100 protein-coding genes (2 of these 100 only partly in view) are annotated in these 113,830 nt (G+C 68.3%); 42 read left to right on the top strand and 58 right to left on the bottom strand.

Annotated features, from left to right (window positions below):
• Positions 1 to 1,843 carry the 5' portion of a ligase-associated DNA damage response DEXH box helicase gene (locus tag BM009_RS10475; RefSeq protein WP_093295998.1) on the bottom strand. 569 nt of this gene lie to the left of the window's left edge, so 1,843 of the gene's 2,412 nt are visible here — the first part of the coding sequence; the start codon lies at positions 1,841 to 1,843; its stop codon lies off the left edge, out of view.
• A 96-nt stretch (positions 1,844 to 1,939) separates the two neighbouring features.
• Between BM009_RS10475 and BM009_RS10480 the strand changes: the two genes are divergently transcribed.
• Complete coding sequence (locus tag BM009_RS10480) at positions 1,940 to 3,343, top strand: M20/M25/M40 family metallo-hydrolase (RefSeq protein ID WP_093295999.1); 1,404 nt, start codon at positions 1,940 to 1,942, stop codon at positions 3,341 to 3,343.
• A gap of 6 nt (positions 3,344 to 3,349) precedes the next feature.
• Here the strand turns inward: BM009_RS10480 and recF are convergent, their stop codons facing one another.
• Positions 3,350 to 4,417 (bottom strand): DNA replication/repair protein RecF, encoded by a 1,068-nt coding sequence (gene recF / locus BM009_RS10485; protein ID WP_093296001.1) that lies wholly within the window; start codon positions 4,415 to 4,417, stop codon positions 3,350 to 3,352.
• A gap of 75 nt (positions 4,418 to 4,492) precedes the next feature.
• On the opposite strand from recF, the gene BM009_RS10490 reads away from it, so the two are divergent.
• Positions 4,493 to 5,293: a hypothetical protein gene (locus BM009_RS10490; RefSeq protein ID WP_093296002.1), complete on the top strand. Its 801-nt coding sequence runs from the start codon at positions 4,493 to 4,495 to the stop codon at positions 5,291 to 5,293.
• Positions 5,294 to 5,350: 57 nt separating this feature from the next.
• On the opposite strand, the gene BM009_RS10495 is transcribed toward BM009_RS10490, so the two are convergent.
• The 3 genes from BM009_RS10495 to BM009_RS10505 form a co-directional block, all read right to left on the bottom strand.
• Complete coding sequence (locus BM009_RS10495; RefSeq protein WP_093296004.1) at positions 5,351 to 6,115, bottom strand: Coq4 family protein; 765 nt, start codon at positions 6,113 to 6,115, stop codon at positions 5,351 to 5,353.
• A 262-nt stretch (positions 6,116 to 6,377) separates the two neighbouring features.
• Positions 6,378 to 7,490 (bottom strand): DNA polymerase III subunit beta, encoded by a 1,113-nt coding sequence (gene dnaN, locus BM009_RS10500; RefSeq protein WP_093296005.1) that lies wholly within the window; start codon positions 7,488 to 7,490, stop codon positions 6,378 to 6,380.
• 147 nt (positions 7,491 to 7,637) lie between these two features.
• A complete protein-coding gene (locus BM009_RS10505) occupies positions 7,638 to 8,252 on the bottom strand; it encodes an outer membrane protein (RefSeq protein WP_093296006.1) in 615 nt (204 codons plus the stop codon).
• Positions 8,253 to 8,512: 260 nt separating this feature from the next.
• Between BM009_RS10505 and BM009_RS10510 the strand changes: the two genes are divergently transcribed.
• The 3 genes from BM009_RS10510 (at position 8,513) to BM009_RS10520 (ending at position 11,050) form a co-directional block, all read left to right on the top strand.
• Positions 8,513 to 9,160 (top strand): histidine phosphatase family protein, encoded by a 648-nt coding sequence (locus BM009_RS10510; RefSeq protein WP_093296008.1) that lies wholly within the window; start codon positions 8,513 to 8,515, stop codon positions 9,158 to 9,160.
• A complete protein-coding gene (locus BM009_RS10515; protein WP_093296009.1) occupies positions 9,157 to 9,612 on the top strand; it encodes a hypothetical protein in 456 nt (151 codons plus the stop codon). The genes BM009_RS10510 and BM009_RS10515 overlap by 4 nt, the downstream gene beginning before the upstream one ends.
• 298 nt (positions 9,613 to 9,910) lie before the next feature.
• Positions 9,911 to 11,050: a GNAT family N-acetyltransferase gene (locus tag BM009_RS10520; protein WP_093296011.1), complete on the top strand. Its 1,140-nt coding sequence runs from the start codon at positions 9,911 to 9,913 to the stop codon at positions 11,048 to 11,050.
• A 148-nt stretch (positions 11,051 to 11,198) separates the two neighbouring features.
• Here the strand turns inward: BM009_RS10520 and BM009_RS10525 are convergent, their stop codons facing one another.
• From BM009_RS10525 to ppc, 4 genes are all read right to left on the bottom strand, one after another.
• Complete coding sequence (locus BM009_RS10525; protein WP_093296012.1) at positions 11,199 to 12,884, bottom strand: hypothetical protein; 1,686 nt, start codon at positions 12,882 to 12,884, stop codon at positions 11,199 to 11,201.
• 63 nt (positions 12,885 to 12,947) lie between these two features.
• Positions 12,948 to 14,459 carry a hypothetical protein gene (locus BM009_RS10530; RefSeq protein WP_093296014.1) on the bottom strand — a complete coding sequence of 504 codons (1,512 nt, stop codon included), beginning with the start codon at positions 14,457 to 14,459 and terminating at the stop codon, positions 12,948 to 12,950.
• Positions 14,456 to 16,192 carry a hypothetical protein gene (locus tag BM009_RS10535; protein WP_254772247.1) on the bottom strand — a complete coding sequence of 579 codons (1,737 nt, stop codon included), beginning with the start codon at positions 16,190 to 16,192 and terminating at the stop codon, positions 14,456 to 14,458. The genes BM009_RS10530 and BM009_RS10535 overlap by 4 nt, the downstream gene beginning before the upstream one ends.
• A gap of 51 nt (positions 16,193 to 16,243) precedes the next feature.
• The gene (gene ppc, locus BM009_RS10540) at positions 16,244 to 18,910 is read right to left on the bottom strand and encodes a phosphoenolpyruvate carboxylase (RefSeq protein WP_093296015.1); all 2,667 of its coding nucleotides are present in this window, start codon (positions 18,908 to 18,910) and stop codon (positions 16,244 to 16,246) included.
• Positions 18,911 to 18,982: 72 nt separating this feature from the next.
• Between ppc and BM009_RS10545 the strand changes: the two genes are divergently transcribed.
• The gene (locus tag BM009_RS10545; RefSeq protein ID WP_093296017.1) at positions 18,983 to 19,828 is read left to right on the top strand and encodes an oxygenase MpaB family protein; all 846 of its coding nucleotides are present in this window, start codon (positions 18,983 to 18,985) and stop codon (positions 19,826 to 19,828) included.
• 4 nt (positions 19,829 to 19,832) lie between these two features.
• Here BM009_RS10545 and BM009_RS10550 read toward each other — a convergent pair whose 3' ends face one another.
• Positions 19,833 to 20,504, bottom strand: coding sequence for a YoaK family protein (locus tag BM009_RS10550; protein ID WP_093296018.1), 672 nt, complete (start codon positions 20,502 to 20,504; stop codon positions 19,833 to 19,835).
• An 81-nt stretch (positions 20,505 to 20,585) separates the two neighbouring features.
• Between BM009_RS10550 and BM009_RS10555 the strand changes: the two genes are divergently transcribed.
• A complete protein-coding gene (locus BM009_RS10555) occupies positions 20,586 to 21,221 on the top strand; it encodes a trimeric intracellular cation channel family protein (protein WP_093296020.1) in 636 nt (211 codons plus the stop codon).
• Between the two features lie 154 nt (positions 21,222 to 21,375).
• Positions 21,376 to 21,888: a PEPxxWA-CTERM sorting domain-containing protein gene (locus tag BM009_RS10560; RefSeq protein WP_093296021.1), complete on the top strand. Its 513-nt coding sequence runs from the start codon at positions 21,376 to 21,378 to the stop codon at positions 21,886 to 21,888.
• 89 nt (positions 21,889 to 21,977) lie between these two features.
• On the opposite strand, the gene BM009_RS10565 is transcribed toward BM009_RS10560, so the two are convergent.
• A complete protein-coding gene (locus BM009_RS10565) occupies positions 21,978 to 23,036 on the bottom strand; it encodes a mannose-1-phosphate guanylyltransferase/mannose-6-phosphate isomerase (protein WP_175487983.1) in 1,059 nt (352 codons plus the stop codon).
• 156 nt (positions 23,037 to 23,192) lie between these two features.
• Here BM009_RS10565 and BM009_RS10570 point away from each other — a divergent pair, with 156 nt between their 5' ends.
• From BM009_RS10570 to prsR, 3 genes are read left to right on the top strand one after another with little or no spacing between them, the layout of a single operon-like run.
• Positions 23,193 to 24,581, top strand: a complete 1,389-nt coding sequence (locus tag BM009_RS10570; RefSeq protein ID WP_093296023.1) for a TIGR03013 family XrtA/PEP-CTERM system glycosyltransferase — start codon at positions 23,193 to 23,195, stop codon at positions 24,579 to 24,581.
• On the top strand, positions 24,581 to 26,623 hold the full coding sequence (gene prsK / locus BM009_RS10575; protein ID WP_093296024.1) for an XrtA/PEP-CTERM system histidine kinase PrsK: 2,043 nt from the start codon (positions 24,581 to 24,583) through the stop codon (positions 26,621 to 26,623). The genes BM009_RS10570 and prsK overlap by 1 nt, the downstream gene beginning before the upstream one ends.
• Positions 26,620 to 27,972, top strand: a complete 1,353-nt coding sequence (prsR, locus tag BM009_RS10580) for a PEP-CTERM-box response regulator transcription factor (protein ID WP_093296025.1) — start codon at positions 26,620 to 26,622, stop codon at positions 27,970 to 27,972. Before prsK ends, prsR begins: the two co-directional genes overlap by 4 nt.
• A 58-nt stretch (positions 27,973 to 28,030) precedes the next feature.
• On the opposite strand, the gene BM009_RS10585 is transcribed toward prsR, so the two are convergent.
• Positions 28,031 to 28,708, bottom strand: coding sequence for a c-type cytochrome (locus BM009_RS10585; RefSeq protein WP_093296027.1), 678 nt, complete (start codon positions 28,706 to 28,708; stop codon positions 28,031 to 28,033).
• A gap of 102 nt (positions 28,709 to 28,810) precedes the next feature.
• Here BM009_RS10585 and BM009_RS10590 point away from each other — a divergent pair, with 102 nt between their 5' ends.
• Positions 28,811 to 29,701: a prephenate dehydratase gene (locus BM009_RS10590; protein ID WP_093296028.1), complete on the top strand. Its 891-nt coding sequence runs from the start codon at positions 28,811 to 28,813 to the stop codon at positions 29,699 to 29,701.
• A 152-nt stretch (positions 29,702 to 29,853) separates the two neighbouring features.
• Here the strand turns inward: BM009_RS10590 and nudC are convergent, their stop codons facing one another.
• Genes nudC through BM009_RS10605 form a run of 3 tightly spaced genes read right to left on the bottom strand, consistent with a single transcriptional unit; the run spans position 29,854 to position 33,031 of the window.
• Complete coding sequence (nudC, locus tag BM009_RS10595) at positions 29,854 to 30,723, bottom strand: NAD(+) diphosphatase (RefSeq protein ID WP_093296030.1); 870 nt, start codon at positions 30,721 to 30,723, stop codon at positions 29,854 to 29,856.
• Positions 30,720 to 31,991, bottom strand: a complete 1,272-nt coding sequence (locus BM009_RS10600) for a serine hydrolase domain-containing protein (RefSeq protein ID WP_093296031.1) — start codon at positions 31,989 to 31,991, stop codon at positions 30,720 to 30,722. The genes nudC and BM009_RS10600 overlap by 4 nt, the downstream gene beginning before the upstream one ends.
• Positions 31,988 to 33,031, bottom strand: a complete 1,044-nt coding sequence (locus BM009_RS10605) for an A/G-specific adenine glycosylase (protein ID WP_093296033.1) — start codon at positions 33,029 to 33,031, stop codon at positions 31,988 to 31,990. The genes BM009_RS10600 and BM009_RS10605 overlap by 4 nt, the downstream gene beginning before the upstream one ends.
• Positions 33,032 to 33,059: 28 nt before the next feature.
• Here BM009_RS10605 and BM009_RS10610 point away from each other — a divergent pair, with 28 nt between their 5' ends.
• Genes BM009_RS10610 through smc form a run of 4 tightly spaced genes read left to right on the top strand, consistent with a single transcriptional unit; the run spans position 33,060 to position 38,503 of the window.
• On the top strand, positions 33,060 to 33,596 hold the full coding sequence (locus tag BM009_RS10610) for a DUF721 domain-containing protein (RefSeq protein ID WP_093296034.1): 537 nt from the start codon (positions 33,060 to 33,062) through the stop codon (positions 33,594 to 33,596).
• Position 33,597: 1 nt separating this feature from the next.
• On the top strand, positions 33,598 to 34,293 hold the full coding sequence (locus BM009_RS10615) for a DsbA family protein (RefSeq protein WP_093296036.1): 696 nt from the start codon (positions 33,598 to 33,600) through the stop codon (positions 34,291 to 34,293).
• A gap of 24 nt (positions 34,294 to 34,317) precedes the next feature.
• The gene (locus tag BM009_RS10620; RefSeq protein WP_093296037.1) at positions 34,318 to 35,085 is read left to right on the top strand and encodes a thioredoxin domain-containing protein; all 768 of its coding nucleotides are present in this window, start codon (positions 34,318 to 34,320) and stop codon (positions 35,083 to 35,085) included.
• Positions 35,086 to 35,095: 10 nt separating this feature from the next.
• Positions 35,096 to 38,503 carry a chromosome segregation protein SMC gene (gene smc, locus BM009_RS10625; RefSeq protein ID WP_093296039.1) on the top strand — a complete coding sequence of 1,136 codons (3,408 nt, stop codon included), beginning with the start codon at positions 35,096 to 35,098 and terminating at the stop codon, positions 38,501 to 38,503.
• A gap of 76 nt (positions 38,504 to 38,579) precedes the next feature.
• Here smc and BM009_RS10630 read toward each other — a convergent pair whose 3' ends face one another.
• A complete protein-coding gene (locus BM009_RS10630) occupies positions 38,580 to 39,278 on the bottom strand; it encodes a helix-turn-helix transcriptional regulator (RefSeq protein ID WP_093296040.1) in 699 nt (232 codons plus the stop codon).
• An 88-nt stretch (positions 39,279 to 39,366) separates the two neighbouring features.
• On the opposite strand from BM009_RS10630, the gene BM009_RS10635 reads away from it, so the two are divergent.
• Positions 39,367 to 39,765 (top strand): VOC family protein, encoded by a 399-nt coding sequence (locus tag BM009_RS10635; RefSeq protein WP_093296042.1) that lies wholly within the window; start codon positions 39,367 to 39,369, stop codon positions 39,763 to 39,765.
• Between the two features lie 135 nt (positions 39,766 to 39,900).
• Here the strand turns inward: BM009_RS10635 and BM009_RS10640 are convergent, their stop codons facing one another.
• The 4 genes from BM009_RS10640 to truB form a co-directional block, all read right to left on the bottom strand.
• Entirely contained in the window at positions 39,901 to 40,338 is a 438-nt protein-coding gene (locus BM009_RS10640; protein WP_093296043.1) for a hemerythrin domain-containing protein, read from the bottom strand.
• Between the two features lie 154 nt (positions 40,339 to 40,492).
• Positions 40,493 to 42,841, bottom strand: a complete 2,349-nt coding sequence (gene pnp / locus BM009_RS10645) for a polyribonucleotide nucleotidyltransferase (protein ID WP_093296045.1) — start codon at positions 42,839 to 42,841, stop codon at positions 40,493 to 40,495.
• Between the two features lie 183 nt (positions 42,842 to 43,024).
• Positions 43,025 to 43,294, bottom strand: a complete 270-nt coding sequence (rpsO, locus tag BM009_RS10650) for a 30S ribosomal protein S15 (protein ID WP_010544825.1) — start codon at positions 43,292 to 43,294, stop codon at positions 43,025 to 43,027.
• A gap of 23 nt (positions 43,295 to 43,317) precedes the next feature.
• Positions 43,318 to 44,328, bottom strand: coding sequence for a tRNA pseudouridine(55) synthase TruB (gene truB / locus BM009_RS10655; RefSeq protein WP_175487998.1), 1,011 nt, complete (start codon positions 44,326 to 44,328; stop codon positions 43,318 to 43,320).
• Positions 44,329 to 44,537: 209 nt separating this feature from the next.
• Here truB and BM009_RS10660 point away from each other — a divergent pair, with 209 nt between their 5' ends.
• Complete coding sequence (locus BM009_RS10660; RefSeq protein ID WP_093296048.1) at positions 44,538 to 46,805, top strand: TonB-dependent receptor; 2,268 nt, start codon at positions 44,538 to 44,540, stop codon at positions 46,803 to 46,805.
• A gap of 79 nt (positions 46,806 to 46,884) precedes the next feature.
• Here the strand turns inward: BM009_RS10660 and BM009_RS10665 are convergent, their stop codons facing one another.
• Positions 46,885 to 47,469 (bottom strand): thymidine kinase, encoded by a 585-nt coding sequence (locus BM009_RS10665; protein WP_093296049.1) that lies wholly within the window; start codon positions 47,467 to 47,469, stop codon positions 46,885 to 46,887.
• A gap of 104 nt (positions 47,470 to 47,573) precedes the next feature.
• On the opposite strand from BM009_RS10665, the gene BM009_RS10670 reads away from it, so the two are divergent.
• Complete coding sequence (locus tag BM009_RS10670) at positions 47,574 to 48,029, top strand: DUF7010 family protein (protein ID WP_093296051.1); 456 nt, start codon at positions 47,574 to 47,576, stop codon at positions 48,027 to 48,029.
• Here BM009_RS10670 and rbfA read toward each other — a convergent pair.
• The 5 genes from rbfA to rimP all read right to left on the bottom strand — a co-directional run bounded on the left by rbfA (position 48,026) and on the right by rimP (position 54,611).
• Complete coding sequence (gene rbfA, locus BM009_RS10675) at positions 48,026 to 48,421, bottom strand: 30S ribosome-binding factor RbfA (protein WP_093296052.1); 396 nt, start codon at positions 48,419 to 48,421, stop codon at positions 48,026 to 48,028. The genes BM009_RS10670 and rbfA overlap by 4 nt on opposite strands.
• A 348-nt stretch (positions 48,422 to 48,769) precedes the next feature.
• Complete coding sequence (gene infB / locus BM009_RS10680; RefSeq protein ID WP_093296054.1) at positions 48,770 to 51,670, bottom strand: translation initiation factor IF-2; 2,901 nt, start codon at positions 51,668 to 51,670, stop codon at positions 48,770 to 48,772.
• Positions 51,671 to 51,674: 4 nt separating this feature from the next.
• Positions 51,675 to 52,379, bottom strand: coding sequence for a DUF448 domain-containing protein (locus tag BM009_RS10685; protein ID WP_093296055.1), 705 nt, complete (start codon positions 52,377 to 52,379; stop codon positions 51,675 to 51,677).
• Positions 52,380 to 52,436: 57 nt separating this feature from the next.
• Positions 52,437 to 54,056, bottom strand: a complete 1,620-nt coding sequence (gene nusA / locus BM009_RS10690; RefSeq protein WP_093296057.1) for a transcription termination factor NusA — start codon at positions 54,054 to 54,056, stop codon at positions 52,437 to 52,439.
• A gap of 6 nt (positions 54,057 to 54,062) precedes the next feature.
• Positions 54,063 to 54,611, bottom strand: coding sequence for a ribosome maturation protein RimP (gene rimP / locus BM009_RS10695; RefSeq protein WP_093296058.1), 549 nt, complete (start codon positions 54,609 to 54,611; stop codon positions 54,063 to 54,065).
• Between the two features lie 224 nt (positions 54,612 to 54,835).
• Here rimP and BM009_RS10700 point away from each other — a divergent pair, with 224 nt between their 5' ends.
• Positions 54,836 to 56,116 carry a PQQ-dependent sugar dehydrogenase gene (locus tag BM009_RS10700; RefSeq protein ID WP_093296060.1) on the top strand — a complete coding sequence of 427 codons (1,281 nt, stop codon included), beginning with the start codon at positions 54,836 to 54,838 and terminating at the stop codon, positions 56,114 to 56,116.
• A gap of 183 nt (positions 56,117 to 56,299) precedes the next feature.
• Here BM009_RS10700 and BM009_RS10705 read toward each other — a convergent pair whose 3' ends face one another.
• Entirely contained in the window at positions 56,300 to 56,677 is a 378-nt protein-coding gene (locus BM009_RS10705) for a PaaI family thioesterase (RefSeq protein ID WP_093296061.1), read from the bottom strand.
• On the bottom strand, positions 56,674 to 57,126 hold the full coding sequence (locus BM009_RS10710) for a PaaI family thioesterase (RefSeq protein ID WP_093296063.1): 453 nt from the start codon (positions 57,124 to 57,126) through the stop codon (positions 56,674 to 56,676). The genes BM009_RS10705 and BM009_RS10710 overlap by 4 nt, the downstream gene beginning before the upstream one ends.
• 78 nt (positions 57,127 to 57,204) lie before the next feature.
• Here BM009_RS10710 and BM009_RS10715 point away from each other — a divergent pair, with 78 nt between their 5' ends.
• From BM009_RS10715 to BM009_RS10725, 3 genes are all read left to right on the top strand, one after another.
• Positions 57,205 to 57,981 (top strand): crotonase/enoyl-CoA hydratase family protein, encoded by a 777-nt coding sequence (locus BM009_RS10715; protein WP_093296064.1) that lies wholly within the window; start codon positions 57,205 to 57,207, stop codon positions 57,979 to 57,981.
• A 123-nt stretch (positions 57,982 to 58,104) separates the two neighbouring features.
• A complete protein-coding gene (aroC, locus tag BM009_RS10720) occupies positions 58,105 to 59,175 on the top strand; it encodes a chorismate synthase (protein ID WP_093296066.1) in 1,071 nt (356 codons plus the stop codon).
• 124 nt (positions 59,176 to 59,299) lie between these two features.
• Positions 59,300 to 59,629, top strand: coding sequence for a hypothetical protein (locus BM009_RS10725; protein ID WP_093296067.1), 330 nt, complete (start codon positions 59,300 to 59,302; stop codon positions 59,627 to 59,629).
• Between the two features lie 96 nt (positions 59,630 to 59,725).
• Here the strand turns inward: BM009_RS10725 and BM009_RS10730 are convergent, their stop codons facing one another.
• Positions 59,726 to 61,015 carry an adenylosuccinate synthase gene (locus BM009_RS10730; RefSeq protein ID WP_093296069.1) on the bottom strand — a complete coding sequence of 430 codons (1,290 nt, stop codon included), beginning with the start codon at positions 61,013 to 61,015 and terminating at the stop codon, positions 59,726 to 59,728.
• 142 nt (positions 61,016 to 61,157) lie between these two features.
• Entirely contained in the window at positions 61,158 to 64,520 is a 3,363-nt protein-coding gene (locus BM009_RS10735) for a PAS domain-containing protein (RefSeq protein WP_254772248.1), read from the bottom strand.
• 124 nt (positions 64,521 to 64,644) lie between these two features.
• Between BM009_RS10735 and BM009_RS10740 the strand changes: the two genes are divergently transcribed.
• Positions 64,645 to 65,652, top strand: coding sequence for a fumarylacetoacetate hydrolase family protein (locus BM009_RS10740; RefSeq protein WP_093296070.1), 1,008 nt, complete (start codon positions 64,645 to 64,647; stop codon positions 65,650 to 65,652).
• A gap of 19 nt (positions 65,653 to 65,671) precedes the next feature.
• On the opposite strand, the gene BM009_RS10745 is transcribed toward BM009_RS10740, so the two are convergent.
• From BM009_RS10745 to BM009_RS10755, 3 genes are read right to left on the bottom strand one after another with little or no spacing between them, the layout of a single operon-like run.
• The gene (locus BM009_RS10745) at positions 65,672 to 66,208 is read right to left on the bottom strand and encodes a hypothetical protein (protein WP_093296072.1); all 537 of its coding nucleotides are present in this window, start codon (positions 66,206 to 66,208) and stop codon (positions 65,672 to 65,674) included.
• 44 nt (positions 66,209 to 66,252) lie between these two features.
• Positions 66,253 to 69,711, bottom strand: a complete 3,459-nt coding sequence (locus tag BM009_RS10750) for an error-prone DNA polymerase (RefSeq protein WP_254772249.1) — start codon at positions 69,709 to 69,711, stop codon at positions 66,253 to 66,255.
• A gap of 5 nt (positions 69,712 to 69,716) precedes the next feature.
• A complete protein-coding gene (locus BM009_RS10755; protein ID WP_254772250.1) occupies positions 69,717 to 71,228 on the bottom strand; it encodes a Y-family DNA polymerase in 1,512 nt (503 codons plus the stop codon).
• A 157-nt stretch (positions 71,229 to 71,385) separates the two neighbouring features.
• Between BM009_RS10755 and BM009_RS22595 the strand changes: the two genes are divergently transcribed.
• On the top strand, positions 71,386 to 71,664 hold the full coding sequence (locus BM009_RS22595; protein ID WP_093296075.1) for a hypothetical protein: 279 nt from the start codon (positions 71,386 to 71,388) through the stop codon (positions 71,662 to 71,664).
• A 228-nt stretch (positions 71,665 to 71,892) separates the two neighbouring features.
• Here the strand turns inward: BM009_RS22595 and BM009_RS10765 are convergent, their stop codons facing one another.
• Positions 71,893 to 72,606 (bottom strand): ImuA family protein, encoded by a 714-nt coding sequence (locus BM009_RS10765; protein WP_093296076.1) that lies wholly within the window; start codon positions 72,604 to 72,606, stop codon positions 71,893 to 71,895.
• 245 nt (positions 72,607 to 72,851) lie between these two features.
• Between BM009_RS10765 and BM009_RS10770 the strand changes: the two genes are divergently transcribed.
• The 5 genes from BM009_RS10770 (at position 72,852) to rarD (ending at position 77,862) form a co-directional block, all read left to right on the top strand.
• Positions 72,852 to 74,123, top strand: a complete 1,272-nt coding sequence (locus BM009_RS10770; RefSeq protein ID WP_093296078.1) for a 3-methyl-2-oxobutanoate dehydrogenase (2-methylpropanoyl-transferring) subunit alpha — start codon at positions 72,852 to 72,854, stop codon at positions 74,121 to 74,123.
• 160 nt (positions 74,124 to 74,283) lie between these two features.
• Positions 74,284 to 75,288, top strand: a complete 1,005-nt coding sequence (locus BM009_RS10775; protein ID WP_093296080.1) for an alpha-ketoacid dehydrogenase subunit beta — start codon at positions 74,284 to 74,286, stop codon at positions 75,286 to 75,288.
• A gap of 5 nt (positions 75,289 to 75,293) precedes the next feature.
• Positions 75,294 to 76,619, top strand: a complete 1,326-nt coding sequence (locus BM009_RS10780) for a dihydrolipoamide acetyltransferase family protein (protein WP_093296081.1) — start codon at positions 75,294 to 75,296, stop codon at positions 76,617 to 76,619.
• A 2-nt stretch (positions 76,620 to 76,621) separates the two neighbouring features.
• Positions 76,622 to 76,921 (top strand): YciI-like protein, encoded by a 300-nt coding sequence (locus tag BM009_RS10785; RefSeq protein WP_093296083.1) that lies wholly within the window; start codon positions 76,622 to 76,624, stop codon positions 76,919 to 76,921.
• 47 nt (positions 76,922 to 76,968) lie between these two features.
• The gene (rarD, locus tag BM009_RS10790; protein ID WP_093296084.1) at positions 76,969 to 77,862 is read left to right on the top strand and encodes an EamA family transporter RarD; all 894 of its coding nucleotides are present in this window, start codon (positions 76,969 to 76,971) and stop codon (positions 77,860 to 77,862) included.
• Positions 77,863 to 78,041: 179 nt separating this feature from the next.
• Here rarD and BM009_RS10795 read toward each other — a convergent pair whose 3' ends face one another.
• From BM009_RS10795 to BM009_RS10810, 4 genes are all read right to left on the bottom strand, one after another.
• Positions 78,042 to 79,259: an argininosuccinate synthase gene (locus BM009_RS10795; protein WP_093296086.1), complete on the bottom strand. Its 1,218-nt coding sequence runs from the start codon at positions 79,257 to 79,259 to the stop codon at positions 78,042 to 78,044.
• 101 nt (positions 79,260 to 79,360) lie between these two features.
• Entirely contained in the window at positions 79,361 to 80,587 is a 1,227-nt protein-coding gene (locus BM009_RS10800) for an SAM-dependent methyltransferase (protein WP_093296087.1), read from the bottom strand.
• 95 nt (positions 80,588 to 80,682) lie between these two features.
• Positions 80,683 to 81,414, bottom strand: a complete 732-nt coding sequence (locus BM009_RS10805; protein ID WP_093296089.1) for a molybdopterin-dependent oxidoreductase — start codon at positions 81,412 to 81,414, stop codon at positions 80,683 to 80,685.
• Positions 81,411 to 82,121, bottom strand: a complete 711-nt coding sequence (locus BM009_RS10810) for a cytochrome b/b6 domain-containing protein (RefSeq protein ID WP_093296090.1) — start codon at positions 82,119 to 82,121, stop codon at positions 81,411 to 81,413. The genes BM009_RS10805 and BM009_RS10810 overlap by 4 nt, the downstream gene beginning before the upstream one ends.
• A 266-nt stretch (positions 82,122 to 82,387) precedes the next feature.
• Here BM009_RS10810 and BM009_RS10815 point away from each other — a divergent pair, with 266 nt between their 5' ends.
• Positions 82,388 to 83,008: a flavin reductase family protein gene (locus BM009_RS10815; RefSeq protein WP_093296092.1), complete on the top strand. Its 621-nt coding sequence runs from the start codon at positions 82,388 to 82,390 to the stop codon at positions 83,006 to 83,008.
• Here BM009_RS10815 and BM009_RS10820 read toward each other — a convergent pair.
• Positions 82,986 to 83,396 (bottom strand): lysozyme inhibitor LprI family protein, encoded by a 411-nt coding sequence (locus BM009_RS10820; RefSeq protein WP_093296094.1) that lies wholly within the window; start codon positions 83,394 to 83,396, stop codon positions 82,986 to 82,988. The genes BM009_RS10815 and BM009_RS10820 overlap by 23 nt on opposite strands.
• A gap of 32 nt (positions 83,397 to 83,428) precedes the next feature.
• The gene (gene rlmN, locus BM009_RS10825; RefSeq protein ID WP_093296095.1) at positions 83,429 to 84,637 is read right to left on the bottom strand and encodes a dual-specificity RNA methyltransferase RlmN; all 1,209 of its coding nucleotides are present in this window, start codon (positions 84,635 to 84,637) and stop codon (positions 83,429 to 83,431) included.
• A 187-nt stretch (positions 84,638 to 84,824) separates the two neighbouring features.
• On the opposite strand from rlmN, the gene BM009_RS10830 reads away from it, so the two are divergent.
• Together BM009_RS10830 and BM009_RS10835 are read left to right on the top strand one after the other, a co-directional pair.
• Positions 84,825 to 85,286 carry a DUF4168 domain-containing protein gene (locus BM009_RS10830; RefSeq protein WP_093296097.1) on the top strand — a complete coding sequence of 154 codons (462 nt, stop codon included), beginning with the start codon at positions 84,825 to 84,827 and terminating at the stop codon, positions 85,284 to 85,286.
• 132 nt (positions 85,287 to 85,418) lie between these two features.
• Positions 85,419 to 86,504 (top strand): Ca2+-dependent phosphoinositide-specific phospholipase C, encoded by a 1,086-nt coding sequence (locus tag BM009_RS10835; RefSeq protein ID WP_093296098.1) that lies wholly within the window; start codon positions 85,419 to 85,421, stop codon positions 86,502 to 86,504.
• A gap of 143 nt (positions 86,505 to 86,647) precedes the next feature.
• On the opposite strand, the gene BM009_RS10840 is transcribed toward BM009_RS10835, so the two are convergent.
• From BM009_RS10840 to BM009_RS10850, 3 genes are read right to left on the bottom strand one after another with little or no spacing between them, the layout of a single operon-like run.
• A complete protein-coding gene (locus tag BM009_RS10840) occupies positions 86,648 to 87,919 on the bottom strand; it encodes a mechanosensitive ion channel family protein (protein WP_254772251.1) in 1,272 nt (423 codons plus the stop codon).
• Positions 87,916 to 89,103: a cystathionine beta-lyase gene (metC, locus tag BM009_RS10845; RefSeq protein ID WP_093296100.1), complete on the bottom strand. Its 1,188-nt coding sequence runs from the start codon at positions 89,101 to 89,103 to the stop codon at positions 87,916 to 87,918. Before metC ends, BM009_RS10840 begins: the two co-directional genes overlap by 4 nt.
• Entirely contained in the window at positions 89,100 to 89,930 is an 831-nt protein-coding gene (locus tag BM009_RS10850; RefSeq protein ID WP_093296101.1) for a sulfurtransferase, read from the bottom strand. The genes metC and BM009_RS10850 overlap by 4 nt, the downstream gene beginning before the upstream one ends.
• 282 nt (positions 89,931 to 90,212) lie before the next feature.
• Between BM009_RS10850 and queF the strand changes: the two genes are divergently transcribed.
• From queF to BM009_RS10865, 3 genes are all read left to right on the top strand, one after another.
• Positions 90,213 to 90,659 carry a preQ(1) synthase gene (gene queF / locus BM009_RS10855; RefSeq protein WP_093296103.1) on the top strand — a complete coding sequence of 149 codons (447 nt, stop codon included), beginning with the start codon at positions 90,213 to 90,215 and terminating at the stop codon, positions 90,657 to 90,659.
• Between the two features lie 141 nt (positions 90,660 to 90,800).
• On the top strand, positions 90,801 to 93,071 hold the full coding sequence (locus BM009_RS10860; protein WP_093296104.1) for a glycosyltransferase family 4 protein: 2,271 nt from the start codon (positions 90,801 to 90,803) through the stop codon (positions 93,069 to 93,071).
• A gap of 52 nt (positions 93,072 to 93,123) precedes the next feature.
• The gene (locus BM009_RS10865; RefSeq protein ID WP_093296106.1) at positions 93,124 to 94,410 is read left to right on the top strand and encodes a glycoside hydrolase family 130 protein; all 1,287 of its coding nucleotides are present in this window, start codon (positions 93,124 to 93,126) and stop codon (positions 94,408 to 94,410) included.
• 19 nt (positions 94,411 to 94,429) lie between these two features.
• Here the strand turns inward: BM009_RS10865 and BM009_RS10870 are convergent, their stop codons facing one another.
• The 3 genes from BM009_RS10870 to BM009_RS10880 form a co-directional block, all read right to left on the bottom strand.
• Positions 94,430 to 95,527, bottom strand: coding sequence for an ATP phosphoribosyltransferase regulatory subunit (locus tag BM009_RS10870; protein ID WP_093296107.1), 1,098 nt, complete (start codon positions 95,525 to 95,527; stop codon positions 94,430 to 94,432).
• A gap of 20 nt (positions 95,528 to 95,547) precedes the next feature.
• A complete protein-coding gene (gene serA, locus BM009_RS10875; RefSeq protein ID WP_093296109.1) occupies positions 95,548 to 97,125 on the bottom strand; it encodes a phosphoglycerate dehydrogenase in 1,578 nt (525 codons plus the stop codon).
• Positions 97,126 to 97,272: 147 nt separating this feature from the next.
• Positions 97,273 to 98,430 (bottom strand): phosphoserine transaminase, encoded by a 1,158-nt coding sequence (locus BM009_RS10880; protein WP_093296110.1) that lies wholly within the window; start codon positions 98,428 to 98,430, stop codon positions 97,273 to 97,275.
• 166 nt (positions 98,431 to 98,596) lie between these two features.
• On the opposite strand from BM009_RS10880, the gene BM009_RS10885 reads away from it, so the two are divergent.
• Complete coding sequence (locus BM009_RS10885) at positions 98,597 to 99,130, top strand: hypothetical protein (RefSeq protein WP_093296112.1); 534 nt, start codon at positions 98,597 to 98,599, stop codon at positions 99,128 to 99,130.
• Positions 99,131 to 99,268: 138 nt separating this feature from the next.
• Here the strand turns inward: BM009_RS10885 and groL are convergent, their stop codons facing one another.
• A complete protein-coding gene (groL, locus tag BM009_RS10890) occupies positions 99,269 to 100,903 on the bottom strand; it encodes a chaperonin GroEL (protein ID WP_093296113.1) in 1,635 nt (544 codons plus the stop codon).
• Between the two features lie 55 nt (positions 100,904 to 100,958).
• Complete coding sequence (gene groES / locus BM009_RS10895) at positions 100,959 to 101,246, bottom strand: co-chaperone GroES (RefSeq protein WP_064310559.1); 288 nt, start codon at positions 101,244 to 101,246, stop codon at positions 100,959 to 100,961.
• A gap of 205 nt (positions 101,247 to 101,451) precedes the next feature.
• Between groES and sppA the strand changes: the two genes are divergently transcribed.
• From sppA to BM009_RS10910, 4 genes are all read left to right on the top strand, one after another.
• Positions 101,452 to 103,353, top strand: a complete 1,902-nt coding sequence (sppA, locus tag BM009_RS10900; RefSeq protein WP_093296115.1) for a signal peptide peptidase SppA — start codon at positions 101,452 to 101,454, stop codon at positions 103,351 to 103,353.
• Positions 103,350 to 103,913, top strand: a complete 564-nt coding sequence (locus BM009_RS10905) for a GNAT family N-acetyltransferase (protein ID WP_093296116.1) — start codon at positions 103,350 to 103,352, stop codon at positions 103,911 to 103,913. The genes sppA and BM009_RS10905 overlap by 4 nt, the downstream gene beginning before the upstream one ends.
• A gap of 146 nt (positions 103,914 to 104,059) precedes the next feature.
• On the top strand, positions 104,060 to 104,374 hold the full coding sequence (locus BM009_RS22225; protein ID WP_139216600.1) for a hypothetical protein: 315 nt from the start codon (positions 104,060 to 104,062) through the stop codon (positions 104,372 to 104,374).
• A gap of 77 nt (positions 104,375 to 104,451) precedes the next feature.
• Positions 104,452 to 104,850, top strand: a complete 399-nt coding sequence (locus BM009_RS10910) for a hypothetical protein (protein ID WP_093296118.1) — start codon at positions 104,452 to 104,454, stop codon at positions 104,848 to 104,850.
• A 33-nt stretch (positions 104,851 to 104,883) separates the two neighbouring features.
• Here the strand turns inward: BM009_RS10910 and fabI are convergent, their stop codons facing one another.
• The 6 genes from fabI to BM009_RS10940 all read right to left on the bottom strand — a co-directional run bounded on the left by fabI (position 104,884) and on the right by BM009_RS10940 (position 110,992).
• Entirely contained in the window at positions 104,884 to 105,687 is an 804-nt protein-coding gene (gene fabI, locus BM009_RS10915) for an enoyl-ACP reductase FabI (protein ID WP_093296119.1), read from the bottom strand.
• Positions 105,684 to 106,652: a YihY/virulence factor BrkB family protein gene (locus BM009_RS10920; protein ID WP_093296121.1), complete on the bottom strand. Its 969-nt coding sequence runs from the start codon at positions 106,650 to 106,652 to the stop codon at positions 105,684 to 105,686. Before BM009_RS10920 ends, fabI begins: the two co-directional genes overlap by 4 nt.
• 5 nt (positions 106,653 to 106,657) lie before the next feature.
• Complete coding sequence (locus BM009_RS10925) at positions 106,658 to 107,599, bottom strand: DnaJ C-terminal domain-containing protein (protein WP_093296566.1); 942 nt, start codon at positions 107,597 to 107,599, stop codon at positions 106,658 to 106,660.
• A gap of 97 nt (positions 107,600 to 107,696) precedes the next feature.
• Complete coding sequence (locus BM009_RS10930) at positions 107,697 to 109,175, bottom strand: UdgX family uracil-DNA binding protein (RefSeq protein WP_093296123.1); 1,479 nt, start codon at positions 109,173 to 109,175, stop codon at positions 107,697 to 107,699.
• A gap of 3 nt (positions 109,176 to 109,178) precedes the next feature.
• Positions 109,179 to 109,664 (bottom strand): hemerythrin domain-containing protein, encoded by a 486-nt coding sequence (locus BM009_RS10935; RefSeq protein WP_093296124.1) that lies wholly within the window; start codon positions 109,662 to 109,664, stop codon positions 109,179 to 109,181.
• An 80-nt stretch (positions 109,665 to 109,744) separates the two neighbouring features.
• Positions 109,745 to 110,992: a putative DNA modification/repair radical SAM protein gene (locus tag BM009_RS10940; protein ID WP_093296126.1), complete on the bottom strand. Its 1,248-nt coding sequence runs from the start codon at positions 110,990 to 110,992 to the stop codon at positions 109,745 to 109,747.
• A gap of 89 nt (positions 110,993 to 111,081) precedes the next feature.
• Here BM009_RS10940 and BM009_RS10945 point away from each other — a divergent pair, with 89 nt between their 5' ends.
• Complete coding sequence (locus tag BM009_RS10945; RefSeq protein ID WP_093296127.1) at positions 111,082 to 112,287, top strand: hypothetical protein; 1,206 nt, start codon at positions 111,082 to 111,084, stop codon at positions 112,285 to 112,287.
• A 6-nt stretch (positions 112,288 to 112,293) separates the two neighbouring features.
• Here the strand turns inward: BM009_RS10945 and BM009_RS10950 are convergent, their stop codons facing one another.
• The 4 genes in view from BM009_RS10950 to BM009_RS10965 are tightly spaced (at most 57 nt apart) and all read right to left on the bottom strand, a layout consistent with a single transcriptional unit that may run on beyond the window.
• Positions 112,294 to 112,704, bottom strand: a complete 411-nt coding sequence (locus tag BM009_RS10950) for a hypothetical protein (protein ID WP_093296129.1) — start codon at positions 112,702 to 112,704, stop codon at positions 112,294 to 112,296.
• Positions 112,705 to 112,761: 57 nt separating this feature from the next.
• Positions 112,762 to 113,295 (bottom strand): demethoxyubiquinone hydroxylase family protein, encoded by a 534-nt coding sequence (locus BM009_RS10955; RefSeq protein WP_093296131.1) that lies wholly within the window; start codon positions 113,293 to 113,295, stop codon positions 112,762 to 112,764.
• Positions 113,292 to 113,777: a disulfide bond formation protein B gene (locus BM009_RS10960; RefSeq protein ID WP_093296132.1), complete on the bottom strand. Its 486-nt coding sequence runs from the start codon at positions 113,775 to 113,777 to the stop codon at positions 113,292 to 113,294. Before BM009_RS10960 ends, BM009_RS10955 begins: the two co-directional genes overlap by 4 nt.
• Positions 113,778 to 113,794: 17 nt before the next feature.
• Positions 113,795 to 113,830, bottom strand: the final stretch of a protein-coding gene (locus BM009_RS10965) for a S41 family peptidase (RefSeq protein WP_093296134.1). It continues 1,293 nt past the right edge of the window; the window shows 36 of its 1,329 coding nt (coding positions 1,294-1,329); its start codon lies beyond the right edge, outside the window; its stop codon occupies positions 113,795 to 113,797.

Genomic DNA, 113,830 nt, shown 5'->3' on the forward strand with positions numbered 1-113,830 from the left:
CGTTCCAGCCTTCGAAGCTGTAAATGACGAGATGGTGGCGGCCCTCGTGCGGGAAGGTCTCGACCAGCAGCTGGCCCGGTGCGGGCAGCGTCGAGCGGCGGTCCTGCGTCTCCAGCCATTCGCGCACGTCCGCCGGGAAGCGCGTCCACTCCCCGCGATCGAACAGGAACGCCCGCACGCGGTCGGCAAGGTTCGCGGTGATCGCCAGCCGCGCGCCCATATAGCTCGGCACCCGCGCCTGCTTGGCGGTGGCGCGGACGATCAGGTCGGTGGCCTCCACCCGCTCCACTTCCAGCGCGAGGCCGCCGAAGAAGAAGGTATCGCCTGGCGACAGCGAGGCGGCAAACCCCTCCTCCACCTTGCCCAGCCGCTTGCCGTTCTTGAAGCGCACCTCCAGCATCGGCGATTCGACGATGATGCCGGCGTTGAGCCGATGCTGCGCAATGAAATTGGGTTGGGTGACCCGCCAGACGCCGTCCTTGCCTTGGGTCAGCCGCTTGAACTTGTCATAGGCGCGCAAGCTGTAGCCGCCGTCCGCGATGAAGTTCAGGACGCGGTCGAACACCTCCTCGGTCAGCGCCGAATAGGGCAATGCTGCACGGATTTCCTGCAGCATATCGGCAGCGCGGAAGGGCGCGGCGCAGGCACAGCCCATCACATGCTGGGCGAGCACGTCGAGCGCGCCGGGGCGGAAGATGTCGGGATCGAGCTCGCCTGCCTCGACCGCGTCCAGCGCCGCGCGCGCCTCCAGATATTCGAAGCGATTGCCGGGGATCAGCACCGCTTCGCTCGCCTCGTCGAGCCGGTGGTTGGCGCGCCCGATCCGCTGGAGCAGCCGCGACGATCCCTTGGGCGCCCCCATCTGGATCACGCAGTCGACATCGCCCCAGTCGACGCCGAGGTCGAGGCTGGCGGTAGCGACCAGCGCGCGCAGCCGCCCGTCCGCCATCGCCTGTTCGGCCTTCTGCCGCGCTTCCAGGCTGAGGCTGCCGTGATGCACGCCGATCGGCAGCTTGAGCTCGTTGACCTTCCACAGCTGCTGGAAGACGAGTTCCGCCAGGCCGCGGGTGTTGCAGAAGACGATCGTCGTCTTGTGCGTCTCGATCTCGGCCATCACCTGCGGGATGGCATAGATGCCTGAATGCCCGGCCCAGGGCACACGGCCCTCGGGCAGCAGGATGGCGATGTCGGGATCGGCCCCCTTCTCGCCCTGCACCAGCGTCACCGCATCGATGTCGCCATAGGGCGCGAGCCAGGCGCGATAGCCGTCCGGATCGGCGACGGTGGCGGAGAGCCCGACGCGGCGGAAGCCGGGCGCCAGCCGCTCCAGCCGGGCGAGCGCCAGCGCGAGCAGGTCGCCGCGCTTGCCGGTGGCGAAGGCGTGGATCTCGTCGATCACCACCGTCTTCAGCCCGGCGAACATCGTCAGGCTGTCCTCATAGGACAGCAGCAGGCTGAGCGATTCGGGCGTGGTCATCAGCACCTGCGGCGGGCGGACGCGCTGGCGGACCTTCTTTTCATGCGGGGTATCGCCGGTGCGCGTCTCGACCCGGATCGGCAGCCCCATCTGCTCGATTGGGGTGAGCAGGTTGCGCTGCACGTCCACCGCCAGCGCCTTGAGCGGCGAGATGTAGAGCGTGTGCAGCCCCTCGGCGGGTGCCTCGATCAGATCCGCGAGCGTCGGCAGGAAACCGGAGAGCGTCTTGCCCGCACCGGTGGGCGCGACGAGCAGCGCATGCCGCCCGGCGCGCGCGGCCGCGAGCATGTCCCACTGGTGCCGCCGCGGCGCCCATCCGCGCGCAGTGAACCAGTCGGCCAGAGGTACGGGGAGATCGGCGGGCACCTACTCTATGTAGGGAGCCTTTCGGCATCTGAGGAGGCGCTTCCCTTCTCGCCCTTGCCATGCTCCATTGCGCGCAGGGCAAATGGGGAAAACCGGATGAAGAAGCTTCTCGCCACCGCCGCGCTCGCCGTCGCGATCGCCGCACCCGCCGCTGCGCAGACGCGGCCGGATCAGGCCAAGTTCTTCGAACTTTACAAGGAACTGGTCGAAACCAACACCGTGGTGAATGTCGGCAGCTGCACCCAGGCGGCCGAGCAGATCGCCGCGCGGATGAAGGCGGCCGGGTTCAAGGACGACCAGCTCACGCTGTTCTCCACGCCCGAGCATCCCAAGGACGGCGGGCTGGTCGCGGTCTATCCCGGCACGTCGAAAAAGGCGAAGCCGCTGCTGCTGCTCGCGCATATCGACGTGGTCGCGGCCAAGCGCGAGGACTGGACCCGCGATCCGTTCAAGCTGGTCGAGGAGAATGGCTATTATTACGCCCGCGGCACGGCCGACGACAAGGCGATGGCGGCCGCCTGGGCGGACACGCTGATCCGCTTCCAGCAGGCGGGGTACAAGCCCAAGCGCACCGTGAAGCTGGCGCTCACCTGCGGCGAGGAGACGACCTGGGCGTTCAACGGCGCCGAATGGCTGGCCAAGAACAAGCGCGACCTGATCGACGCCGAATTCGCGCTCAACGAAGGCGGCGGGGGCAAGTCGGACGGGCATGGCAAGGTGCTCGTCCAGAGCATGCAGGTTGGCGAGAAGGCGGTGCAGAATTTCCGGCTGGAGACCAGCAATCCCGGCGGCCACAGCTCGATTCCGGTGCCGGAGAACGCGATCTACGAACTGGCCGACGCGCTGGTGAAGATCCGCGGCTATGATTTCCCGCTCGAGCTGTCCGACACCACCCGCGCCTATTTCGCCAAGGCGGGTGCGGCCCGCAGCGATGCGATGGGCAAGGCGATGGTGACGATCGCGACCAACCCCGGCGACAAGGGTGCCGAGACGCTGCTCAACACCGATCGCATCTATCATTCGATGCTGCGCACCACCTGCGTCGCGACCTTGCTGGAGGGCGGCCATGCCAACAACGCCCTGCCCCAGCGGGCTGCGGCGAACATCAATTGCCGGATCTTCCCCGGGCACAGCAGCGAGGAGATCCAGAAGGCGCTGGCTACGGCGATCGGCGACGCGAAGGTGACGATCACCATGGTCCCGCCGGTGCGGCCGATCGCCAAACCGCCCGCGCTCGACCCGAAGGTGGTCGGGCCGGCCGAGAAGCTGGTCGCCAAATATTTCCCCGGCGTGCCGCTGGTGCCGACCATGTCGACCGGCGCGACGGACGGCATCTTCCTCGCCGCCGTGGGCATCCCGACCTATGGCGTGCCGGGGGCCTGGGGCGATCCCGATGGCAACGGCGTCCACGGGCTGAACGAGCGGATCGAGGTCCGCTCGCTCTATACCGGCCGCGACTATCTGTTCGATCTGGTGAAGGCGTACGCCGAGCAGGAGTGAGGCGGCTCAGGCAAGCTCCACCCTGCCGTCTGCCACCCGGTAGCGGGTGGCGGTGGCGGGGACCGCCTCGAACAGCGCGGGCTCGGTGCCGGTCATCCAGACCTGCCCCCGGCCCGCGAGTCGCTCGAACAGCGCCGCGCGGCGGCCGGGATCGAGATGGGCGGCGACCTCGTCGAGCAGCAGGATCGGCGGGGTACCGACGCGATCCGCCACCAGCTCGGCATGGGCGAGGACGATGCCGAGCAGCAGCGCCTTCTGCTCGCCGGTGGAGCAGAGATGCGCGGGTTGCGCCTTGTCGAGATGGGTCACCTGCAGATCGGCGCGGTGCGGGCCGGCGAGGGTGCGCCCGGCAGCGGCATCGCGGCGGCGGCCTTCGCGCAGCGCGGCAGCGAGCGCGGGGGCGTCGCCCTGCCAGCCCTCCAGCGTAAGCCCGGCCCGGGCGAAGGGGCCCATGGGCTGGTCGGCCAGACGGGCGCCCAGCGCGGCCACAGCATCGCGCCGGGCAGCGTCGATCGCCGCGCCATACTCGGCCATCCGTGCCTCCAGTGCCTCGAGCCAGGCGGGATCGGGCGGCAGTTCGTCGGCAAGCAGCCGGTTGCGCTCGCGCATCGCGGCTTCGTAACGGGTCGCCTCATGCGCGTGGCGCGGGTTGAGCGCCAGCGTCAGCCGGTCGAGGAAGCGGCGGCGGTCGCCGGGGGCTTCGAGGAACAGCCGGTCCATCGCGGGGGTGAGCCACAACACCACCAGCCACTGGGCAAGGCTGGCCGCCGCCGCCGCCGCGCCGTTGACGCGGACGATCCGCCGCTCGGGCGCGTCGGCGCGGGTGCCGGTGCCGATCTCGGCCTCGTCGAGCGTCGCCGCGATGCCGAAGCCCCCCGCCCCGCCCTGCCGCGCCATCTCGCTCAAGGGCGCGCCGCGCAGGCCGCGGCCGGGCGCGAGCAGCGACACGGCCTCCAGGATATTGGTCTTGCCCGCGCCATTCTCGCCGCTCAGCACGACGAAGTCTGCCCCCGGGGTCAGCAGGGCATCTTCGTGGTTGCGGAAGTCGGTGAGCAGGAGACGCTTGACGGCCATGCCAGCGGCTGTAGCGCAGCACCTTGCCCACGAACACCGCTTGGCCGATAGATCAGGGCGAAGGGATAGAAACACATGATCCGCAAGACTGTTACGATTGCCGCGCTCGCGCTGGTGGCGGCCTGCTCCAAGGCGCCCGAGGACGTGACCGCGACCTACGCCGCCGCCGGCGGCCGCGGCACCATCACCGTCAAGGCTGCCGCAAACGGCGACGCCAAGGTGGAAGCCGGCCCGCAGACGCTGATCCACAAGGGCGGCACCGATTACGTCGTGATCACCGACGGCAACGACAAGTTTGCCGCCAGCTTCGCCGATTTCGTCGGCGCGACGCAGGACATTGCCAAGGCCAAGGGCATGAAGCCCCAGGCGCTGCCGCAGGATCCGGACTATGAAGCGGTCCAGGTCGGCGAGGAGAAGGTCGGCGACCAGAAGGGCACGATCTGGAGCGTCCAGCCCAAGGGCAACCCCCAGGGCGATTCGATTCGCATCGTCGTCAGCGACGACAGCCGCCTGAAGAACATCGCCGCCGCGATCGGCATGCAGACCAAGCTGACCGGCGCCCGCATGGCGACCGTGTTCACCAGCGTCCCCAAGGCCGAGAAGGTGCTGGAAGACGTGATCGCCAAGGGCGCCGTGCTTCGCCTGGGCGATGCGCTGACGCTGCAGAGCGTCAAGCCGGGCGCGATCCCCGCCAGCGAGTTCGCGCTGCCGAACGTGCTCGACCGCGCTGCGCTGCGCAAGCGGATCGAGGACCAGGCCAACAAGGCGCTCGAAGCCGCCAAGGCCGCCGGCGACAAGGCCGGTGCCGCACCGGCCGACGGCGCGCCCGCTGCGCCTGCTGCACCTGCGCCGGAAGCGACTCCGGCCGCGAAGTAAGGTCGCATGGAAAGGGAAAGGGCGTCCGGCCGTCGCCGGGCGCCCTTTTCTTTGGGCTTAGAGCGCGCCGATCCCCGCCTCGGCCAGCCGCGCCTGGGCGATGCGGTACTGTTTCGGCTCGGTGATCCCCAGCCGCGCCCGCGCCGCCTCCAGCGGCTCCTCCAGGAGCTGCTCATAATCCTCGGCGTGGAGCCAGCCGGCGCGCTTGCCGTGGCGATAGCCTTCGAGAATCGCCTTCACGCAATCGAGCCGGCCGGTGGTGCGGATGCTCTTGAGTGCGCCACCGATCGCGATGAAGCCCCAGCCGGTGCCGCCGGTCTGCGCATAGGAGAAGGCGACCAGGCAGAGTTCGCCGAGATGCTCGTCGGCCCTGTAGCCGGTCAGCACGTGCCAGAGGTCGTGGATGTCGCGCTCGCGCCGGCCCATCCAGGCATAGGGATGCTCGACCTCGATGCCCTGGAACCCGCCTTCGACCATGCTGACCTGGACCAGCCCGTCGGCAGAATAGCCCGTCGAATCGAGGAAGTCGCGATAGGCCGCCCCGAAGGTGCCGGGGGCGAAGCCGTCGATCCAGCTGCGGTCCGACAAGCGCTGCGACAGCTCCAGCCGCCGATAGGCGAGCTTGCCGCCGCCGGGGACGGTGAGGAGCTTGCGGTAATTGCGCTGGCTGACGTCGCCGTTCAGGGCGCGCATGATCTTGAAGACCTGTTCGGTATCGTCGCCATTGGCGAGCAGCTTGCGCAGCGCCGACAGCGCCGTGCCCCATTCGCGCTTGAGCGGCACGCCGGGGTTGAGCAACGGTTGCGGAGCCTTGGTCGCCATGCAGTCGATTCCTCTAACTGACACGACTGTTAATAGCACGCGGGTCGGAGCGTTTCAACGCGCCCAGCCATTTTGAGGCGGACGACGGATCCAGGGAGATCCGCCGCCCGACCCAAGTCCCGGAAGTGCGACCCTCGGGGCTTGGCCCTGCTTATGGTCGCAAACATACGCCCGACATAGCCGGGGAAAGCGCGGGGTGCGCTGGAAAGCGGCCGTCAACCATGGACATGCCGCTGTATCTTAACGAAAAACCGGTGCGGGATCAGACCCGCATCGGCATCAATACGTAGAGCGCGGGCGAGGAATCATTCTCGCGGATCAGCGTCGGCGCCGCTGCATCTGCCAGATGGACTTCGACGAGATCGCCTTCGATCTGGCCGAGAATGTCCATCAGGTAGCGGCTGTTGAAGCCGATCTCGAAGCCCATCGCGGCATATTCGCCGGGGACTTCCTCGGCCGCGACGCCGTTCTCGGGGCTGGTCACCGAGAGCACGACTTTGTCGCGCTCCAGCGCCATCTTCACCGCGCGGGTCTTCTCGGTCGCGATGGTCGAGACGCGGTCGACCCCCTGCATCAGGCTCTTCGGATCGAGCTTGAGCAGCTTGTCGTTGGCCGTCGGGATAACGCGGCTGTAATCGGGGAAGGTGCCGTCGATCAGCTTCGAGGTGAGGATCGCCTGGCCCAGATCGAAGCGGATCTTCGAGGGCGAGAGCGACACGCCCACCGAGCCGTCGACCTCGTCGAGCAGCTTGCGCAGCTCGGCCACGCACTTGCGCGGCACGATCACGCCCGGCATCGCATCGGCGCCGTCCGGGCAGGGCACGGTGACGCGCGCCAGCCGGTGGCCGTCGGTCGCAGCCGCGCGCAGCATCCGGGTGGCATCGTCGGTCACGTGGAAGAAGATGCCGTTCAGATAATAGCGCGTCTCCTCGGTGGAGATCGCGAAGCGGGTCTTGTCGATGATCTGCTTGAGCGTCTCGGCCGGCAGCTCGAACGTCGTCGGCAGCTCGCCCTCGGCGATCATCGGGAAATCGTCGCGCGGCAGCGTGCCGAGCTGGAAGCGGGCGCGGCCCGCCACCACCGTCAGCTTGCCCTCGGCCGCGGTGAGCACCACCTGCGAACCCTCGGGCAGCTTGCGGACGATGTCGAACAGCGTGTGCGCCGACACCGTCGTAGCACCCACCTGGTCGACCGCCGCCGGGATCGTCTCGTCGATCTGCAGATCGAGATCGGTCGCCATCAGCCGGATCGTGCCGCCCAGCTGCGCATCGATCAGCACGTTGGACAGGATCGGAATCGTGTTGCGCCGCTCGACCACGGACTGGACGTGGCTCAGGCCCCTCAACAGAGTTGCGCGTTCGATCGTCGCCTTCATGTACCTCAAACCCCCGGGCCGTCGCCCTGCTTTCTACCCGGCATGACCCGGCCGGTGGCAATGCGCCATGACGTACCCTTAACGCGAAAAAGGGCCGGAGCAAGCTGCCCCGACCCTCTTTTCACCGTCAGAATGCCTTTTCGGCGATCAGAAGCGGACGCCCAGGCCCGTGATGATCTGGTGGCGCTCCGGATCGACGCCATTGTTCTGCGAACCATAGTTGGAATAGCGATATTCCGCCTTGGCGAAGACCTTGTCGGTCAGCTTGAACTCGGCACCGGCGCCCAGGCGCCAGCCGTCGTAATTGTCGCGCTCGCGCAGATCGAGCGCCGGCGTGGTGTTGGGCGAGCTATAGTCGGTGATGAACTGTGCATTGGTGTAACCGGCCTTGGCGTAGATCAGCGTGCGCGGACCCGCGACGAAGCCCAGGCGACCGCCGACATAGAGGTCGCGGCCCGCCTTCACGCGCAGCCGGTCCCCGGCGTTCAGCACGTTGCTGCTGCGATCGCTGATCGTCGAGCCGGTCACTTCACCCTCGACGCCGAACACGGTGCTGCCGCGCTGGATATCGTAGCCGATGTTGCCGCCATAGGTGACGCCGTCCTTCGACGCGTCATAGGACGACTTGTCGTTCACGCGGTCCCAGCCGGCGATCACTTCGGCATGCGATCCGGCGAAGCTCTGGTCCTGCGACTGCGCGAAGGCCGGCGCGGCGAAGGCGGTGGTGGCTGCCAGAATGGCGATGGAAAGCTTGGTACGCATAACGAATACTCCTCACTGAAGCCGCACCAACAGGGTGCGGCCTGACTTCAGCCGCAAGCCAGGGGGCTTCGGCTGGACGCTCGGTATCGAGGGGAAGGGGCGGCCCGCTGCGGGCGCCGCGTTCGATCTTCCTCCCGTTCGCTCCCGGCGTGCTCCGCGAGCGAGAGGACGGATGCACCGCGGGGCCTGTCGCGCGCATGAACGAATCAGGGCCAAAACGGGGCATTGCGTTTCTGCCGGTTTCGCGGGAGAGACTTGCCATGCCCAGCACCCGGAAAGGCCGCGACTTCATCGCGCGGCATGGCGAGACCGTGTTCAACATCGCCCGGCGGATGCAGGGCGACCACCCCCACACCCCGCTGACCCGCGCCGGCTTTGCCCAGGCCGATGCGATGGGTGCGGCGCTGCGCGAACTGCTCGGGCCGAAACCGAAGCTGACCTTGTGGGCCTCCAGCGCCGGTCGCGCGCTGCAGACGCTGGCGATCATCGCCGAGCATCTCGAGCTCGACTGGCACCAGACGCGCACCGACGACCGGCTGGTCGAGATCGGCATGGGCGCGTGGAGCGGGCGCTACTACGCCGATCTGGAGCGCGAGGTGGGCAGCTTCCTCGATACCGAGCACGGGCTCTACACGCGGCCGCCGGAGGGCGGCGAATGGTATGATGCGATCGCCGCGCGCGTCTCGGGCTGGCTCGCCGATACCGATGAGGACCCCGGCGACCGGCTGGTGATCATGCACGGCATGTCCAGCCGCATCCTGCGCGGGGTGATGACCGGCCGCGACGTGCTGCCGCAGTTCGATGCGCCGGTCGCGCCGGACCTGCCGCAGGGTTCGATCGTGCGGATCGAGCGCGGCGTCGAGACGGTGGTGCATCTCGGCACCGGGCGCGGCGCGGCGCCGGCATGATGCTGGCGCTGGCGCTGCTCGCACTGGCGGGGCCGCGCGAGACGATCGGCATCTACGAGCGCTGGGGCGCCTTCCGCGACACGGCGCCGACCCGCTGCTTCGCGGTTGCGCGGCCGAGCGACCTCGCCCGGCGCGGCGAGGCCTATCTCAGCATCGCCAGCTGGCCGGGGCGCGGGGTGCGGCACCAGCTCTATGTCCGCCTCAGCCGGGCGCGCGCGGATCATGCGCGGGTGATGCTGGTGGCGGGCGAGCGTCGCTTCGAACTGACCGCCAGCCGCCACGACGCCTGGGCGCCCGATGCGCGCACCGACTCGGCAATCGTCGCGGCGATGCGCGACGGGCGGGCGCTGAGCGTGGAGAGCGTCGATACCGGCGGCGTGCCCTTCGTCGACGGCTATGCGCTGCAGGGCGCGGCGAGCGCGATCGATGCCGCCACGCTGGCCTGCCTCTAACGTCATTACGCGCACCGACGAAGGCAAACCTCCCGCCTCTAGCACCCCCCCCCCTCCCGCCTCTAGCGCCCCCCTCCCGCCTGCGGGAGGGGACGGGGGAGGGTGAGTGCGGGAGGCAAGGGCTGAGGGAGAAGAAGTGCACTGACGTGATCGGGGCAAACCTCACCGTCCCGCCCGCTACCCTCTCTCACCCTCCCCCTAAACCCTCCCGCAAGCGGGAGGGGGATCGAAAAGAAGCGGAAGGGTTAGGATCGCAAAACCACTGGCACCGTTCGCGCCAGCCACTATCTTGTCCCCCGTGCGATCCCCATCCGTCACCGCCCGCCTCGCCGACGGCGTCGCCTCGATCCCGGCGGCGCAGTGGGATGCCTGTGCGGGCCCCGACAACCCGTTCCTCAGCCACGCCTTCCTGTCGATCCTAGAAGCCTCGGGCTCGGCGACCGCGCAGACCGGCTGGCAGCCGCTGCCGATCGTTGTCGACGGACCGGACGGCACCCCCGCCGCGATCGCGCCAGCCTATGCCAAGAGCCACAGCCAGGGCGAATATGTGTTCGACCATAGCTGGGCCGATGCCTGGGAGCATGCCGGCGGGCGCTATTACCCCAAGCTGCAGATCGCGGTGCCGTTCACGCCCGTCCCCGGCCCCCGGCTGCTGCTGCGCGATCCCGCCCAGGCCCCCGCGCTGATCGCCGCGATCGAGGCGGTGGTGAACCAGCACGGCCTGTCCTCCGCCCACGCCACCTTCGTGGACGAAGCGCAGGTGCCGCTGTTCGAAGCGGCGGGCTGGCTGATCCGCACCGGCACCCAGTTCCACTGGCAGAATGACGGCTATGCCAGCTTCGACGACTTTCTCGGCGCACTCGCCAGCCGCAAGCGCAAGGCGATCCGCAAGGAACGCGCCGCCGCGGTGGAGGGACTGACCATCCGCCATCTGACCGGCGCCGAGATCACCGAAGCGCATTGGGACGCCTTCTGGGCCTTCTACCAGGACACCGGCAGCCGCAAATGGGGTCGCCCCTATCTCACCCGGCCGTTCTTCTCGATGCTCGGCGAAGCGCTGGGCGACAAGGTGCTGCTGATGCTCGCCGAGCGCGATGGCCGGCCGATCGCTGGCGCGCTCAACCTGATCGGCAGCGATGCGCTTTACGGCCGTTACTGGGGCTGCGTGGAGGACGTGCCGTTCCTCCATTTCGAGCTTTGCTATTACCAGGCGATCGACGCCGCGATTCAGCGCGGCCTGCCGCGGGTCGAGGCCGGCGCCCAGGGCGAGCACAAGCTGGCGCGCGGCTATGTGCCGGTGACGACCTGGTCGGCGCACTACCTCCCCGACCCCGGCTTCCGCCGCGCCGTCGCCGACTTCCTGGTGCGCGAGCAGCAGGCGGTGGAGCGCGAGCAGGAATATCTGGAAGAGCTGACGCCGTTCAAGAAGGCGGAGTAGCGGCCCTTCCAATCCTCCCCCGCCAGCGGGAGGTGGCGCCGCAGGCGACGGAGGGCAAGGAAGCACCGCCGTTACCGTTCTGGCTTCCTCCCCCTCCGACCCGCTACGCGGGCCACCTCCCCCTGGCGGGGGAGGATATGCTTGGCCCTTAAGACGGCGGCGCGGTGCCGTTCCCGGGCAATTCGCCCGCCGCCTCGGCTTCGCGGATCAGCACCGCTTCGGGCCGCGGGATCGGCAGGTCGCCGGGGTTGAGGCCGGGACCCGGCACATCATGGTCCACCCGGTAGAGCACGCTGGGCCCGTCGCGCCACACCGGGATCAGCCCCTGTTCGTAGCGCTTGTCGTAGGCCGGCGGACGGATCAGCCAGACATAGTCGAACGCGTCGCGCGGGAAGAGCGCCAGGCTGCGCGCAATCGGGCGCCACCATTCGCGCGGGCACTGGACGTTGGTCACCAGCTCCGACGGATCGTGCGCGAAGCGCTTGGCCGCGCGGTAGCGCACCGTCATCAACTGGCCGCCGGCCATCGACCATTGGTCGTTGGTATAGGCCAGCCGCCGCTCCAGCGCGAGGCCGGGAACGTGCTGCAGCCGGGTCATCGCCCATTCGTTGTAGCAGGTCTCGCCGACGAAGCTCACCAGCCGTGCGCCGACCGGCACATGGTCCAGCGCCTTGAGCTCGCGGTCATAGGCCTTGTCGTAGAGGTAGAAGCTCGCCGTCGTCGCGCCGATTCGGACGAGGAAGAAGGCGAGGCCCAGCACCGCCACCAGCGTGGCCGCGCGGATCGACACCCCCGGCTTGGGCCGGATCGCCAGGATCGCGATGGCGATCAGGAACGGCACCATCCGCATATCGGCATAGGCCGATCCGAACACCACGCGCGGCAGGAAGAGGTAGACCAGCAGCAGCAGCGCCGCCGACAGGCCGAGGTTGCGCGAATATTGAAGGTTGGGGTCGCGCACCGCCTTGAGCATCAGCAGAAAGATCACGCCGACGCTGGCGATGTCGAAAAGCTGCCAACGATCGCGGAACACCTGCGTCACCCACAAGGTCTTGGCGCGCCAGTTGAACCAGTCGAAGGTCTGGCCGGAGACATGCTCGCCACCGCGCCAGATCACCATCAGCACCGCGGGCAATGCCAGCACCAGGCACTGGACGCCCGCGTGGAAGCAGGGGCCCAGCCAGCCGCCCGCCAGATCCTTGTACCAGGGCAGTGCGCGGTTGCGGCGCAGATCGTGCTGGCGGATCAGCTCGGCCGAGAAGGCGAGCACGCCCAGTACCCCCCAGCCGAAGGTGTGGGTGATCCAGATGATCACCGACAGCGGCACGAACACCGCCGAGCGGAACCGGAACTTGCCCAGCCGCGCCAGCCGCAGCCACCAGCCGAACGCCAGCATCGCCATGCCGAGCGACAGCGCGAAATTGACGAAGCCGAAATGGAAGGGGAAGGCATAGGCGAGCGGCAGCGCGAACAGCGCGGTCGCGGGAATGCGGCCATGCACCTCGCGCGCGATCATCAGGAACCCGGCGACCGTCATCGCAGGGATCGCGATCACGATCAGCTTCACGCCCAGTTCGAGGCCGAAGATCTTGGCCATCGGGAAGACCAGCAGGTCGACGCCGAGATTGCCCATCAGCTGCCACTGGAACGCATACCATTCGTGCAGCCACGGCACCTGGTCATAGACCAGCTGCACCCGGTACCGGCCCATATGGCCGGGCAGGTCGACGAGCGGCGGAATGTCCGGCCACAGCAGCGGCACCGTCGCTACCAGCGTCGCGAACAATACGAACCAGCGCGTCTGCCACCAGCGCAGCGGAACCCCTTTATCCATCGCGTCGCTTTAGTGCGCGAGCGGCCGGTACGGCAAGCGCTTGTCGGCGGAGCGCCGTCGCCGCTAGCGTGCGGCCCTGCCGCCTTGCGGTTCAAGCCGGTAGAGCGCGTCCCTGCCATCGCTCCACAGGCGGGTGGCGTTGGCGACCTGCACGTCGGCGGGCGGGTCGATCAGCCAGACATGGTCGAACGCGCCCCGCGGAAGCCCCGCGAGCGCCGCCCGGAGCGTCGGGATGCCCATGGCGGCCGCGCAGCGATCCCCGATGACGATCTGCGAGGGATCGGTGGCAAAGGTGCCGAAACCGTCGCGGCGCACCTGCATCAGGCCGGTCGAGCCGAGATCGAACTGGTCGTTGGCGAAGGCCGAACGGCGGACGACGACCATGCTCGGCAAGTGGTTCAGTCGCGCGATCGACCAGCCCGCGTCGCATCGGTTCAGGACGAACGCCGCGACCCGCGCGCCGACCGGCAGATGGTCCAGCGCCACCAGCCGCCGCTGCCAGTCCCGCCCCTCGATCGCAAGATCGGCGGTCACCGCCAGCGTGCGGACGAGCAGGAAAGCGAGGCCGACCCAGGCGAGCAGGCGGCGGCGGCCGGGCACCGTGCCTTCCGCGAGCAGCGCAAGGATCACCGCATAGGGCAGGATCCGCGCGTCGATATAGGCGGTGCCGAACGGCAGCAACAGGAACAGCGCGGTCATCGCCAGCGCCGCGGCGGCGAGGCTCGCCGATCGCACCTGCCCGCGCCGGCGCCAGCTGCCGTAGAGCAGCAGGACCAAGAGCAGCAGCGATGCCAGGTCGATCCATTGCCAGCGATCGCGCAGCAGCGCCACGAACCACCCCAGCTTCATCGGAAAGCGAGCCCAGTAATCGCTGCCGCCGGCGCCGTCGCCGGGGTGCCAGTGCAGCAGCACCAGCGCCGGCGGGGCGAGCGGCAGGCAGGCGACACCCGCCCCGAGGACCGCGCGGCCCCAGCCCCGCCCCAGGGCACGGTACCGCGCGACTTCGGAGGCGAACACCATCACGCCCAGGGCCAGCCAGCCGAACAGATGCGCCGTCCACACCAGCCAGGCGATGACGACGAACAGCCCGGCGCGCAGGCGGAAGCGCCCCTGCCGGGTCAGCCGCAGCCATAGCGCGAAGGCGTTGAGCGCCAGCGCCATGGCGAGCGTGTAGTTGAGGAAGCCGTAGAGAAAAGGAAGCGTGTAGGCGAGCGGCAGCGCGAGCAGCGCCAGCGGCTGCACCCGGCCATGCGCCTCGCGCGAGAGCCACAGCATGCCGGTCGTGGTCAGCATCGGAATCGCGATCGCGATCGCCTTGACCGTCGGCTCTAAGCCGAACCAGGGCGCGAACGCCGCGACGAGCAGGTCCACGCCGAGATAGCCGATGAACCGCCAGTGGAAAGCATACCATGCCGCCAGCGGCGACGTGCCGCCGTCCAGCATCACCCGGTAGCGCGCCATGTGCCCCGGCAGGTCGAGCAGCGGCGGAAGTGCCGGCCAAAGCAGCGGCACCGCGCTGAGCAGCACCGCCGCCAGCGCGAACCATCGCCGCTCCCACCAGCCGCGGGCGCTCACTGGGTGGTGCGCCGCGCGGGCTGGGTAAGCGTGTAGACGCGGGTGCTCGCGCCCGGCGCGGAAATCTGGCGAAGCCAGGGCGGCACCTGTCCCGCCATCAGGCTGCCGGCCAGCAGCTGGCGGTCCTTGGTGCGGTCGCCCAGTTCGGCAAAGCCGTCCTTGCAGAGCGCGACATAATCCACCCCCCATCGCCGCGCGAGCGCTTCCGCCTGGGGGGTGGGGCTGAGGAACAGGTCGTACATGGCACGATTTCCTTGCGTATCGCGGTGATAGGGGCCGGCGAGGACCCGATGGCGGGTGGTGGCGAGCAGCGTCGGGCCGAAGTCGATCGGCGCGGCGACGAGGCCAGGCGGGAGCGCGGCGAGGCGCACAGCCGTAGCGACAGCCGTACAGCCATGGGTGGCGGAGGCAGGCGCGGCAGGTGTCAGCGCGTCGCCGAGCCCGGCATGGGCGATCCCGCTGGCGGCGAGCCAGGCGAGTACCAGCGCCAGCGGTCCGCGCGGCCGGGCGGCGGCGATCATTGCGGCGAGCGCCGGCACCGCGGTCAGCGCCGCCAGCGGCGCCCCGCGTACTTGCACCAGCGTGACCGCGACTGCCGTTGCCTGGAACCCGAGCAGGATCCACGCCGCGGCGGTACGCGTCGTCCAGGCAAACCAGATACCGGCGCCAAGGCCGACCAGCGCCATGCCCCCGGCGGCGACCGCCTTGCCGAGCGGCATGGCGAAGAGCGGCTGCGCTTCGTTGACATGCGCGAGCCAGAGCCGGGCAAGCAGGGGATCGACCTGCCCATAGGGATGGAGGCACGCCGGCGCGCTCGCAGCTGCACCCACCAGCGCGAGCCCGCCCGCGACGATCAGCACGGCGGTACGCGCAGCGACCGATTGGGTGGCAAAGCCCGCCACGGCCATGCCGGCGGGGGCCAGCGCGGCCAGCATCGCCGCGCGCCACAGGATCGCGGTGAAGCCGTCGCAGGCAGCGACGTTCCAGCCGCTCGACCGGAAGAGCACCGCCGCGGCGCTCAGGCCAAGCAGCAGCGCGGTCGCATAGCCGGCCATCCGCGCCTGTCCGGCGGCGCCATCGAGCCGCCAGCGCAGCGCGATGGCGGCACCGCCGACGGCGAGCAGCGGCGCGGTCTCCATGCCGACGACGAGCGACAGCACCGTCGCGGTGCCGGCGATCGCCCCCTGCAACAGCGTGCCCCGCCCTACACAGGCATGGAGCAGCGAAAGCACGAGCACGATCTGCAGCGCGTGGTGATCGATCCGCCCGGGCGTGAACAGGGTGATCGCGGGAAAGGCGAGCGCCCCCAGGATGACGGCGACGAAACCGGACTGGCCGAGGCGGCGCGCGATCGCGGCAACGACGATCAGCATCGCCGCGAACAGCAGCAATGGCGAGACGACCACGGCGACCACGCCTGCGGCGTGCCCGCCGAGCAGCGGGGTGAACGCCAGGATCAGTGCGGCGGGCACCAGATCGGCCAGCCGCGACCAGTGCATCTGCAACCCTGGCGCCGGGCCGAGGCGATGCTGGGCGAGATCGGTGAATGCCTGTCCCCCCAGCCAGTCGCGAATCTGCTGGAGGCGCATCAGGTCGTCGGTATCGGGCAGCCGCAAAGCGCCCAGCGCACCATGGTCGCGCACCGTCCAGGCGATCCCCATCAGCAACGCGAGACCGATCGCGAGAAACGAATCGCGTCGTATGTTGCGGAGATGCCCTGGACCCATGCCCATCAGCGCTAGGCCCCCATGGTTAACCGGGCGTTTCGCCCGGGCTCCGGGCGGTTACCCGCTGTTGCGCAGCGCGGTGGCGATCGCGTTGATCGACAGGAGGATGCCCTCGCCGATCCGCGGATCCTCCTCGCCCGCCCGGTGCCGTTTCATCAGCTCGATCTGGAGCAGGTTGAGCGGCTCGATATAGGGCAGCCGCAGCCGGATCGAGGTGTCGAGCAGCGGGTGCTTCTCCAGCAGCCGCGTCTGGCGCGTCACCTGGAGCAGCCCGTCCTGGGTCTGCTGCCAGCCGTCCTTGATCCGCCCGAAGATGGCGTCGCGCAGTTCGGCATCCTCGACCAGCGCGGCATAATGGCTGGCGATGCCCATGTCGGACTTGGCGAGCACCTGCTCCATATTGTCGAGCGTCGCGCGGAACAGCGGCCAGGCGGTGGCCATCTCGCGCAGCAGCCCCTTGTCCTCGAACGCGTCCAGCGCCGCGCCGACGCCGTACCAGCCCGGCAGCATCACGCGGGCCTGCGCCCAGCTGAACACCCAGGGGATGGCGCGCAGATCCTCGATCGCATCGCTCTTCTTGCGGCTCGCCGGCCGCGAGCCGATCTTGAGGCCCGCAATCTCGGCGATCGGCGTCATCTGGCGGAAGAAGGTGGTGAAGCCGGGGGTCTCGTAGACCAGCCCGCGATAGGCGCGGAAGGCGCTGTCGGAGAGCTGGTCCATCGCCGCCGCGAACCGCTCGGCATCGGCAGGCGCGAGCCGCTCGGGCTCCAGGCTGGCGAGCAGCGTGGCCGAGGTCATCGCCTCCAAATTGGTCATCGCGCTTTCTGCGCTGCCATATTTGGCGGCGATCACCTCGCCCTGCTCGGTGATGCGGATGCGGCCCTGCACCGTGCCCGGCGGCTGGGCGAGGATCGCCGAGAAGCTCGATCCACCGCCGCGCCCCACCGCGCCGCCGCGGCCATGGAACAGCTGCATGGCGATGCCCGCCTCCTCGAACACCGGCTTGAGCGCGGTCGAGCCGCGGCTCAGCTGCCAGGTCGAGGTGAGATAGCCCCCGTCCTTATTGGAGTCGGAATAGCCGATCATCACTTCCTGGTGCCCGCGTGCCGCCGCGATGGCGGCGACTTCGGGCAGGCCCAGCCAGGCCGCCATGATCGGCGGCGCGGCTTCCAGATCGGCGATGGTCTCGAACAGCGGGATGGCCATGATATGGGCCTGCGGCTTCTCGCCCGGCACATAGAGCCCGGCTTCCTTGAGCAGGATGTGCACCTCGAGCAGGTCGGACACTGACTGCGCCATCGACACAATGTAATGGCGGATGCAGTCGCGGCCATAGCGGGCATGCGCCGCCGCCGCCTCGCGGACGATCGCGAGTTCGGTGGCGGTTTCCTCCGAATAGACGGCGTAGGGGCTGGTCAGCGGGCGCGCATTGGCAAGCTCGCGGCGGAGCAGGTCGATCCGCGCGTCCTCGTCGAGCGCGGCATAATCGTCGCAAACCCCCGCGGACTGGAGCAGCTCCGCGACCACGCGCTCGTGGATCGCGCTGTTCTGGCGCATGTCGAGCGTGGCGAGGTGGAAGCCGAACGTCTCCACCGCGCGGATCAGCCGACCCAGTGCGCCGCCGGTCGCCAGCGGTCCGCCATCGGCGAGCCCGCGCGCGATGGCGACGAGGTCCTCGCGGAACTCGGCGGGATGGCCGTAGGGTGCGGCCGGGATCGGCGAGGGTCGGCCCGGCTGCTTGCCGACCAGCTTTTCATGCGTGGCGGAGAGGCGGGCATAGATGCCGGTCAGCGCGCGGCGATAGGGTTCGTCGCTGCGGCTCTTGCCGGTGTCGCCGCTGGCCTCGGCGAGTTGGAGCACCGCCTCGGGCACGTCCGTATGCTCGGTCGAGATCGACAGTTCGGCGCCGAGCGCGTGGACCGATTCGAGATAATGGTCGAGCACGGTCTCGGCCGCGCGGGCGAGCGCGAAGCGCATCGAGTCGGCGGTGACGAAGGGATTGCCGTCGCGGTCGCCGCCGATCCAGCTGCCCGGGCGCAGGAAGCTCGGCGCTCGGTCGCCCAGCGCGCGGTCCCAGCGGGCGTAGAGCGCGGGCAGCACCGGCAGGAACACGTCGCGGAAATAGGAGAGCGCGGTCTCGACCTCGTCGGGCACGCCCAGCTTCTCGCGGCGGAGCACCCGGGTCTGCCAGAGCAGCGCGATCTGACGGAGGATGGCCTCTTCCACCTGGTCGCCGTCCGGCGTCTCGGCAACGCCCTGGTCGCGCAGCGCCATCAGTTCGGCGATGCGGTTCTTGTGGTCGATCATCGACTTGCGCCGCACCTCGGTGGGATGGGCGGTGAGCACGGGGCTGACCAAGGCATGGTCGAGCAGCGCCATCACCGGCTCGCGGCCGATCCCCGACCTGGCCAGCCGCTCCAGCGCGGCGGCGACATCGGCGTCCTTCTCGGTCGCGACGCCCTGGCGATCCTCGGCCAGGTTGGCGAGCATCGAGAACAGCATGAAGCCGCGGACGAAATCGAGCGTCTCGTCCAGGCTCAGCCGGTCGAGCCCGGAATCGATCTTCCCCGCCCCTGCCACGCCGCGATGCCGGTCGACCGAGGTCGCGCGGATATATTCGATCCGCTTGAACAATTCCTCGCCGCCATAGGCACGAATGACGTCGCCGAGCAGCCGTCCCAGGAAGCGGATGTCGGGGTTGTTGGTGATCGCGAGTGTGGCCATGGGCACGATTGCTGCACTGCAAAGCGAACCCGGTCAACTTGTTCGCGCTACCAGAGTACCTAGCTTAGCAAGATGGATTTCGTTGCATTTGCAACCCACAGCGTACGGCGGGCGATGGTCGGCCAGGTGCGCGCCGTTTTCAACGACGCGGCGCGCGGCGAAACGCCGGTGCAGCCGAGCGACGACGCGCTGTTCCCCCGCGATTCGGTGCTGTGGCGGGTACATGGCGACGTCACCACGATGATGGTCGGCGGCGTCGCGGCGCTGCTGCTGCAGATGCTCCACCCGGCGGTGCTGGCGGGGGTGTGGGATCATTCGAAGTTCCGCCACGACATGCTCGGTCGCCTGCGCGGCACGGCGCGCTTCATCGCCCAGACCAGCTATGCGTCGCGTGACGAGGCCGAGGCGGCGATCGCGCGGGTGCGGACCATCCACCAGCATATCCGCGGTACCCTGCCCGACGGCACCCCCTATCGCGCCGACGATCCCCGGCTGCTCGCCTGGGTGCATGTGACCGAGGCAGTGAGCTTCCTCGACGGCTGGATCCGCTATGCCGAGCCGGGCATGTCCCGCGCCGACCAGGACCGCTATTTCGCCGAATTCGCGCAGGTGGCGGAGGCGCTGGGCGCCGAACCGGTGCCGCACAGCCGCGCCGAAGCGATGGCGCTGATCGCGACCATGCGCGCCGAGCTGCGCCATGACGAACGCACCCGCGAGGTCGCGCGGCTGCTGCTGGAACAGCCCGCGCCCAACCTCGCGACCAAGCCCTTCCAGGCAATGACCTTCGCCGCCGCGATCGACCTGCTGCCCGGCTGGGCGCGGCAGATGCACCACCTGTCCACCCCGCCGCTCGCGGGACCGGCGGTACGGCTCGGTACCCGCGGCGTGGCGGAGACGCTGCGCTGGGCGTTCCGCTAAGGGCTCAGCGCACCAGCGTGAGGTCCGGCCGCCCGCGCGGTCGGGTCATGCTCGCCAGCAGCAGCGTCAGCACGGCCGAGAAGATCGGCGCCAGCCACAGCGCGTTCCAGCCCCAGCGGAACTGGCTCTCCGCGCCGATCACCACCCCGCTGACAAAACCCAGCCACAGCGCCAGATAGCGGATCCAGCCGAAGCGATCGGCATCGCCCATCAGCGCGCCCGCCAGCTTCTGCCCCAGCTTGACCAGCGACCCGGTCATGTAGGTGAGGCCGATCGTCACTTCGCCGTCGCGCTGGAACACGCCGTTCTCGGTGCCCATCGCGGCGGCGAGCAGCAGCAGCACGACCGGGCCGGGCATCAGCGTCGCGACCAGCGCGGCGAGCGTCAGCAGCAGCGTCACCGCCGTCATCACCACCGGCTGGTGGCGGTGCGGGCGGGCGCGGCCGATCACGCTCGACAGGATCACGCCCGCCACGAAGCTCATCACCAGCGACGCGGCGATGGCGGCATCATAGGTCGAGCCGCTGCCGAGGCCGACGCCGAGCCGCGTCGAATTGCCGCTCATGAACGAGGCGAAGAAGCCGCCCAGGCTGGTGAAGGCGAGCGCATCGACGAAGCCGGCGAGAGCCGCCAGGAGGATCGCGAGCGCGATCAGCGGGGACTCGGTACGTTGCATGGGCCCTCTCTGCCCCAAGCGGCGGCCCCGCGCCAAGAGCCGTGTTTGACTTCGGCGCCGCCCGCGCGGCAAAGCGAGGGCATGAACAGTTCGGTCGCCGCCCAAGTCGGTCCCATCCTGCCCTGGCTCGACCTGTTCGGCATCGCGGTGTTCGCCGCCACCGGCGCGCTCGCCGCCACACGGCACCAGCAGACCATCGTCACCGCCACCTTCTTCGCGCTGATCACCGGCGTGGGCGGCGGCACGGTGCGCGACCTGCTGATCGGGGCGCCGGTCTTCTGGGTACACGATGCCTCGGTCGCCTCGCTGTGCCTGGGCGTGTCGGCGATCGTGTGGATCACGCCGCAGCATTGGTGGAGCGATCGAACGTTCGCCTGGCTCGATGCGCTGGGGCTGGCCGCCTATGCCGCGTTCGGCGCCGCCAAGTCACTCGGCTATGGCATCCCGCCGGTGCCCGCGGCGGTGATGGGGGTGGTGGGGGCGTGCGTCGGCGGAATCATCCGCGACGTGCTGGCCGGCGAGCCCTCCATCCTAATGCGCCCCGAGCTGTACGTCACCGCGGCGGCGCTCACCGCCTCGCTGTATGTGCTGCTCAGCCTGCTCGGACTCCCGCCCTATGCCGCAGGGCTGGCCTCCGCCACCGCAGGCTTCGCGCTGCGGGGGGCGGCGATGGTCTGGAAATGGGGCCTGCCCGCCTATCGCGGCGGCAAGGGCTGAGACTACTCCGATCCTACAGAAGATCGACCACCCGGCAGCGGCTGCAATCCGCGCAGTATTGTTGCCAATTTCGTACTAAGTCTGTTATAAACGCGGCGCTTTACGCTTGTGCCGCGTACGATCTCACAAAAACAGATACTTAGTGGAGGATTGCATGAAACGCACGCTCTTCTTAGGGGCTTGCTGTGTTGCAGCAGTTGCCGCCTCTTCACAGGCCAATGCAGCACCGCAGTACAGGTTCGTGATCACCGGAAGTCAGACGATCAAGTTCGTCTTGGCCGCATCCCCGACCCCGCCGGTAGTCGATCCGGGAAATTATTTCGTTCTCCCCGGCGTCACGGGTACCATCGATAACCTCGCCGCGACGTTCGATCTGGGCTTTGGCAGCCCAAGCTATTTCTTCAATTTCGGCCTGATCAACAACACCGTCGGCTACGGCTTCGTCTCGACGGGTACCACCCTGTTCACGGGCACCGAGTCCGCGCCGACCTTCAAGCTGGGCACGTTCACCCTCACCCCGGACACGCCCGGCCCGAATTACAGCCTCAGCATCACGGCAGTTCCCGAGCCCGCGAGCTGGGCGATGCTGCTGGCTGGCTTCGGCGCGCTCGGCATGAGGATCCGCCGGCGCCGCGACATGACCGTGCGCGTCCGTTTCAGCGGCTGATCGTCTCGGTCCCACCGCAACGCAGCTGATCCAAACGATCGGCTGCGTTGCGGTCACCGGCGATCCTGCAGACCTCGGCCCTCTCGGCCTCAGTCCTTCATCGCGTCGATCAGCTTCTTCACGTCCTGGCTGCGGCCGCGCGGCAGCACCAGCACGTCGGCGCCCGAGACGACCACGATCAGGTCCTTCACGCCGACCAGCGCGACACGCTTGCCGGGCTCGCTCTGCACCAGGCAGTTGGTCGCCTCGATCGCCACCACGTCGCCGCGCACGACATTGCCGCCCGCATCGGGATTGCTGATCGCGTGCAGCGCATCCCAGCTGCCCACGTCGCTCCACCCCATCGCCACCGGCACCACCGCGACGCGCGGGGCCTTTTCCATCACCGCATAGTCGATCGAATCGGACGGGCAGGCGGCGAAGCTTTCCGCATCGGGGAAGATGCGCGCGCCTTCGCGCCGCGCCTTGTCCATCGCCTGCTGCGCGGCGACCAGCATCTCGGGCGCGAACACGCTGAGCGCGCCGAGATACATGTCGGCACGGAACAGGAAGATGCCGCCGTTCCAGGCATGGTCGCCCGAGGCCAGCATCGCCTCGGCACGGTCACGCGGCGGCTTTTCGACGAAACGGTCGACGCGGTGGACGCCCGGTGCGAGTTCCTCCTCGCCGATCTTGATCCAGCCATAGCCGGTCTCGGGCGAATCGGGGGTGATGCCGAAGGTGACCAGCCAGCCTTCGTTGACCAGCGGCAGCGCCGAATCGATCGCGGCATGGAAGGCGTCGACATCGGAAATCACATGGTCGGACGGCATTACCAGGATCGGCTCGCTGCCGCTGCCCGCCGCCACCGCGGCGAGCGCGATCGCGGGCGCGGTGTTGCGACCGATCGGCTCGAGGATCAGCGCGCGTACCGCGAGGTCTACCTGCGCGAGTTGCTCCTCCACGAGATCGGCATGGAAGGCGTTGGCGACCACGATCGGCGCGGTGAATCGAGTCCCCGAAGCGCGGCGCGCGGTCAGCTGGAGCATCGTCTCCTCGGCGGTCAGCGACAATAGCTGCTTGGGGCGTTCGGGCCGCGACATCGGCCACAGGCGGGTGCCCGAACCGCCCGAGAGAATGACAGGCGTGATCGGCTTGGTATCCGGCATGCGGAAGGGCTCCCTGGTTCGGTGCTGTGGAATAGCTGGGCGGTCTGCGCCTGTGAAACAAGGGTGGGCCGAAACGGTTGCGATACGACGCAAATTTGATGCGATGGCGCGGGCTTGGCCGTTCGTTTACCCTTCCGCGCTACACCGGGCGGCACCATGATCCGCCTGTTCAAGCATTATGTCCCCAACACCGTGCTGCTGCTCGGCCTGCTGGACGTGATCCTGCTGGTCACCGCCGGCGAGCTGGGCTGGCAGTTGCGCGCGCACCAGGCCGGCATCGATGTCGGCGCGATCGGCGAGCGGGTGCCGCAGCTGGCAAGCTTCGCGCTGGTGCTCGAAACCGCATTGGTGGCGCTCGGTGCCTATGGCGCGGAGGCACTCCAGTCGCTGCGCCACGCACTGGTGCGGCTGCTCGTCTCGATCGGGCTCGGCGTGCTGGGGCTGGGCTTCCTCTATTTCCTGGTGCCGCCGATCGGCTTCTGGCGCTCCAACCTGCTCTATGCGGCGGCCACCGCCTTCGTGTTGCTGCTGCTGATGCGGGTGCTGCTTGGCAAGACGCTGGGTGGCGCCGCGTTCAAGCGGCGAATCGTCGTGCTCGGCGCCGGCCCGCGCGCGGCGCGGCTCAAGCAGCTGTCCAAGGTGCCCGGCGCCAGCTTCGCCATCGTCGGCTATGTCGCGATGAGCGACGCCAACCGCGTGATTCCCGAGGCGATCGCCCGCGACGCGATCTACAACCTCGCCGATCATGTGGTGTTGCTCAACGCCAGCGAAGTGGTCCTCGCGCTGGAGGAGCGGCGCAACGCGCTACCGCTGAAGGACCTGCTGCGGATCAAGACCACCGGCGTCCATGTCAACGAATTCTCGACCTTTCTCGAGCGCGTTACCGGCCGCGTCGACCTCGACAGCGTCAACCCGAGCTGGCTGATCTTCTCCGACGGTTTCTCTTCCGGCCGGCGGATGTCGGGGCTGTTCAAGCGGCTGTTCGACATTCTCGCCAGCCTGGTCCTGCTGCTCGTCGCCTTCCCGCTGGTGATCGTCACCGCCGTGCTGATCAAGCTGGAGAGCCGCGGCCCGGCGCTCTACCGCCAGCAGCGCGTCGGCCTGTACGGCCAGGCGTTCGACGTGCTCAAGCTGCGCTCGATGCGCCAGGATGCCGAGGCGCCCGGACAGGCGGTATGGGCGGAGGAGAATGATCCGCGCATCACCCGCATTGGCCGGATCATCCGCAAGATCCGCATCGACGAGCTGCCGCAATGCTGGAGCGTGCTCAAGGGCGAGATGAGCTTCGTCGGACCGCGCCCGGAGCGGCCCAAGTTCGTCGAGGATCTGGAGCAGGCGCTGCCCTATTATGCCGAGCGGCACATGGTGAAGCCGGGCATCACCGGCTGGGCGCAGATCAACTATCCCTATGGCGCCTCGATCGACGATGCCCGCCAGAAGCTCGAATATGACCTGTTCTACGCCAAGAACTATTCGCCCTTTCTCGACCTGCTGATCCTGCTGCAGACCGCGCGCGTCATCCTGTTCCCCAGCGGGGCGCGCTGATGCTCACCGCCGCGCTGAGCCTGTGGCTGCATGCCCTGGCGGCGCTGTTGTTTGCGCTGCTGCCCTTCGCGGCGCTGCGCACCGGGGGCGACCGGCTGCCGCGCCGCGCGCTGGCGGCGGCGCTGGGGCTGACGGCGCTCGCCGCGCTCGCCACCGCGGGCATCGGCGCGGAGGAGATCGCGACGCGCCTGGCCGAGACGCTGCGTACGCTCGCCTGGCTCGCCTTCCTGCTGCTGCTCCACCGCCGCGCGGGCGAGCCGCGGCCGCCGCTCGCGCTCGGTACCGTCTACGGCGTGGTGGCGCTGGTGACCGTCGCGGCAATGGCGCTCGACATGATCGCGACCAACCCGTCGCCGATCGCCCGCGACGCGGCATCGGTGGCGCTGCTGCTGAACCTGCTCGTCGCCGTCGGGGTGCTGGTGATGGTGCAGGCGCTGCATTCGGCGCTGGCCCATACCGCCGGGGGTGGTTTGCGCTGGACGGTGGCGGCGCTGGGCGGCTTCTGGCTGATCGAATTCGCGGTGCTGACGCTCGCCTATCTCGGCGTGCCGATGACCGGCCTGCTGCTCGTCGCGCGCGGCGCGGCGTTGGTCTGCGTCGCCGCCGCGATGGGACTGGGACTCCAGCGGCGCGGCGACTGGCGGGTGCGGATGTCGCGCACCGTCGCCTACCAGTCGCTGACGCTGGTCGCGGTCGGCGCCTATTTCGTGCTGCTCGCGTTGGCGACGAGCGCCTTGGCGACGCTGGGCGGCGCGCACGCCCGGCTGCTCCAGACCGCCTTCGTGTTCGGCGCCACCGCCGCGATCCTGGCGCTGGTCTCCAATTCCAGCCTGCGGGGCTGGGTGAAGGTGAAGCTCGCCAAGCACCTGTTCCGCCACCGCTATGACTATCGCGCCGAATGGCTGCGCTTCACCGAGACGCTGGGCGCGCCGGGCGCCGCCCCGCTCGACCAGCGCATTGTCCGCGCGCTCGCCGACCTTACCGCATCGCCCTCCGGGCTGCTGCTCGTCGCCGAGGAGGGCGGGCTGGTGGCGGGCGCGGGCTGGCATTGGGACCGCGCGACGCTGCCGCTCGTCGCGGACCAGGCGCTCGCCACGCATCTGGAGACCACCGGCCGGATCATCGAGGTCGATGCGGTGCGCCTCGCCCAGGCAGATGCCGCCGATGCAGATGCGACCCCAGGCTGGATGCGCGAGGTCGACGCCGCCTGGGTGGTGGTCCCGCTGCTCCACCGCGGCGCGCTGGTCGGCGCGATCCTGCTCGGCCGCCCCGCGCTCGCCCGGCGGCTCGACTGGGAGGATTTCGACCTGCTCAAGGCCGCCGGCCGCCAGGTGGCGAGCTATCTCGCCGAGGCGCGTGCGCAGGAGGCGCTGGCGGAGGCGCAGCGCTTCGACGAGTTCAACCGCCGGTTCGCCTTCCTCCTCCACGACATCAAGAACCTGGTCAGCCAGCTTGCGCTCACCGCGCGCAACGCCGAACGCCATGCCGACAACCCCGCATTCCGCGCCGACATGATCGCGACGCTGCGCGACTCGTCCGATCGACTCAATGCGCTGCTGGCCCGGCTCGGCCAGCATCATCGCGGCCGCAGCGAGCCGCCGCGCCCCACCCCGCTGCTGCCGCTGCTCGAACGGCTGGTCGCCCGCCAGCCGGGGCAGGTGCGGCTGGTGTCGGGCGCCGAACCGGCCGTCGCCATCGCCGAGCCCGCGGCGCTCGAGCAACTGCTCGTCCACCTGATCCAGAACGCGATCGAAGCGAGCCCGGCCGACGCGCCGGTGACGCTCGCGCTCGCCACCGACGAGGAAAACGCCATCATTGACGTGATCGATCGCGGCTGCGGCATGTCGCCCGGCTTCGTCCGCAACCGCCTGTTCAAGCCGTTCACTTCCTCCAAGCCGGGCGGGTTCGGGCTCGGCACCTTCGAGGCCCAGCAGCTGGCACAGGGCATGGGCGGGCGGATCACGGTGAGCTCGCGCGAGGGCCAGGGCACGCGCTTCCGCGTGGTGCTGCGCGCCGCCCCCGCGGTGGAGGCGGCGGCATGAGCGAGGCGCTGCCCAAGCTCCTGATCGTCGAGGACGATGCCGGGCTGCAGCGCCAGCTGCGCTGGGCCTATGAGGGCTATACGATCCTCGCCGCGACCACCCGCGACGAGGCGATCACGATGCTGCGCGCCGAAGAGCCGCCGGTGGTGACGCTCGACCTGGGCCTGCCCCCCGATCCCGACGGCACCAGCGAGGGCTTCGCGACGCTGGAGGCGATCCTCAAGCTCGCCCCCGCCACCAAGGTGATCGTCGCCTCAGGGCATTTCGAGCGCGAGTCGATGCGCCGCGCGATCGAGCTCGGCGCCTGGGATTTCTACCAGAAGCCGATCGACATCGACGCGCTGGGGCTGATCGTCGCGCGGGCCTTCCACGTCCATGCGCTCGAGGCGGAGAATCGCCGCCTCGCCGATAAGGCCGAGGCAAAGGCGGTGCTGGGCGGCATGCTCACCGGCGCGCCGGAGATGCTCAAGGTCACGCGCACGATCGAGCGCGTCGCGGGTGCCGACGTCTCCGTGATGCTGCTGGGGGCCAGCGGTACCGGCAAGGAACTGCTCGCGCGGGGGCTGCACGAGGCGAGCCCGCGTTCGGGGGGCAGCTTCGTCGCGATCAACTGCGCGGCGATTCCGGAGACGCTGCTCGAATCCGAGCTGTTCGGCCATGAGAAGGGCGCGTTCACCGGCGCGGTGAAGACCACCGAGGGCAAGATCGAGCTCGCCCAGGGCGGCACCTTGTTCCTCGACGAAGTCGGCGACATCCCGCTGCCGCTCCAGGTGAAGCTGCTGCGCTTCCTGCAGGAGCGGGTGATCGAGCGGATCGGCGGGCGGAAACCCATTCCGGTCGACACGCGGATCGTGTGCGCGACGCACCGCGATCTGGACGTGATGGTGGCGGAAGGGCGGTTCCGCGAGGATCTCTATTACCGGCTCGCCGAGATCGTGGTGCGGATCCCCTCGCTGGCCGAGCGGCCGGGCGACGCCGGGCTGCTCGCGCGCCACTTCCTCGCGCGCTATGCCGAGCAGATGCGTACGGGGCAGAAGAGCTTCGCTCCCGATGCGCTGGCAGCGATCGACGCCTGGGGCTGGCCCGGCAATGTCCGCGAGCTGGAGAACCGCATCAAGCGCGCGGTGATCATGGCCGAGGGCAAGACGGTGCATGCCGAGGACCTCGACCTCGCGCCCGGCGACGCCGCCGCGATCAACCTGCGCGCGGTGCGCGAGGCGGCGGACCGCCAGGCGATCCGGCACGCGCTGGCGCGGAGCGACGGCAATGTCTCGGCAGCCGCGCGACTGCTGGGGATCAGCCGGCCGACGCTGTATGATTTGCTGAAGGCGTATGACCTGCAAACCTGATCCCTTCTAATCCCCCTCCCGCAAGCGGGAGGGGGATTAGAAGGGCGGGAGGGCTGCCTTACTTCTTCTTCTCGGCCTGCACCGCCGCCTGCGGATCCTTGGACGGTGCGCCCTCAGCCGGCGTCGCCTGCTGCACATTCACCGACACATCGGCACCCTCGGCTGCGCTGTTGCTCTGCACGCCCGCATTGTCCGGCTCGGAGCCTGCCGCAGGCGCTGCCGGGAGCGGCAGGTTCGAGCCCTGCTTGTTGAGGTACAGGATCACGTCGGCGCGCAGCTGCGGGTCCGAGATGCCGGCGAAGGTCATCTTGGTGCCCGGCGCGAACTTGCGCGGGTTCGTGAGCCAGGCATCCATCTTGTCGAGGTCCCAGCTGCCGCCCACGCCCTTCAGCGCGTCGGAAAAGGCGAAGCCGCCCTTGCCCTGGCCGATCGGCTCGCCCAGCGTCGCATAGAGGTTCGGGCCGATGCCGTTGGCGCCGCCCTGGGTGATGGTGTGGCACGAGGCGCACTGCTTGAAGCCGCTCTCACCCTTGGCGACGTCGCCCTTGGCGAGGCGCACCGGCAGCGGCTCGGCCACCGCGGCGCCGCCGGCCGCGTCTTCCACCGCCTCGACGACATAGCCGGGGCGTTCAGGCTTTTCGGAATGGAAATACTTCGCGCTTGCGATCGAAAGTCCCAGGGCGGCGATACCCCCCGCCAGCGCCCAACCTGCGATCGTATTGAAGCGATCTTGCATTCATCCGCTCCCACCTGTGCTTTGGTTCATCTTTAGAGCGCGCTCGGCTCCGAAGGCAAGCACACTTGCGGCGGAGTTCACCGGAGGCTAGCGCCGCCCCCCATGGAGAATTTCGCCGCCCCCGCCCGCCCGATCGTCGCCCGCATGCTCGCCGAGGCCGAAGCGGCACCGGCGCGCGCGGTGGCGTTCCAGGGCGCACCGGGCGCCAATTCGCACGTCGCGGTACGCGAAGCCTTTCCCGATGCGCTGCCGCTCCCCTGCTTCTCGTTCGACGACGCGATCGATGCGGTGAAGGAAGGCCGCGCCGACCGCGCGATGATCCCGATCGAGAATTCGCTGCACGGTCGCGTCGCGGACATCCATTTCCTGCTGCCCGAATCCGGCCTGTCGATCATCGGCGAGCATTTCCTCGCGATCCGCCACACGCTGATGGGCACCGGCCCCATCGAGGGCGTGCGCGAGGCGATGAGCCATCCGCAGGCGCTCGGCCAGTGTCGCCACTGGCTCAAGGCGCACGGCATCGCCCAGGTCGCCTATCCCGATACCGCGGGTGCCGCGGCGATGGTGGCGGAGCTGGGTGACCCCAAGATCGCGGCACTCGCGCCAGCGCACGCGGCCGAGCTCTATGGCTTGCAGGTACTGGCCAGCGACATCGCCGATGCCGCGCACAACATGACGCGGTTCGTGGTGCTGTCCCGCGACGCCCCGGCGGTGACCGGCGAGGGCCCGTGCATGACCTCGCTGATCTTCGAGGTGAAGAACATCCCCGCCGCGCTCTACAAGGCGCTGGGCGGCTTCGCGACCAACGGGGTCAACATGACCAAGCTGGAAAGCTACCAGCGCGAGGCGAGCTTCGCGGCGACCGAATTCTACGCCGACATCGTCGGCAGCCCCGACGACGCAGGCGTACTCCGCGCGCTGGAGGAGCTGGGCTTCCACACCAAATGGGTGCGGCTGCTGGGGACGTACCCGCAGGCGCGGCCGAGGCCCTGAGATCCTCCCCCGGAGGGGGAGGGGGACCGCCGCCGAAGGCGGCGGTGGAGGGGTGTCCCGCTTAAAGCATAATCCTGCCATCGCAGCGGCTTCACCCCTCCGTCAGGCCTTCGGCCTGCCACCTCCCCTTGCAGGGGAGGATTTGGGTTGGCTTATTCCCCCTCGGCCCAGGCCTTGAGCAGCGTGTACGCGATCGCATAGCCCGGCGGCGCGAGGAACGGTGCCTCCGGATCCCGCGCCAGCGCCTGGCGCACCTGCGCCCGATCGAACCAGCCGGCATGTTCCAGCTCGTGCGCATCGATCGCGATGTCCTCGTCGAGCGCCTCGCCGATGCAGGCGATCATCAGCTGCGAGGGGAAGGGCCAGGGCTGGCTGGCGACATAGCGGACCTTGCCGACATGCACGCCCGCTTCCTCCAGCGTCTCGCGCCGCACCGCATCCTCGACGCTCTCGCCCACTTCCAGGAAGCCGGCGAGCGCCGAATAGCGCCCCGGCGGCCAGCTCGGCTGGCGGCCGAGCAGCACCCGGTCGCCATGCTCGGCGAGCATGATCACCACCGGGTCGACGCGCGGATAATGTTCGGTGCCGCAGTTCGGGCATAGCCGGCCCCAGCCGGCGCGGAAGATGTCGGTCGGCGTGCCGCAGCGCGAGCAGAAGCCGTTGCGCGCGTGCCAGTCGATCAGGCTGCGCGCCGCGGCATAGTTCGCCGCATCCTCGGGCCGGAAGGCGTCGAGGATCGCCGACAGCTCGGGCGGGCGGCCCGGCGGCAGCAGGGTGCCGGGCGCCAGCGTCTGCACGAAGCGTGGCTCGCCGTCGATGAAGCCGAGGAACAGCAGCGGCTGGCTCGCGGCATTGAGGCCGGTCCAGACCAGCCGCCCCTCCCCGTCCAGCTGGGGCACCAGCCCGTCCATCACCAGCAGCCGCGCGCGCGGGTCGGCGAGCGCCGCTGCCAGCAGTTCGGGCTCGTGGCGGACGCGATCGTCGCGATCGAGCGTGCCGCCCGTAAAGCCGGGGGCGATCACTTGGCGAGGTCGGCGTAGACGGCGGTACGCATCGGCACCTTGAGGCCGAGTTCGGCGAGCAGGATGTTGACCATCATCGTCGCCCGCACCTGATTCTTGGGATCCACCCAGGCGAAGGTACCGGCAGCACCGGACCAGCCATAGGTGCCCTTGCCCGCGCCGCCCGGCTGGTCGGCGAGGAACACAGAGCCCCCCGCACCGAAGCCCATCGGCACGCCGGTATCGCGCGCCATCACCGCGAGGTTGGTCTTGTCGACGCCCGGCGGCAGCAGGTCGGACATGGCGAGCGCCACCGTCTCCGGCTTGAGGATGCGCACGCCGTCCAGTTCGCCGCCATTCTGGAGCATGTGGAGGAAGCGATCATAGTCCCGCGCCGACATCGCCAGCCCCGCGCCGCCATAAGGGAAGCTCGGCTTCTTGAGATAGACCGAGGTCGCGCCCGGATCGATCGGCAGGCGGTTGCCGCCCGCGATCGCATATTCGGTCGCCAGGCGCCCCGCCTCGCCCGACGGCACGGTCCAGTAGCTCGAGCTCATCTTGAGGGCCGCGAGGATGCGGGTGTTCACAAAGGTATCGAACGGCATCCCGCTCGCCACCTCGATCACCCGGCCGAGCACGTCCAGCCCGATCGAATAGCTGAACTTGGCGCCCGGCTCGGCGATCAGCGGCAGCGTCGCGGTGCGATTGGCGAATTCTTCAAGCGTCGCCGGGCGCACCGGGCGCGCGGTCGCCTCGAACGAATCGCTCACCTGCGCCGGGTTGATGCCGAGCCGGTTATACTCGTTGAGCAGCGGCCCCTTGGTGACGATGTTGTAGCCCAGCCCCGCCGTGTGGGTCAGCAGGTTGCGCACCGTGATCGGCCGGGTCGCCGGGCGGCTGGTCAGGTCCTTGTTGGGATCGATCAGCACCTTCATGTCCTTGAACGCCGGGATGAAGTCGCTGATCGGCTGATCGAGCTTGAGCTTGCCTTCCTCGATCAGGATCATCGCCGCCATGCCGGTGATCGGCTTGGTCATCGAATAGACCCGCCACAGCGTGTCGCCATTGACCTTGGGCGCGGTCGGCTCGTCGGACATCCGGCCTTCCGCCACGATCGTCGTGGGCGCCTGACCCTTGGCATAGGTGATGACGATGCCCGGCACCTTGCCCGAGGCGACGGTCTGGCGGGCGAAGCTCTGGACCTGGCTGGGGGCGGTCTGGGCATGCACCAGCGGCGCCTGGAGCAGCGCCATTGCCCCGATCAGTCCGAACATTCGCTTGGCCGTCATCGCAGTCTCCGTATCGCTTTGGCCGCCTTGGCGAAGACGGTCGGCAGACCCGCCGACTCGATGTCGGCGATCGGCCACCACTCGCCGGGGGGTGCGCTTGCATGGCGAGGGATTGTTGCAGTCGCAAGCGCCACCTCGAGATCGAAATGGGTGAAACCGTGACGCACGGTTTCGTTCAACATCCGCCAGTGCGTGGCGGCGGGCGCATCGACGACGCCCGGCGGCGACTCGCCCCAAGGGCCGGTGGGCAGTGCCCGCATGCCGCCGAGCAGGCCCTTGTCCGGACGGCGGACGAGCAGCACCGCGTCGTCGCGCTCCAGCCAGAACATCGTGCCGTGGCGCTGGGGCTTGGGCGCCTTTTTGGCCTTGACCGGATAGGTCTCGGGGTCGCCTTGCGCCCGCGCCTCGCACCCGAAGGCGATCGGGCAGAGCAGGCATTTCGGCGCGCGCACGGTGCAGATGCCGCTGCCGAGGTCCATCATCGCCTGGGCGAAATCGCCGGCGCGGGAATCGGGGGTGATCGTGTCGGTCAGCCGCCGGATCGTGGGCCGCGATCCCGGCAGCGGATCGGCGAGCGCGAACAGCCGCGTCACCACCCGCTCGACATTGGCGTCGACCACTACTGCGCGCCGTCCGAAGGCGATCGCGGCGATCGCCGCTGCAGTATAGTCGCCGATGCCAGGCAGTGCGCGCAGCCCCGCCTCGGTATCGGGCAGTTCCCCAAGACGCGCGACCTCGCGGGCGCAGCCCAGCATGTTGCGGGCACGGGCGTAGTAGCCAAGCCCCGCCCAGGCGGCCATCACATCGGCATCCTCGGCCGCCGCCATCGCGGCAAAGCTCGGCCAGCGCGCCGTGAATTTCTCGAAATAGGGAATCACCGTGGCGACCTGGGTCTGCTGCAGCATCACCTCGGAAAGCCACACCCGATAGGGGTCCGTAGCGTTGGCACCGGGCGGTGCGCGCCAGGGCAGGCGGCGGGCATTGGCGTCGTACCAGGCGAGGAGCGCAGGGGCGATCGATTCAGGAGCGTTGTCGGGCACGCCCCGCCTATGGCATGGGGGACCCGATATGACGAAGCCCCCCCGTGCCACCACCCGCCAGCCGCGCCCGGCGCCGCAACGCTCGAACCGCGTGCGCGCCGTGTCCGAGCTGCTGCCGGACGTGGGCGGCGCCGCCTTCCGGAAGTTCGGCTTCGTCCAGTCCGCCGTGGTCAGCCGCTGGAGCGAGATCGTCGGCGAGCGCTATGCCCGCGTCTCCGCCCCCGAATCGATTCGCTTTCCCCGCGGCAAGCGCGAGGAGGGCGTGCTGGCGCTCACCGTCTCGGGCGCCTTCGCGCCGATGATGCAGCATATCGCGCCCGAGATCATCGAGCGGGTGAACCGCTTCTTCGGCTATCCCGCCGTCGCCAAGCTGGCGATCCGCCACGGCGACCTCCGCCCGCCCAAGGCCAAGCCGGCCCCGCCGCCGAGCCTCAAGCCGCTGCCGGAAGCGATGGGCGACAGCCTGCGCGGCATCGCCGATCCGGAGCTGCGCGCGGTGCTCGAATCGCTTGCCGCCGGCGTTGCGGCGCAGGACGAAACCCCGGTATTCGGCCGGATCGATTGAGATGATGCAGCGACTCCGCACCCTGATGCTCGCGCTGGTGCCGCTCTTCGCGCTCGGCGCCGCCCCTGCACCGCAGGCCAACTGGCTCGCGACCGTGGTGGCGACACCCGAGGGCGGCTATCGCCAGGGCAACCCCAATGCGGCCGTAAAGCTGGTCGAATATGGCTCGCGCACCTGCCCGACCTGCGGCCGCTTCGCCGAGGAGGGCGTGAAGCCGCTGCGCGACCAATATGTCGCCACCGGCAAGGTCAGCTACGAATATCGCGACTATCTGGTCCACGGTGCACCGGACCTGGCGCTGGCGCTGCTCAACCAGTGCGTCGGCACCCAGCGCTTCTTCCCGGTGCTCGACGCGATCTATGCCAACCAGCCCAAGTTCGAAGAGAAGCTGATCGCGCTGGAGAAGACCCCCGCCACGCTGGAGGCCTGGCAGAAGCTGCCGCCGCCGCAGATGGCGACGCGCTTCGCCGAGGCGATGGGCATGATCGCCTTCCTCAAGACGCAGGGCCTGCCCGAGGCCAAGGCGCGCCAGTGCCTCGCCGATCCCAAGGCGATCGCGCGTATCGCCAAGACCCAGGCGGACGGCGCCAACCTCTACAAGGTGGACGGCACCCCCAGCTTCTTCCTCAACGGCCGCAAGGTCCGCGCCTATAGCTGGCCCTATCTCGAGCCCGAACTGCGCGCCGCCGGCGCCTGACCCTTTCGTAGCCCGGAGACTTCCATGCGTTTCGCCCTCGCGCTTCTTCCCATTCTGGCGCTCGCCGCCTGCAACGGCGGCAACAAGGCCGGCGGCTCTGGCGGCAACAGCAGCGCGCCCATCCAGTCCGCAGCCCCGGTCGCGAGCGTCGCGGCGCCTGCCGGCAAGCAATGGGCCGATGTGGTCGAGAAGACCAAGGACAATGGCTTCCGCCAGGGCAACCCGAACGCGCCGATCAAGCTGGTCGAATATGGCTCGCGCATGTGCCCGTTCTGCGCCCAGTTCGGCACCACCGGCGTCGGCCCCTTGCGCGAGAAGTACATCGCGACCGGCAAGGTCAGCTATGAATATCGCGACTTCCTGATCCACGGCGCGCCCGACCTCGCGCTCGCATTGCTCAACCAGTGCGTGCCTGCCGACGCCTTCTTCCCGACGCTGGACCAGATCTATGCCGGCCAGGAAGAGTTCGAGAAGAAGATCATGGCGCTCCAGCAGACCAACCCGCGGGTGCTCGACCAGATCCAGCAGATGCCGCCGCCCCAGGCCGCGGCCGGCTTCGCCCAGGCGCTGGGCATGGTCGACTTCATGAAGCAGCGCGGCCTGCCCGAGGCGCAGGCCAAGGCGTGCCTCGCCGACCAGAAGCAGATCGAGACGATCGCCAAGGTCAATGCCGACGGCGCCAATGTGTACGGCGTGAACTCGACCCCGACCTTCTTCATCAACGGCCAGAAGACCGAGGTGAACGACTGGGCCGGCCTGGAGCCGCTGCTCCAGAAGGCCGGCGCACGCTGATCGACCAGCCATGCAGATAAAGCGGCTGCGGCTGACGGGCTTCAAGAGCTTCGTCGACCCGGCCGATCTGCGGATCGAACCGGGGCTGACGGGAATCGTCGGCCCCAATGGCTGCGGCAAGTCCAACCTGCTCGAAGCGTTGCGCTGGGTGATGGGCGAGACCAGCGCCAAGTCGATGCGCGGCGCCGGCATGGAAGACGTGATCTTCGCCGGCACCGCCACGCGCCCGCAGCGCGACTTCGCCGAAGTGGCGGTGGTCGCCGACCTGGACGACCAGCAGGACGAGTTGGAGATCATCCGCCGCATCGAGCGCGGCGCCGGATCCGCCTATCGCATCAACGGCCGCGACGTGCGCGCCAAGGACGTGGCGCTCGCCTTTGCCGATGCCGCGACCGGGGCGCATTCGCCCGCGCTGGTCAGCCAGGGGCGGATCGGCGCGATCATCGCCGCCAAGCCGGGCGAGCGCCGCGCGATGCTGGAGGAGGCGGCGGGCATCGCCGGCCTCCACGTCCGCCGCCGCGACGCCGAGCAGAAGCTGCGCGCGACCGAGACCAATCTCACCCGGCTCGACGAGCTAATCGGCGAGCAGGAGCAGCGGGCCGCTGCCCTGAAACGCCAGGCGCGGCAGGCCGAGCGCTACCGCGAGCTTTCCGACCGCATCCGCGTCGCCGAGGCGCGGATGATCTTCGCCCGCTGGCGCGACGCCGCGATGGCCGCGGATGTTGCCCGCAAGGAAGCGGCCGAGGCCGAGTCGCTGGTCGCCGAGCGCACCGCCGCCCAGGCCGAGGCGGAGGCCGCGCAACTGGCGGCGGCGGAAGCTGTCGTCACGCTGCGCGCCGAGTCGCTGCGGCTGCGCGATGCTGCCAGCGATGCCCAGCACCGGCTGCAGACGCTGCGCAGCGCTCGGCATGGCGTAGAGCGGCGGATCGCCGAGCTGGCCGAGGCGAGCCGACGGCTGGAGACCGATCGCGCACGCGAAGCCTCGCTCGCCCGCGATGCCGCCGAAGCGATCGAACGGCTGACGGCCGAACAGGCAACGCTGGAGGCGCGGATCGCCGAGACCGCGGCGCGCGTGCCGCTGCTCGAGGCGGCACTCGCCGATACCGAACGCGCCGCGCGCGATGCTGAAGTCGCGCTGTCGCAGGCACTGGCCCAGCAGGCGGCCGAAGCGGCGGAAGTGCGCGTCGCCGATGCCGCGCTGTCCGCCGCGCGCGGGCGTGTCGAGCGCAGCCAGCGCGACCAGGCGCGGATCGAGGCCGAGGCGCGCGCGCTTGGCGATGCCGCACCGCTCCACGCCGAACGCCGGCGCGCGAGCGAGGCGTGGGCCGAGGCGCAGCGCCAGGCCGAAGCTGCGCGCCACGCGCTCACCCGCGCCGATGCCGAGGAGCGCGCCGCGATCGAGGCGCGCAACGGCGCCCAGGCCGCGCGCGCCACCGCGCATGCCGAACTCGCCCAGATCGACAGCGAGGCGGCGGCGCTGGCCAAGGCGACTAGGCCCTCGGGCAAGGACCGGCTGCTCGACCGGGTGACCGTCGCCGCCGGCTATGAGCGTGCGCTGGCCGCCGCGCTGGGGGACGATCTCGAAGCCGGGCTGGATACGGGGGCCGAGCGCCATTGGGGCGGTGCCGACCCGCTGCCGACCGATCCCGCGCCGCCCCCCGGTACCGCGCCGCTGGCCGAGCACGTAACCGCGCCGCCCGAACTCGCCCGGCGGCTGGCGCAGGTACTGGTCTGCGAAACCGATGCCGGTGCCCCCCTCGCCGTCGGCCAGCGATTGGTGACGCTGCAGGGCGTGCTGCGCCGCTGGGACGGCTATCGCGCCCGATCGGGCGGCGCTGCGGCGGCGGAGCGGCTGGAGCGGGTGAACCGCCTGGCCACGCTGGAGCAGGCCCGGCCTGCCGCACAGGCGGCGCTGGAAGCCGCCGCAGCGGAACTCAGCCGGATCGAGGCCAGCATCGCCGAGGCCCGCCGCAGTGCCGCCGAGAACCGCAAGCGGCTCGACCAGGCCGACCTCGCCACGCGCGAGGCGACCCGCGCCGAGGACCGCGCGGCCAACCAGCTCGAACGGCTCGAGGCCCAGCGCGCCGATCTCGAAACCCGCCGCGCCCGCATCGCCGCCGAAGCCGAGGAAGCCGCTGCCGAGCTAGCCCGCGCCGAAGCAGCCAAGGCGGCCTTGCCCGACGGCGCCGAGACCCGCGCCAAGGTCGCCGGACTGTCCCGCGAGGCGGACCATGCCCGTGCCGCGGTGGCCAGCGCCCGCGCCGAACGCGCCAGCCTCGACCGCGACCTAGCCCAGGCCCGCGAGCGGCTGGCCGCCGCAGGTGCCGAGGCGAAGAGCTGGTCGGCCCGTGCCGCCGATGCCACCCGTCGCTCCGCCGAGATGGACAAACGCGCCGCCACGCTGGCGCAGGAGCGCGAGGCGATCGCCGGTCGCCCCGCGCAGATCGCCGCCCAGCTCACCGATGCCGAGGCCGCCGACGCGTGGATGCAGCAGGAGTCCGCCGCCGCGCAGGTCGCCGAGCGCGAAGCCGATGTCCGGCTGCGCGCGACGGAGGCGGCGCTGCGCACGGCCAGCGAATCGCTCTCCGAAGCCCGCGAGCGCCGCGCCGGTGCCGCCGCCCGCGCCGAGAATCAGGATCTGCGCCGCGTGGAGATGGGCCGCGTCTCGGGCGAGCGCTTCGAATGCCCGCCGCCTTTGCTCCCCGTGCGGCTCCATTTCGAGCCTGCCAGCGTGCGCAACCCCCAAGAAGAATCCGCCGCGCTGGACAAGCTGACCACCGATCGCGAGCGGCTCGGGCCCGTCAACCTCGTCGCCGAAACCGAGCTGGCCGAGATCGAGGCCGCGTTCGGCACCAACGCCAGGGAGCGCGACGAACTGGTCCAGGCGGTCAACCGGCTGCGCGGCTCGATCGGCACGCTCAACCGCGAGGGGCGTCAGCGGCTGCTCGCCGCGTTCGAGGCGGTCGACCAGCATTTCCGCCGGCTGTTCACCACCTTGTTCAACGGCGGCCAGGCGCATCTCGCGCTGATCGATTCGGACGATCCGCTGGAGGCGGGGCTGGAGATCCTGGCCCAGCCGCCGGGCAAGAAGCTGCAGTCGCTCACTTTGCTCTCGGGCGGCGAACAGGCGCTGACCGCAGTCGCGCTGATCTTCGCGCTGTTCCTCACCAAGCCCTCGCCGATCTGCGTGCTCGACGAAGTCGACGCACCGCTCGACGACGCCAATGTGGACCGCTTCTGCGACCTGCTGGAAGCGATGACCCGCGAAACCGCGACGCGTTACCTGATCGTCACCCACAATGCCGCGACGATGGCGCGGATGCACCGGCTGTTCGGGGTGACGATGGTGGAGCGCGGGGTCAGCCGGCTGGTGTCGGTGGATCTTGGCGGGGCGACGAGCTTGCTGGCGGCGGAGTAGGTGACCGTCGCGTGGGGGCCCGCGCGCAAGCCTATTAGCGGCATGGCGGCATAAATGGATGGTGGTCCGGGAATAGTCACGAGCTTCGGGAAAGCTCCAGGGCCCGCCACTCTTCCCATCGTCGATGCAAATCCGCCTTCGAATGCGGAATGCGCTGATTTAAGGCTTCGGCAGCCACTATTCGATCTGTGCGGAAGTGACGAAATCCCTTCCGCGTTTCACACCATGCGATCAGGATGCGACTTGCCTCGGCGTACCCGAGCAGGATCGGCCAGATCGTGCGCTCGGTCTGCTCGCCGTGTCGATCGCGATAGACAAGGCGCAGCTTCGAACGGGCGCGAATCGCATTCCGAAGCATCGCCGCGTCTACGATATCCTCGACGGGAACCAAGCGCGGCGGCACGCCCGTAGTCGGTGCCATGACGAACGGCCGGAGATGCGCAGGGACGGCCGCGACGATCTTCGCCAGAACATCGTTCGCGGCGGGAGAGAGAAGCGGATCATCGCGCCCGGCGACCCACTGCGCACCCAGCACGATGGCTTCCAGTTCGACCTGGGTCAGCATCAGCGGCGGCATGTCATAGTCGGCATCCAGCAGATAGCCGAAGCCGGGTTCGCCGGTGATCGGCACCCGCTGTGCCACCAGGACGGCGATGTCGCGGTACACGGTACGCGTCGACACCTCCAGTTCGGCGGCCAGGGCAGCGCCGGTTACCGGACGTGTCGATCGCCGAAGCAGCTGGATGATTTGAAAGAGGCGATCGGCGCGAGGCACCGTCTGATGACTCCTGCTGACACGACGCTGTCAGCAGCGGTGCGATACGTGCCCGGCTTACGCAAGCCACAACCACCGGGATATCATCATGAAATTCGCCTCCGTCCGCCTGATCGCTGCCGACATCAACGCCATGGTTTCATTCTACGAGCTGGTGACGGGTGAGGCAGCCGAATGGCTCGCACCGCAATTCGCAGAAATCGTCACGCCGGGTGCGACGCTCGCCATCGGAAGCGCAGAAACGGTGGCTGTTTTTGCCGAGAACAGCGCGACCCCAGGTGCCAATCGCACCGCCATCCTCGAATTCATGGTCGAGGATGTGGACGCCGTCTTCGATCGGCTAAACGGCAAGTCCGAGCTGGTGCATGCGCCCAAGGTGTTGCCATGGGGTAATCGCACGTTTCAGGTTCGTGATCCGGAAGGCTCGGCGATCAGCATCTTCACGCCGTTCACGGATGCTGCAAAGGCCCGTTTCGGATCACGATAGGCACCGTTCTCGATGGCTCTTGCCCGAAGCGGCTCTCAAAGAGGCGGGATGGGGGGAAGATCGCGATGCGCGAACGGCGGCTTCCGGCGGCTGCGGGTACGCCCCGCAACGGACCTGCCGGACGCCGCTGGCACCTCAGTGCTTCGTCTGAAAACTCGGCTCGCCCTGCAGTGCGGCGGCGACCAGCAGGCCTTCCTCCAGCTTCACGCGGTTGCGCAGGCGCGGCAGCATTGCGCGGCTGGCGTCGGCGAAGCCTTGGCGGTCGGCGGCGATCTGCTCGGGGGTCCAGAACTGGAGATAGTCCTGCCAGTTGGCCTTGAGCCGCTCGAAATCCTCGCGGACCTGATCGACCTTGGTGCGCGAGATGCCCGGCTGTGCCGACAGCGCCAGCGTGTAGATGGTGGTGTCTTCGCGGGCGAGATGCTCGGCGACGCAGTTGAGCAGGTGATCCAGCGCGGTGGAAAGCTCGACCGGAGCGGCTTCGCTTTCAAGAAGGCCCGACAGGCGCCGCGCGAGGATGTCGATCATTTCGTGATCGTGCCGCAATTCTGCGATCGTCGTCGTTGCCATCATCGCTCTACCCTCACCCCTTAACGTCGTCTGCTCCGTTCGTTCCCCCCGCGTCTGCATAGCGCGATTTCACGCAAAGTGGAACGATGGAATGGGTTAATGAAAAAAGGGGCCCGGCAGCGCCGGACCCCTTCGTTTCTTGCGCGTAACGCGGTGATCAGTCGCGATCACCGGTCAGGAACGCGGGCAGGCCGATGTCGCCGCCGTCGTCCTTGCCGCCTTCGCTGCGCTCGCCGCGCGGCTTGTCGCCACGGTCGCGGCGGGGGCCACGCTCGCCGCGCTCGCCGCCACGGCCGCCCTCGCGACGGCGGTCGCCGCCACGATCGCCACGGTCACCGCGGTCACCGCGGTCACCGCGATCGCCACGCGGCTCGCGCGGTTCGCGGGCCGGACGCGAATCTTCCAGCTCGGCACCGGTTTCCTGGTCGACGACGCGCATCGACAGGCGGACCTTGCCGCGCGGATCGATCTCGAGGACCTTGACCTTGACTTCCTGGCCTTCGCTCAGGACGTCCGAGACCTTCTCGACGCGCTCGTTCTTGATCTCCGAGACGTGGACGAGACCGTCCTTGCCGCCCATGAAGTTCACGAACGCACCGAAATCGACGAGGTTGACGACCTTGCCGTTGTAGATCTTGCCGACTTCGGCTTCCTCGACGAGGCCCTTGATCCACTTGATCGCAGCTTCGATCTGCGCCGGATCCGACGAGCTGACCTTGATCACGCCCTCGTCGTCGATGTCGACCTTGGCGCCGGTGGTGGCGACGATCTCGCGGATCACCTTGCCGCCGGTGCCGATCACTTCGCGGATCTTCGACTTGTCGATCGTGAAGGTCTCGATGCGCGGGGCGTGCGCGGAGAGCTCGGTGCGGGCTTCGCCCAGCGCCTTGTTCATCTCGCCCAGGATGTGCGCACGACCGGCCTTCGCCTGGTTGAGCGCCGCCTCGAAGATCTCCTTGGTGATGCCGGCGATCTTGATGTCCATCTGCATCGTGGTGATGCCCTCGGACGTGCCGGCGACCTTGAAGTCCATGTCGCCGAGGTGATCCTCGTCGCCCAGGATGTCGGACAGGATCGCGTAATCCTTGCCCTCGAGGATCAGGCCCATGGCGATGCCCGAGACCGGACGCTTGATCGGCACGCCGGCGTCCATCATCGCGAGGCTGCCGCCGCACACCGACGCCATTGACGACGAGCCGTTCGACTCGGTGATGTCGCTGGTCAGGCGGATCGTGTAGGGGAAGTCTTCCTTGGCGGGCAGCACCGGGTGCAGCGCGCGCCATGCCAGCTTGCCATGGCCGACTTCGCGACGGCCCGGCGCGCCGAAGCGGCCGACTTCGCCGACCGAATAGGGCGGGAAGTTATAGTGCAGCATGAAGTTCTGGTAGCTGAGGCCGTTCAGGCCATCGATCATCTGCTCGGCATCCTTGGTGCCGAGGGTGCAGGTGGCGATGGTCTGGGTCTCGCCGCGGGTGAACAGCGCCGAGCCGTGCGCACGCGGGAGGAAGTGCGTCTCTGCCTCGATCGGGCGGATCTGCGTGGTAGTGCGGCCGTCGATGCGCTTGCCTTCCTTGAGGATGGCGGTGCGGACGATCTCGGCTTCCAGCTTCTTGGTCAGCTTGATGCCGGCCATGACTTCCTGCGGGCTCAGGCCGTCCTCGGTGAACTGCGCCTTCGCCTTGGCACGCGCCTCGTTCAGCGCGTTCGAGCGGGCCGACTTGTCGGTCAGCTTGTAGGCGGCGGCGATGTCCTTGCCGATCAGCTTCTTCAGCTTGTCCTTGATCTTGGCGTTGTCGTTTGACGACGCCATTTCCCAAGGCTCCTTGGCGGCCTGCTCGGCGAGCTTGACAATCGCCTTGACGATGTCGCGGCAGGCATCGTGCGCGAACAGCACGGCGCCGAGCATGACCTCTTCCGAAAGCTCCTTGGCTTCGGACTCGACCATCATCACCGCGTCATAGGTGGCGGCGACGACGAGATCGAGCTCGCCCTCGGCAACCTGCGCGTCGGTCGGGTTGAGGATGTATTCGCCGTTGAGATAGCCGACGCGCGCGGCGCCGATCGGGCCCATGAAGGGCACGCCCGAGAGCGTGAGCGCTGCCGAGGCGGCGATCATCGAAAGGATGTCGGGCTCGTTCTCGCCGTCATAGCTCAGCACCTGAGCGATGGCGTTGATCTCGTTGTAGAAGCCTTCCGGGAACAGCGGGCGGATCGGGCGGTCGATGAGGCGGGAGACGAGCGTCTCCTTCTCGGTGGCGCCGCGCTCGCGCTTGAAGAAGCCACCCGGGATTCGACCGGCGGCCGAGAATTTTTCCTGATAGTGGACGGTCAGCGGGAAGAAGTCCTGGCCTTCCTTCACGCTCTTCGCGGCGGTGACCGCGCACAGCACCACGGTTTCGCCGAGGGTCGCGATCACCGCGCCGTCGGCCTGGCGGGCAACCTTGCCCGTTTCGAGAGTCAGCGTCTTGCCGCCCCACTCGATCGATACAGTCTTCTTGTCGAACATGTCGTTTCCTTCACTCCCCGGTGCAAATCACGCGGGGGGCCTATGCGTGAGCCGTATGTGGCTCGTGGGACCGACCGTATTGCCGGATCCCCCGTTTCGATCCCGGCGCCATTCGCCGGGCATCGCCGATGCGTTATCGCACCGGAATGACAAAAAGGCGACCCGAAGGTCGCCTTTCCGTGGTTACTTGCGAAGACCGAGCTTCGCGATGAGATCTGCGTAGCGCGCCTGGTCCTTCTTCTTCAGATAGTCCAGCAGGCTGCGGCGCTTGTTGACCAGCATCAGCAGACCGCGGCGCGAGTGGTTGTCCTTCGCGTGGGTCTTGAAGTGCTCGGTGAGGTTGGCGATGCGCTCCGAGAGGATCGCGACCTGCACTTCGGGGCTGCCGGTGTCACCCTCGTTGCGAGCGTGTTCCTTGACGAGCGCTTCCTTGCGCTCCTGCGTGATCGACATGGCGTTTTCCTTCGACATCAAAGCTATAGATTGAAGCCGCGGACGACCCGGATGCTTCCGGCTTCCGCCTCTACCAGCGCGATCGGGATATCCCCGAGCAGCGCGAAATACAGGCCATCGTCTTTGGCAATCCCGACCAAGACCCGCCCCTGACGGAGCAGCCCTGCCTGGTCGGGGGTGAGGGAAAGAGCCGGGATGTCGTCCAGCCCCGCCCTCAGCGGCAGGCAAATGTCTTCAAGGCGCCGCTCCTTAGCGGCATCCGCCAAAGAGTCCAGCGAAATCGCTTGGTCCAGGGTGAAGGGACCGGCCTTGATCCGACGGAGATAGGTGACGTGGCCTACCGTTCCAAGGGCGCGGGCGATGTCGCGGGCGAGGCTGCGGATGTACGTGCCCTTCGAGACATGCGCGCGGAGGGTGATTTCTTCCAATTCCTCCGCGAGCCCCGCTCGGGGAGGGGGACCGTCGCGCAGCGACGGTGGAGGGGCCGCCGCGGCACGCGGCGGTTGCCCGCCGCGCCCCTCCACCATCGGCTGCGCCGATGGTCCCCCTCCCCCAGCAAGCTGGGGGAGGATTTCCAACCCGTAAATCGTCACCGCCCGGCTCTTCAGAACCACCGCTTCCCCCGCGCGGGCGAGGTCGTAGGCGCGCTCGCCATCCACCTTCAGCGCCGAATAGGCCGGCGGCACCTGCGCGATCGGCCCGGTGAAGCGCGGCAACACCGCTTCCAGCTGCGCCAGCGTCGGCCGCACCTCGGACTCTGCGACGGCCTTCCCCTCGGCATCGAGCGTATCCGTCTCCACCCCGAACCGGATGGTGAAATCGTACACCTTGTCGCTGTCGAGCATGCGGCCCGCCAGCTTGGTCGCCTCGCCCAGCGCGATCGGCAGCACGCCGGTGGCCAGCGGATCGAGCGTGCCGCCATGGCCCACCTTCACCTTGGCATAGCCGCCCTCGCGCAGCGCGCGCTTCACCGCGCTCACGCCTTGTGTCGAGCCGAGGCCAAGAGGTTTGTCGAGAAGGATCCAGCCGTGCATCGCCGCGCCATAGGTGCCGCCGCGCCCACACGCAAACGACGACATTATTGCAACACCTACTGCCAAACCGTTCGGGCGCGGCCCGAAACGCTTGCTGCGGATGACGGTTCCGCTACAGGCGCGCGAAAAATCAGCGACACCGACAAGAAACGATCGCGACAACGCGCTGGAGAGGACGAGCCAACACTGTACGGGGACTCGACTCAGCCATGACCACTTCCGCCCTTCTTCGCGGCCTGCTGCTTGCCAGCGCCGCGCTCACCGCGCCCTCGGCGCTCGCCGCCAATCGCAACGAAACGCCTGCCCCGGTGCAGGGCGCGCAGCCCGACGAGACCGCGCCGCAGCAGACCGGCGAGATCGTCGTCACCGCCCAGCGCCGCACCGAAGCCGCCAAGGACGTGCCGGTCGCCGTCACCGCGATCGGCGGCGAGAAGCTCGACGTGCTCAACTCCTCGGGGCTCGACATCCGCTTCCTCTCGGCACGCACGCCTAGCCTGCAGATCGAAAGCTCGTTCGGCCGCACCTTCCCGCGCTTCTACATCCGCGGCCTCGGCAACACCGATTTCGACCCGAATGCCGCGCAGCCGGTGTCGGTGGTGTACGACAATGTCGCCCTCGAGAACCCGATGCTCAAGTCGTTCCCGGTGTTCGACCTCGCGCGCGTCGAAGTGCTGCGCGGACCGCAGGGCACGCTGTTCGGCCGCAACACGCCGGCCGGCGTGGTGAAGCTCGAATCGCAGCGCCCGACCGACAAGTACGAGGCGCAGGGCAGCATCAGCTGGGCGACCTACAACACGATCAACGCCGATCTCGCGCTCAATGCGCCGCTGGGCAATGGCTTCGCGCTGCGCGTCTCGGGCCTGGTGCAGCATCGCGACAACTGGGTGATCAACGACAGCACCAGCGCAGTCAGCGTGGCCAATCGCAAGCTCGAAGGCTATACCGATCGCGCCGGCCGCGTGCAGCTGTCCTACACCAGCGGCGACTTCAACGCGCTGGTCAACGTCCATGGCCGCGATCTCGAAGGCACGCCGCGCGTGTTCCGCGCCGGACTGTTCCAGCAGGGCTCGAACAATTTCTCGGCCGGCTTCGATCCAAAGCACGTCAAGCTCGACGGCTACACCAGCCAGTGGCTCGAGCAGTGGGGCGGCAACCTGCAGCTCGATTATCATTTCGACGGGATCGGCACGCTCTACTCGGTCACCGCCTATGAGCGCGCCAAGGTGCAGAGCACCGGCGATGTCGACGGCGGCGACAACTACACCTTCCCGGCGCTGGGGCTGAACAACGCACTGTTCCCGTCGAACACCGGCGGCATCACCAGCCCCAAGGAGTTCAGCCAGGAGCTGCGCTTCGCGACCGACCAGTTCGGCGCGTTCCGCGGCCAGGCCGGTGTCTATTATTTCGACCAGAATCTCGATTACAGCGAATATGGCTATGATCTGGGCGGCGGCGCGCAGAACCAGAATATAGGCCACCGCAACATCAACGAGAATATCGGCGTGTTCGCCTCGGGCGAGTTCAAGGCGACCGACGCGCTGACCCTGCGCGCCGGCGTGCGCTATTCGCACGATCGCAAGAACGACGTGATCACCGGCTTCGGCCCGCTCACCGGCGGCATTACCCTGCCGCTGCAGACCAAGGTCAAGGGCGAGGCGGTAACCTGGGATGCCAGCGCCACCTATGCGCTGACCCCCGACGTCAACGTCTATGCGCGCTTCGCCACCGGCTATCTCGGCCCGGCGATCCAGGACCGCGTGACCTTCGGCTCGGTGCCGACCACGGCGGGCAAGCAGTTCACCAAGTCGGCCGAAGCTGGCGTCAAGGGCGCCCTCCCGGCCAAGGGCCTCAACTATGCGCTGACCGGCTACTGGTTCCGCACCGACGACCTGCAGCTGACCGCGGTAGGCGGCGCGAGCAACGCCAACCAGCTGCTCTCGGCCGATCACGTCAACGGCTACGGTGTCGAGGCGGAGTTCAGCTACCGCCCGGTGCGCGGGCTCGATCTCACCGCCAGCGGCAGCTACAACTTCACCCAGATCCGCGACCCCAATCTGGTCGTGGCGGCGTGCGGTTCGCTGTGCACGATGACCGATCCGACCTTCACCGTCGGCACCAGCACCTTCGCCCGGATCGACGGCAACCGCCTGCCCCAGGCGCCGCGCTTCGTGCTCAACGCCACCGCGCGCTACGGCGTGCCGCTGGCGAACGGCGGCGAGGTCTATGCCTATACCGACTGGGCGTATCGCAGCGAGATCAACTACTTCCTCTACGAGGCCAAGGAGTTCCGCGGGCGTTCGCTGGTCGAGGGCGGGCTGCGCATCGGCTATCGCGCGCCGGAAGGCTATGAGGTGGCGGCGTTCGCCCGCAACATCCTCAACCAGATCCGCGCGCAGAGCGCGATCGACTTCAACAACCTGACCGGCATGATCAACGAGCCGCGCATCATCGGCGGCGAGATCCGGTTCCACTTCTGATCGGAGGCGCGGGGAGCGATCCCCGCGCGCTTCATAGCAGGAGGGCGTCGCGGGTATCCTCGCGACGCCCTTTTTCGTTTCAGCCGATCGCGCCGCGCCGCTCGACAAAATGGCGGCGGCAGAGCGCAACATAGCGATCGTTGCCACCGATCTCGCGCTGCGCGCCCTCGCGCACCGCATTGCCCTCGGCATCCACACGCAGGTTCATCGTCGCCTTGCGCCCGCATTCGCAGACCGACTTGATCTCGACCAGCGAGTCCGCGATCGCCAGCAGCGCCGCCGCGCCCTCGAACAGCACGCCGCGGAAGTCGGTGCGCAGGCCGTAGCAGAGCACGGGCACTTCATCCTCGTCGCATACGGCGGCCAATTGCCGCACCTGCGCGGCGGAGAGGAACTGCGCCTCGTCGACCAGCACGCACGCCAGCGGCGCCGCGAAATGCGCGTCCTGCACGATGGTGCGCAGGTCGGTAGTGGCGTCGAACGGGATCGCATCGGCGTGGATGCCGAGGCGGGAATCGATCACGCCGTGCCCGCCGCGGTCATGGACGCCCGCGGTGAACAGCAAGGTGCGCATGCCCCGCTCGCGATAGTTGAAATCGGCCTGGAGCAGCGTGGTCGATTTCCCCGCGTTCATCGAGGCATAGTAGAAATAGAGCTTGGCCATGCGGGCTATCCTATGTCGGCTATCACCCCGCCGGTCCATCGGTTAGCATCGCCGAACCGCCGGGGGGGACGACGATGCGTACGGGGCTTTGGATACTGAATGTCATGGCGGTCCTCTGGTGCGTGGGAGCCCTGCACTTCTCGCGCCTGCCGCTTTGGTGGAGCGTACCGGCGGTTGCGATCAGCGCGGCGATCCTGCTGGGGACGCGGCATGCGTCGGATGCGACCCAGGAAGCCGATCGCGCACATGTCGGCCGGCTGGTGGCGATCTGGAGCAGCGCCGAGGGGGTGGCGATTTTCCTGGCGGCGAATATCCTGATCAACCTGCACATGGCCGAACGGCTGCTGCCGACGATGGCGATCATCGTCGGGCTGCATTTCCTGCCGCTGGCACGCGGGATTCCGGCGCGGGTCTATTATTGGTCGGGCGCGGCGTTGGTGCTGGTGGGCGCCATAGGCTTGCTGCTGCCGCCCGACGATGCCCCGCTGGCGACAGGTCTGCTGGCCGCCGCGACCTTGTGGGCCAGCGCACTGGCCTCGGCGAAGCGCGGTCGAGCCTAGGAGCTTTCGCCCAGGTCCTGCGCGACCTTGGGGTCGCGGAGCAGTTTGTCGATATGGCTGCCTTCGTCGAAGCTCTCGTCCGCGAGGAATTTGAGCTTGGCCGCGTACTTCATCTTCACCCGGGTGGCGACTTCGCGCTGGAGGAAGGCGGTGTTGGTGCGCAGCGCATTGAGCACCGCTTCCTCGTCCTTGCCGAGCAGCGGCTTCACGAACACGGTCGCGTGGCGCAGGTCCGGCGACATCCGCACTTCGGTTACCGACACGAGATGCTTCGCCAGCACCTCGTCATGCACGTCGCCGCGCTGGAGGATCTCGCTGAGGATATGGCGCACCTGTTCGCCCACGCGCAGCACGCGGACGGAGCGGGTTTCATCGGTGTCGTTCTGGCGCATCTTGTGATTCTGACCGGTTTTCGCTATGTGGAACGGACTGCGGTTGATGTATCCAATACGTCACTTCCTGAGCCCGGGTGTTCCAGCGCCCGGGCTCAAAGCATTTTGGGCTCCCGGCGTTCCAGCACCGAGAGCCCGCACTGGACTACTTGCGGCTCAGCTCAATCAGCTTCACCACCAGCCCGAGCAGTGCGACGATGAACGTCGCTACGCCCAGAACCAGACCTGCGATTGATTCTATACCCAATAATATCACCTCCTTTTCGGCCGCAGGTGCAGCCGAAAAGGAAGCGTATCACAGGCCAGGCCACCGAGGAACAAATCGTGTCCATCGGCAGCCCTGCCCCATTACAGCGTACGTTCGCGCAGCTCGACTTCGTACGTCTCGAGGTAATCGCCCGACTTGATGTCCACGAAGTTCTGCGTGAACGTCACACCGCACTCGAGACCTGCGCGCACTTCGGCGACATCGTCCTTGAAGCGACGCAGCGAGGCGATCTCGCCGGTGTAGATGATGACGTCGTTGCGCGTGATGCGTGCCTTGAGCGCCTTGCGGATGAAGCCGTCGACGACCAGCAGACCGGCTGCCTTGCCGTGCTTGCCGGCCGAGAAGACTTCCTTGATCTCGGCGCGGCCGACGACCGTTTCGAAGGCTTCCGGACCCAGCTCGCCCGCCATACCGGCGCGGATCTCGTCGGTCAGGTCGTAGATGACGTCATAGTACTTGAGCGCCACCTTGTTGCGCTCGGCGATCTCGCGCGCCTTGGCATTGGCGCGGACGTTGAAGCCGATGATCGGCGCGCCGCTGGCAGCTGCAAGCGAAACGTCGCTCTCGGTGATGCCGCCGACGCCCGAGTGCAGGATGCGCACGCGGATGTCGTCATTGCCCAGCTTGCTGAGCGCACCCACGATCGCCTCGGTCGAACCCTGCGTGTCGGCCTTGACCACCACCGGATATTCGATCGCCTGCTTGTCCTTGAGCGCGGAGAACATGCTCTCCAGGCTCGCCGGTGCCTGCGTCGTGCGCTTCTGGAGCAGCACGCCCTGGCGATATTCGGCCACCTCGCGGGCACGTGCTTCGCTGTCGACCACCTGCATCGGATCGCCGGCCGACGGGACGCCCGAGATGCCGAGCACCTCGACCGGCATCGCCGGGCCCGCTTCCTTGATCTGGCGACCCTTGTCGTCGATCATCGCACGAACCTTGCCGCTCTCCGCGCCGACGACGAACACGTCGCCCACGCGCAGCGTGCCGCGATTGACGAGGATCGTCGCGACCGGACCACGGCCCTTGTCGAGCTTCGCCTCGATCACGGTGCCTTCGGCCTCGCGATCGGGGTTGGCGCGCAGTTCGAGCAGTTCGGCCTGGAGCTGGATCTTCTCGATCAGTTCGTCGAGGCCGATCTTCTTCAGCGCCGAGACTTCGACGTTCTGGACGTCGCCGCCCATCTCTTCGACGATCACCTCATGCTCGAGCAGACGCTCGCGCACCCGCTGCGGATTGGCGCTGTCGAGGTCGACCTTGTTGATCGCCACGATCATCGGCACGCCGGCCGCCTTGGTGTGGTTGATCGCCTCGATCGTCTGCGGCATCAGCCCGTCGTTCGCGGCCACCACCAGCACCACGATGTCGGTGACATTGGCACCGCGGGCGCGCATGTCGCTGAACGCTTCGTGGCCCGGCGTGTCGAGGAAGGTGATCTTCGACTTGTCCTTCAGGGTCACCTGATAGGCGCCGATATGCTGGGTGATGCCACCGGCTTCGCCGCGCACCACATCGGTACCGCGCAGCGCGTCGAGCAGCGAGGTCTTGCCGTGATCGACGTGACCCATGATCGTGACGACCGGCGGGCGCGGCTGCAGCTTGTCCTCGGGATCCAGCTCGGTATCGACCTGGATATCGACGTCGCTGTCGCTGACGCGCTGCACATTGTGGCCGAACTCGGTGACGAGCAGTTCGGCGGTATCCTGGTCGATCGACTGATTGACCGTGACCATCATGCCCATCTTGAACAGGGCCTTCACCAGATCCGCGCCCTTTTCGGCCATGCGGTTGGCGAGTTCCTGCACGGTGATGGCATCGGGCACCACCACGTCGCGGACCTGCTTGATCTGCGGCTCGCGCGGGCCGCCATAGGAGCGGCGATGCTCCTTCTCACGGGCGCGCTTCAGCGCGGCAAGGCTGCGCGCACGTGCACCATCGTCGCCACCGAGCGCACGGGTGACGGTGAGCTTGCCCGACTGGCGGCGATCGTCGCCCTTGCGGTCGCGCGACGGCTTGGCCGGATCGGCACCGGGGCGGCGCGGCGCGGCGCCGGGACCCGAAGGGGCCGGACGCGGCGCACCGGCACCGGCAGCGGGACGCTGCTGGTTCTGGTTCTGCGCAGGCTGTTGCGACTGCTGCTGAGTTGCGGCGGGCGCTGCGGCCTGCTGCGGCTCGGGCTTGGGCTGCGGCTTGGGAATTTCCGGGCGCACCACGGGCGTGAAGCGACGCGGCGCCGGCAACGACGCATCGAGCTGCAGCGTGATCGGACCCTGCGGGACCGGACGACGCGGCGGCTGTGCCGGAGCGGCGGGCTTGGGCGCTGCTGCCTGCGGCTGGTTAGCCTGGGGCTGCGCGGGCTTGGGCGCTGCCGGCTGCGGAGCAGCGGCCTGCGGTGCAGCCGTCTGCGGCGCGGGTGCCGGAGTCGGCTCGGGCGTCGGCGCGGGTGCGGGGGCAGGAGCCTCCGCAGCCACTTCCGGCTTCGGTTCCGGTGCGGGCGCAGGCGCCGGGGTCGGCTCGGGGGCCGGCGTCGGGGCGGCAGCCGCCTCGGCGCGCGCCTCGATGCGGCGACGCTCTTCTTCCTGCGCTTCGGCGCGGAGGCGGTCGTCGCGACGACGGCTCTCTTCCAGCGCCTGCATGCGCTGTTCCTCGGCCTCGCGGAGCAGCTTGGCCTGGCGCTCCTGCGGAGACAGGTTGTCCATCGGCTTGCGCGGCGGCTGGGGAGCGGCACGCGGCGGCTGCTGCGGGGCAGCGGCGCGCGGAGCCTGAGCAGCCGGCGCCTCGGGCGCAGCGGCAGGGGCCGGCGTCGACTCGTCGATCGGCGCACCCTGCGGGCCGAGGACACGGCGACGCTTGACCTCCACGACCACGGTGTTGGAACGGCCATGGCTGAAGCTCTGCTTCACCTTGCCGGTTTCCACCGTGCGCTTCAGACCCAGCGGTGCGCGCATGCCCAGTTTCGGCTTGTCGTTTTCGGTGTCGCTCATGCGGCTACTCAAGTTCCTCGATAGTGTTCGTCGTCAATGGCACGGCGGACGGCAAAGCCGATGCGCCTTGCGATTCGGAATCGCAAGACACGGGATCAGGTTCGGGTCCGATAAAGTGCAGCCAGCGATCGAGCGCTTCGCTCGTCCGTTGCGCCGCCCGGGCGTCGATAAGTCCGGCGTGTACCACATTTTCGCGGCCTAACGCCAAGGACAATATGGTGCGCGAGACCGGCAATGTTAAGCCCTTGAGGGCAGAACCTTCCCGATCCGAGCCAACCCGCCACGCCTGGGCCAGCTTTCGGCTGCCGTCGTCGCGGGCGTCGGAGGCGTGCAGCAGCAGATGGAGTCGGCCGCTGCGCGCGGACTTTTCGATCCGCTCGGCACCGATCACCACATAGCCCGCCTTCGCCTCCAGCCCCAGCCGATCGAGCGCGGCGCGCTGCAGCTGGGCGGCGATCCGGTCCTCCAGATCGTCGGGAATGCGAATCTCGCCGGTACGGAAGCTGCGCGACAGCGCGCCCCGCAGCTTGCCCTTGTCACGCGACGCCGTCAGCCCCGCCTTGTCGACGGAGATCCAGGCGCCGCGGCCGGGAGCCTTGGCACGAATGTCGGGCAGCACTTCGCCCTCGGGCGAAAGCACGAGTCGGATCAACCCTTCCCGCGGCGATTCCTCGCGCGACAGGATGCAGGTGCGAACCGCGTCGGTCATCGTCCCCTCCCGTGGCCGAGAGGGGGGATGACCAGTGCCAAGGTCAGTCGGCGCGTATCATTGTTCGGAGTCCGCAATTGCGTCCTCCTCGCCTGCTTTCGCAGGTTCTTCATCGGCGAACCAATGGGCGCGGGCCGCCATGATGATCTCGTTGCCCTGCTCGTCGCTCAGGCCATACTCCGCCAGGATGCCGCCCTTGGGCTCCTTGCGGGGGGTATCGTCGCCGCGGCGACGCGGCTCGGCGCGCTTCTTCTCGACCAGCTCGTCGGTCGCCAGGTCGGCGAGGTCGTCGAGCGTCTTGATGCCCGCCTTGCCGAGCGTGACCAGCATCGCTTCGGTCAAATACGGCATGGTGGTCAGCGCATCGTCGACGCCAAGCGCGCGGCGCTCCTCGCGATTGGCTTCCTCGCGGCGCTCCAGCGCTTCCTGGGCGCGGTTCTGCAGTTCCTGGGCGAGGTCCTCGTCGAAGCCCTCGATCGTCGCGAGCTCCTCGATCTCGACATAGGCGACCTCTTCCAGCGCGCCGAAGCCTTCGGCGACCAGCAGCTGGGCCAGCGTTTCGTCGACGTCGAGCTCGTTCTGGAACATCTCCGAACGCTCGACGAATTCCTTCTGGCGCTTCTCGCTCGCATCCGCCTCGGTGAGGATGTCGATCGCCTTGCCGGTCAGCTGCGAGGCCAGGCGCACATTCTGGCCGCGACGGCCGATGGCGAGGCTCAGCTGATCGTCGGGGACGACCACTTCGATGCGATCCTCTTCCTCGTCGATCACGACGCGGCTGACATTGGCCGGCTGCAGTGCATTGACGACGAAGGTTGCCGTGTCCGGCGACCAGGGGATGATGTCGATCTTCTCGCCCTGCATTTCCTGCACGACGGCCTGCACGCGGCTGCCCTTCATGCCGACGCAGGCGCCGACCGGATCGATCGAGCCGTCATGGCTGATCACGCCAATCTTGGCGCGGCTGCCCGGATCGCGCGCGGCGGCCTTGATCTCGATGATACCGTCGTAAATTTCGGGCACTTCCTGCGCGAACAGCTTCTTCATGAACTCGGGGTGCGCCCGGCTCAGGAAGATCTGCGGGCCGCGGTTCTCGCGGCGGACGTTGAGCACCACCGAGCGGACGCGATCTCCGACGCGCACCACTTCGCGCGGGATCTGCTGGTCGCGGCGGATCACGCCTTCGGCGCGGCCGAGGTCGACGACGACATGGCCGAACTCGACGCGCTTCACCACGCCGGTGATGATCTCGTTCACCCGATCCTTGAACTCGTCATACTGGCGCTCGCGCTCGGCGTCGCGGACCTTCTGGAAGATGATCTGCTTGGAAGCCTGCGCCTGGATGCGGCCGAACTCGATCGGGGGCAGCGGATCGACGATGAAGTCACCGACCTTCGCGCCCTTCTGGAGCTTCTCGGCGCCCTTGAGGTCGACCTGCTTGAAATAGTCGTCGACCTGCTCGACCACCTCGACGACGCGCCACAGGCGGAGATCGCCCGAGACCGGATCGAGCTTCGCGCGGATGTCGTTCTCCACGCCGTAGCGGTTCTTCGCGGCGCGCTGGATCGCGTCTTCCATCGCCTCGATGACGATGGCCTTGTCGATCAGCTTTTCCTTCGCGACCGAATCGGCGATCGCGAGCAGCTCGGCCTTGTTGGCAGAAATGGCGGTGGCCATCCGGGCTTATCCTTCTACTTCGATAATCTTGTCGGCGCCCTCGGCAGAGAGCGGCGCGGTGGCGGCGATCAGGCGATCGGTCATCGTCAGCTTGGCATCCTCGATCGCCGCGAACGGCAGCACATGGTGCGTCTCGTCCTGCGTCACGATCGTGATGGTGCCCGCGTCCGCATCGATGCCGGCGAGATCGCCCTTGAACTGCTTGCGCCCATCCAGCTTCTCGGCGAGCGTAATGCGCGCTTCATGGCCCTGCCAGTCGGCGAAATCCTGCAGCCGGGTGAGCGGCCGGTCGATCCCGGGCGAGCTGACTTCCAGCCGGTACGCGTGGTCGATCGGATCACGGCCCTCAGCCTCGAGACGATCCAGCAGGTCCGAGATGCGGCGCGACAGATCGGCGCAATCGTCGATCGTCAGCTGGCGCGTATCCGGGCGTTCGGCCATGATCTGCAGCGTGGGATCGCTCTGGCCGCCGAACAGCTTCACGCGCACCAGGGCGAAGCCCAGTGCCTGCGCTTCGGTTTCGATCATCTTGGCCAGTTCGGCGAGATTCGCCACACATGTCTCCGGTTGAAATCAAGCAGCTTCGGCGCCGGTGCCTGGTGGCGCCGACCTCGATCATGTTTGACGATGTCCGAGAAAGCATCCGCGATATACGCAATCGTGTCCCTCGGAGCAAGGGGGCGCCTCGCACCTTGCATCTTTTCGCGGACGAAAGTCGTTGCAACACGTTGCAAAACCGGCTGCGTTCGCGGCCGAACCATCGCCGGAGAGGATTCCCCATGCCCCGTTCGCTGCTGCTGATCCCGATTTTGTTCGCCGCTGCCTGCTCGTCGCCCGGCTCCAATGCCCAGCAGCCGACCGGTGCGGCCGCCACGCCGACACCGCTGCCGGTGCCGAGCGGCACCCCCGCCCCGCTGCCCGCCGGCGTGCCGTTCAGCGCGATCCGCGTCGCCGATTTCGATTCGCCCTTCGCGCTCGCCTTCCTGTCCGACGGCGCCGCGCTGGTGACCGAGAAGGCGGGGCAGCTGCAATATTGGGAGGTCAACCAGAAGGCGCAGGCGGTAACCGGCGTGCCCAAGGTCGCAGCCGGTGGCCAGGGCGGCCTGCTAGATGTCGCGCCGGCGCCGGACTTCGCCAGCAGCAACACGATCTACTTCACCTATTCAGAGCCGCGCGCCAACGGCAGCGCATTGGCCCTCGCCCGCGCCAAGCTGACCCGCGGCAAGGCGATGGCGCCGCGACTCGACAATGTCGAGGTGCTGTTCCGCTCGGGCGCGGACGGCGATGGCGGCCAGTTCGGCGCGGTGATCGCCTTCGCGCCCGACGGGAAGTCGCTGTTCCTCTCCTCGGGCGAGCGCCAGCGCTTCACCCCCGCGCAGGATCCCAACCAGGCGATCGGCAAGATCCTCCACCTGACGCTCGACGGCAAGCCGGCCTCGGACAATCCGGACGCGGGCAAGGTCGGCGCGACCAGCGTGCAGGTCATCGACCCGCCCGAGGACACCGAAGCCGCCAAGACCGCCAAGGGCCGCCCCTTCGCCTTCGACGGGCCGAACCCGGCACCGGCGTCGATCTGGAGCAGCGGCCATCGCAACCCCTATGGCCTGGTCTTCGACGCCTCGGGCAATCTGTGGGAGCATGAGATGGGCCCGCAGGGCGGCGACGAGCTCAACCTGATCGTCAAGGGCCGCAACTATGGCTGGCCCAACGTCTCGTTCGGCGAGAACTACAACAACAAGCCGATCCCCAAGCCCAAGGCGGGCGACGGCTATGAGATGCCCAAGCTCTATTGGGTGCCGTCGATCTCCCCCTCGGGGCTGATCTACTACACCGGCAGCGAGTTCCCGCAGTGGAAGGGCTCGCTGCTGATGGGCGCGATGTCCGGCCAGGCGCTGCTCCGCATCGCGCTCGACGGCACCAACGCCCGCAAGGCCGACCAGTGGAACCTGGACATGCGCATCCGCGACGTAGCGCAGGGGCCGGATGGCTCGCTCTGGCTGCTGCAGGACGGCGCCAAGGGTGACGGCGGCTGGCTGATGCGGGTTACGCCGAAGAAGTGAGGCCGTCAAATTCCTCCCCGGGCGTAGCTCAGGGAGGGGGACCGCCGCCGTTAGGCGGTGGTGGAGGGGCCGCCGCGCAAGCGGCGGTGCCCTGCCCACCGGCCAACCGCGCCTGGCGGCGCGGCCCCTCCACCACGCTGCTGCGCAGCGCGGTCCCCCTCCCCCGTTGGGGGAGGAGTTGGATCACCGCACGATCAGAAAGTTCATCCGCGCCGCCGCGATCGGCCGCGTCTCCTCGTCCTGCCACGCCACCGCGCTGACATTCGCCACGCGCTTGCCGAGCCGCGTCACCGTGCCCCTCGCGCGCGTCTCCTTCTCACGCCCGCCGCGCATATAGTCGACAGTGACGTTGACCGGCTTCACCTTCGCCCCGCCTTCCGCCTCCAGCGCCTGCAGCAGTGCGCCGACCGCCGCCATCTCGAGCAATCCGCCGATCGCACCGCCGTGGAGGAAGCCCGGTCGCCCGACGACATCGCCGGAAAAGGGCAGCACCAGCACCGGCGCCTCCGCACCCGGCTCGAGGGTGAGCCCCAGCAGTTCGGCATAAGGAGGAAGCTTCACCAGTAGCCCTCCGCTGCCATGAAAGTCCCCGCGACATGCGCCAGCGGGTCGGCCGGATCGCCGTCATGCGCCTGGCCGCGGACGAACGCGATCGAGCGGGTCAGCCGATAGCATTCGCAGCGCCCGATCACCGTCTGGCCGGTGCGCGCAGGCCGCAGATAGTCGATCCGCAGATCGAGCGTGGCGTGCGGCAGGAACCTGCCCACCTTCAGCCACACCGCGACGCTGCTCGCCATGTCCATCAGCGCCAGGATCGGGCCCGAGGCGAGCACGCCCGTCTCCTCCTGCCCCACGAGGTCCGCGCGCCAGGGCAGTTCCAGCTCGGACCAGTCCTCGCCATGGTCGCGGTGCGCGACGCCCAGGCGGCTGCCATGGTTGGGAAAGCGGAGCGCGAAGAAGGCGCGCGGATCGAACCGGGGCGGCGCCGCGGAATCGCTGGACTGGGACATACCCGTTTTTCTAGCGTGGCCGTCTTGCCCACGCAAATGCTTCGCCGCACATTGGCAACGAGCGAGAGAGGATGCGGAATGAGCGAGCGCGTGACGTGGACCATCGAAGGCGGCGTGGCCGACGTACGGCTGAACCGGCCGGACAAGATGAACGCACTCGACCCCGCGATGATCGACGGACTCCTTTCGGCGATCGACACGCTCGGCCAGACCGCCGGCCTGCGCGCCGTGGTGCTTTCCGGCGAAGGCCGCGCCTTTTGCGCCGGGCTCGACATGACGAGCATGGCCAATGTCGGCAGCGGCGTCGACATTGCGGCGCGCACGCACGGCCTGGCAAACAGCTACCAGCAGGTCGCCTGGGGCTGGCGGACGCTGGCGGTGCCGGTGATCGCCGCAGTGCACGGCGTTGCCTTTGGCGGCGGGCTGCAGATCGCCAGCGGTGCGGACATCCGGATCGCAGCCCCCGACACCCGGCTCTCGGTGATGGAGCTGAAATGGGGCATCGTGCCCGACATGGCCGGCTTCGTGCTCTGGCGCGGCACCGTGCGCGACGACGTGCTGCGTGAGCTCACCTATACCGCGCGCGCGTTCGACGCGGCGGAGGCGCACATGTTCGGCTTCGTGACCCGGCTGGCCGACGATCCGCATGCCGAAGCCCTGGCGCTCGCCCACGCCATCGCCGCCCGCAACCCGGACGCGATCCGCGCCGCCAAGCGCCTCGCCAACCATGAGGGCGATGCCGCCGCGATATTGATGGCCGAAAGCGTCGAGCAGGCGGCACTGCTCCGCACGCCCAACCAGATCGAGGCCGTAATGGCCAACCTGCAGAAGCGCAGCCCCCAGTTCCGCGACTGACGAGCGCATACCGCAGCTTCAAAAGCTCGCGCGGCCTGATCCGCTTCGGCTGAACGGGTTGCAGCCGCGCGCGACACCTGCGAAACGGCCGGCGGTTTCAACCCAGACGGAGGGCGTGCGCCGATGTCGTTCAACAGCTTCGGTCGCGTGTTCCGCTTCACCACGTGGGGCGAGAGCCATGGTCCTGCGCTGGGCGCCGTGGTCGATGGCTGCCCGCCCGGACTGACGCTCAGCGAGAGCGACATCCAGCCCTTCCTCGATCGCCGCCGCCCCGGCCAGTCGCGCTTCACCACCCAGCGGCAGGAGCCGGACCAAGTCCGCATCCTCTCCGGCGTGTTCGAGGGGCGCACGACGGGCACGCCGATCGCGCTGCACATCGACAATGTCGACCAGCGCTCCAAGGACTATTCGGACGTTGCCAAGGCCTATCGCCCCGGCCATGCCGACTATGCCTATGACCAGAAATACGGGTTCCGCGACTATCGCGGCGGGGGCCGTTCCTCGGCGCGCGAGACCGCGGCGCGGGTCGCGGCCGGTGCCGTCGCGCGGCTGGTGATCCCGGAGGTGACGATCACCGCCTGGGTCGAGGCGATCGGCGGCGATACGATCGACTATGCCAGGTTCAACGCGGCGGAAATCGGGAACAACCCCTTCTTCTGCCCCGATCCCGAAGCTGCACAGCGCTGGGAAGGGCTAGTCGACGCCGCCCGCAAGGACGGCTCGTCGCTCGGCGCGGTGGTCGCCTGCGAGGCGACCGGTGTGCCTGCCGGCTGGGGGGCGCCGCTCTACGCCAAGCTCGACAGCGAACTGGCGGCGGCGTGCATGTCGATCAACGCGGTGAAGGGCTTCGAGATCGGCGACGGCTTTGCCACAGCCGCCCTGCGCGGCGAGGAGAATGCCGATGCGATGCGCCCGCGCGGCGATGGCGGCGTCGATTTCCTCGCCAACCATGCCGGCGGCATCGCGGGCGGCATCGCCACCGGCCAGCCGGTGCGGATGCGCGTGGCGTTCAAGCCGACCAGCTCGATCCTGATCCCGGTCGAGACCGTCACCCGCGAGGGTGAGGCCAGCGAGATTCGCACCAAGGGCCGCCACGACCCCTGCGTCGGCATCCGCGGCGTGCCCGTCGTCGAAGCAATGGTGGCGCTGGTACTGGCGGACCAGAAATTGCTGCACCGGGCGCAGGTCGGCTGACCTTGCACTCGACTCGCCCCTGAGCCGTTCGCTTTTATCGATTAATCGAAATCAGTTGGTGAGACTTGTTGGGCATTTGATGGTTAACCTTGTGTTGGCATAATCAACAGAAGGATGCCGTGTAATGTATATCAAGACCATTCTCGCCGCTGCTACGCTGATCGCCGCGCCGGCCGCCTTCGCGCAGCAGACCACGCCGGGCCAGACGACGCCGGGCGGCTCCACCATGGACCAGAGCACCACGCCGGGCCAGCCGTCGACTTCGCCGACCGATCCGTCGATGAATCCGTCGACCACGACGACGCCGGGCGGCACCACCGGCTCGGGCACGATGAACACGCCGAACTCGCCGTCGACCACGACGACGTCGCCGACGGATCCGAGTGCGACCACCACGGACTCGACCATGGGTGACCAGACCGGCGACAAGCCGAAGCGCAAGCGTCCGCGCTAACGAGCGGTAGCTCGGCGCGGGGCCTTTCCCCCTTTCAGCCCCGTGCCTCGAGTTCCGATGCGCCCGGCCCTCCCCCGAGGGCCGGGCGTTTTCGCGTCAATCGGCGAAGGGGTCGCGGACGAGGATGGTGTCCTCGCGCTCGGGGCTGGTCGAGACCAGCGCGACCGGGCACTGGATCAGCTCTTCGACGCGGCGGATGTACTTGATCGCCTGTGCCGGCAGGTCGGCCCAGCTGCGCGCGCCGAAGGTCGACTCCGACCAGCCTTCCATCGTCTCGTAGATGGGCTCCACCGCGGCCTGGTCGGGTGCGCTGGCAGGATAATAGTCGAGCACCTCGCCGTTCAGGCGATAGCCGGTGCAGACCTGGATTTCCTCGAACCCGTCGAGCACGTCGAGCTTGGTCAGCGCGATGCCGGTGATGCCGGAGACCGCAACCGACTGGCGCAGCAGCACCGCGTCGAGCCAGCCGCAGCGGCGCTTGCGCCCGGTGACGGTGCCGAACTCGTGCCCGCGCGTGCCGAGACGCTCGCCCACGTCGTTGTCCTGCTCGCTCGGGAACGGGCCCGATCCGACGCGGGTGGTATAGGCCTTGGCGATGCCGAGCACGAAGCCGACCGCGCCCGGCCCCATGCCGCTGCCGCTCGCCGCGGTGCCCGACACGGTGTTGGACGAGGTGACGAACGGATAGGTGCCATGGTCGATGTCGAGCAGCACGCCCTGTGCGCCCTCGAACAGGATGCGGCGGCCGCGCGAGCGCGCCTCGTTGAGCATCTTCCACACCGGCTGCACGAACGGCAGCACGAAGCCGGCGATACCGCGCAGTTCCTCGACGAGTGCGTCGCGGTCGATCGGCGGCTGGCCGAAGCCGGCGCGCAACGCGTCGTGGTGCGCGGCGAGGCGATCGAGCTGCGGCCCGATCGAATCGAGATTGGCGAGGTCGCACACGCGGATCGCGCGGCGACCGACCTTGTCCTCATAGGCCGGGCCGATGCCGCGGCGGGTGGTGCCGATTTTGCCCGCGCCGCTGGCGTCCTCGCGCAGCGCGTCGAGATCGCGGTGGAAGGGCAGGATCAGCGGGCAGGTATCGGCGATCTTCAGCGTGTCCGGCGTCACGTCGACGCCCTGGTCGCGCAGCTTCTCCACCTCGGCCTTTAGCGCCCAGGGATCGAGCACCACGCCGTTGCCGATCACGCTGGGCGTACCGCGGACGATGCCCGAGGGAAGCAGGGAAAGCTTGTAGACCTTTTCGCCGATCACCAGCGTGTGGCCGGCATTGTGCCCACCCTGGAAGCGGACCACCACGTCGGCGCGCTCGGCGAGCCAGTCGACGATCTTGCCCTTGCCTTCGTCACCCCATTGGGCGCCGATCACTGCCACATTTGCCATGGATACACGTCCTCCGCCTGCCGGGCGGACCCTGGCCGCCCTTCGACAGGACTCGGCGGCAGGGACTGGTCAAACGGACGCGTCGCCCGAAGCCGCGGCGCGAATGGCGAACGCGCGCCCGAAGGTCAAGCCTTTCCTGCCGTCAGCCGTCCAGTGCGGCGCGGATCGCGGTGGCCAGCGCGGCAATGTCGAACGGCTTGGCGAGGATCGCCTCGTCGCTGCTCGCCGCCGGCGAATCGGGCGCATAGCCGCTGGTGAGCAGCACCTTGAGCTCGGGCATCCGCGCGCGCACCCGTGTCGCCAGCTCGCGGCCGCTCATCTCGGGCATCACCACGTCGCTGAACAGCAGCGAGACCTTCTGCCCGCGCTCGAGCAGCCGCAGCGCCTCGATTCCGTCGCGGGCGAAGACCACGCCGTAGCCGAGCTCGCGCAGCGCCTCGACCGAATAGGTGCGCACCCGGTCCTCGTCCTCGACGACGAGGATCACCTCGCTGGGACGCCCCCGCGGCAGTTCGCGCTCGATGCTGCTCGCGCTGGGCGTCGGCACTGCCTCGGGCTGAGCCGGCAACAGCACCCGCACGCAGGTGCCGTGCCCGGGCTCGCTCTCGATCGTGACGTGCCCGCCCGACTGGCGGACGAAGCCGAACACCTGGCTGAGCCCCAGCCCGGTCCCCTTGCCGACGCCCTTGGTGGTGAAGAACGGATCGAAGGCGCGCGCTGCGACCTCGGCCGGCATGCCCACGCCCGTATCGCGAATGCGGATTTCGACGAAGTCGCCCGCGTCGATCTCGTAACGGCCTGCTTCTTCGGCGCCGATTCCCACCTGCTCGGTCTCGATCGTCAACGTGCCGCCCTCGGGCATCGCGTCGCGGCCGTTGACCGCAAGGTTGAGCACGACATTCTCGAGCTGGTTGCGGTCCGCCACCACCGGATCGAGCCGGCGGGCGAACTGCGTCTCGATCACAACGCCTTCGCCGAGCGTGCGCACCAGCAGCTCGATCATCCCGCCGAGCATGTCGTTCACGTCGAGCGCCGTCGGCGCGAGCGGCTGGCGGCGCGAGAAGGCGAGCAGCCGCTGGGTGAGCGCCGCGGCCCGGCTCGCCCCGTCGCGCGCGGCGACGAGATAGCGATCGATATCGGTCCGTCCCTGCGCGACGCGGCGCTCCATCAGGTCGAGCGCGCCGATCACCACCGCAAGCATGTTGTTGAAGTCATGCGCGATGCCGCCGGTCAGCTGGCCCACCGCTTCCATCTTCTGCGCCTGGCGGAGCTGCGCCTCGGCGGCCATCAGCCGCTCGGTCCGCTCGCGCACGGCCGCCTCGAGCTCCTCGCGCGAGCGGGCCAGCACTTCGCGTGCGTCGACGATATCCTGGATGTCGGTACTGGTGCCGAACCAGCGAACGATGCGGCCGGTCTCGTCGCGCAGCGGCTGCGCGCGGCCCAGCGCCCAGCGGTAGATGCCGCTATGGTGCCGCAGCCGATATTCGATGCGATACAGCTCGCCGGTCCGGACGCAATGGTCCCAGGCCGCTGCGGCGCGCCGCTGATCGCCCGGGTGCAGCACCGCGCCCCAGGCATTGCCGTCGGTGCTGCCGCGCTCGACGCCGGTATAGTCGTACCAGCGATCGTTGTAATAATCGACAAGGCCTTCGGCATCGGCCGACCAGACCATGTGGTCGATCGAGTTGGTGATCGCGCGGAACTGCGCCTCGCTCTCCCGCAGCGCCAGCACCGCGTCGGCGCGCTCGACGGCGTCCCAGGTGGTTTCCACCACCGTTTCCACGAACGCAATTTCCTCGGGTCGCCAGACGCGGGGACCGGCGCCATTGGCGTAGAAGGTCGCCACCCATTGCCCGCCGCGCAGCAGCGGCACGCCGATCGCCGACGGCGAAAGCTTGCTGAGTTCGGTGTGGGGGAATTCCGCGCTGCTGTCGTCGAAGGTGACGGTGCGCCCCTGCCGGTACCGCTCGACCAGCGGGGCCACCGCATCCAGCCGCCATTGCCCGGTGAATTTGGGCAGGCTGCCATCGGTCCAGCACGGGCCGAGATGGATCACCTCGCCAGCCACCCGGTAGAAGCCGACCCGCGCCAGCCCCAATCGCGCGCCCAGTTCGGCGGCGGTGAGGTCCATGATCGCCTCGGGCGTTTCCAGCGCGCGCTGACGTTCGGCCAGACCGTGGAGGAAGGTTTGCGCCTCGGTGACGTCGCGCAGATCCTCGGCTGCTTCCTGCGCGGCTTCCTCGGCCAGCTTGCGATCGGTGATGTCGAAGCTGACGCCGGGGAAGCGGACCGGGCGCCCCTCGGCATCGAACGTGCACCGCCCCTGCGTGAGCAGCCAGCGTACCTCGCCATCGGCACGCAGGACACGAAATTCCAGCTTCAGCGGTGTGCGATCGGCGATCGACTGGCGCACCTCCAAGGCGATCCGCGCCCGATCGTCCGGGTGGATCAAGTTCAGGACCGCGTCGAATGCGCCGCCCGTTGCCACGCGCTCCGGATCGATGCCGAACAGCGCGGCGAAGCGCGCGTCGCCGGTCACCCGGCCGCTTGCCGCGGTCCAGTCCCAGGTGCCGATGCCGGTCGATGCATTGAGCGCGAGCTGCAGCCGCTCCTCGCTCCGCCGCAGCGCCTCTTCGGCGGCGGCGCGCTCGGTGATGTCGCTCGCGGCGATGAAGATCCCGGTGCTCGCGCCAAGCGGGTCCTTGACCGGCTGGAAGGTGAAATCGAGGATGCGGCGCTCGGCTGCCGCGTCCGGCCGGCGCTGCAGCATCACGTCGCGGTTGATGGCGCGATAGGGCTCGCCGCTGCGATACACCTGGTCGAGCACCTCCACATAACCCTGCTCGACAACCTCGGGCAGCGCCTCCGCGACGCGTTGCCCCACCACCGCCGCGCGGCCGACCAGTTCGAGATAGGCGGGGTTTGCCAGCACGAAGCGGTGCTCGGGTCCATCGAGCAGCGCGACGGCGCCGGGCGCCTGCTGGAAATAGTCGCGCAGCCGTTCGAGTTCGGCCTGCTTGGCGCGCTCGGCGAGCACGACCCGGGTCGTCTCGTTGCCCTGGTTGAGGATGCCGAGCACCCGGCCTTCCGCATCGCGCACGGGCGTGAAGCTGTAGTTCCACCAGCTGTCGTGCTGCTCGCCGTCCCGCGCCATCCGCAGCAGCTGGTCGTAGACGGCGAAACCGCGGCCGGTGGCGACCACCTCGTCCATCTGCGCACCCACCACGTCCCAGATCTCCGCCCAGACCTCGCTGCCGGGCCGGCCAAGCGCCCAGGGATGCCGATCGGCGGGAATCGGCGACCAGGCATCGTTGTAGAGCAGCCGGAACTCGGGGCCCCAGTAGAGCGCTTTGGGGAAGCGCGAGGCGAGCATCATGTCGACGGTGATGCGCAGCGGCTCGCACCAGGTCTCGGGTGTGCCGAACGGGTGAGCGGCCCAGTCGAAACCGCGGATACGCTCGGCCATCTCGCCGCCATGATCCAGAAAGCGAAGCGGCGCAGCCATGTGCAATTCGTTGATCATGGCCCACCCCGAAGTCAATGCGACTGGGCAAAATACGTAGCAAAGGGTTACGGTTCCGTGGCGCGCGAAGTTGCCCTATGGCGACCGCCGAAGGAGATGGTGTCAAATGAAACTAGCCAGCCTCAAGCAGGGCCGCGACGGCAAGCTCGTCGTCGTCTCGAACGATCTCGCCTGGTGCGCCGATGCCAGCCACATCGCCCCGACACTGCAGGCCGCGCTCGACGATTGGGAGCGGTTGGAGGGCGATCTGCGCAACCTCGCCACCGATCTCGAGCATGAGACCATCCCGATGATGCGCTTCCACGAGCGCCAGGCATCGCCCCCCCTGCCCCGCGCCTACCAATGGGCGGACGGCTCCGCCTATGTGAACCATGTCGCGCTGGTGCGGCAGGCGCGCGGCGCCGAGCTGCCGGAGAGCTTCTGGCAGGATCCGCTGATGTACCAGGGCGGATCGGACGGCTTCCTGGGGCCGCGCGATTCGATCCCGCTGAAGGACGAGAGCTGGGGCTGCGACCTCGAGGCCGAAGTAGTGGTGGTCACCGGAGATGTCCCGCTGGGCGCGACGCGCGAAGAGGGTCTGGCAGCGGTGCGGCTGGTCGGCCTCACCAACGACGTGAGCTTGCGCAACCTGATCCCGGGCGAGCTCGCCAAGGGCTTCGGCTTCTTCCAGTCCAAGCCGGCGAGCGCCTTCTCGCCGGTGTTCGTCACCCCCGACGCGCTGGGCGACTGGTGGCAGGAGGGCAAGCTCCACCGCACGCTGATGGTCGACCTCAACGGCCAGCCGTTCGGCCGGGTGGATGCGGGCGAGGACATGACCTTCGATTTCGGCACACTGATCGCCCATGCGGCGAAGACCCGGGCGCTGGGCGCGGGCACGATCATTGGCTCGGGCACCGTCTCCAACCGCGACGCCGATGGCGGCCCGGGCAAGCCGATCGGCGAGGGCGGCAAGGGCTATTGCTGCCTCGCCGAGGTCCGCACCGTCGAGACGATCCTGCGTGGAAGCGCCGAGACGCCGTTCCTCAAGGCCGGCGACACGATCCGGATCTGGGCGGAAGACGACAAGCACCACCCGCTCTTCGGCACGATCGAGCAGACGGTGGTGGCGGGCTGATCCGGCCGGGCGCGGCGTCCTAGCGGCGGCGCGCCGGCGGGGTGCATGGGGTGGCGGTCAGCCGATAGTCGGCGAACGCCTGCTCCTTGCCCGCGCCGTCGCGCGCCACGATCGTCCACTCCAGCGCCTGCGCCGTGCGCCGCCAGCGATTGACGAAGGTGTCGCTGCCGAAGCGGTAGCGCATCTCGAATCCTTCGGCCTTCGCCTCGCCTTCGCCGGGTGCCGCGAAGGCGCCGCCGAAACTGTCCGCCCAATAGCCGGTGAGCGCACCCGCCAGACGCTCCCCCTTGGCCGGCAGCCAGCCGAAGACGAGGTGCGCGGCGTAGCGATCCGCGGCGTCGGCCGTGGCCACGCTGGTCGTATCGACCGCGATCATCGCCCCCAGCGCGGTCGGTGCCGCGCGGAGCGTGAGGGTGACAGGCTTGCCCATCACGCTGCCACTGCCCTGCCAGCAGCCTTCGATCGCGTGCAGCGCCGCAGGTTGGGGCGTCACGTCTTGGGCCTGCGCAGTCGATACGAGCAGCAGGCCGGATCCGGCCATCAGGTATTTGAGCATGCGTCCCCCCGGAAGATGATGCGGCGAGATAGCGTGTCGCGGCATCAGTGGAAATCGTGCGACTTGATCGGAATGATGTCCTCGCGCCGCGAGGGCCAGCTCTCGGGCGTGCGCTGCTTGGGATAGGCGTGCGCGGGATCCGTCGCGCGGGTGACCTTGCGGTCGCGCGAATCGATCGTGCCGCCGTGCGTCGCGCCGTCGCCGGGCATCGTCATCCGCGGCAGGTCGATCGCGCCGACGCTGCGCAGCAGATCGGTCAGGTCGGTTATCGTCTCGGCGATCAGGTGCAGCACCTCGCCCTCGCGCTGGAGGCGGCCGCGCACCGCGATCATCGGCGCGGCCAGGATAATCGGGCGGTAGAGCGCGAAGCGCGCCGGCCAGACGATCGCATTGGCGATGCCGGTCTCGTCCTCCAGCGTGAGGAAGATGCTCTTGGCGCTGCCCGGCTTCTGGCGGACCAGCACGATGCCGGCCACCTCCACCCGCGCGCCGTCCTTGAGCGTCTTGAGGTCGCCGCAGGGGCGGATGCGCCGCGCGGCGAGCGTGCCGCGCAGGAAGTGGAGCGGATGCGCGCGCAGGCTCAGCTGGGTGGCGCGGTAATCCTCCACCACTTCGCGGCCGGCGGTGAGCGGGGTGAGCGTCACCGCCGGCTCGGCTGCCTGGATGGGCCCTTCGATTCCCGCGAACAGCGGCAGCGGCGCCTGATCGAGCGCCTTGATCGCCCAGAGCGCTTGGCGGCGATCCTGGCCGAAGCAGCGGAAGCCATCGGCCTGGGCGAGCTTCGTCAGCGCGGCGGGAGGGACGCGGGCGCGGCGCCAGACGTCTTCGATCGAGGTGAAGGGGCGTTCCGCGCGCGCGGCGAGGATCGCATCCGCATCGCGGGCGGAGAGCCCCTGCACGACGCGCATGCCGAGGCGAAGGGGAAGCAGCCCAAGATCCTCCCCCAGCTTGCTGGGGGAGGGGGACCGCTCGGCGGAGCCGAGTGGTGGAGGGGCCGCGCCGAAGGCGCGGGTCTTGTTGACCTCGCTGTCCCCCCGCCGCTGGTGCGGCGGCCCCTCCACCATGTGCTGGCGCACATGGTCCCCCTCCCCGAGCTTCGCCCGGGGAGGAATTTCAGGGGCCAGCACCCGCGTATCCCAGTCGCTGTCATTGACGCACACCGCGCGCACCTCGACCCCGTGCTCGCGCGCGTCGCGAACGATCTGCGCCGGCGCGTAGAAGCCCATCGGCTGGGCGTTGAGCAGCGCCGCGCAGAAGATGTCGGGATGGTGGCACTTCATCCAGCTCGACGCATAGGCGATCTTGGCGAAGCTCGCCGCGTGGCTCTCGGGAAAGCCATAGCTGCCGAACCCCTCGATCTGCTTGAAGGTGCGTTCGGCGAAGTCCTGCTTGTAGCCCTTCTCCAGCATCCCGCTGATCATCTTCTCGCGAAAATGGGTGACGCCGCCGGTCGACTTGAAGGTCGCCATCGCCCGGCGCAGCGCATCGGCCTCGGCGGGTTCGAAGCCTGCGCCGACGATTGCCACCTTCATCGCCTGTTCCTGGAACAGCGGCACGCCGAAGGTCTTGTCGAGCACGTCCTTCAGTTCTTCGCTCGGATATTCGACCGCTTCCTTGCCCTCGCGCCGGCGCAGATAGGGGTGGACCATGTCGCCCTGGATGGGCCCCGGCCGCACGATCGCGACCTGGATAACGAGGTCGTAGAATATCTTGGGCTTCAGCCGCGGCAGCATCGACATCTGCGCACGGCTCTCGATCTGGAAGGTGCCGAGCGTGTCGGCTTGTCGGATCATCGCGAAGGTGGCGGGATCATCCTCCTGCATCGCGTCCGAGGCGAGCGTCAGCTTCACCCCCTTGTGCTGCTCCAGCAGATCGAACGCCCGCCGCATGCAGCCGAGCATGCCGAGCCCGAGGATATCGACCTTCATCAGGCCGAGCGTCTCGATATCGTCCTTCTCCCATTCGATCACCCGCCGGTCGACCATCGCCGCCGGCTCGATCGGCACGATCTCGTCGAGATTCGCCTGGGCCAGCACGAAGCCGCCGGGATGCTGCGAGCGGTGGCGCGGCGTGCCGATCAGCTGGCGGGCAAGGTCGAGCGTCAGGGCGAGGCGCGGCTCGCTCGCATCCAGGTTGAGCGCGGCGGCATCGGCCTCGCTCACGCCTTCGTTCGACCAGCCCCAGACCTGCCCGGCGAGCCCGGCAGTGACGTCCTCGGGCAACCCCAGCGCCTTGCCGACCTCGCGCACCGCCCCGCGGGTGCGGTAGCGGCTGACCACGGCGGTGAGCGCGGCATGACGGGCGCCATAGGTCTCGTAGATCCACTGGATCACTTCCTCGCGCCGCTCATGCTCGAAATCGATGTCGATATCAGGGGGCTCGTTACGGTCTGCGGAAAGGAACCGCTCGAACAGCAATTTGTGCACCACCGGGTCGATCGAGGTGACGCCGAGCAGGAAGCAGATCAGCGAATTGGCCGCGCTGCCGCGCCCCTGGCAGAGAATCTCCTGCGCGCGGGCGAAGCGGACGATCGAATGGACGGTGAGGAAATAGGGCGCGTAGCCGAACGTCTCGACCAGCGTCAGCTCCTTCTCGAGCAGCTCGGCATAGGCGGGTGGCGGCCCCCCCGGGAATTTCGCGGCGAGCGCATCGCGGGCGAGCTTGGCCAGCGCCTGCTGTGGGCTGCGGCCCGACATCACCACTTCATCCGGATAGCGATAGAGCTTGCCGAGCTCGCGGGGATTGAAGCTGCAGCGCTCGACAACTGCCTCCACTGCCTGCAGCGCCTCCGGCCAGGCGGCGAAGCGGCGCGCCATTTCGTGCGGGGGCTTGAGGTGCCGATCGGCGCTGCGGGCGCGGCGGAAGCCGAGATCGTCGACCGTGGTGGTGTGGCGGATCGCGGTCATCACATCGTGCAGCATCCGCCGGTCCGGGTGATGGTAGAGTACGTCGCCGGTGGCGAGCGGGGTCAGGCCATGCGCGGCGGCGGCCTCTGTCAGACCATGCAGCCGCACCGCCTCCTGCGGCCGACGATGGCGGGTGAGCGTGACATGACCGCGCTCCCCGAACACATCCGCCATCCAGCGCAGCGCCGCCGGGTCGCCGGCATCCGCCATGCCGGGCACCAGTGCGGCGACGAGGCCGTCGGCATGCCCCGCAACATCCTCCCAATGGAGGAAGCACTGCCCCTTCTCGCCATGCTGCGCATCCGCGCGCGCCTTGCCGATGCTGAGCAGCCGGGTGAGCCGCGACCAGGCGGCGAGATCCTCCGGCCAGACCAGCACCCCGCTGCCGTCGGTCAGGTCCAGCCGGCAGCCGGTGACCAGCCGCACGCCGGTCTCCTCCGCCGCGACCAGCCCGCGCACGATGCCGCCGACGCTGTTGTGATCGGTGATGCCCAGCGCCGGCATGCCGTATGCCGCCGCCGCCTCGAACAGCTCGGAAGGCGCGGAGGCGCCGCGCAGGAAGGAATAATGGCTGGTGGCCTGGAGTTCGCTGTACATGGGCGTCACCCGAACAGGCCGTGCAGGTACCAGCTGAGATCGCCGGTCACGCTGCGCTCGCCATCGCCCTGGCGGAACAGCCAGTAGCGGCGGCCGCGTTCGTCCTCGACGCGGAAATAGTCGCGCGTGGCATGGGTTTCGGCGGCGCGCTTCCACCATTCGCCATGGATGCGCTCGGGTCCGTCGGCATGGACCACCTCGTGCCGCTCGCCCCGCCAGGTGAAGCGGCGCGGCGGCTGATCGGGCAGCGCCGCAACGACATGGTCGAGCCGCTCGGGCCGGCGGAGCAGGCGGATGGGACGCGGCCAGTCCGGGTGCCAGGGCGGCAGGGGTGCATTGCGATCGAGCTTTCGGACATCGTCGGCCTTGAGCGGCGGGGCTTCGCGCTCGGGCGGGTCGAGTGGCGGGAGCGCTGCGGCCGAGCGTTCGGGCACGTCGCTTTCCACCGGCCGCATTCGCCACAGCCGGGCCATGCCGATCCGCGTCGCCAGCGTGTCGATCAGCGGCGCGAGATCGGGCACCGTCTCGGCATCGAGCCGCTCGTCGACCGGCAGGCTCCCAAGCGGTTCGCTGCGCAGCAAATGCAGCGTCATCGCGTCGAGGCCATAGCCGGGTTCGATCTGGTCGATGCGGCGGGCGAGCAGGCGGAGCAGATGCGCGGGGTCGCGGCTGGCGCGGGCGAGGCCGATCCCGATTCGCTGCGGCACGCCGTCGACCCGGTCGGCGACCAGCCCGATGCGGCGCGCGCCCTGCCCCGCCTCGGCCAGCGCTTCGGCGAGCCGGTGGACGAGATCGCCCAGCCAGTGGGCGATCGCCTCGGGGGTGGCGATCGGTTCGGCGAAACGCTGGGTGACCGCGATCGGCTCGGGCGGGGTGACGGGGGTGACCGGCTCCGGGATGCGGCCCAGCGCCTGGTCGAGCCGCGCGGCAATGACCGTGCCGAAGCGGCGGACCAGCGGCGCGCGGGGAAGCGCGGCGAGCTGGCCGATGCTGTCGACGCCGAGCCGGTGAAGTAGGTCGAGCGCGTCGTTCTCCAGGCGGAGCGCTTCGACCGGCAGCGGGGCAAGCCAGGCGCCATGCTCGCCGGGCGGGCAGCAGAGCAATGTCTCGGGGCGGAAGCGCGCGAACGCCGAGGCGGCGCCGGGCGTATCGGCGACGGCGATCTTGCTGGCAAATCCCAGCCGGGCGAGAAGCGCATGCAGCCGGCGCAGCATCCTGGCCTCACCGCCATGGAGATGGGCGACGCCGGTCAGGTCGAGGAACAGCAGGTCGTCGCCGGCAAGCGTGACGCTGGGCGACCAGCGCCGGGCGAGGCTGTGCGCCAGCCGTTCGAGATCGCCGCGGTCGCCCTCCGGGTCGGCGGGGTCGATGCGGAGTTCGGGCACCAGCGCACGGGCCTGGGTGAGCGCCATGCCGATGCGGATGCCCGCAGCCATGGCGGCGGGGCAGGCGGCGGTGACTTCGCTGCGGCTGCCGGTGCGGCGGGAGAGGACGCGGGGAGCCTCCTCGACATCCACCAATGTCGCCTGCGTTTGGCTCCGGTGCTCCCCCCGTACCCCATCGTCATCCCCGCGCAGGCGGGGATCCATTCGCCGTGCCGTCGCGGTTCCATCTGCAACCGACGAGTCAATGGATCCCCGCCTGCGCGGGGATGACGAAGGAGGGGTAGCGGGGGTGGGCGCAGCAACGGTCGGCGCAGCCGCGCGCGACGCCAGCGGCAGCCGCACCACCCCGCCCGCCATCGCGCCGCCCTCGTCGGGCCGCATCCGCTTGAAGGCATGCTCCGCCGCCTCGCTGCGCCGACCGAGCTCGCGCATCGGCGGCCGCTGGTGCGGCGGGAGGGCGGCGATGGCGGCATCGCGCGCGGCACGGGCCCAGCGCGCGCCCGGCCGCCAGCCGCCGCCGCGCTGGACGGAACAGGCTGCTTGCTGTTCGGCCGAGGCAAGCGCCTGAACGGAAGCGAGACGCTCGTCGCCTGCGCACCCCTCCCGCTTGCGGGAGGGGATGGGGGAGGGACTGACGTGGAAGAAGCGCTGTACCGTTTCAGCCCCTCCCCCGCCCCCTCCCGCAAGCGGAAGGGGAACGCCGGTGGTTGCGGAATCCGCCATCTTGTCGTCAGCCCTTCCCGTAAGCGGAAGGGAAACAGAAGGCACAGTGTTCGTGGAAAGCACCCGGCCCCGCTCAGGCGGCGGCAGCGCGCGCCGCTCGGCCCGCCGCACGCGGTCGAGCGACCAGTGGGGCAGGAAGAGCGCAGCGACCCGTTGCATCGCAGGCCTCCACCAAGAGTTGGAACGATTCCCCCCCACGTTGCCGCGCCAGCGACACGTCCCAGCGCGGCCGGCCGACGCCCTCCACCGGCAGCGGCGCCGAGGGCGCGCAGCCGATCCGCCAGCGCGTCACCGCGGCGGACGGTGCGCCCAGCGGATCGCTCCCCTCGCGGGCATGGCGCTTGAGCAGCAGCGCGATCGTGCGGCCCCCCTCGGCCACCAATTGCAGCCGCCGCGTGGCCGGCATGCCGAGCCGCTTCACTTCACCGATCACCGCACCCAAGCCCCGGTGCCGCAGCCCCTCCTCCATGATCGCGAGCAGTTCGTCGTCGTCGCGCGCCTCGGCATAGATCACCCGCTTGGGATCGAGCCCGACCTGCGCCAGCCCGGGGGCGAACAGGTCGCGCCGCCGGACCACCCACAGCACCGGACCCCAGCAGCGCGCGGCGACTCCACCCAGAAAGGTGGTGGCGGCGCAATCATCGGTCAGGTCCGGCGTCGCGCCCGAAATCTCGTGCAGCGCATCGAGCCGCAGTCCGCCGTCCGCCAGCTTCGAATCGAGCCGCTCCAGCCCGAACGGCAGCACCGGGCGCCGACGGAATCCGGTGCCGTCGATGGCGCTGAGCATTGCGCGCAACTGGTCGAGAGTGGCAGGATCGGGCACGGCGACTCGCTCGGGGTTGATGACAGGTCCGACTCGTTCGTTCCTATTTTGTTCCAATCCGCCACGGAGTCAATCGGACTTCGGACCCCAAATTTTTAGGCCAGCCCTGCTGCCCCATCTCGACAGGCGCGTTGAAATTTTATAACACGGTCGCGCAATTCGAGTCCGTGCGTTGTCCGTGGCGACACGGCCGTATTTATGGAGAGACCATGACGGTGGACGCCCCGCGCGCCAACCTGCCGCCCCTATCGCTGCACGTGCCCGAGCCGCGCTTTCGCCCCGGCGACGAGGCCGATTTCAGCGATCTCGCCGTGCCCCCCGCCGGCGCCGCGCGCCGCCCGGACACTGCCGAGCCGGCCGATCGCTTCCACGAACTCGCCTATGGCCTGGTCCGCGTCCTCGATGACGCCGGCAACGCCGTCGGCCCCTGGGATCCGCGGCTCGATGCCGAGGCGAAGCGCAAAATGCTGCGCAGCATGGCGCTCACCCGCGCGTTCGACGAGCGCATGTTCCGCGCCCAGCGCCAGGGCAAGACCAGCTTCTACATGAAGTCGACCGGCGAGGAGGCCGTGTCGGTCTCGGCCGCGCTGGCGATGGCCGGCGACGACATGTGCTTCCCCAGCTATCGCCAGCAGGGCATCCTGATCACCCGCGGCTATCCGCTGGTCGAGATGATGAACCAGATTTACTCCAACCGCGGCGATCCGCTGCAGGGCCGGCAGCTGCCGATCATGTATTCGTCGAAGGAAACCGGCTTCTTCTCGATCTCCGGCAACCTCGCCACCCAATATCCGCAGGCGGTGGGCTGGGCGATGGCGAGCGCGGCGCGCGGCGACACCCGCATCGCCGCCACCTGGTGCGGCGAAGGCTCGACCGCGGAAGGCGACTTCCACTCGGCGCTGACCTTCGCCACCGTCTACCGCGCCCCGGTGATCTTCAACGTCGTCAACAACCAGTGGGCGATCTCGAGCTTCTCGGGCTTTGCGGGTGCCGAAGCGACCACCTTCGCGGCGCGGGCAATCGGCTATGGCATCGCCGGGCTGCGCGTCGACGGCAATGACGCGCTCGCAGTTTATGCCGCCACCCAATGGGCGGCCGAGCGCGCGCGGACCAACCAGGGACCGACGCTGATCGAGCATTTCACCTACCGCGCCGAAGGCCACTCCACCTCGGACGATCCCAGCGCCTATCGCTCGGCCGGCGAGACCAATGCCTGGCCGCTCGGCGATCCGATCCGGCGGCTGAAGGATCATCTGATCGGCCTCGGCGAATGGGACGAGGAACGCCAGGCGGCGATGGACCTCGAGCTCGCCGAGACGGTAAAGCGTGCGCAGAAGGAAGCCGAGAAGAACGGCATCCTCGGCCACGGCATGCACCAGCCGTTCGAGACCATGTTCGAGGGCGTCTTCGAGGAGATGCCCTGGCACCTGAAGGAACAGAGCGACCAGATGATCGCCGAGCGCAAGGCGGCCGGCATATGAGCGGCGTGGATATGCAGCAGGTCACCCTCACCCTTCCGCGCCTTCGGCGCTCCCTCCCTCTCCCGATGGGAGAGGGAAGGGGCCCATCGCGCAGCGATGGGAAGGGTGAGGGTGGCCGCGCCCTGTGCTCCGGAGGTGCAGCATGAGCGGCGCCCCCCGGATGAACATGATCCAGGCGATCAACTCCGCCATGGACGTGATGATGGAACGCGACGACCAGGTCGTCGTGATGGGCGAGGATGTCGGCTATTTCGGCGGCGTGTTCCGCGCGACCGCCGGGCTCCAGGCCAAATATGGCAAGACACGCGCCTTCGACACGCCAATCACCGAGATCGGCATCATCGGCGTGGCGATCGGTATGGGCGCCTATGGCCTGCGCCCCGTGCCCGAGATCCAGTTCGCCGATTACATCTACCCGGCGCTCGACCAGCTCGTGTCGGAAGCAGCGCGGCTGCGCTATCGCTCGAACGGCGACTTCACCGCGCCGATCACGGTGCGCTCACCCTATGGCGGCGGCATCTTCGGCGGGCAGACGCACAGCCAGTCGCCCGAGGGCATCTTCACCCATGTCTCGGGCATCAAGACGGTGATCCCGTCGACGCCCTATGACGCCAAGGGCCTGCTGATCGCCGCGATCGAGGACAACGACCCCGTCCTCTTCCTCGAGCCCAAGCGCATCTATAACGGCCCGTTCGACGGCCATTATGATCGCCCGGCCAAGAACTGGACCGCCCACCCCGCGAGCGAAGTGCCCGAGGGGCATTACCGCGTCGAACTCGGCAAGGCCGCCACGGTCCGCGAAGGCGAGGCGGTGACGATCCTCTGCTACGGCACGATGGTGCACGTGGTTGCCGCGACGATCGAGGAACTGGGCGTCGATGCCGAGATCATCGACCTGCGCACTTTGGTGCCGCTCGACATCGAAGCGATCGAAGCCTCGGTCAAGAAGACCGGTCGCTGCATGATCGTCCATGAGGCAACGCGCACCTCCGGCTTCGGCGCCGAGCTTTCGGCCTTGGTGCAGGAGCGCTGCTTCTACCATCTCGAAGCGCCGATCGCCCGCGTCACCGGCTTCGACACGCCGTATCCCCACAGCCTCGAATGGGCCTATTTCCCGGGTCCCGTGCGGATCCGCGAGGCGCTCAACAAACTCCTCAAGGACTGACGCCCATGGCTCGTTTTACCTTTCGTCTGCCGGACATCGGCGAAGGCATTGCCGAGGCCGAGATCGTCGCCTGGCACGTGAAGATCGGGGACCGCGTCGAGGAAGACCAGCAGGTCGCCGACATGATGACCGACAAGGCCACGGTGGAGATGGAATCGCCCGTCTCCGGCGTGGTGGTCGAACTCGCCGGCGAAGTGGGCGACCAGGTGCCGATCGGGTCGGCGCTGATGGTGATTGAGGTCGAGGGCGAGGCGGAAGCGCCGGCCGAGGTGGAGACGCCCGTCGAGGAACAGGTCGAGGCGGAGAATCCGGGCGTCGAGGAATCTGTGAGCGCTGAAGCCAGCGCTCCCCTCCCGCTTGCGGGAGGGGCCGGGGGTGGGCCCTCGCTCACCACCAGCGATGCACCCGCGGATGCCGGGGGCCCACCCCCCAGCCCCCTCCCGCACGCGGGAGAGGGAGCGCAGGAGACCAAGATTCTCGCCTCCCCCGCGGTCCGTGCCCGCGCCGCCGACCTCGGCATCGACCTCGCACAGGTGAAGCCCGCCGAGGGCGACCGCATCCGCCACGCCGACCTCGACGCGTTCCTCCGCTATGGCAGCGCGCAGGGCTATCACGCGCCCCACGCCTCCCGCGCCCGCGAGGATCAGCCGGTGAAGGTGATCGGCATGCGCCGCCGCATCGCCGAGAACATGGCCGCCTCGAAGCGCGCCATCCCGCACTTCACCTATGTCGACGAGATCGACGTCACCGCCCTGGAAGCGATGCGCGGCGACCTCAACGAACACCGCGGCCAGCGCCCCAAGCTGACCATGCTGCCGTTCCTGATCGTCGCACTCTGCCGCACCCTCCCCGACTTCCCGATGCTCAACGCCCGCTATGACGATGAGGCCGGGGTGGTCACCCGCCATGGCCGCGTCCATCTCGGCATGGCGACGCAGACCGATGCCGGGCTGATGGTGCCGGTGATCCGCGATGCGCAGGACAAGAATGTCTGGCAGCTGGCGAGCGAGATCACCCGCCTCGCCGAGGCCGCGCGCACGGGCAAGGCGAAGTCCGAGGAGCTGAGCGGCTCCACCCTCACCGTCACCTCGCTCGGTCCGCTCGGCGGCATTGCGACGACGCCGGTGATCAACCGGCCGGAAGTGGCGATCATCGGCCCGAACAAGATCGTCGAGCGCCCGATGTTCCGCGGCGACGACATCGTCCGCGCCAAGCTGATGAACCTGTCGATCAGCTGCGACCACCGCGTCGTCGACGGCTGGGATGCGGCGAGCTTCGTCCAGGCGGTGAAGAAGCTGCTAGAGACCCCGGTCCTGCTGTTCGCCGACTGACCGTGGCGCATTTCCTGCTCCGCTACACGCTGGCGCCCGATTATCTCGCGCGCCGGGGTGCGCTTCGGGAGGCGCATCTGGCGCTGGCCTGGGCGGCGGCGGATGCAGGCACGCTGCTGCTGGGCGGCGCGGTGGGTGATCCGCCGGAAAGCGCGCTGCTGCTGTTCGGCGATGCCGCGGCAGCCCGCGCCTTTGCCGAGAAGGATCCCTATGTGACGGACGGGATCGTCGCGCACTGGGATGTCGTCCCTTGGACCACCGTCGTCGGCGCGGAGGCGGCGAACCCGATCCGTCCGGCCTGACCCGGCCACGTGTTGCGTTGCACCGCAACACGGCGCAACAAGGCGGCATGTCCAACGCTAAAGGTGCCGATCGCACCGGCCTTCTCCTCGGTATCGCCTCATACAGCCTGTGGGGCGTGCTGCCGCTCTACCTGCACCTGCTGCAGGCGGTCCCTGCGCTGCAGGTGCTCTCACACCGCGTGCTCTGGTCGCTGCTGCTCCTCGCGGTGATCGTGGTGGCGCTGCGCCGCGTGCGGAGCATCGCCGCCGCTGCCCGGGGGCGGACCTTGCTGTTCCTTGTCGGCAGCGCGGCGCTGATCGGGATCAACTGGCTGGTCTATATCTGGTCGGTCCAGAACAACCATGTGCTCGACGCGAGCCTCGGCTATTTCATCAATCCGCTGGTGAACGTGGCGCTGGGCATGCTGGTGCTCGGCGAGCGGCTGCGGCGCTGGCAGGGCGTCGCCATCGGGCTGGCGGCACTGGGCGTACTGCTGCTGGCGCTCCACGGCGTCGGCAGCTTGTGGATCCCGCTCGCGCTGGCGCTGAGCTTCGGCGGCTATGGCCTGCTCCGCAAGGTCGCCGCGATCGACGCGCTGGGCGGACTGACGGTGGAGACGCTGCTGCTCGGCCCGCCCGCGCTCGCGGTGCTGCTCTGGGCGCAGCATAGCGGCACGGCGGCGTTCGGCAGCTCGACGCGGATCGACCTGCTGCTGATCGCGGCCGGGGTGGTCACCGCGACGCCGCTGCTGCTGTTCGCCGCCGCCGCCAAGCGGCTGCCCTACGCGACCATGGGGCTGCTCCAATATATCGCGCCGACGCTGCAATTCCTGGAAGCGGTGCTGATCTTCGGCGAGCCGGTGCTGCCGGTGCACCTCGCGACCTTCGCGCTGATCTGGTCCGGCTGCGCGCTCTATGCGTGGGATAGCCTGCGAGCCTACCGAGCGGCGACCCGGATGTAGCGTCTCCTCCCTCGGGCGCAGCCCGGGGGAGGGGGACCGCCGTCGCAGGCGGTGGTGGAGGGGGGAATCCCTCGCGTACAAGAAAGGACGCCGCAGTCTGCGGCGCCCCCTCCACCACGCCGCTGGCGCGGCGCGGTCCCCCTCCCCCGGCTGCGCCGAGGGAGGAAACGCTGGTGCCTTTACCCCTCGCGGCGGCCGAGCAGGCGCAGGCGCAGCGCGTTGAGCTTGATGAAGCCCGCCGCGTCGCGCTGGTCGTACGCGCCCTGGTCGTCCTCGAAGGTCACCACCTTCTCGCTGTACAGCGAATAGGGCGACTTGCGGCCGGTGACGATCACGCTGCCCTTGTACAGCTTCAGCCGCACGGTGCCGGTGACCTTCTCCTGGCTATAGTCGACCGCGGCCTGCAGCATCTCGCGCTCGGGCGAGAACCAGAAGCCGTTGTAGATCAGCTCGGCATAGCGCGGGGCCAACTCGTCCTTGAGGTGCGCCGCGCCGCGATCGAGCGTGATCTGCTCGATGCCGCGGTGGGCAAGGTGATAGATGGTGCCGCCCGGCGTCTCGTACATGCCGCGCGACTTCATGCCGACGAAGCGGTTCTCGACCAGATCGAGACGGCCGATTCCGTGCTTGCGGCCGAGCTCGTTGAGCGCGGTGAGCAACGTCGCCGGCGACATCGCCTGCCCGTTGAGCGCCACGCCGTCGCCGCGCTCGAAATCGATCGTGATCGTCTCGGGCGTGTCGGGCGCGTCTTCCGGGTTCACCGTGCGCGAATAGACGTAATCGGGCACTTCCTCCCACGGATCCTCGAGCACCTTGCCCTCGGACGAGGTGTGGAGAAGGTTCGCGTCGGTCGAGAAGGGCGACTCGCCGCGCTTGTCCTTGGTCACCGGGATCTGGTGCGATTCCGCGAACTCGATCAGCTTGGTGCGGCTGGTCAGGTCCCATTCGCGCCACGGCGCGATCACCTTGATGTCCGGGTTGAGCGCATAATAGCCGAGCTCGAAGCGGACCTGGTCGTTGCCCTTGCCGGTGGCGCCATGGCTCACCGCATCGGCGCCGACCATTTTGGCGATCTCGATCTGGCGCTTGGCGATCAGCGGCCGCGCGATCGAGGTACCGAGCAGGTACAGCCCCTCGTAGAGCGCGTTGGCGCGCATCATCGGGAACACATAGTCCTTCACGAACTCCTCGCGCACGTCCTCGATGAAGATATGCTCGGGCTTCACGCCAGCCATCTCGGCCTTCTTGCGCGCGGGCTCCAGCTCCTCGCCCTGGCCGAGATCGGCGGTGAAGGTGACGACCTCGCAGTTATAGGTCTGCTGCAGCCATTTCAGGATCACGCTCGTGTCCAGGCCGCCCGAATAGGCGAGGACGACGCGATTGATCTTATCCGACATGGGGCAGCGACTCCGGGGAAGAAAGGGAAAGGGAAACGCGGGGCCTCTAGGGTCCCCGCGCCTTGCACGCAATATCCGCCGTCTGCCCGGCGCGGGACGGGTCAGGCCTGGCGGAGCTTCGCCTCGGCCTCCGCCATATAGTCGCGGGTCAGCGGCAGCGCGGTGCGCGAGCGCGAGAATTGCAGCTGGTAGTTGACCAGCCCGCCATTCATGAAGCTCACATAGGACCCCGCGAGATAATAGGTCCACATGCGGAAGAAGCGCTCGTCATAGAGCGCGACGATCGCATCGTGCGCGGCGACGGTACGGTCGTACCAGGCCTTGAGCGTGTGGCCATAATGCATGCGCAGCACCTCCACGTCGGTGAGGAAATAGCGCAGCCCCTCATAGCCCTGTGCGATTTCCGACAGCGCGGGGATATAGCCGCCCGGGAAGATGTATTTGAGCGTGAACGCATCGGTATAGCCCGGCTCGCCCGCGCGGCCGATGGTGTGGAGCAGCATCACCCCCTCGGGCGTCATCAGCTCGCGGCACTTGGTGAAGAAGGTGCGGTATTGCGGCGTGCCGACATGCTCGAACATGCCGACCGAGACGATACGGTCGAACTGCCCCTGCAGCGCACGGTAATCGATCAGCTCGAACTTAACCTTGTCCGCCACGCCGGCGGCTTCGGCGCGCTCCTGGGCGATCTTCAGCTGCTCTTCGGACAGGGTGATGCCCAGCACCTCGGCACCGGTCTTGGCGTGGATGTAGAGCGCCATGCCGCCCCAGCCGCAGCCGATGTCGAGCACGCGCATGCCGGGCTCGATCGCCAGCTTGGCGACGATATGCGCCTTCTTGTCGGCCTGCGCCTGCTCCAGGCTGTTGGCCGGATCGGTATAATAGGCGCAGCTATATTGCCGGTCGGCGTCGAGGAAGAGATCGTAGAGCCGCGCCGAGAGGTCGTAATGGTGCGCGACATTCTGCTTCGACTTGCGCGCCATGTTGTAGCGGCCGAGCAGGTGCGCGACCTTGCCCGCGGCGAGGCTGAGCTTGGACGGGCTGAGCGCCGCGTCGCTCTTTTCCCAGGCGTTGTTGGCAGTCACCAGGTTGAGCAGGTCGAGGATGTCGCCGTGCTCGAGGTTCATGCTGCCGTCCATATAGGTTTCGGCGGCGCCCAGCGCGGGATCGCGGACGATGCGGCCCTCGGCGCCCTTGGACAGCCGCATGGTGACGGGCTTGAGGGCAGGATCGGGGCTGCCGAAGGTGCGGGTGCTGCCGTCGGGGCGGATCAGGGTGAGCTCGCCGCGCTTCACGGCGCGGTCGAGGAAGCGGTCAATCAGGGCCATGGCGCTCCACTAGGCAGAGATTATGTCGGGAATACGCGTATTACGTTTCGGCACGGGGCACACAACCTATCTGCCAGTAGGTTTCGCGTTACCGTTCAAATTCCTGCGTACCATTGGTAGTTGCTCATATCCTCCCAGGTGCCTCCCTTGCCCTTGCCGATCCCGGCGAGCGAAGCGACGGCTTCAATGCCCACCAGATACTTGGCCTGCTTGTAGCCCAGCTGCCGCTCCACCCGCAGCCGCAGCGGCGCGCCGTGGCCGACATCGAGCAGATGGTCGTTGAGCGCCCAGGCGAGGATCGTCTGGGGGTGGAAGGCGTCGATCAGGTCGATCGACTCATAATAGCCGCCATCGCCGTAGCGATCGGCGCAATGGAAGACGATGTAGCGCGCCTGCGAACTGAGCCCAGCGCCGTTGAGGATGGTCGAAAGCTGCGGCCCCTGCCACTTGCCGATCGCGCTCCATCCCTCGACGCAATCGTGGCGGGTGATCTGCGCGCGCTGCGGCATGTGCTGGAGCTGGTCGAGCGTGAGCTGCATCGGGCGCGCCACCATGCCGCCCACCCTAAGCCGCCAGTCGGCAAAGCGGGTACCGGCCCAGATGTTATATTCGGGCGTGTTCGGGTTGTAGGTGCCGTTGACCCGGAAGATCGGGCTGCGCTGCTCGGGCCGGAATTCGGTGGCGAGCGATCCGCGACCGATCGAGCGCTGGAGGAAGCGGTGCGCCTCCTCCGCGCTGGCCAGCACTGGGCTGTCCGTGAACTGGTCGCAGCCGGCGAGCATCCCGGCGGCGCTGCCGATCAGCAGGTTGCGGCGGGTGAGGATCATGGCTGCTTCTCCGCGGGCACGCGCCACCAGCCGGTGATCATCGAGCGCAGTTCGTTGATCGGTCCCGCGAGCAGCACCAGCGTCAGGTGGACGAGCAGGAAGGCGAGGATCGCGCCCATGGCGATGAAGTGCACCGAACGCGCCGATTGCCGGCCGCCGAAGAGCGCGGTCAGCCAGGGCCAGGCCGCGTCCATGCCGGGCGAGAGCGCGAGGCCGGAGAGGATGACCGCCGGCAGGAGCACGAACAGCGTGCCGACATAGGCCAGCTTCTGGAAGATATTGTAGGCGCGCGGGTCCCTGGGATCGTGGAAGCGCAAGGCGAGATGGTCCTTGAAGTCCTTCCACAGATGCCCCGGCCCCAGCTCGCGCGCGCGGATCCGCAGGTCGCGCAGGATGTGGCCGTTCGCCAGGCTCCACAGCAGATAGACCATCAGCCCGAAGGCCAGCACCAGCGCGAAGAAGAAATGCCAGTGCCGCGCACCGGCGAGGCTGTAATAGGACGGGATCGTCACCCAGCCGGGGAAGCGCGGCAGCTCCAGCCAGGCATGGTCGAAATTCGCGCCATATTGCCCCCAGTAGAGCCGGGGATGCGCGTTGAAGATCATCAGCCCGCTGCCGACCATGATCAGCAGCGCGATCGCATTGATCCAGTGCCACAGCCGGGTGACCAGCCGGTGGCGGTAGATCAGGCGGGGTGCTTCGGCCATCTGCTCGTCTCTCCTTCACCGACTTCAGATCCTCCCCTGCAAGGGGAGGTGGCCTGCCATAGGCAGGTCGGAGGGGTGTCCCCGCTGAAAGGATGCCCGCCCATGCGACCGGGACACCCCTCCACCGCCCTTCGGGCGGTCCCCCTCCCCTTTCAGGGGAGGATCGGAAGGCGTGCCATAGCGTCCGCTTCCGGCACCACCGATACTAGGATATTCGCAGCCCGAGCGGAATCGGTTTCACCGCCGCCACAAAATCCGGAGCGCGCATGCCCACCGACTTCCACTTCTACGAACCCGCAGCCGGGCACGGCCTGGCGCATGATCCCCTCAACGCCATCGTCGGCCCCCGCCCGATCGGCTGGGTGAGCACCGTTTCGCCCAGCGGCGTGCGGAACCTCGCGCCGTACAGCTTCTTCAACCTGTTCAACTATCGCCCGCCGATCCTCGGCTTCGCCTCCACCGCGTGGAAGGACAGCGTCGCCAATATCGCCGAGACCAAGGAGTTCGTCTGGAACCTCGCGACGCGCCCGCTCGCCGAGGTGATGAACGCGACCGCGGCGCCGGTCGACCCCGAGGTCGACGAGTTCGCCCATGCCGGCATCGAAGCGCTCCCCTCGCGCACCGTGCGGCCCGATCGTGTCGCGAGCAGCCCGGCGCAGTTCGAATGCCGACTGACCCAGCTGATCCGCCTGGAGAACAAGGAAGGCGCCGAGGTCGACACCTGGCTCGTCCTCGGCGAAGCGACCGGCATCCATATCGATCGCGCGATGCTGGAGGACGGCGTCTACCAGACCGCCCGTGCCCGCCCGATTTTGCGCGGCGGCGGGCCGGCGGACTATTTCGAGATCGGGGAGGACGCGCTGTTCAGGATGTTCCGTCCGGGCTGACGCCGGGCTCGGGCAGGATCGGCGGGGTCGAGTCCGGATAGGTCAGCCAGGTCTTCCACAGCTGATGGATGCGTCCCTCGGTCAGCTCGATCCGGCAGGTGAGCAGCGCGGCGTTGCGGATCGTGCCGCCCTGCAAATGCGCATAGACCGCGTCGCACTCGCCCTTGCGCCAGGCGATCCAGCGGCCCTGCGCCTCGTCGAACGCCTTGACTACCGTCACCCCGTCGCTCGCGGCGCGCTTGCGGGCAGCGACGAGGTAGCGGTTCATCTCCACCTCGGCGGCGTTGCTGGCGCGCGCGAGGCACAGGTTCATGTCCACCGTCGTCTTCGCATCGGCGCAGCGATCGGAGGGGGCGGCAAGCGCAAGGGCGAGCAGGAGCAGCGGCATGGCCGCATCCTACGCGCAGAAGCGTGCAGGGCTCAACCGAGCGCTGCGAACTTCTCTTCGGCCTCGCGATCGAGCTGCGCCCGGCTCTTCTTCTCCGACGCGGTCTTGAGCTGGCCGCACGCCGCATCGATGTCGCGCCCGCGCGGGGTGCGCACCGGCGCCGAGATGCCGCCCTCGAACACGATGTTCGAGAACGAGCGGATCCGCTCGGGCGCCGAGCATTCGTATGGCGCGCCGGGCCAGGGGTTGAACGGGATCAGGTTCACCTTGGCGGGCAGCTTGTACTTGCGCAGCAGGCGGACGAGCTCGTGCGCATCGGCGTCGCTGTCGTTCTTGTCCTTGAGCATCACATATTCGAAGGTGATGCGGCGGGCATTGTTGGCGCCCGGATAATCAGCACAGGCCTGGAGCAGCTCCTCGATGCCGTATTTCTTGTTGAGCGGCACGATCTCGTCGCGCACCTCCTTGGTGACCGCGTGGAGCGACACCGCAAGGTTCACGCCGATCTCCTCGCCGGCGCGCGCCATGATCGGCACCACGCCCGAGGTCGACAGGGTGATGCGGCGCTTGGAGAGCGCGAGGCCGTCGCCGTCCATCACGATCTGGAGGCCGGCCTTCACCTCGTCGAAATTGTACAGCGGCTCGCCCATGCCCATCATCACGATGTTGGTGAGCAGGCGGCCCTCGGGCTGGCTCGGCCATTCGCCGAGCGAATCGCGCGCGAGCATCACCTGGCCGACGATCTCGCCGGCGGTGAGGTTGCGCACCAGCCGCATCGTGCCGGTGTGGCAGAAGCGGCAGTTGAGCGTGCAGCCCACCTGGCTGGAGACGCACAGGGTTCCCCGATCGGCGTCGGGGATGAACACCATCTCGTAATCCTGCCCGTCGGGCGAGCGGAGCAGCCACTTGCGGGTGCCGTCGTTCGAGACCTGCGCTTCGACCACCTCGGGGCGGCCGATCACGAAGCGCTCGGCCAGCCAGGGGTGCTGCGCCTTGGCGATGTCGGTCATTGCCGAAAAGTCGGTGGCGCCGCGATTGTAGATCCAGTGCCACAGCTGCTTGGCGCGCAGCTTGGCCTGCTTGGGCTCCAGCCCGGCAGCCGTCAGCGCCTCGCGGATACCGTCGCGGGAGAGACCGATCAGGTCGGTACGCCCGTCTTCGCGCGCGGCGGGGGCACGCGGCACGGGCACGGGATCGATGTGCCCGGGGATGGGCATGGGGGCGGCCGACACTGTCTGCATCCGCCGCATATAGGCGAAAATCCCCGGCTTTTCCAGCGGCGTGATTCCGGGTGCGTGCCTGCCTGAACGGGTCATGCCGTCCCGCCATGGCCACAGCCTATCGTGAATCGAGTGTGAAACGGAAAACCAAGCCCCACTGTTACGTTACAGCGAGGCAAAACAGTTTCATTGTTGCGAGGAGTTGAGAATGAAGACGATCTTTTCGAGCCTGGCAATTGCCGGCACGCTGATGGCGTCGACCGCCTTCGCCCAGACCACGACCCCGGCCCAGACGACCCCGGCCGATGCTGCTCCGGCACAGACCACGCCGGCAACCCCGGACCAGGGGACCACGGGTGCGGGCACCGCCGCGACTGCGACCGCGGGTGCGTCGACCTTCACCGACACCGAGGTCCAGCAGTACGCCAAGGCGGCGCTCGCGGTGAACAAGATCAACGCGGACACCAGCATCCCCACCGCGGAAAAGAACCCCAAGTTCGTCGCCGCGATCACCGCGTCGGGCCTGCAGCCGCAGCGCTTCAACGAAATCAGCCAGGCGATGGCCTCGGATACCGCGCTCAACCAGCGCATCCAGGCGGCCGCCGCCCAGGCGCAGACCAGCGGCCAGTCGGCCCAGGCCACCGCACCGGCCAGCCCGACCGGCAACTAAGCAGTTAGCTCCCTAATGCGGCGGCGGTCCCCAGCGGACCGCCGCCTTTTTGTGTGCGCGACTGTCATCGATCCGGAACGAAAGCCCGCCAAAGGCACCGCCTTGGTTCGCTTCGCAAAAGGACATGACGGGATGCGCAAAGGGATGATGGTCGCCGCGGCGGCGCTGCTGATGGCGATGGCACCGGGCGGGACGACGCCCGACGCCGACAAGAGCCTCGATTCGCTGCGCCTCGACCAGGTGCGGGTGCTCGGCTCGCACAACAGCTACCGCCCCTATCCGCTGCCCGAGGTGGAAGCGCGCATCCGCAAGCTGCTGCCGAGCAACTGGGAGGGCCTGGCTTATGGCCACCCGCCGCTGGAGAGCCAGCTCGCGCTCGGCCTGCGCCAGCTCGAGATCGACGTGGCGCCCGATCCCCAGGGCGGCGCCTATGCCGCGCCCTATGCGAACGGCACCGACGAGATACAGGCCGAGATGGCCGCGCCGGGCGCCAAGACGATCCACATACCCGGCATCGACTGGCAGACGCATTGCCGCGTCTTCCGCAGCTGCATGGCGCTGTTCCGCCGCTGGTCGGATGCGCATCCGGGCCATCTGCCGGTGATGATCCTGGTCAATGCCAGCGACGTGCGACCGATCCCTGGCGTGCGCACCACGGACATCGGCTTCGACGCCGCCACGCTCGACGCGCTCGATGCCGATATCGCCGCGACGATCGGCCGCGAACGGGTGATCGCGCCGGACGATGTGCGCGGGTCGCTTCCCACGCTGCGCGACGCGGTAACCGCGCATCGCTGGCCGACCGTCGGCGCCTCGCGCGGCAAGTTCCTGTTCGTCCTCGACACCTCGGAAGCCAATGAGGAGCAGTATCGGACCGGCCATGCCAGCCTGAAGGGCCGGATGATGTTCGGCTGGTACCCGGAGGATGCGCCCGAAGCGTCGTTCTTCAACACCCAGAGCCCGACCGAAGACCCCGCCACGATCACCCGCCGCGTTAAGGCCGGCTTCATGGTCCGCACCCGCGCCGATGCCGAAACGCTGGAGGCGCGCAACCATGACCGTCGCCGGCTCGACACCGCGATCGCCTCGGGCGCGCAGCTGATCAGCACCGATTACTATGAGGGCGCGCCCGATCCGCGCGGGCTGAATTGGGCGGTGTCGCTCGGCAAGAGCACGGTGATCTGCAACAGCGTGACGGCGGCCCGCCCGACGCGGTGAACCAAGCCGCCACCCTCACCCTTCCGCCGCTTCGCGGCTCCCTCCCTCTCCCAAAGGGAGAGGGAGCAAACGCCCTCTTCCTTTGGGAGAGGGAGGGGACCCGCCGCCATAGGCGGTGGGGAGGGTGAGGGTGGTGGGTAGCCCTACCCCTCCACCCCCCGCACCCGCACGTCCCGCCGGGGCGCAGGCACGGTAATCCCGTGCTCACCGAACAGCTTCCACAGCCGATTGAGCACGTCGCTCCGCACATTGCCGACCCCGCTCTCGGGATCGCTGATCCACACCAGGATATCGTGCGCCGCGCCATTCTCGCCCAGCGCGGTCAGCCAGACATTGGGCGGCGGGGTGTCGAGCACGCGCGGGCTTTCGGTCGCCGCGCGCAGCATCAGGTCCTGCGCCAGTTCGAGATCGCAGCCATAGGCAACCGTCACCGCGATCCGCACGCGCACGTTGCGATCGGTATAGGACCAGTTCTCGACTTCCTGCGTCATCAGATTCTCGTTCGGAATCAGATGCTCCTTGCCGTCCCTCGTGATCACCGAGACGGCGCGCACGCCGATCTTGTTCACCCAGCCGAAACTGTCCCCCACCACGATCACGTCGCCCGGCTTGATCGAGCGGTCCATCAGCAGGATGATCCCGGCAATCAGGTTGCCGACGGTCTTCTGCATGCCGAAGCCGATGGCCAGGCCGAACGCGCCCGAAAACACTGCGAAGGTCGTCAGGTCGATGCCGAGCAGATCGATGCCCACGAAGAAGGCGGCGGTGACGATGGCGATGCTCGCCAGCTTCTGCCCGAGCAATTGCTGGGTGGGATCGAGCCCCTTGGCCCGGCCGATCCACTGCGCCAGCAGCCGATTGGCAATCCGCACCAGCGCATAGATGATCGTGACGGTGACGAGGAAGGTGAGCAGCGACAGGAGCGACAGCCGGCGCGTGCCGATGTCGAAGCCGATCCGGGCCAGCAGCGCCTCGATCACGCCCAGCCCGCCCATCGTCTTGCTGAGCAGCGACGTGAAGGCGATTGCCCCCATCGCCCAGGTGGCGAGCCGCGGCAGGCCGAGCCCGCGCAGCACCTCCACCACCGCCAGCGCCATCGCCAGCCCGAGCGCGACGCCGAGCAGCAGCGTCGCCGGCCCATGCCAGGCATAGCCGCCCGCCACCGGCGAGAGCAGCAGCGCAGTGGTCAGGTAGCGGGTGATCCGACACAGTCGCGGCTGGATTCCGTTGATATGCTCGCCCGCAATGCGGTGCCACAGCCCGGCGATATGCGCGCCGACCCGCTGGCCGGCGAATATCCCGATTGCCAGCGCCAGCGCGGCCAAGCCTAGCGCCACCGCCAGCTCGCCCAGTTCGGCCGGGGAAGGGAACCGCATCCCCATGCCGGCGAACCGGTCGAGCAGGTCGTGGATCATCCGCGCGCGGCGGCGAAGCGGGCGAGCCCTGCCTCGAGATCGGCGATCAGGTCGTCGGTGTCTTCCAGACCGATATAGAGCCGGATCATCGGCCCCTCGGCCTCCCAGCGCGAGGCGGTACGGATGCGCTGCGGATCGGCGGGAATGGCGAGGCTCTCATAGCCGCCCCAGCTGAAGCCGATGCCGAAATGCCGGAGACCGTCGATCAGCGCGGTGCGCGCCGCATCGTCGCCGCCGTTCAGCACGAAGGAGAAGAGACCGGCGCTCCCCCGGAAATCGCGCAGGAACAGGTCGTGCCCCGGGCAATCGGGCAGTGCCGGATGGAGCACCCGCGCCACCTCCGGCCGAGTCTTCAGCCATTCGGCGATGCGGAGACCGCTCGCGCCCGACTGGCGGAGGCGCACTTCCATCGTCCGCAGCCCGCGCGATGCCAGATAGGCGTCGTCGGGGCTGGCGCAGAGGCCGAGCTGGTAGGTGGTCGCCCGCAGCTTTTCATAGTGTCCCCGCGCGGCGGTGACCGAACCCAGCATCACGTCCGAGTGGCCGACGACATATTTCGAGCAGGACAGGATCGTATAGTCGACGCCCTTCTCGATCGCCGGGAAATAGAGCGGCCCCGCCCAGGTATTGTCGAGCAGCGTCACGGTCCCGCGCGCCTTGGCGACGGCGACGATCGCCGGCACGTCCTGCACCTCGAAGGTAAGGCTGCCGGGACTCTCCATCAGGATCGCCTTGGTGCGATCGCTGCACAGCGCGGCGATGCCCTCGCCGATCAGCGGGTCGTAATAGGTGGCGGTGACGCCCAGCCGCTTGAGCATCCCGTTGCCGAAGGCGCGAGTCGGTTCGTAGCTGCTGTCGGGCAGCAGCACCTCGTCGCCGGGCGAGAGCACCGCCAGCAGCGCGGTGGTGATCGCCGACACGCCCGAGGGGTAGAGCAAGGTCGCCTGCGCGCCGGGCTCGAGCTCGGTCAGCGCATCGGCAAGCGACCACTGGGTCGGCGTGCCGCGGCGACCGTAATAGAGCTTGTGGTGCGTGTCGGCGCTGCCGCGTTCGCGCATCTCGGCGATGTTGTCGTAGAGGATCGTCGAGGCGCGCCACACCGGCGGGTTGACGATTCCTCCCGTCCATTCGGGGCGGCGGCCGGCATGGACGACCTTGGTCGCGTCCTTATCCTGCCCGCTCATGCGCCGGTCACCTTCGCCGTATCGGGCTGGGCGCCCCATTCGGTCCAGCTGCCGTCGTAGAGTGCGATCTCGTGGCCGAGGAGATGCGCAGCGAACACGATCACCGAGGCGGTGATGCCCGAGCCGCAGGTGGCGACCAGCGGCTGGGTGACATCCAGCCCGGCGGCGTCGAACACCGCCTGGATGCCCTCCGGTGCTTTCCAATGTCCGTCGCTCTCGAAGAAGCGGCCATAGGGAATGTTCTTCGCACCCGGCATGTGCCCGGCAGCGCATTGGGGGCGGGGATCGGGTTCCTCGCCGGTGAAGCGGACCGCCGAGCGAGCATCGACGATCTGCTCGGTCGTGGTGCGCATCTCATCGAGCGTCCGCAGCTGCGCCACGGGATCACCGGCGGTGAAGCTGGTGGTGGCGGCCAGATGCGGCCCGCTCTGCACCGGCCGCCCCTCGGCGCGCCAATGGCCCATATTCCCATCGAGGATCGCCGCGCGGACGCCGAACATCCGCAGCACCCACCAGGCGCGGCAGGCGGTATGGTGCGGGCTGTTGTCGTAGAGGACGATCCGGGTGGTGCCCATCACCCCCAGCTGCGCCATGCGCTCCTCGAACACGCTGCGCCTGGGCAGCATCGAGGGCAGCGGGTTCTCGGCATCGACCAGCGTATCGAGATCGAGCAGCCGCGCGCCGGGGATATGCCCCGCCTCGAACTCCGCGCGCGGATCCTGCCTGGCAGCACCCGGGATCGTGGAGGTGTAGGTCGCGTCGAGGACCAGAAGGTCATTGGCGCCGAGCATGCCGGCCAGCGCTTCGGTGGTGATCAATCCGTCCATGGGCGTCCCGATAATTCCCTCTCCGACTTGCAGGGCGTCGCATATGGCAAAACCCGTTCGTCATCCCCGCGGAGGCGGGGATCCATTGGCGCTGAAGCCAAGGTTCCTGCCCCCGGTGCACCGGCAAATGGATTCCCGCCTTCGCGGGAATGACGGTGGTTTCGGAGAACCGCCATGCTCCCTTCCCTATGCCATGGCCCCGCCTCGCCGGGCGAGGAGATGCGATGTCACACGTCCCTCTAGCCCTATGGAAACGGCACGGCAAACGCCTACATGGCGGCCATGGACGCCAAGCATCTCGGTAAGCAATCCGCCCTGCCCGCCAGCCCGGAGGAAGCGGAACTCGACTATGTGCCCAATCCGCGTGCGGGCACGCGCTATCTGGTGCGCTTCGCCGCGCCCGAATTCACCTCGCTCTGCCCGATCACCGGCGCGCCCGATTTCGCGCATCTGGTGATCGACTATGTGCCGGGCGAGAAGATCGTCGAATCCAAGTCGCTCAAGCTGTTCCTGGGCAGCTTCCGCAACCACGGCGCCTTCCATGAGGACTGCACCGTCGGCATCGGCGAGCGGCTGTTCCGCGAGATGCAGCCGGTGTGGCTGCGAATCGGCGGCTATTGGTATCCGCGCGGTGGTATTCCGATCGACGTGTTCTGGCAGTCGGGCAAGCCGCCCGAGGACGTCTGGATCCCCGATCAGGGCGTTGCCGGATACCGCGGACGCGGCTGAACGGCAGATTTACAGCACGGTTCATCAGGTATAGAGTTGTGCGTTGCAGCGGAACTGCAACTTATTCGAAAAACGGGAGTTTAGCAGGACATACGGCCCAGATTTGGGCCGAGTCCATCATGCAGTAGCGAAAGGTCCGCCATGGCACGGTCTCCTATGGGTCCTCGGATCCGGCATCTTGCCCTGATCGGCAACTTCCTGCCGCGCAAGTGCGGCATCGCCACCTTTACTACCGACACCTACACGGCACTGGCTGAGCGCTATCCGGACATCCAGGTCGACGTCTACGCGATGGACGACCTGCCCGGGCACTATGCCTATCCGCCGCAGGTGACGGGTTCGATCGCGCAGAACGATCGCAGCGCCTATCTGGAAACCGCCCGCAAGATCGAGGCGAGCGGCGCCGAGGCGCTGTGGATCCAGCATGAGTACGGCATCTTCGGCGGCGCGGCGGGCGAACTGCTGCTCGCGCTGACCGATCGCGTCTCGGTGCCGGTGATCGTCACGCTCCACACCGTGCTCGAGCGCCCGAGCGCCGACGAGCGCCGGGTCATGGAAAAGCTGATCCGCCGCGCCTCGACGCTGATCGTCATGGCCGAGAAGGGCCGCGAGATCCTCAAGCGCGTCCACGGCGTCGAGGACAGCAAGATCGCCGTCATCCCGCACGGCGTGCCCGATCGCGCCTTTGCCGACACGGCCGAGTTCAAGCCGAACTTCGGCTGGGAAGGCCGTGACGTCATCCTCACCTTCGGCCTGCTCGCGCCCAGCAAGGGCATCGAGACGATGATCGAGGCAATGCCGGCCGTTGCCGCCGCGCATCCGAACGCGCTCTACGTGATTCTGGGCGCCACCCACCCGCATCTCGTCGCGCACGAGGGTGAGGCGTATCGGGATCGCCTGAAGGCGCAGATCGCCGCGCTCGGCCTCCAGAACAACGTCGCGTTCGTCAATCGCTTCGTCGAGCAGGCCGATCTGCTCGATTATCTCCAGGCGGCGGACATCTACGCGACGCCCTATCCTAACCCGGCACAGATCACCTCGGGCACGCTCTCCTACGCGGTGAGCATGGGCAAGCCGGTGGTCTCCACCCCGTACGTTCATGCGACCGAGATCCTCGACGAGGGCCATGGTGTCCTGGTCGATTTCGGCGACAGCGCTGCGTTCTCGCGCGAGATCAACCGGCTGCTCGGCGACAAGGACGCGCGGCTGGCGCTGGCCAGGCGCGCCTATGACCGGGGCCGCACGATGCTCTGGACGCGCCTCGCCGAACGGGCGATCGCCGCGTTCGACGCGATTCTCGACGAGAAGCCGCATCGCATCCGCACCGCGACCAACGAGCTGCCGACGCTCTCCCCGGTGCTGACCGCAGTCGAGCGGATGAGCGACGCCACCGGCATGCTCCAGCACTCGATCTATTCGGTGCCGGATCGCCGCCACGGCTATTGCATCGACGACAATGCCCGCGCGCTGATCCTGATGAGCAAGATCGACGAGGTGGACGAGACGGTGCGCGACCGCTGGACTGCCATCTATGGCGGCTTCGTCCAGCACGCCTGGAATCCCGACAAGCGCAAGTTTCGTAACTTCATGAACTTCGATCGTACCTGGTGCGAGGACGAAGGCTCGGAAGATTCGAACGGCCGCGCGATCTGGGCGCTGGGCGTCACCGCGCGCGATGCCCGCGCGCAAAAGCATCGCGACTGGGCCTCGGTGCTGTTCGACGAGACGGCGTCGATCGCCTTCGACCTCGGCAGCCCGCGCGCGCATGCCTTTGCGATGCTCGGCGCCGCGGCGATGGCGGAGGCGCATCCGGGCCATGCCCTCTCGCGCGAGATCCTCACGCGCTTCGGCGACGAGCTGGTAGCGCTGCTCGAACGCACCCGCCGCCCGGCATGGAGCTGGTTCGAGATCGTGCTGGCGTACGACAATGCCCGCCTGCCCGAGGCGCTGCTGCGCGCCGGCAAGGTGCTCGGCCGCCAGGATTTCCTGGATACCGGGCTGGAGACGCTCGCCTGGATCGCCGAGCGCCAGACCTCGCCGGAAGGCCGCTTCCGCGCGGTCGGCACCGAAAGCTTCGGCCGCGAATATGCCGAGCCGCTGCCGTTCGACCAGCAGCCGCTGGAAGCGCAGGCGACGATCGACGCATGCCTGGCCGCGCACGAAGCGACCGGCGACCAGCATTGGGCGGACGAGGCGATGCGGGCCTATCGCTGGTATCTGGGTGCCAATGATCTCGACACGCCGCTCGCCAGCGTGGCCGATGGCGGCTGCTTCGACGGGCTGATGCCCACGGGGCTTAATCGAAATCAAGGTGCCGAGTCGATTCTCGCACTCCAACTGGCGAATTGCGCGATCTCGGCTCTTTCAAAGGGCAATAAAAGCGTGGCAGGACCGGAACTCGCCGTCGCCTGAAACGATACCGGGGGACGGCGCCGTAACGAGCGCGTTCCCCGGGGGTTGCCAAATGCCGGAACTGTTTCACCATCCCTTGCGGCTCCGTGCCGATCCGTCGCGCGTCGTCGTGCGACCGTTCCACGTCGCGTGGGCGTCCACCAATGGCGGGGCGCCGAGCCGCACCGAGCGGATCGTCAGCGAGGTGCTGGCGCTCTCGCCCGGCCAGGCGCGTGCCGAGCTCGAACTGGTCCTCAAGGACTTCGAGGCCCGCCACTGGCAGACGCGCCGCGTGTTCATGACGCGCTATGACGAGATCGAGGCGATGCTCGGCCTCGACGGCGCGGCGATCGGCGACGAGAAGCGGCAGTTGCTCGGCGCCTATTTCTGCCACGAATACAGCTATGCCGCCGCCGCGCTGATGAATCCCAGCGCGGTGCCGCATTACGACCAGACCGGCATGCCGCCGGGCAGCATGCGCATCCTGATGTCGCTGCGCGCGGTCGGCGAAGGTCATATCTCCTCGGTTGCCTTCCGTGAGGGCATCATCACCGACGGCAACGAGCTGGTGCTGGCACCCGAACCGCCCTTCGCCACTGCGGCCGATGCGCGGGAGCCCGACGAGCGCAGGATGGAAGGCCCGGTGCGCATCTATCGCCACCGCGATTCGACGCTCTCCGGCACGGTGATCTTCCCGATCACCAAGGCCCAGTCCAACGGGCTCGAGGACTTGCGGATCTGCCATTTCACCCATGACGACGGCACGGTCGAGTGGATCGGCACCTACACCGCCTATAACGGCTCCGGCATCCAGTCGGAGCTGCTACGTACCCATGACTGGCGTGGCGTCGACCTCGTGCCGATGACCGGCAGCGCCGCGCGCAACAAGGGCATGGCGCTGTTCCCGCGCAAGGTGGGCGGCAAGTACATGATGCTCGGCCGCCAGGACGGCGAGAATATCTTCCTGCACAGCTCGGACGACATCACCCATTGGGAAGGCGGCGAGCTGATCATCAAGCCGCAATTCCCCTGGGAGCTGGTACAGATGGGCAATTGCGGCCCGCCGATCGAGACCGACCAGGGCTGGCTGGTGCTCACTCACGGCGTCGGCGCGATGCGCAAATATTCGATCGGTGCGGCGCTGCTCGACAAGGACGATCCGTCCAAGGTGCTCGCCCGCTCGCGCGCGCCGCTGCTCGCCGCCGCCGACCAGGACCGCGAGGGCTATGTGCCGAACGTCGTCTATACCTGCGGCGCGATCCGCCACGGCGACAGCCTGTTCATCCCGTACGGCGTGGCGGACAGCTCGGTGGCCTTCGCCTTCGCGCCGATCCAGGCGCTGATCGACCAGATGGAGTGAGGCGGACGGTGCCGGCGCGTCAAAGCGCGACCGGCACCCCGTTCCGCAGCTCGTGGCTGCACAGCTGCGCCTCGGGCGTATCCTCAGCCTCCAGCGCGGTGACCGTCACCCAGCCCTCCGCGCGCAGCGCCGCGCCGATCGCCGCATCGGTGCCGAACGGCAGGAACAGCCGGCGCCGGGCATCGCCGCCCACGCCCGCATCGAGGATCGGATCGGCGTAGAGCGAGAAGCCGACCGCCGGCTCCTCGAGGCCTCCGTCATGCACCACCGTGTAGGTGCCGCCACGACCGATCTCACCACGCGCGCCGCGCGTGAAGATCGAGAAGCCGAGCCAGGTCTGGTATTCGAAGCCGTGGCGCTCGGTGGGATCGAGGGTCAGCGCCACGCCCGCCGGAATGCTCGCCGCGATCGCCGCCAGGCCTTCGATGCGGCTCGCCAAGGCGTTGCCCGCGTCGATCGCGCGCAGCTTCGCCATCGCACCCTCGAACGGACCGGCCGCCTCGATCAGCGGCAGATATTTGGGATCGATCGCAGCAACCCCGCCCGCGTCCTTGGCGTCGAGCCGCTCGCGCAGTGCGGTCAGCGTCTCGCGCGGCAGCGTTTCGCCGGCCAGCGTGTCGACGAGGTCGGGCAGCGTGAAGTCGATCGCCAGCCCCTCGACGCCCGCCGATTGCAGCGACTCGATCGCCACGCGGACGATCTCCATCGCCGCAGCCACGCTGTCGCGGCCGATCAGCTCGCAGCCGATCTGGCGCATCGCCCGGCGCGGATCGAGAGCCGGCGCCTTGAGCTTGAGCACCTGTCCCGCATAGCAGAGCCGCACCGGCCGCGGATGGTGGCCCATGCGCGTCGCGGCGATGCGGCCGACCTGCGCGGTCAGGTCCGGGCGTATGGCGAGGCTGCGCTGCGACACCGGATCGACGAAGCGAACGGCATTATGCACCGCGCCGGTCTTGAGCCGCGTCGCCAGCTCGTCGGCGAACTCGGCGAGCGGCGGATCGACCTGTTCATAGCCATAGAGCCGTGCGAGCCCCAGCACGCGCGTCTCGAGGCGGGCCGCCGCATCGGCAGCAGGCGGCAATCGATCGTGAAACCCTTCGGGGAGGAGACCAGTCATGGCCGCCTCCCCTAATGGCTTCAGAAGCCGAGCGCCATGGCGGTCTTCACGCCCGGCAGCGCACGGACCTTCGCCAGCAGCGCCTCGTCCACCGCCTCGTCGACCGAGAGCAGCAGGATCGCTTCGCCGCCGGCCGAGCGGCGGCCGAGGTGGAAGGTGCCGATGTTGACGCCCGCCTCGCCCAGCGTGGTGCCGAGGCGGCCGATGAAGCCCGGCGCATCTTCGTTGACGATGTAGAGCATGTGCCCGGCGAGATCGGCCTCGACCTTGATGCCGAACAGCTCGACCAGGCGCGGCGCGGCGTTGCCGAACAGCGTGCCGGCCACCGAACGGTCGCCCGCCTGGGTGCCGACGGTCACGCGCACCAGCGTGTGATAATCGCCCTCGCGGTCATGGCGCACCTCGCGCACATCGAGACCGCGCTCCTTGGCGAGGAACGGCGCGTTGACCATGTTCACCGTGTCCGAATGGACGCGCATCAGCCCCGCCAGGACCGCGCTGGTGATTGGCTTCTGGTTGAGCTCGGCGGCCGCGCCCTCGACCTCGATGGCGATGCTGGTCAGCTCGCCATGCGCCAGCTGGCCAACCAGGCCGCCCAGCTTCTCGGCCAGCGCCATGTACGGCTTCAGGCGGGGGGCTTCCTCGGCCGAGAGGCTCGGCACGTTGAGCGCGTTGGTGACGCCGCCGGTCATCAGATATTCGGCGAGCTGCTCGGCGACCTGGATCGCGACATTGACCTGCGCTTCGGTAGTCGAGGCGCCGAGGTGCGGGGTGGCAACGAAGTTCGGCGTGCCGAACAGCGGGTGTTCCTTGGCCGGCTCCTGCACGAACACGTCGAGCGCCGCGCCGCCGATATGGCCCGAATCGAGCCCGTCCTTCAGCGCCGCCTCGTCGATCAGGCCGCCGCGCGCGCAGTTGATGATCCGCACGCCCTTCTTGGTCTTGGCGAGGTTCTCGCGGCTGAGGATGTTGCGGGTTTGGTCGGTCAGAGGGGTGTGCAGCGTGATGAAGTCGGCGCGCAGCAGCAGATCGTCGAGCGTCATCTTCTCGACGCCCATCTCCAGCGCGCGCTCGGGCGTGAGGAACGGATCATAGGCAATCACGCGCATGCGCAGGCCGATCGCACGATCGGCGACGATCGAGCCGATGTTACCCGCGCCGATCAGGCCCAGCGTCTTGCCGGTCAGCTCGACGCCCATGAAGCGGTTCTTCTCCCACTTGCCGGCCTGGGTGGAGGCATCGGCCTCGGGCAGCTGGCGGGCGAGCGCGAACATCAGCGCGATGGCGTGCTCGGCGGTGGTGATCGAATTGCCGAACGGGGTGTTCATCACCACCACGCCCTGCGCCGAGGCGGCCGGGATATCGACATTGTCGACGCCGATGCCCGCGCGGCCGATCACCTTGAGGTTGGTGGCGTGGGCGAGAATGTCCTTGGTCACCTTGGTCGAACTGCGGATCGCCAGGCCGTCATACTCGCCGATGATCGCCTTGAGCTCGTCCGGCGTCTTGCCGGTGATCTCGTCCACTTCGACGCCGCGCTCGCGGAAGATCTGCGCGGCCTTGGGGTCCATCTTGTCGGAAATCAGTACCTTGGGCATTTGGATGCTCCATGTTCGCTCCCTCTCCCCTCCGGGGAGAGGGCTGGGGAGAGGGGGAATGTGTCTTGAAACTGGCACGTCGGGAGAGACGGCATCGTCCTGCCCCTCTCCCAACCCTCTCCCCGGAGGGGAGAGGGCTTTAGGGGATCAGCCCGCCTTGGCGATGGCGTAGGCCCAGTCGAGCCAGGGGCCGAGCGCCTCGATATCGGCGGTGTCGACGGTAGCGCCGCACCAGATGCGCAGGCCTGCCGGCGCATCGCGATAGCCGGCGACGTCCAGCGCCGCGCCTTCCTTTTCGAGCAGGCCGGCGAACTTCTTGATGAAGTCGGCATCGGCGCCCTCGACGGTGAGGCACACGCTGGTGCGCGAACGGATCGCGGGATCCTCGGCAAGGTGGCCCAGCCAGTCGCGCTCGGCGACGATCTTGTCGAGGGCCGCGGCATTGGCGTCCGAACGGGCGATCAGCCCGTCTGCGCCGCCCAGGCCCTTGCCCCATTCGAGCGCGAAGATCGCGTCTTCCACCGCCAGCATCGACGGGGTGTTGATCGTCTCGCCCTTGAACACGCCCTCGGCGAGCTTGCCCTTGGAAACGAGGCGGAACACCTTGGGCAGCGGCCAGGCGGGCGTATAGGTCTCGAGACGCTCGACCGCGCGCGGCCCGAGGATCAGCACGCCGTGCGCGCCCTCGCCGCCCAGCACCTTCTGCCAGGAGAAGGTGGCGACGTCGATCTTGTCCCAGGGCAGATCATAGGCGAACACCGCCGAGGTGGCGTCGGCGAAGCTAAGGCCTTCGCGATCGTCGGCGATCCAGTCGCCGTTCGGCACGCGCACGCCCGAGGTGGTGCCGTTCCAGGTGAACAGCACGTCGTTCGACCAGTCGACCGCGTTCAGATCGGGCAGCTGGCCATAATCGGCGCGCAGCACGGTGGGATCGAGCTTGAGCTGCTTTACCGCATCGGTGACCCAACCCTCACCGAAGCTTTCCCAGGCGAGCGTGGTGACCGGCTTCGCGCCCAGCATCGTCCACATTGCCATTTCGAACGCGCCGGTGTCCGAGCCCGGCACGATGCCGATGCGGTGCGTGTCCGGCAGGCGCAGCAGTTCGCGCATCAGGTCGATGCAATATTGGAGACGGGTCTTGCCCAGCTTCGAGCGGTGCGAGCGGCCGAGCGACTCGGTGGCGAGCTTCTCGGGCGACCAACCCGGGGGCTTGGCGCAGGGACCAGAGGAAAAATAGGGACGCGCCGGTTTGGTGGCGGGCTTCGCAGGCGCAATTGTGGCGTCGGCGGCAGTCAAATCAGTCATGTAGACTCTCCTCACAGAGAGCACGCGCGGCGTTGGGACCGCGTGGCCCGTCGACGGCCCTAGCGGCAGGCGCACAAAAGTCAATTCAGCACGTCGTTGCGATGGAACAATGTTGCGGGTCCGCGCCTTTGCTGCGCAGCTTTGCAGGACATCTGGGAGATACGACATGCGGACGATTCTGGCGGCCGGGCTGGCCGCGGCGCTGATCACCGCGCCAGCACTGGCGCAACAGAAACAGAGCGTCGGCGACGGTGCCCAGGCGCCGCTGCGCGACCTGCGGATCAACGAGAAGAAGATTCCCGACGTGCTGCTGCTCGCCGCCTCCGCGCCCTATTCGTCGCAGGGGACGAAGAGCTGCACGCAGATCCGCAGCGGCATCGCCAATCTCAATGCGGTGCTGGGTACCGACGCCGACGCGCCGGAAGCGAAGGGCGGCAATGGCGGCGCCATCGCGGCGGCGGGCAGCCGCGCGATCGTCGGCACGCTGATCCCCGGCTTCGGGCTGGTGCGCATGGTCACCGGCGCCGACAAGCAGGAGAAGCGGGTGACCGCGGCGATCTATGGCGGCACGATCCGCCGCGCCTATCTGAAGGGCCTCGGCGTATCGAAGGGCTGCAAGCCGCCGGCCGCACCGATGGCGGCGGCCCGCGCGGCGGTGCCGGCACTGCCGGTGGAGAAGGACGACAAGAAGAAGGATTGATCGCCGGCCGAGCGATCTAAGTCCCCCTGCTGCAGGCGGGAGGGGGCGAAAGAGCCGAAAGCGGCTCGCCAAACGACGGGCACAAAAAAGGGCCGGCGGATCGCTCCGCCGGCCCCTCTTTTTGCGTCGGGCGCGGACTTAGAAGTCCATGCCGCCCATGCCGCCCGGCATCGCCGGGGCTGCGGGCTTGTCGTCCGGCAGCTCGGCAATGGTGGCTTCGGTGGTGATCAGCAGGCCGGCGACCGAAGCCGCGTTCTGCAGTGCGGTGCGCACCACCTTGGTCGGGTCGATCACGCCGGCCGAAACCAGGTTCTCGTAGGTGTCGGTCGCAGCGTTGAAGCCGAACGAGGTGTCGTTCTGGTCGAGCAGCTTGCCCGAGACGACGGCGCCGTCCTGGCCAGCGTTCTGCGCGATCTGGCGCACCAGCGCGGTGAGCGACTTGCGGACGATGTCGATGCCGCGGGTCTGGTCCTCGTTGGCGCCGTTCAGGCCTTCGAGAGCCTTGGTCGCGTACAGCAGGGCCGTACCGCCGCCGGGGACGATGCCTTCTTCAACGGCTGCGCGGGTTGCGTGCAGTGCGTCGTCGACGCGGTCTTTGCGCTCCTTCACCTCGACTTCGGTCGCACCGCCGACCTTGATCACGGCCACGCCGCCGGCGAGCTTGGCGAGACGCTCCTGGAGCTTCTCACGGTCGTAGTCGCTGGTGGTGACTTCGATCTGCTGGCGGATCTGCTCGGTGCGCGCCTTGATCGACTCGGCTTCACCGGCGCCATCGACGATGGTGGTGTTGTCCTTGTCGATGGTCACGCGCTTGGCGGTGCCGAGCATGCCGAGCGTGACGGTCTCGAGCTTGATGCCGAGGTCTTCGCTGATCACTTCACCCTTGGTGAGGACGGCGATGTCTTCCAGCATCGCCTTGCGACGATCGCCGAAGCCCGGTGCCTTGACCGCCGCGACCTTCAGGCCGCCGCGCAGCTTGTTGACGACCAGGGTGGCCAGCGCTTCGCCTTCAATGTCCTCGGCGATGATCAGCAGCGGACGACCCGACTGCACGACCGCTTCGAGGATCGGCAGCATCGACTGCAGGTTCGACAGCTTCTTCTCGTGGATCAGGATGTACGGATCGCTGAGCTCGACCGCCATCTTCTCCGGGTTGGTGATGAAGTAGGGCGAGAGATAGCCGCGATCGAACTGCATGCCCTCGACGACGTCGAGCTCGAATTCGAGACCCTTCGCCTCTTCGACGGTGATCACGCCTTCCTTGCCGACCTTCTCCATCGCTTCCGCGATCTTCTGGCCGACTTCAACGTCACCGTTCGCCGAGATGATGCCGACCTGGGCGACTTCCTGCGAACCCGAAACGGGCTTGGAGCGCGCCTTGACGTCCTCGACGACCTTGGTGACGGCGAGGTCGATACCACGCTTCAGGTCCATCGGGTTCATGCCGGCGGCAACCGACTTCATGCCTTCGCGGACGATCGCCTGCGCCAGAACGGTCGCGGTGGTCGTGCCGTCGCCGGCGATGTCGTTGGTCTTCGAGGCCACTTCGCGCACCATCTGCGCGCCCATGTTCTCGAACTTGTCCTTGAGCTCGATTTCCTTCGCGACCGACACACCGTCCTTGGTGATGCGGGGCGCGCCGAAGCTCTTCTCGATCACCACGTTGCGGCCCTTCGGCCCCAGCGTGACCTTCACCGCGTCGGCGAGGATGTCGACGCCGCGAAGGATGCGCTCACGAGCGTCGCGCGAAAACTTTACGTCCTTGGCTGCCATGGGACTGCCCTTTCAAATTTCGCTAAGTTTAGGAAGTTGAGGTTCGCGAGGTCGCTCAGCCGACGATGCCGAGGATGTCGCTTTCCTTCATGATCAGCAGGTCTTCACCGTCGACCTTGACCTCGGTGCCCGACCACTTGCCGAACAGGATGCGGTCGCCCGCCTTCACGTCGAGCGGGGTCACCTTGCCATCTTCGGCCTTGGTGCCGGTGCCGACGGCGACGACTTCGCCTTCCTGCGGCTTTTCCTTGGCGGTGTCGGGGATGATGATCCCGCCGGCGGTCTTTTCCTCGGCTTCGACGCGGCGGACGAGCACGCGGTCGTGCAACGGACGGAAGTTCATTGCCTGATCCTCTTTCAGGTGGAAATCGCTGTTTAGCACTCGGTCCCCCGGAGTGCTAACACCTGGGATATGTGAACCGAAATTTGCTTCGTCAACGGGTGCGGCGGGAACTTTTTTCAGCGTGTTGGATCGGTAAGACGGGTCGTTGCCTCGCCTGCGCGCATCCGGTAGCACCGATGGCGGAATACCCTTTGAGGAGCCGCCGGTGAAGCTGGTTCGTACCGCCTGGAAGATACTCGTCGGAATCAAGGACCTGCTCGTCCTGGTTCTGCTCCTCCTGTTTTTCTCCGCGCTGTTCGCGGCGCTCTCGCACCGGCCGACCCCGGCAACGATTCGCGACGGCGCGCTGATCGTCGCGTTCAACGGCGCGCTGGTCGAGCAGCCGAGCGAGGCCGATCCCTTCTCCAGCGTGAGCGGTGCCCGTGCCGCCGGCCAGGTGGGCGCCCGCGACGTGATCCGCGCGCTCGACGCCGCCAGGACGGATTCGCGCGTCAAGGCGGTGGTACTCGATCTCGACAGCTTCCTCGGCGGCTATCCCGCGACGGTGAGCGACGTCGCCGCCGCGGTCGGCCGCGTCCGCGCCGCGGGCAAGCCGGTGCTCGCCTATGCCACCGCCTATACCGACAGCGGCTACCAGATCGCGGCCAATGCCAGCGAGATCTGGGTGCACCCGATGGGCGGATCGCTGTTCATGGGCCCGGGCGGCCGCCAGCTCTATTACAAGGGGCTGACCGAGAAGCTCGGCATCAACGTCCACGTGTATAAGGTCGGCAAGTTCAAGTCGGCGGTGGAGCCCTATATCCGCGCCGACATGTCGCCCGAGGCGCGCGAGGCCAACACCGGCCTCTATGGCGGGCTGCTCGACCAGTGGCGCGAGGGCATTCTGAAGGCGCGGCCCAAGGCGCGCATCGCCGACTTCCTGATGAAGCCCGACGTGGCGATCACCGCCGCCAAGGGCGACATCGCCAGCGCCAACAAGGCGTACGGGCTGGTCGACCAGCTCGGCGACCGGATCGCCTTCGGCAAACATGTCGCGCAGCTCGTCGGCGCGCCGAGCGGCGCCCGTGCGGGCAATTTCAACGGCATCAAGCTCGCCGACTGGCTGCAGGCCAATCCGCTGCCGACCAGCGGCGACGCAATCGGCGTGATCACCATCGCCGGCGAGATCGTGGACGGCAAGGGCGGCGCCGGCACTGCGGGCGGCGACACCGTCAGCAAGCTGGTGCTCGACGGGCTCAAGGACGGCAAGCTCAAGGCGCTCGTCGTGCGCGTCGACTCGCCGGGCGGCTCGGCCATGGCCTCGGAGCAGATGCGCCAGGCGATCCTCCAGGCCAAGGCGCAGAAGCTGCCGATCGTGGTCTCGATGGGTGGCCTCGCGGCGAGCGGCGGCTATTGGGTGTCGACCGCGGGCGACGTGATCTTCGCCGAGCCGAACACGATCACCGGCTCGATCGGCATCTTCGGCATCATCCCGACCTTCGAGAACAGCCTCGCCAAGATCGGCGTGACCACCGACGGGGTGGAGAGCACGCCGCTCACCGGCCAGCCGAGCATCTATGGCGGGACCAACGCGACGGTCGACACGATCCTGCAATCGGCGATCGAGGCGGGCTATGGCCGCTTCGTCGGGCTGGTCGCTGCCTCGCGCAAGCTCACCCCGCAGCGGGTCGACGAGATCGGCCAGGGCAGGGTGTGGATCGGCGGCATCGCCCGGCAGATCGGCCTGGTCGATCGCTTCGGCGGATTGAACGACGCCATCGCCGAGGCCGCCAAGCGCGCAAACCTCGATCCCGCCAAGGTGCGCCCGGTGTATCTCGCCAAGAAGCCCAATGCGCTGACCGCAGCGATCGCTGGCTTCGTCGGCTCGCTCGGCAACGACGAGGACGACGACGGCAACTGGGCGGACGCCCCTGCCGGCAGCGATGCCTATGCCCGGATCGGCGAGGAGCGCCGCATGCTGCTCGCCCGGGCGCTGGGCGACGCCAGGCGTCTGACCGCCGCCGGCTCGGTGCAGGCGCGTTGCCTCGAATGCATGGCGCTGGGCGTGCCGAGCGCGCAGCCCAGCGACCTTGCCCTTCTCCAATTCGCCATGGGAGCAATGAAGTGATCGGAATTCGCGCCGCCACGCCGGACGACGCAGCGGCGATCGCCGCCATCTACGCGCCGAACGTGCTGACGGGCACCGCCTCGTTCGAGATCGAACCGCCCGACGCCGCCACCATGGCCGCGCGGATGGGGGCGAGCGAAGGCTATTATCCCTGGATCGTCGCCACCAATGGCGACGGCGCCGATGGCGGGGTGATCGGCTATGCCTATGCCAGCAAGTTCCGCGACCGCCCGGCCTATCGCTACGTCGTCGAAAGCTCGATCTACATGGCAGACACCGCCCAGCGCCGCGGCGCCGGGCGGCTGCTCTACGAGGCGCTGGTCGACACGCTGCGCGCGCAGGGCTTCGTCCACGCCTTCGGCATGATCACCCTGCCCAACGACAATTCGATCGCGCTGCACGAGGCGGTGGGCTTCCGCCGCACCGGCGTGTTTCGCGAGGCCGGGTACAAGCACGGCCAGTGGATCGATGTCGGCATCTGGCAGTGCGAGCTCAACGAGCCGGCCCGCCCGCCGGAGGAGCCCAAGCCCTTCCACGAACTGGGCGTCGTCCGCGCCTGAGCGGCAACGCTGGCTACCCAATAGATCCCTTTTGACAGACTAGATCGGCGAGAAGCGATCAAATTGGTCGCAGTTCCTTTTGCAAACAACCATTTAAAGCGTAGACTTCAGTATCGGCGACTCACCGCCGATACTGGAGGTGCGCTTTGACGACGTTCCTGAACGCTCGGACTCCGCTGGCATTGGCGGCGCTGGTACTGCTCCAAACTGCCCCGACCACACCCGCCATGGCACAGACCTCGGGGGCATGCGTCGACTATTCGATCCGTATCTGCGCTGGCTACCAGGCAGAACTTGGCTACAGCTCCTTGAAGGATTGCCGCCTGCAGGAATACGCCAACTGCATGGCTGGCGCACCGCCCTATAATCCCACGGAACCGATACGATTTCTCCGCGGCGCAACGGGTGACAAGCACCACGACCGCAACACAGCCGTTTTGATCAGCAGCCGAATTTCCTGACCATTCAGGGCGGGTGCAAGGCAGCGCCCGCCCACGCTGGATTGACCTCGCCAGTCCGATGGGCAAGGTTCGAAGCAATGGTTCCAACTTCGCCGTATGCGGTCGACTTCACGATCGATGTCGAGCGTGAGGCCCGCCTGATCGTCGTCCGCGTCACCGGCGTGCCCTCGCCGGAGGATGTCGGCTGGATCGCGGAGGAGGCGCGCGCAGCGATCCTCACGCTCGGGCCTGATGCGGGCCGGCATCGCACGCTCTATGATGCCCGCGGCGTGCATGTGCTGCCGCAGACGACCGCGGACTTCGTGCTGAAGAACTTCGCCGATACCGAGATGACGCACTGGGCGCACCGCCTCGCCTTCGTCGCCTCGACGATGCTGACGCGGCTGCAAATCCGCCGGATCGTCGAGGTGCGGCCCGGTGCGATGCTGTTCGACGATGTCGAGTCCGCCCGCGCCTGGCTGCTGCGCGACGATTGAACCGGGGCGGCGCACGGCCGCCCCGAGCGGCCTTCAGGCCAGCGCGATGTCCGGTGCGTCCTCGGCCTTCATGCCGATCACATTGTAGCCCGCATCGACATGGTGGATCTCGCCGGTCACCCCCGACGCCAGATCCGACAGCAGGTAGAGCCCGGCCCCGCCGACATCTTCGATCGTCACGTTGCGGCGGAGCGGCGAGTTCAGCTGGTTCCACTTGAGGATATAGTTGAAGTCGCCGATGCCGCGCGCCGCCAGCGTCTGGATCGGGCCCGCCGAGATGGCGTTGACGCGGATATTCTCGGGCCCGAGATCCATCGCCAGATACTTGACCGAGGTCTCCAGCGCCGACTTGGCGACGCCCATCACGTTGTAGTGCGGCACGACCTTCTCGGCGCCGTAATAGCTGAGCGTCAGCAGGCTGCCGCCGTTCGGCATCATCCGTTGCGCGCGCTGCGCCACCGCGGTGAAGCTGTACACCGAGATGTTCATCGTCATCAGGAAGTTGTCGAGCGTGGTGTCGTAATAATGGCCGCGCAGCTGGTTCTTGTCCGAGAACCCGATCGCGTGGACGACGAAGTCGATCGTCGGCCAGCGCGCCGCCAGCGTCTCGAACGTGGTGTCGAGCGCGGCCATGTCCGCCACGTCGCAATCGATCAGGAAATCGGAGCCGACCTGCTCGGCCAGCGGCTTCACCCGCTTGAGCAGTGCGTCGCCCTGGTAGGAGAAGGCCAGCTCCGCACCCTGGGCGTGCAGTGCCTTGGCGATACCCCATGCCAGCGATTTGTCGTTGGCGAGGCCCATGATGAGCCCGCGCTTCCCTTGCATCAATCCGGTCACGTCTTCTGAATCTCCTGTGCTTGCTCCCCCTCTAGACCGGCTTCGGGCACTTCCGCCAGAGCGGCGTTGAGCTCCGCCCCCACGACGACGCCGAGCCCGACCAGGAAAAAGAAGATCAGGGCCACCATCACGCCGGCCAGGCTGCCATAGGTCGCGCCATATCCGCCGAGGGTGGAAAGGACCCAGGGCAGGCCGCCGGTGACGCTGAGCCACCACAGGGTGGTGCACAGCGCGCCCGGCCATTTGGGATACCGTCGCGAACGATATAGCGACGGCGTGAGCGCGAAGAACAGCACATAGAGCGCGCCGAACAAGGCAAAGGCCGGCACCGCCTTGCCCGCCGAGGCGAAGCGCTGCGCCTCGGTCGCCCAAGGGAGGATGCGGTAGAGGAACTGCTCGATGCCGGTCAGGATCACCTGGAACGCAAAGGCGAGCATCACCATCAGCACCGCGGCGACGATCATCCCGATCGCACCCAGCCGATAGCGCCAGAAGGGCTTGTCCGAGGAGACGCCATAGGCCTGGCGGACGATGCCGCGGATCGTCTCGATGAAGCCGGCGGTGGTCCACAGCCCGACCAGCGCACCGAACCAGAGCAGGCCCCCGGTGCTGCGATTGTGCAGCACCTCGATCACGGGCTCGCGCAGCAGCTTGGCGACGTCGGGCGGCACGGTCTGGAGAAAGGCCTCCAGCGCGTGCACGCCGGTGCCGGTGCGCCCGACCAGGCTGGCCAGCGCGGTCGCGACGATGAAGAAGGGGAACAGCGTTACCAGCGAGAGATAGGCGAGGTTGCCCGCATAGGTGAAGCCGTCGTTGAAGGTGCCGATCGCGACGCGCTTGGTGATCTCGAGCATCCGCTCGGTCACGCCAAGCTCGGCGAGCCGCCGCGGCACCTTTCCGCCGACCCCGAGCCGCCGTCCTTCGGGCGACTGGGGCGAGATCGAGGCGCGCGTCGGATCGTCCACCCGGGTCAGACGCCCATGCGTCCCCGCGGGTTCCCCGTGTTCTTCCATCCTTGCGCAAATTCGATGAGGGCGTCGTCGTCGACCGGCAACTCGACCATCAGCGTGACGAACAGGTCACCGCGAGCGCCGCCGCGCTTGTGGAAGCCGCGCCCCTTGAGGCGGAGCACCTTGCCCGAGCTGGAGCCCTTGGGCACGGTCAGCATCACCGGGCCGTCCGGCGTCGGCACGCGCACCTGCGCGCCCAGCACCGCCTCGGCCAGCGTCACCGGCAGGTCGAGCTTGATGTCGTCGCCGTCGCGCACATAGAAACGGTGCGGCTGGATCTCGATCGTGACGATCGCATCGCCGGCGCCGCCCGGCCCTTCCTCGCCCTTGCCGGCGAGGCGCATCTGGGTGCCTTCCTCGACGCCGGCGGGCAGCTTCAAGTCGATCGTCTTGCCGTCCTTGAGCGTGATCCGCTGCGGCGCGAGCTTGGCCGCATCCTCGAACGACACCGCGAGGCGATAGGCGATATTGGCGCCCTTGGGCTGGGGCCGCCGGCCGAAGCCGCCGAAGCCGCCGCTGAAGCCGCCCCCGCCGCCGCCGCGCTTGCCGCCGCCGAACAGGCCCTCGAAGATGTCGCCGATATCGGCCTCGCCGCCGCCGAAGTCGAACTGGCCGCCGCCGGGACGGAAGCCGCCCCCGCCGCCGCCGGTCCCCGCGCCGAAGCCGAAGGGCGCGATCGGGTTGCCGTCGCCGTCGATCTCGCCGCGATCGAAGCGGGCGCGCTTGTCCTTGTCGGTCAGCAGGTCATAGGCTTGCGTGACCTGGCTGAACTTCTCCGATGCCTTGGGATTGTCCTTGTTGCGATCGGGGTGCAGCTCCTTGGCGAGCTTGCGATAGGCCTTCTTGATCTCGTCCTCGCTCGCGCCGCGCGCCACCCCGAGCGTTACGTATGGATCTGCCACCAAAATCCCCAATGCGTCCAATGCCAATGGCCCGCCCGTTACAGGACAGGTGTTAAAGCCCAAACATCGGCGTGCGGATCGTTTCGCGCAAGGGGCGCTATCCGCCGAGCAGTGCCCAGGCGCCGCGCAGATCGGCGACGAAGTCCTGGTACGCCTGCGCCGCCGCATCGGCATCGGGCAGGCGGAGCAGGTAGCTGGGGTGGACCGTCACCCAGCCGGTGCCGCCTTCGGGCAGCGCCAGCTTCTGGCCGCGCAGTTTCGAGATGGTCGCCGCCTTGCCGGTGATCTGGCGCGCGGCGGTGGCGCCCAGGGCCACGACCAGCTTGGGGCGGACCAGCGCGACTTCCTGCTCGTACCACCAGCGGCATGCGGTGATCTCGCCGGCATCGGGCTTGGCGTGGATGCGCCGCTTGCCGCGCGGCTCGAACTTGAAGTGCTTGACCGCGTTGGTGACATAGACGCGGGCGCGGTCGATCCCCGCCTCGTCGAGCGCGCGATTGAGCATCTGCCCGGCGGGGCCGACGAATGCGCGGCCGGCGAGATCCTCCTGGTCGCCGGGCTGTTCGCCGACCAGCATCATGTCGGCATCGAGCGGCCCCTCGCCGAACACGGTCTGCGTCGCAGGCTTGTAGAGCGGGCAGCGCGTGCACGCCGCCGCCTCGTCGCGCAGCGCCTCCCAGGCGCCCTCGACATTGCCACCGACCGAGCTCCGCGCCGTCTCCACCATCGTTGTCTCCCGCGCCCGGGCGCCGGCCACGAGCTCCTTGACCAACGCGGTTTCGGGCATGTTTTTCCAGTATTTGCGCGGCATCTCCTTCAGCATCGCGCCGGTCTTGAGCCGGGCGGGATTGAAGATCGACGCATAATAGGTCTTCCACACCGCCTCCACCGGATCATCGGCAGGCGCATCGCCGCGGGTGGCGGCGGGACCTTCGCTGAGCGTGGCGCCGTCCCAGTGCAGCGAAACTTCGGGCGTGAGGATCGACCAGCGCATGCTCGCGAAGCGCTCGACGAAGAAGCGGGCATTGGCGCGGACGATGTGATGCTCGGGCTCGAACCAGGTGACGAAGCGCGGGCCGCGCTCGTCGACCAACTCGCGGAAGCGGACGAAGGCGCGCATCTTGTGGATGTCGCGGCGCACCGCCTTGGCCATCAGCTCCAGCCGGCGAACCAGCGGGTCGGCGCGGTCCTCGATCCGGTGCGGATCGGTGGCGAGCAGCGTGTAGAGCAGCGAGAAGCGCTGCGGGTCGGAATGGAGGATGACGGCCTGGGCTAGGTCGAGAAAGGCCTTCGGAACCCGCAGGCGACGGTCACCCTCACCCTCCCCACCGCCTTCGGCGGCGGGTCCTCTCCCTCTTCCAATGGGAGAGGGCGCTTGATTCCCTCTCCCATTGGAAGAGGGAGGGAGCGGCAAAGCCGCGGAAGGGTGAGGGTGGTCGAAGGCAAACAAATCCCCCGGCGCGTCCCCTACCCGCCACACCACTTCGGGTGGCGCGACATGCGCCTGGGCTAGCGCCCGCGCCGCATCGCGCCAGCCCTCGAAATCATCCTCGGCGGCAAGCGTTACGGCGCGCAACGCTTACTCGCGCTCGTCGCCCGGCGGGTGGGCTTCGGCGCGCTCCAGTTCCTTGGGCTTGCGCTTCTCGAATATCTTGCCGAGCCGCTCTTCCTCTTCCGAGGAAAGCTCCTTCTCGGCGGTCGGGAACATCTCTTCCTCCTCCTCGTCGATATGGTGGAGGTAGCGGTCCTTCATCGCGCGGAACTTCGACAGCCAGGCGGAGGAGGACATCTCGATGTCCATCAGCTCGCCGAGCAGGTCGTCGACTTCCTTGTGCTCGGACACCGAATGGCGCGCATCCTCGCGCAGCTCCGGGTTGGCGAGCATCGTCGCGTACAGCGACTCTTCCTCCGCCGCGGCGTGCGACTGGAGCTCGAGGCGGAGCTGCTCGAACAGATCGCGCCGCTCGGGGCTGTCGCCCGAGGTGGCGTCAATCTTGGCGATCAGGTCGCGCTGGCGATCGTGATCGGCGATGAGGTCGGCGAAGATGCGGGGCTGCTTAGCCATGTGGGAGTCTCCCTGGTTTCCCAGCCCCAACCGGCGGCGCTGATCGAGGTTGCTCCCGCGAGTCGTTCGCAAGCCTGACCTCACGCCGCGAACAGCTCCAGCTGCTCCTTCTTGGGCGCGATCCAGGCGCGCAGATCGGCCTTGTCGGTCAGCGCCACCGGGCGCCAGTCGGCGGTGACGATGAACGGGCGGATCTTGGCCAGCGAGACGGTGAGCCGCGCGACATCCTCCAGCCGCAGCCGCCGCCATTTGCGCGCGGCGAGGATCGAGGCGACCGCCTTGGTGCCGAGCCCGGGCACGCGCAGCAGCGCCTCGCGCGGGGCGCGGTTGAGGTCGACGGGAAAGCGATCGCGGAAGCGCAGCGCCCAGGCGAGCTTGGGGTCGATATCGAGCGGCAGCATACCCGTGGCCGGGTCTACCGCCTGCGCGACCTCGTCCGGGCGGTACTCGTAGAAGCGCATCAGCCAGTCCGACTGATACAGCCGGTGCTCGCGCATCAGCGGCGGGCGCTGGAGCGGCAGCACCGTGCTGGCATCGGGAATCGGACTGAACGCCGAATAATAGACGCGGCGCAGACCGAAGCGACCATAGAGCCCAGCGGCGCGATCGATGATGTCGCCATCGGTCGCGGCATCGGCGCCGACGATCATCTGGGTCGACTGGCCGGCAGGCGCGAATTTCGGCGCCGAGCGATAGCGCTTCCGCGCATCCGCGCCGTCCTCGATGGCGCTACGCATGCCGAGCATCGCGCCTTCGATCTGCGGCGCAGATTTCTCCGGGGCCAACCGCTTGAGCCCCGCCACGGTCGGCAACTCGACATTGATCGAGAGGCGATCGGCATGGAGCCCCGCCTGGTGGATCAACGCCGGATCGGCATCGGGGATCGTCTTGAGGTGGATATAGCCGCGGAAATGATGGTCTTCGCGCAAGCTCCGCGCCACCTCCACCATCTGCTCCATCGTATAGTCGGACGAGCGGATGATGCCCGAGGAGAGGAACAGCCCCTCGATATAATTGCGGCGATAGAAGTTGAGCGTGAGGTCGACTACCTCGGCGGGCGTGAACCGCGCACGACGCACGTTCGAGCTCTTGCGGTTGATGCAATAATGGCAGTCAAAGATGCAGCTGTTGGTCAGCAGGATCTTGAGCAAGCTGATGCAGCGCCCGTCCGGCGCATATGCGTGGCAGATGCCCATGCCGGTGGTGGAGCCCAGCCCCTTCCCGTCCTTCGACGTGCGCTTGGCCGTCCCCGAAGACGCGCAGGACGCATCATATTTCGCGGCATCGGCGAGGATCGCCAGCTTTGCACGGGTGTCGAGTTGCGCCATCCCGTTCCATCTATGTTCTCAAGCACCTGCTGTCCAGATGGACGCTCGGCCATCGGCCCTGTACCAGCGCCGACCGGAGGATTTCGGGCATGATTCAGCGGATCGACGGGCGTTTGCGGGCGCTGGCACTCGGCATGGCGCTCACCTGCCTGCTCGGCTGGGTGTTCAAGGCGCATTGCATGCCGCAGGGCTGGAACGGCGCGATCCAGTATATCAGCGGCTGCTACAGCGACGCGCCGCCCTTCTGGGTGGAGCGCCATATCGGCGAGGGGCGGATCCCCTATTTCCAGACGCCGATGGAATATCCGGTGCTCACCGGGCTGCAGATCTGGATCGAGGGCGCGCTCGCGCGCGGGCTGTTCGGTGCCGGCGCAGACGGCGCGACCTTCCTCGCCATGGTGTCGCTGGGCAATGCGCTGCTCGCCGGGCTGATCCTGGCGATGTTCGTCCGCGGGGGGGTGAATCGTGCGCGGCTGTGGCTCTGGGCCTGCGCGCCGCCGCTGATCCTCTATCTCGGCCATAACTGGGACCTGGGCGCGGGGACGCTTGCCGTGGCGGCGATGCTCGCCGCGCGTCGGCAGCGGCTGGTGCTGGCCGCCGCCCTCGCCGCGCTAGGAGCGGCGGCGAAGCTGTTCCCGGTGCTGCTGCTGCCGCTGATCGGCCTGGCGGCGCTCACTGCGCCGGGGCAGGCCTGGCGCATGCGGATGACGACGGCGGTGCGCTGCGTATTGGCCGCCACGGGGGCCTGGGCGGTAGTGAACCTGCCGGTCGCACTGGCGGTCCCGGAGAACTGGTCCGAATTCTACCGATTCTCGGAAGCGCGGCCGGGCACCGTCGCCGCCACCTGGTCGGTCCTGTCGGACCAGGGCGTCTGGGTGAGCGACACCGCGCAGCGCAACCTGGCAGCCTCGATTGCCTTCCTGCTCGGCGCGGCGGCGATTGTCGCGATCGGCTGGCGCCAGCATCGCGAACGGCCCTGGGTGCTGTTCACCCCGGTGCTCGCCTGGTTCCTGCTCACCAACAAGGTGTGGTCGCCGCAGTTCGACCTGTGGCTCTTCCCGCTGCTGGTGATGACGAGCCCGCGCCTGGCGCCGATCGCCCTGTTCGTGATCGGCGACATCGCGGCCTATGTGACGGAATTCTGGTGGCTTGCCGGCCTCGCCAATGCCTGGCCCTATGCCACCCAGCAGGACATCTTCCTCGCCGCGAGCGTCCGCGCCGTGGCGATGCTGTGGCTGATCGCCGATGCGGTGCGGCGGCCGGCGCCCGCGTGGACCACCCGCGCGCCGGCCTGAGCCCGATCAGGGCAGCGGCAGGTCGGTCTCGGCCTTCTTCTGCGCGCGGCGCTCGGCCCGCGCGGCGGTCGCGCGCTGGACGAAGCAGCCAGTGCCGCCGCTCGCGCCCACGGTCGTGCAGCTGCCGGTGCCGAAATTGCCGGTGGTCAGCGCATCCTGCGAGCGCACCGCCCAGGATTGACCCTTCTGGGGGTCGGTCGGCGTGGTATCGCGAATGTTCTTGGGGATGCGGAAACGCTCGCCCTCGTCCAGCCGCTGGCAGACGACGATTTCCTCGCCATTCTTGTTGGTCGGGCACTTGTCGTTGCCGTAGATGATCAGCACGCCGTTCTGGACGGCATTCTGCGCATGCGCCGGCGCGGCGGCGAGCAGCGGCGCCGCAGCGGCCGCGGTGATGATGGCGATCCTCTTGAGCACCCTGCGTTCCTCCTGTTGTGCGCGCGACCCTGCCGCAGCGCGCCTGAATAGCCCTTGTCAGATCCGCTTCGACACGCCGATCGCGAACCGGCATCCGGCACGGATCAGCGCCGAGAGCACCGGATAGCCGGGCGTGCTTTCCGCGCCCGAGGCGATCGCGGTGTCGCGGTGCTCGATCTCCTCATCGCGAAATCGCGCGACAGCATCGCGCAGTTCCGGATCCTCATCGCCCAATTGCTCGAGCTGCTGCTGGTAATGGAGGTCGATCTCGGTCTCGATCGCCGCGGTGCACGCCATCGCCGCCTGCGGCCCGAGCGCGGCGGTGACGACGCCGAGGCCGAAGCCGGCCACGTCCCAGAAGGGCTGAAGCACCGTCGGGCGCACGCCGCGCCGGGCGATCAGCGCGTCAAAAAAGGCGCGGTGATGCTCTTCCTGGTTGGCCATGCCGGCGATGGTGCGCGCGGTGGGCGTGCGATCGCCCATTACCGCGAGCTGCCCCGCATAGATTCGTGTCGCGCCATATTCGCCGGCCTGGTCCACCCGGACCATGGCGTCATGCGCTTCCCGACGATCGCCCGGTTTCCAGCTCATCGCGCAGCCTTTCGCGTTGCGAGCAGCGCGATCAGCACCGCGCCGCCCAGCGACAGGATGGCGTTATAGCCTGCCAGGCTGATGCCGAACATCGTCCATTGGGGCACGTCGCAGCGGACGATCGGTGCGCGGAGTGCCTGGGTCAGCATCTCCATCGGCGAGCCCTGCCGCGGCGACGCGGTGCATTCGGTGATGCCCTGCCACCAATGATATTCGGTGCCCGCATGATAGACGCCGATCGCCCCGCTCACCGCGATCAGCAGCGCGGCGAGCAGCACCAAGGCCGCCACCTGCCGCCGCCCGCGCACGAAGAAGGCGAGCGCGGCGACGACGATTGCCGCCAGATGCGGCCAGCGCTGCCACACGCACATCTCGCACGGCACCAGCCCGCCGATGAACTGCGATCCGATCGCCCCGCCGAGCAGCGCCAGCGGCAGCAGCAGTGCCAGCCAGCGCGCGAGCACCGGCACGTTGCGCGGCATCCTGCTCAGGTTGCGGCTCACTTGGCGGCTGCCGCAGCCGGCGCCTTGCCGAG

Origin of the sequence: Sphingomonas sp. NFR04, assembly GCF_900114095.1 — a bacterium.
Classification (GTDB): domain Bacteria; phylum Pseudomonadota; class Alphaproteobacteria; order Sphingomonadales; family Sphingomonadaceae; genus Sphingomonas.

Coding starts and splice junctions, on each gene's coding strand:
- BM009_RS10480 (WP_093295999.1), top strand. CDS start 1,940: ATGAAGAAGCTTCTCGCCACCGCCGCGCTCGCCGTCGCGATCGCCGCA.
- recF (WP_093296001.1), bottom strand. CDS start 4,417: ATGGCCGTCAAGCGTCTCCTGCTCACCGACTTCCGCAACCACGAAGAT.
- BM009_RS10490 (WP_093296002.1), top strand. CDS start 4,493: ATGATCCGCAAGACTGTTACGATTGCCGCGCTCGCGCTGGTGGCGGCC.
- BM009_RS10495 (WP_093296004.1), bottom strand. CDS start 6,115: ATGGCGACCAAGGCTCCGCAACCGTTGCTCAACCCCGGCGTGCCGCTC.
- dnaN (WP_093296005.1), bottom strand. CDS start 7,490: ATGAAGGCGACGATCGAACGCGCAACTCTGTTGAGGGGCCTGAGCCAC.
- BM009_RS10505 (WP_093296006.1), bottom strand. CDS start 8,252: ATGCGTACCAAGCTTTCCATCGCCATTCTGGCAGCCACCACCGCCTTC.
- BM009_RS10510 (WP_093296008.1), top strand. CDS start 8,513: ATGCCCAGCACCCGGAAAGGCCGCGACTTCATCGCGCGGCATGGCGAG.
- BM009_RS10515 (WP_093296009.1), top strand. CDS start 9,157: ATGATGCTGGCGCTGGCGCTGCTCGCACTGGCGGGGCCGCGCGAGACG.
- BM009_RS10525 (WP_093296012.1), bottom strand. CDS start 12,884: ATGGATAAAGGGGTTCCGCTGCGCTGGTGGCAGACGCGCTGGTTCGTA.
- BM009_RS10535 (WP_254772247.1), bottom strand. CDS start 16,192: ATGGGCATGGGTCCAGGGCATCTCCGCAACATACGACGCGATTCGTTT.
- ppc (WP_093296015.1), bottom strand. CDS start 18,910: ATGGCCACACTCGCGATCACCAACAACCCCGACATCCGCTTCCTGGGA.
- BM009_RS10545 (WP_093296017.1), top strand. CDS start 18,983: ATGGATTTCGTTGCATTTGCAACCCACAGCGTACGGCGGGCGATGGTC.
- BM009_RS10550 (WP_093296018.1), bottom strand. CDS start 20,504: ATGCAACGTACCGAGTCCCCGCTGATCGCGCTCGCGATCCTCCTGGCG.
- BM009_RS10555 (WP_093296020.1), top strand. CDS start 20,586: ATGAACAGTTCGGTCGCCGCCCAAGTCGGTCCCATCCTGCCCTGGCTC.
- BM009_RS10560 (WP_093296021.1), top strand. CDS start 21,376: ATGAAACGCACGCTCTTCTTAGGGGCTTGCTGTGTTGCAGCAGTTGCC.
- BM009_RS10565 (WP_175487983.1), bottom strand. CDS start 23,036: ATGCCGGATACCAAGCCGATCACGCCTGTCATTCTCTCGGGCGGTTCG.
- BM009_RS10570 (WP_093296023.1), top strand. CDS start 23,193: ATGATCCGCCTGTTCAAGCATTATGTCCCCAACACCGTGCTGCTGCTC.
- prsK (WP_093296024.1), top strand. CDS start 24,581: ATGCTCACCGCCGCGCTGAGCCTGTGGCTGCATGCCCTGGCGGCGCTG.
- prsR (WP_093296025.1), top strand. CDS start 26,620: ATGAGCGAGGCGCTGCCCAAGCTCCTGATCGTCGAGGACGATGCCGGG.
- BM009_RS10585 (WP_093296027.1), bottom strand. CDS start 28,708: ATGCAAGATCGCTTCAATACGATCGCAGGTTGGGCGCTGGCGGGGGGT.
- BM009_RS10590 (WP_093296028.1), top strand. CDS start 28,811: ATGGAGAATTTCGCCGCCCCCGCCCGCCCGATCGTCGCCCGCATGCTC.
- BM009_RS10600 (WP_093296031.1), bottom strand. CDS start 31,991: ATGACGGCCAAGCGAATGTTCGGACTGATCGGGGCAATGGCGCTGCTC.
- BM009_RS10610 (WP_093296034.1), top strand. CDS start 33,060: ATGACGAAGCCCCCCCGTGCCACCACCCGCCAGCCGCGCCCGGCGCCG.
- BM009_RS10615 (WP_093296036.1), top strand. CDS start 33,598: ATGATGCAGCGACTCCGCACCCTGATGCTCGCGCTGGTGCCGCTCTTC.
- BM009_RS10620 (WP_093296037.1), top strand. CDS start 34,318: ATGCGTTTCGCCCTCGCGCTTCTTCCCATTCTGGCGCTCGCCGCCTGC.
- smc (WP_093296039.1), top strand. CDS start 35,096: ATGCAGATAAAGCGGCTGCGGCTGACGGGCTTCAAGAGCTTCGTCGAC.
- BM009_RS10635 (WP_093296042.1), top strand. CDS start 39,367: ATGAAATTCGCCTCCGTCCGCCTGATCGCTGCCGACATCAACGCCATG.
- BM009_RS10640 (WP_093296043.1), bottom strand. CDS start 40,338: ATGATGGCAACGACGACGATCGCAGAATTGCGGCACGATCACGAAATG.
- pnp (WP_093296045.1), bottom strand. CDS start 42,841: ATGTTCGACAAGAAGACTGTATCGATCGAGTGGGGCGGCAAGACGCTG.
- rpsO (WP_010544825.1), bottom strand. CDS start 43,294: ATGTCGATCACGCAGGAGCGCAAGGAAGCGCTCGTCAAGGAACACGCT.
- truB (WP_175487998.1), bottom strand. CDS start 44,328: ATGCACGGCTGGATCCTTCTCGACAAACCTCTTGGCCTCGGCTCGACA.
- BM009_RS10660 (WP_093296048.1), top strand. CDS start 44,538: ATGACCACTTCCGCCCTTCTTCGCGGCCTGCTGCTTGCCAGCGCCGCG.
- BM009_RS10665 (WP_093296049.1), bottom strand. CDS start 47,469: ATGGCCAAGCTCTATTTCTACTATGCCTCGATGAACGCGGGGAAATCG.
- BM009_RS10670 (WP_093296051.1), top strand. CDS start 47,574: ATGGCGGTCCTCTGGTGCGTGGGAGCCCTGCACTTCTCGCGCCTGCCG.
- rbfA (WP_093296052.1), bottom strand. CDS start 48,421: ATGCGCCAGAACGACACCGATGAAACCCGCTCCGTCCGCGTGCTGCGC.
- infB (WP_093296054.1), bottom strand. CDS start 51,670: ATGAGCGACACCGAAAACGACAAGCCGAAACTGGGCATGCGCGCACCG.
- BM009_RS10685 (WP_093296055.1), bottom strand. CDS start 52,379: ATGACCGACGCGGTTCGCACCTGCATCCTGTCGCGCGAGGAATCGCCG.
- nusA (WP_093296057.1), bottom strand. CDS start 54,056: ATGGCCACCGCCATTTCTGCCAACAAGGCCGAGCTGCTCGCGATCGCC.
- BM009_RS10700 (WP_093296060.1), top strand. CDS start 54,836: ATGCCCCGTTCGCTGCTGCTGATCCCGATTTTGTTCGCCGCTGCCTGC.
- BM009_RS10710 (WP_093296063.1), bottom strand. CDS start 57,126: ATGTCCCAGTCCAGCGATTCCGCGGCGCCGCCCCGGTTCGATCCGCGC.
- BM009_RS10715 (WP_093296064.1), top strand. CDS start 57,205: ATGAGCGAGCGCGTGACGTGGACCATCGAAGGCGGCGTGGCCGACGTA.
- aroC (WP_093296066.1), top strand. CDS start 58,105: ATGTCGTTCAACAGCTTCGGTCGCGTGTTCCGCTTCACCACGTGGGGC.
- BM009_RS10725 (WP_093296067.1), top strand. CDS start 59,300: ATGTATATCAAGACCATTCTCGCCGCTGCTACGCTGATCGCCGCGCCG.
- BM009_RS10730 (WP_093296069.1), bottom strand. CDS start 61,015: ATGGCAAATGTGGCAGTGATCGGCGCCCAATGGGGTGACGAAGGCAAG.
- BM009_RS10735 (WP_254772248.1), bottom strand. CDS start 64,520: ATGGCTGCGCCGCTTCGCTTTCTGGATCATGGCGGCGAGATGGCCGAG.
- BM009_RS10740 (WP_093296070.1), top strand. CDS start 64,645: ATGAAACTAGCCAGCCTCAAGCAGGGCCGCGACGGCAAGCTCGTCGTC.
- BM009_RS10745 (WP_093296072.1), bottom strand. CDS start 66,208: ATGCTCAAATACCTGATGGCCGGATCCGGCCTGCTGCTCGTATCGACT.
- BM009_RS10750 (WP_254772249.1), bottom strand. CDS start 69,711: ATGTACAGCGAACTCCAGGCCACCAGCCATTATTCCTTCCTGCGCGGC.
- BM009_RS10765 (WP_093296076.1), bottom strand. CDS start 72,606: ATGCTCAGCGCCATCGACGGCACCGGATTCCGTCGGCGCCCGGTGCTG.
- BM009_RS10770 (WP_093296078.1), top strand. CDS start 72,852: ATGACGGTGGACGCCCCGCGCGCCAACCTGCCGCCCCTATCGCTGCAC.
- BM009_RS10775 (WP_093296080.1), top strand. CDS start 74,284: ATGAACATGATCCAGGCGATCAACTCCGCCATGGACGTGATGATGGAA.
- BM009_RS10780 (WP_093296081.1), top strand. CDS start 75,294: ATGGCTCGTTTTACCTTTCGTCTGCCGGACATCGGCGAAGGCATTGCC.
- rarD (WP_093296084.1), top strand. CDS start 76,969: ATGTCCAACGCTAAAGGTGCCGATCGCACCGGCCTTCTCCTCGGTATC.
- BM009_RS10795 (WP_093296086.1), bottom strand. CDS start 79,259: ATGTCGGATAAGATCAATCGCGTCGTCCTCGCCTATTCGGGCGGCCTG.
- BM009_RS10800 (WP_093296087.1), bottom strand. CDS start 80,587: ATGGCCCTGATTGACCGCTTCCTCGACCGCGCCGTGAAGCGCGGCGAG.
- BM009_RS10805 (WP_093296089.1), bottom strand. CDS start 81,414: ATGATCCTCACCCGCCGCAACCTGCTGATCGGCAGCGCCGCCGGGATG.
- BM009_RS10810 (WP_093296090.1), bottom strand. CDS start 82,121: ATGGCCGAAGCACCCCGCCTGATCTACCGCCACCGGCTGGTCACCCGG.
- BM009_RS10815 (WP_093296092.1), top strand. CDS start 82,388: ATGCCCACCGACTTCCACTTCTACGAACCCGCAGCCGGGCACGGCCTG.
- BM009_RS10820 (WP_093296094.1), bottom strand. CDS start 83,396: ATGCCGCTGCTCCTGCTCGCCCTTGCGCTTGCCGCCCCCTCCGATCGC.
- rlmN (WP_093296095.1), bottom strand. CDS start 84,637: ATGCAGACAGTGTCGGCCGCCCCCATGCCCATCCCCGGGCACATCGAT.
- BM009_RS10830 (WP_093296097.1), top strand. CDS start 84,825: ATGAAGACGATCTTTTCGAGCCTGGCAATTGCCGGCACGCTGATGGCG.
- BM009_RS10835 (WP_093296098.1), top strand. CDS start 85,419: ATGCGCAAAGGGATGATGGTCGCCGCGGCGGCGCTGCTGATGGCGATG.
- BM009_RS10840 (WP_254772251.1), bottom strand. CDS start 87,919: ATGATCCACGACCTGCTCGACCGGTTCGCCGGCATGGGGATGCGGTTC.
- metC (WP_093296100.1), bottom strand. CDS start 89,103: ATGAGCGGGCAGGATAAGGACGCGACCAAGGTCGTCCATGCCGGCCGC.
- BM009_RS10850 (WP_093296101.1), bottom strand. CDS start 89,930: ATGGACGGATTGATCACCACCGAAGCGCTGGCCGGCATGCTCGGCGCC.
- queF (WP_093296103.1), top strand. CDS start 90,213: ATGGACGCCAAGCATCTCGGTAAGCAATCCGCCCTGCCCGCCAGCCCG.
- BM009_RS10860 (WP_093296104.1), top strand. CDS start 90,801: ATGGCACGGTCTCCTATGGGTCCTCGGATCCGGCATCTTGCCCTGATC.
- BM009_RS10865 (WP_093296106.1), top strand. CDS start 93,124: ATGCCGGAACTGTTTCACCATCCCTTGCGGCTCCGTGCCGATCCGTCG.
- BM009_RS10870 (WP_093296107.1), bottom strand. CDS start 95,527: ATGACTGGTCTCCTCCCCGAAGGGTTTCACGATCGATTGCCGCCTGCT.
- serA (WP_093296109.1), bottom strand. CDS start 97,125: ATGCCCAAGGTACTGATTTCCGACAAGATGGACCCCAAGGCCGCGCAG.
- BM009_RS10880 (WP_093296110.1), bottom strand. CDS start 98,430: ATGACTGATTTGACTGCCGCCGACGCCACAATTGCGCCTGCGAAGCCC.
- BM009_RS10885 (WP_093296112.1), top strand. CDS start 98,597: ATGCGGACGATTCTGGCGGCCGGGCTGGCCGCGGCGCTGATCACCGCG.
- groL (WP_093296113.1), bottom strand. CDS start 100,903: ATGGCAGCCAAGGACGTAAAGTTTTCGCGCGACGCTCGTGAGCGCATC.
- groES (WP_064310559.1), bottom strand. CDS start 101,246: ATGAACTTCCGTCCGTTGCACGACCGCGTGCTCGTCCGCCGCGTCGAA.
- BM009_RS10910 (WP_093296118.1), top strand. CDS start 104,452: ATGGTTCCAACTTCGCCGTATGCGGTCGACTTCACGATCGATGTCGAG.
- BM009_RS10935 (WP_093296124.1), bottom strand. CDS start 109,664: ATGGCTAAGCAGCCCCGCATCTTCGCCGACCTCATCGCCGATCACGAT.
- BM009_RS10940 (WP_093296126.1), bottom strand. CDS start 110,992: ATGGCGCAACTCGACACCCGTGCAAAGCTGGCGATCCTCGCCGATGCC.
- BM009_RS10945 (WP_093296127.1), top strand. CDS start 111,082: ATGATTCAGCGGATCGACGGGCGTTTGCGGGCGCTGGCACTCGGCATG.
- BM009_RS10955 (WP_093296131.1), bottom strand. CDS start 113,295: ATGAGCTGGAAACCGGGCGATCGTCGGGAAGCGCATGACGCCATGGTC.
- BM009_RS10960 (WP_093296132.1), bottom strand. CDS start 113,777: ATGCCGCGCAACGTGCCGGTGCTCGCGCGCTGGCTGGCACTGCTGCTG.